We start from the raw sequence: 113924 nt of genomic DNA, 5'->3' as shown, positions 1-113924 counted from the left end.
GAGCGCGGGGCGCGGCGGGTGGTGGCCCTGTCCGCGATGAACGTCGACGAGCCCCTCGACGAGCAGCCCTCCCGTTTCCGCGGCGACCGCAACAAGGAGGCCGAGGCCGCCGCCGTGGACAGCGGCCTGGAGTGGACCAGCCTGCGCGCCGCCTCCTTCGCCGGGAACGCCCTCCAGGCGTGGGCCCCGCAGATCCGGGCCGGGGACGTCGTCCGGTACGTGCACGCCTCCTTCCAGGAGGTGCCGATCGACGAGCGGGACCTGGTCGAGATCGCCGCCAGGACGCTGCTCGGCGGCCACGCCGGACGCCGGCTCGAACTGACCGGGGCCGAGTCGCTGACCCACGCCGCGATGGTGGCCGTGCTCGGCGAGGCGATCGGCCGGCCGCTGCGCCTGGAGGAGATCCCGCCGGAGGCCGCCGCACGGCGCCTGGTCGCGGGCGGCCTGCCGGAGCCGTTCGTCCGTGCTCTGCTGGCCCGCTACGCCAGGTACGCCACGCGCCCCCAGCACCCGGTCACCGGGGACGCGGCCGCGGTGCTCGGCCGCCCGCCCCGCACCTTCGGCAACTGGGCCGCCGCCCACGCCCCGGCCTTCGCCCGCCAGGACCACCCGGCCGCCCGCCAAGAGCAGGGCTGACCAGCCGACGCCAACCGGAGGTCTCCCGTGCCGCACTCCACCGCCTACGTCGTCATCGCGCTGGTGACGATCGCCTGCAACGCCTTCTCCGGATTCGCCGCCATGACCCGGCTCGCACCGGTCATGCGGTCGCTCGGCCCCGCGCTCGACCGGTGCGGGGTGCCGCGGTCGTGGCTGGTCTGGCCGATCGGCACGCTGAAGGCGGCCGGCGCGGCGGGGCTGACGCTCGGCCTGTTCGGCGTGCCGCTGGCCGGGACGGCCGCCGCGGCCGGGCTCGTCCTCTACTTCGTGTGCGCCCTCTACACCCACCTGCGCGTGGCCGACCGATCGCCGCAGTTCTACCTGGCGATCGGGTTCCTCGCGCTCGCGGTCGCCACCCTGGCGCTGGACCCGGCGCTGGTGCTGCGGCCCTGAGCGGTCAGCCGCGCTCGGGGACGGCCATCTCGCCGAGCGGCGACCAGTCGTCCTGCGGGACGTTGGCGTTGACGATGCGCGGCGTCTCGGCCAGGTAGCCGGGCAGCACCTGCTGGGCCTGCTTGAAGTGCGCCGACGTCACGTGCGCCGCCCCGGCGTCGTCGTCGCGGAAGGCCTCGACGAGGACGTACTCGGCCGGGTCGTCGAGGCTGCGCGACCAGTCGAACCACAGGCAGCCCGGCTCGGCGCGGGTGGCCTCGGTGAACTCGGCCGAGATCTCCGGCCAGCGGTCGGCGTGCTCCGGCAGGACGCGGAACTTCGCGGTGATGAAGATCATGACGGGCACTCCCCAGGTCGGCGGCGTTACGGCACGAGACTAGCCGCACACCGCCACCCGCCCACGGCGGGCCTCACACGCGTCGCGTCGCCGCCCGCCCACGGCGGGCCGCACGCGCGTCGCGTCACCTGATCACGCCGCAGGCGGTGCGGCCGCCCGCGTCGCCGGTCCTGTGGGTGGCCTCGTCGGGGCCGTCCGGGGCGTAGCGGGCGGGGATGTTGGCCAGGTTGTCGGGGAGCGCGTGCACGATGACCGCGCTGCCGTCGGCGTCGGTCAGCTCCCGCAGCCCGAACCGGTCGGTGACGACCGACGCGGAGCCCGACCCGTCCTTGCCGACCAGCAGCGGCGGCAGGTCGCCCGAGTGCCCGGGGTGGACGGCGCCGGCCAGGTCGAGGTGGCCTCCGGCGGTGAAGAAGGGGGAGACCTGGCCGGTCGCGGGATCGACGGCCTTCGGGTCGCACAGACCCGTCGTGTGGATGTGGAAGCCGTGGAAGCCGGGCGTCAGGCCCTTGACCGAGACCGAGACGCGCGCCGTCCCGAACCCCTCGCGCAGGATGCTGAGCCGCCCGACCGCGACGCCGCTCGTGTCGCGGATGACCACGGGCCGCGGGTCGCCCGGGCGCGCGGCGGTGGCGTCGGCCACCGCGCTCACGCCGATCGCGGCGACCCCGGCGGCGAGCGCGAGGCAGAGCGCCAGATGTGTCCGGCCGAACGTCCGTGCCTTGGGCATGGCGGAACCGTCCCTCGTGAGGCGGAGATGTGCGGACTCATCGAGGGTACGGGCGCGCCGCGCCGCCTGTCGTATAGCTCTTGAGTCACCCGTCGGGGTTATGGACCGGCCGGCGCGCCGCTCAGGGCGTTCCGCTCGCGCCCTGGTCGCCGGGGCCGGTCTCGCCCGGGTCCGTCTGGCCGAGGTCCGGCTCGCCCGGGTCCGTCTGGCCGAGGTCCGGCTCGCCGGCGTCGGGACGGGCCGGCGCGCAGGCGTCCCCGCAGCCGCCGAAGCGCCCGGCGTCGATCGGCGTGAACCGCGTGGCGGGCACGCCCTTCAGCGCCGCCCGCATCGTGTCGTTCCAGATGGGCCCCGGCAGCGAGGCCCCGGCCACGATGGCGAAGTACCGGCCGCCGATCGTGGTGTTCACCAGCTTGTACCGCTGCGACCCGCGCGGGTCGCCGATGCTGACCGCGCCCGCCAGGTCCGGGGTGAACCCGGCGAACCACGCCGAGGCGTACCCGTCGGTGGTGCCGGTCTTGCCCGCCGCCGGGCGGCCGATGCCGCCGACGCGGCTCATCGTGCCCTTGGTGAACACGCCCGACAGGATGTGCGCGGTCGCGTCGGCGACGCCCGGATCGAGCGCCTGCCGGCACGAGGGCCGGTACGAGGTCGGCCGGCCGGTGGCGGCATCGGTGATCCTGGTGATGGCCATCGGGGCGCAGTACCTGCCCCGGGCGGCGAGGGCGGCGTACGCGGTGGCCACCGTCACCGGGTCGGTCTCGTTGATGCCGAGGGTGAACGTCTCGTACTCCTGGAGCTTGCGGCCGTCGGCGCGGGCGATCCCGAGCGACTTGGCCGTCTCCACCGTCCGGCACAGGCCCACCCGCTGCTCCAGCGCCATGAAGAACGTGTTCACCGAGCCCCACGTGCCGGTCCGCAGCGTCTTGAAACCGGGGGAGCCCTCGTCGTTGGTGACCGTCCAGGACGGGTCGCCGACGCCGGCGCCGGCGCAGTTCCTGAAGGCGGCGGTGGAGGGCGCGGTGTAGCCGTTGCCCACGGTGATGCCGTCGTCCACCTTCATGCCCTGCTTGAGCGCCTCGACCAGGGTGAACGTCTTGAACGTCGAGCCCGCCTGGAAGCCGATCAGCCCGCCGTGCCGCGCGTCGGCCACCGCGTTGAAGGAGATCTGCTTCTTCCCGGCCGAGGAGCCGTAGCCGCGGCTGGCGGCCATGGCCCTGATCGCGCCGGTGCCGGGCTCGACCAGCGCCTCGGCGGCCAGGGCGTGGTCGGTGGCGTCGACGTGCTTCCTGATCGCCCGGTCGGCGGCGGCCTGGGCCTTCGGGTCGAGCGTGGTGTAGATCTTCAGGCCGCCCTGCGCGAAGGCGTGTTCCCTGGCCCGCCGCGTGCTGCCGAAGGCCGGGTCAGCCAGCAGCTCGTGCCGGACGTACTCGCAGAAGTACGGGTAGGCGCTGTCGCCGCAGCCATTGGGCAGCCGGACGTCCTTGAACCCCAGCTTCTTGGCCTTGGCCGCGGCCGCCTGCTCCGGCGTGATCCGGCCCAGCTCGGCCATCCGGTCGAGCACCACGTTCCGCCGGGCCAGCAGCAGCGCACGGGCCTTCCTGCCGCGGCTCGGGTCGGTGGTGTTCGGGTCCTGCACGGCGCCCGCCAGCGTGGCGGCCTGTGCCAGGTCCAGCCGGGACGCCGGGACGCCGAAGAACCGCCTGGCCGCGGCCTGCACGCCGTTGGCGCCCGCGCCGAAGTAGGCGATGTTGAGGTAACGGCGCAGGATCTCGTCCTTGCCGTACTTCTTCTCGACGCCCATCGCGTAGCGCAGCTCCTTGAGCTTGCGGGCGTAGCTGGCCTCCAGGGCCTTGTTCTTGTCCTGCTCGGTGTCGGCCGCGTTGAGCAGCACCTGCTTGACGTACTGCTGGGTGATGCTGGAACCGCCCTGGCTGAGCCGGTCGGAGCTGAGGTTCTTGACCAGGGCGCGCAGCGTGCCCTCCATGTCGATCGCGCCGTGCTGGTAGAACCGGTCGTCCTCGATGGCGACGACCGCCGTCCGCATCACCTCGGAGATCTGGTCCAGGCGGACGATCTCGCGGTTCTGGTCGTAGAAGCGGGCGATCACGTTGCCGCGGACGTCGTACACGGTGGAGGTCTGCGCGAGTGGCGGCTCGGCCAGCACCACCGGCTTGAGGTTCAGCTGCTCGGTGGCGGAGACGACCAGCGTGCCGGTGCCGCCGACGGCGGGCAGCGCGATCGCGGCCGTCAGCAACCCGGCCGACATCGCCGCGACCGTGAGCCGGGCGACGTTCGACAGGCGATGGGGCATATGAGAGCACCTCCGGGCGGAAACAGGGCAAGCCCGGACATGACAGCACAGCACGAAAGGCGGCGTCCAAGACCGATATCAGCCGTCCGGTGATATCGGGAGCGATATCACGCCAGCTTACGGGCCACGCGCGAACCCGCGTCGCGCGTGGCCGTCCGGCGGTTCGGAGGGGGAGAGCGGTCAGAGCAGGGACGGCGCGGCCGGCTGCACCTGGTTCTCGACGTGCTCCTTCAGCCGCACCAGATCCTGCCGCAGCTTGCGCGCGGGATGCGCGCCGAGCAGCCCGGCGATGGCGTGCCCGGCGGCCCCCGCGATGGGGTTGTAGCACAGGTGCACCTGGACGCGGGTCCGGCCGTCGGCCTGGGCGTCCACGCGCAGCACGCCGGTGTGGGCGATGAGCTCGCCGTCGCCGGACTTCCAGGCGATCTCCGCGCCCTCCTCGCGCTTGGTCTCGGTGGCGGTGAAGCGGATGCGCGTCCCGGCCGGGCCCCTGATCACCCAGTGGGAGCGCAGCTCGTCGGCCGACAGCCGGACCTCCTCGACGTCCGGCATGAAGCGCGGGAACAGCGAGTAGTCGCTCACCAGCGGCCACACGGCCGCCACCGGCGCCGCGATCGAGACGGCCGCGTTGACGTCGATCGCCTCGCGACCGGCGTTGACGCCGGTCAGGCGGCGCAGCGGCAGGTTCGTCGCGGCCCGCACGGCCAGCGCGGACGCGGCGCAGCGGGTCAGCCAGGACAGCGGCCTCGGCAGCTTGCCGGTGACCGCCCAGACCGAGGCCGCCGCCCCGCCCGCGACCAGCCTGGCCGAGGGCGACCAGCGCTGCTGCAGCAGCTCCGGCACCGCCTTGCGGCGGCGGCCCTGGCCCTGCAGCCGGGGGGCGTCGGTGCCGTCCCTGTGCACGTGCCAGTTGGTCTCCACCCGCTTGACGCCGGGGATGCGGCGCACCTTCTGGCGGGCGCGCTCGTCCTCGCCCGCGAGCACGTCGCCGGAGAGCGTCACGACGCGCTCGCGCACGTCGACCTCGACGGCGTGCGGGTGGCTGATGTGGCGGCCCAGTTCGGCGCGTACGCGTTCGTGCAGGACGCGGTCGTCGGCGGTGCCGCCGGTCAGGCGGTACCTGGCCGCCGCGGCCGACCCGCGGCCCCTGTTGGACAGGTCGCGGCCGAGCACGCCCAGGCCGTCGCGCACCTCGTGGGTGGCGTGCGAGCCCTTGTCCCGGACGCGGGCGCGGCGCGACCGGCCCCGGTCCGGATCCAGCAGGTACGTCACCGCGGCCCCGGCGCAGGCGCCCAGCACGGCGGCGACGACCGGGTGCGACCGTCCTCGCGACTCCGTGTGCACGATCTGGATGCGCCGCGGAGCCGGTTGCCGCGATTCCCCGTTGAAGGAGCTGATGCCCCGAAAAGCAGTCGTGCGCATGACCACAATCCCCCTCGCTCGCACTTCCCGCTGGCCGTGGCCTACCCCGCAGGTCACAGCGCTAACGGAGGGCCGTCCGGAGGCGTTGGTCGCCCGCGATACCGGGCAGAGGTGACGATAGGGGATTTAAGGGGAGTTTTGCGATGAAGAGCACGGTTCGCACCGCGACGCAGGCGTTCTGGATCGACGCCGGGCACGGCGGGACGCAGGAGCACTACGGCGAACAGCTGCGCAGGTGGCGGCACGCGTTCGCGGCCACGGGCGGGGAGCCGGGAGCGAGCGGCGTCACGCTGGACCCCCTGCACTTCGCGCTGGCCGCCTGGGAGGTCGCCACCAGGCCGGTCGCCGACTCCCCCTACGTGCGCACCCACCCCCGGGTCCTGGACGCGGCCTGCCACCGGGCCGAGGACGGCCGCGACCCGCTGGCCGTGGTCGAGCTCGCCGCGCCGCCGCCCGTCCCGCTGCCGGACGGCTGGTCGAGCTGGCGGCGCCAGGGCGAGCAGCCGTACGCGGCCGGCGCGGAGGGCACGCCGACCGCCCTGAGCACGCTGGAGCTGCGCATCCCCCTGTCCGGCGACCGGCTGCCGACGCCCACCCGGCCGCGCGCCGAGGGCCTGCCCAACCTGGACGACGCCCAGGCGTCGCTGGAGGCGTTCGTGGCCGAGCTGAACGCGGCGGTCACCCCGTTCCTGCGCGAGCTGGACGGCGCCGAGGGCGTCCCCGGCACCGGCGGCGCCACGCTGGTCCAGTGGCTGCGCACGCAGATCGAGGCCGACAAGGCCACCGCGGAGGCGGCGGGCGCCGGGCCCTGGCGCTACCTCACGGCCGCCGGCCCGGCCGGCGCCCCGGTACGCCAAGGCGCGGGCGGCGCGCGACGGCTGGAGTTCGGCGGCGGACGGACGGTCACCCGCGTCGGCTTCCACGACGACGACCTGCTCCACCCGGTCGAGGCGATCCACATCGCCCTGCACGACCCGGCCGACGCGATCGCCCGCTGCGGCGCCGAGCTGGCGTTGCTGAACGAGCACACTCCGCCGCTGTCGGCCGGGGACACCGGGGACGCCCGGGACGCCGTCTGCCCGCTGTGCGGCGAGGCCGCCGGCTCCCCCTGCCAGACGCTGCGCCACCTGGCCTACGGTTACCGCCTGCGCCCCGGCTGGCGGCCCGAATGGAGCCCCTCCCGCTGACCGCTCCCGGCCCTCGTGTCTACATGTAGTTGCCGTCGCCCTGGGCGCGGACGCCGTCGGGGAGGGGGAGGGCGGCGCGGCCGGCGTGCAGGCCGAGCTGCTGCTGGCGGGCGGCGGCCTGCTGGAGCTGGAGCCCGGCCTGGATGCCCTGGAAGACGCCCTCCAGCCAGCCCACGAGCTGCCCCTGCATGACCCGGATCTCCATCTCCGTCGGCGTCTCGCCGTTCGGGGTGGGCCGCAGGCGCTCCAGCTCGTCGCGCAGCTCGGGCGCGACCGCCCCGGCGACCTCCCGGATGGCCTGCTCGTAGATGCGGTGCATGCGCTCCCTGGCACGCTCCTCCAGGTGCACCCCCTTGGCCTCCTCCAGCAGGCTGCGGGCCATCGCGCTCACGCGGAGCAGCCGGGCGGGCTCCTCGACGCTTTCGATGTCCGTCCTCACGGCATCGCGCAGGGTGTGCTCGCGCTGCTCGTCCCCCGATGCTGGATGCGGCGTCGTCGTCATGTCCTCAGTCCTCGTTCACGCAGGTGAGCGGCTCGCTGCCGCCAGCAACAGCCCTTCCCGGTGCCCCGCCGTTCACTCGTGGGAGCGGCCGGAATCCTGGGTAGGGGTCACCCTCATGAACCGGCGAGACGACGATCCAGAGGACGAGTTCTTCGCTCCGGTGCTGCGCGAGCCGCCGCCCCCGGACGAGATCAGCCGCACAGGCGTGGTGAGCGACACCGGCGTGCCCGGCGTGCACGGCGGCGGCGAGGGGCACTGGCCGCGCAGGCCGCCGCCGTCGAACGCGCTCGGCGTGCGGCTGCTGGCCGCCGCGCTGCTGCTGCTCGCCGGGGTCGTGCTGGCGGTGCTCGCGGTGCTGGCCGGACGGCTGCCGCTGGCGCTGCCGCCGGCGGTCCTGGCGGTGGCAGCCGCCGCGTACCTGGTGGTGTTCGCACGGCGGCGCGCCCGCGACGACGGCGGCCCGCCCACCTTCGGCTAGCGCGACGCCGGGGCGGCCACCTGGGGTTTCGTCCTGGCTGTGGGGGTACACGCCCGCTGAGGGGAAGAGGAGCCGAGATGTCTCTCATCGACCGTGACTGTGTCCGCAGGCTGCTGGAGTCCGAGCACGCCGACGCGACGCTCGTGTTCGTCCGGGGCGACTGCGTCGTGCTGCGGGCCGCGGAGATCGACGACGCCCACCGGGGGCTGGTGATCGCCAGCCGCGAGGACGTCATGTCCCAGCTCCCCGACGGCGCCGCGACGGACGGGCAGGCCCTCGACGACCTCGCCGTGCGGCTGGACAACGTGGTGCGCGACCTCGGCGCCTGACCGCGCCGCGGCCGCATGTCCTGAATCTGCAAGCCGCCACGTCCACCTGGGGAAAGACGGTGTCGGTCCCGCCGGGATTCACTGCCGGGAACACGACACGAAAGGGGCCGTTCAGATGCCCGACAACCCCACCGGCGAGTTCTGGAAGGACCTGCGGCCGATCGAGAACTCCTTCCGGCCGGACGCGCTGCCCGAGGTGTACCTGTCCAAGGTGGCCACCGACGACGACCGGTACTACGTGCCGTTCACCGAGACCGTCGGCTCCCGGCCGCTGTGGATCAACGTCAAGGACAACAGCTGGGCCGACATCCTGCGGGCCAAGGAGGCCGGGCTGGTCAACCGGCACTACCACCCGCACGAGGTGTTCGCGTACACGATCTCCGGCAAGTGGGGCTACCTGGAACGCCCCTGGACGGCCACCGCCGGCGACTTCGTCTACGAGGCCCCTGGCGAGGGCCACACGCTGGTCGCCTACGACAGCGGCGAGCCGATGAAGACGTTCTTCATCGTCAAGGGCCCGCTGGTCTGGCTGGACGAGAACGGCGACCCCGACGGCTTCTTCGACGTGCACGACTACATCAAGATGTGCCGCGAGCACTACGAGAAGGTCGGCATCGGCGCCGACTACGTCAACTCCCTGTTCCGCTGACCGCCGCCCCGCCGCATCCCCCGAAATGAGTGCGTCATGACCGACCTCGCGGCCGCGCCGGACACCAGGGCCGCCGACCGGTACGAGAACCGCCTTCTCGTCATCCTCTTCCTGTCCTTCGGCTTCGTCTTCTTCGACCGGCAGGCGCTGTCGTTCCTGGCGCCGTACATGGACCAGGACTTCGGCCTGTCCAACGCCGAACTGGGCACGCTGTCCGGCGTGCTCGCGCTCACCTGGGCGCTGGCCGGGATGTTCGCCGGCCGCCTGTCCGACGCGCTCGGCCGGCGCAAGCCCATCCTGGTCGTGGCCGTGGTGCTGTTCTCGCTGTTCTCGGCCTCCTCCGGGCTGATGGGCGGGTTCGCCGGGCTGCTGGCCGCCCGCGCGCTGATGGGCACGGCCGAGGGCGCCGTGCTGCCGATGGCGCAGTCGCTCATGGTCGAGGCCAGCCGGGAGCGCCGCAGGGGCTTCAACATGGGCCTGCTGCAGGGCTCGTCGGCCGGGCTGCTCGGCGGCATCCTCGCGCCGCTGGTCGTGGTGTGGATCGCCGAGACCTACGACTGGCGGGTCGCCTTCTACGTCACGATCCTGCCGGGCCTGGTGATGGCCCTGCTGATCGCGAAGTTCGTCCGCGAGCGGTCGCCGCGGACGGCGGCCGAGGCGCCCGCCAAGGAGCCGCGGGTGCCGCTGGGCGAGGTGCTGAAGCTGCGCAACATCGTCGTGTGCATGCTCATCGCCTGCTGCTACCTGACCTGGTTCGTCACCATCATCACCTTCACGCCGACGTACCTGACGCAGGTGAAGGGCTTCGGGCCGGGCACGATGAGCGGCGTCATGACGTGCCTGGGCGTGGCCTGGGTGCTCTGGGGCTTCGCCACCCCGGCCATCTCCGACCGGCTGGGACGCAAGCCCGCGCTGATCGGCTTCACCGCGCTCGCGGTGTTCTGCCCGCTGGCCGTGGTCTACGTCGAGAGCCCCGTGCTGCTCGGCGCGATCATGATCGTCACCTACACCGGGCTCGGCTGCTTCACGCTGTTCATGGCCACCATCCCGGCCGAGACCGTGCCGCGCGGCGCGCTGGCCACCGCGCTCGGCGTGATCATGGGCGTGGGCGAGCTGGCGGGCGGCTTCCTGGGCCCGATGGTCGCCGGGTGGGCGTCCGACCAGTGGGGGTTGCAGGCCGCGATGTTCATCGCCGCCGGCGGCGCGCTGGTCGTGGTGGGGCTCGCCTTCGCCCTGAAGGAGACGGCCCCCGCCGTGCTGCGCAGGGCGGCCGCGTGAGGGCCGCGGTCTGGCACGGGGCCAAGGACGTGCGGGTCGAGGACGTCCCCGTGCGCGAGCCCGGCCCCGGTGAGGCGGCGATCGCGGTGGCGTACTGCGGGATCTGCGGCAGCGACCTGCACGAGTACGCCGACGGCCCGCACGCGATCCCCGTGGCCGAGCCGCACCCGGAGTCCGGCGTGCGCGCGCCGATCGTGCTCGGCCACGAGTTCTGCGGCACGGTCACCGGCCTCGGCGCGGGCGTGACCGGCCTGGCCGTGGGCGACCGGGTCGCGGTCGAGCCGCACTACCGGTGCGGGAACTGCCCGCGCTGCCTGGCGGGGGAGTACAACATCTGCCGCCATTTCGGGTTCGCCGGGCTGATGGGGCACGGCGGGCTCGCCGAACGGGCGACGGTGCCGGCGTACATGCTGCACCGGCTGCCCGAGTCGGTGCCGCTGGAGCAGGCGGCCGTGTTCGAGCCCGCGGCCGTCGCCCTGCACGCGGTGCGGCGGGCCGGGATCCGCGCCGGCGACACCGTCGCGGTCCTCGGGCTCGGCCCGATCGGGCTGCTCGTGGCCCGCTTCGCGGCGCGGGCCGGCGCGGGCCGCGTGGTGGCCGCCGACCGTTCGCCCGCCCGCCTGGAGCTGGCCCGCCGCCTCGGCGCGGAGACGGCGGCGGGCGACGGGCTGGCCGCGGCGGTCGGCGGGGAGGGCGCGGACGTCGTCTTCGAGGCCGCCGGCTCGGAGGGCACGCTGCGCGCCTGCCTGGCCGCCACCAGACGCGGCGGCCGGGTGGTGTTCCTCGGGCTGACCGGCACGGTCTCCCTAGACGCCTTCGCCCTGGTCAACAACGAGCAGACGATCGTGACCAGCGTCGGCTACCGCGACGCCTACCCCGAGCTGATCCGCATGGTCGCCGAGGAGGGCGTGGACCTGGCCGCGATCGTCACCGCGACCATCCCGCTGGAGCACGTGGTCCGCGACGGGTTCGAGGCGCTGCTGCGCGGCGAGGACCAGGTCAAGGTGCTGGTACGACCCACTCGGGACGGGGGGCGGCTCCCGTGACCGGCGCACTCGCCCCAGGGCTGTTCGCCGGGCGGCACGCGTTCGTGACCGGCGGCACCTCCGGCATCGGCGCGGCGACCGCCGTGCTCCTCGCCGAGCTGGGCGCCGCCGTGACCGCGCTCGGCCTGCCGCCCGCCGACCCGGCCGAGCTGCCCGTGCACCCGCTGGTCCGGGTGGTGGAGCACGACGTGCTCGACCGGGGCGGCCTGGCCCGCCTGCTGTCGGCCGGCGACCCGCTCGACGCGCTGGTCAACTGCGCGGGCGTCAGCCACGACCGGCAGGAGTACGACCTGGCCCGCTGGCAGCGCGTCATCGAGGTCAACCTGACCGCCACCATGGTCGCCTGCCAGGCCGCCCGCCCGGCGCTGGCCGAGCACGGCGGTGCGATCGTGAACGTCTCCTCCATGTTCGCCTTCTCCGGCAGCAGGGACCGGCCCGCCTACAGCGCCAGCAAGGGCGGCGTCTCCCAGCTCACCAAGTCGCTGGCGGCCGAGTACGCCGCCGACGGCATCAGGGTCAACGCCGTCGCCCCCGGATTCGTGGTCACCCCGCTGGCCCGCGGCGTGCTGGACGACCCGCCGGCCCTGGCCCAGGTGCTGGCCCGCATCCCCGGCGGGCGGCTGGGCAGGCCGGGCGAGGTCGCCTCGGTGGTGGCGTTCCTGTGCTCGCCGGCCGCGTCGTACGTCACCGGGGCGGTCGTCCCCGTGGACGGAGGCTATCTGGCTGTGTGACATCTCACCTAAGCTGTGTGTCCCCTGACCGGCACGAACGCGAGGAGGGTCGCCTTGTCCGCCGTCTCCGTGATCTCCCAGGCCACGACCGAGCACGTCGAACCCGCCGAGCGCATCCATTTCTGGGAGGACTACAACCGCAGGGCGCTGGTGGGCCTGTCGTGCACGTCGTACTCCGAGCACGGCCTGCTGGCCAGGCAGACCAACATCGAGCTGGCCGGGCTGCGGCTGGCCGAGATCGCCGGGAACGCCCACGCGATCGAGCGCAGCCCGCAGACCGTCAGGTCCGCGCCGAAGGACTCGGTGTTCGCGACCCTGCTGCTCAAGGGCGAGGCGGTGTTCCTGCACGAGAACGGCTGCCTGGCCGCCACGGCGGGCGAGCTGGTCGTCTACGACACGCGCCGGCCGTACCTGTTCGGGTTCTCCTCCTCGATGCGGCAGATCCTGGTGGACGTCCCGCGCGAGCTGTTCGCGCAGGCGTGCGTGGCGGGCGGGCTGCCGGGGCCGATGGTGTTCGGCAGGGCGACGGCGCGGGAGGGCGCGCTCGTGGCCGCGCTGCGCTCGATGATCGGCGGCCTGGCCGCCCTGCGGGCCGCGCCCGACCCCGCCGAGGCCGAGCGGGCCGTGCTCGACCTGCTCAGGCAGCTCGCCGAGGAGCGTACGGGCGGGCGCCCCGGGCCGGACGCCTACCGGTCGCAGCTCATCGTCGCCGAGGACTACATCGACCGGCACCTGCACGACCCGTGCCTGGGGGCGGCGCAGGTGGCCGGGGTCATGGGCATCTCCGTGCGGCACCTGGCGCGCATCTTCGAGTCCACCGGCCGCTCGCCCGCCCGGCACATCGTGGAGCGGCGGCTGGTCCGGGCGCACGCCGAGCTGACCGGGCCGCGCGCGCTGGAGACCACGATCGCCGACGTGGCCCACCGGTGGGGCTTCTCCAGCCAGGCCCACTTCGCCCGGCTCTTCCGCACCCGGTACGGCCTGACCCCGAGCGAGGCCCGCGCCGAGGCCACCCGGTAGGCAGCGCCCGCTCAGGCAGCGCCCGCTCAGGCCCGCTTAGACAGGGCCCGCTCAGGCAGGCCCGCTAGGGGAGCCGGCCGGTGTGCGCGAGGTCGGCCTCCATGCGCGCGGCCGTCCGCCTGAGCTCGGGCAGCACCTCGCGCAGCAGGTGGTCACGGCTGGCCCGGCCGGCGTGCGTGGCCACGTTGACCGCGGCCACCACGCGCCCGTCCGGCCCGCGCACGGGCACGGCGATCGACCGCACGCCCTCCTCCAGCTCCTGGTCCACCAGCGCGTACCCGTCGGCGGCGGCCTGCCGCACGACCGCGGCCAGCCCTTCCGGCGAGGTGATCGTGTGCCGGGACAGCGGCTTCGGCTCGATGGCGGCCACCCGCGCGGCGGGCTGCCCGGCCAGCAGCACCCGGCCCATGGACGTGGCGTACGCCGGGAAGCGGGTGCCCACCGTGATGTCCACGCTCATGATGCTGACCGTGGGCACCCGGGCCACGTAGAGCACGTCGTCGCCGGACAGCACCGCCACCGACGCCGACTCGCGGACGCGCGCCACCAGGTCGGCCAGGTGCGGCTGGACGACCTCGCCGAACGTCCGCTCCGACAGGTGGGCGTAGCCCAGTTCGAGCACCTTGGGCAGCAGCACGTGGCGGTCACCTGCGGCGGCGGCGTAGCCCAGGCGCTCCAGGCTCTGCACCGCGCGCCGTACGGTGGCCCGGGGCAGGCCGGTCACCCTGGCGGACTCGGCCAGCGTGCAGCCGCCGCGCGCCGACCCGAGCGAGACCAGCACGGCCAGGCCGCGGGCGAGCGACTGCAGGTAACCCATGCCCAGCTCCTCCTTGACGGCCCGCGAACCGTCGAGGCCGGCCGGCGCGCGGCGCGGCTCCCGGGGACGGGCGGCCTGGGCCGCCAGGACGGCCTCCATGTCCGCCACCGTCGCGCGCAGGCGGGGCAGGGCGTGCTCGCGCAGCCCGGCCACCGTGTGCCTGCTGGTGTGGCTGACCACGCTGACCGCGCAGACCGCCGTGCCGCCGGGGTCGCGGACGGGCAGCGCGACCGCGATCAGCCCCGGCTCGATGAGCTGGTCGTCCTCGGCCCACGGCGCGGCGGGGTCGAGCAGGGCCAGCCCGGCCGCGCACCGCCCGGCGGGCAGGAGGTCGCCCACCCGGAAGGCCACCGACATCGTGCGCCGCCGGGTGAACTGGCCGACGAAACGCACGCCGTCGCCGTCGCGCACGGCCAGCGAGACCGACTCCTCCAGCTCGGCGGCCAGCCGCTCGGCCAGGGGCGACAGGCTCTCCTGGAGGCCGTCGCAGGCCAGGTAGGCCGCGCCCAGCTCCATCAGCGGCGGCGCGAGCAGCACGTCGCGGCCGTCGGCCCGCAGGTGGCCGAGGTGCACGAGCGTGGCCAGCACGCGGTCGACCGTGGACCTGGCCAGCCCGGTGGCGCGGACGAGGTCGGTCGCGCGCATGGGCCGCCCGGGGTCGGCGGCCAGCACGCGCAGCACGGCCAGGCCGCGCTCCAGGGTCCCGGCCGGTTCCATCGGCGGCTCCTCGTCCAGGTGGGGGCTTTGACAGGAACGCCCCGGTTACAGATACTCGAACCCATAATAGTGAACTAAAGTTCGCAGAGCGAACACCCCCTGGGCGGACACTCGGCGGACATCCTCGGCTGAACGGAGCGTCGTGCGGAGAGACAAGGTGGTCGCGACGGCCGCGGAGGCGCTGGCCGGCGTGCGGGACGGCGCGTCGTTCGCGGTCGGCGGCTTCGGGCTCAGCGGCATCCCCAACGTGCTGATCCAGGCCCTCTACGACACCGGCGTGACCGGCATCGGCGTCGTGTCCAACAACTGCGGCGTCGACGGCGGCGGCCTCGGCATCCTGCTGGCCGCCGGGCGCATCGCCCGCGTGACCGCCTCCTACATCGGCGACAACAAGGAGTTCGCCCGGCAGTACCTCGGCGGCGACCTGGAGGTCGAGCTGACCCCGCAGGGCAGCCTGGCCGAGCGGCTGCGGGCCGGCGGCAGCGGCATCCCCGCCTTCTACACCCCGGCCGGCGTCGGCACCCCCGTCGCCGACGGCGGCCTGCCGCTGCGCCACCACCCCGACGGCACGGTCGCCGTCGCCTCGCCGCCGAAGGAGGTGCGCGAGTTCGACGGCCGGGAGTACGTCCTCGAACACGGCATCCGCACCGACTTCGCGCTGGTCCGGGCGGCCAGGGGCGACCGGTCCGGCAACCTGGTCTTCCACCGCGCCGCCAGGAACTTCAACCCGCTGGCCGCCATGGCCGGGCGCGTCACCGTCGCCGAGGTCGAGGAGCTGGCCGAGCACATCGACCCCGACGAGGTCCACCTGCCCGGCGTGTTCGTGCAGCGCGTGCTCCCGCTCACCCCGCAGCAGGCCGCCGACAAGGGCATCGAGAGGCGTACGATTACCCCGCCTCCGGCAGGAGGGACGGTCACCGAATGAGCTGGACCCGTGACCAGATGGTCGCGCGGGCGGCGGCCGAGCTGCGCGACGGCGACTACGTCAACCTCGGCATCGGCCTGCCCACCCGCATCCCGTCGTTCCTGCCGCCGGGCGTCGACGTCGTCCTCCACTCCGAGAACGGCATCCTCGGCGTCGGCCCCTACCCCGCTCCCGCCGACGTCGACCCCGACCTGATCAACGCGGGCAAGGAGACGGTCACCGTGCTCCCCGGCGCGTCGTTCTTCGACTCCTCGCTGTCGTTCGGCATGATCCGAGGGGGTCACATCGACGTGGCCGTGCTCGGCGCGATGCAGGTCTCGGCCCGCGGCGACCTGGCCAACTGGATGGTCCCCGGCAAGCTGGTCAAGGGCATGGGCGGGGCCATGGACCTGGTGCACGGCGCGCGCAAGGTCATCGTGATCATGGAACACAACGCCAAGGACGGCTCACCCAAGATCGTCGACGAGTGCTCGCTGCCCCTGACGGGCCGGCGATGCGTGCACCGGATCATCACCGACCTCGGCGTCCTCGACGTCACCGGCCAGGGACTGGCCCTGGTCGAGAGCGCGCCGGGCGTGGGCCTGGACGAGCTGCGCAACCGTACCGACGCGGAGGTCATCGCATGAAGGACGTCTACATCGTCGACGCCGTCCGCACGCCGTTCGGCCGCCACGGCGGCGCGCTGGCCAAGGTGCGCCCCGACGACCTGGCCGCGCACGTCGTCGCGGCGCTGGTCGAGCGGACCGGCCAGGAGAGCGCCGACGAGGTGATCCTGGGCAACGCCAACGGCGCCGGCGAGGAGAACCGCAACGTCGCCCGCATGGCCGCGCTGCTGGCCGGGCTGCCGGTCACCACGCCCGGCGCCACCGTCAACCGGCTGTGCGGCTCCGGCATGGAGGCGATCATCCAGGCGTACCGGGCGATCGCGGTCGGCGACGCCTCCGCGGTGATCGCGGGCGGCGTGGAGTCGATGACCCGCGCGCCCTGGGTGCTGCCCAAGCCCGACCGCGCCTTCCCGGCGGGCGGCGGGGAGCTGGTCTCCACGACGCTCGGCTGGCGGCTGGTCAACCCGAGGATGCCCGCCGAGCACACGGTCGCGCTCGGCGAGGGCGCCGAGCTGATCGCCGACAAGCACGGCATCACCCGCGAGGAGCAGGACGCGTACGCGCTGGGCAGCCACCGGAAGGCGGCCAAGGCGGCCCTCGACCGCGAGATCGTCCCCATCGCCGGCCTGACCAGGGACGAGGGCATCCGCGACGACAGCTCGGCCGAGGCGCTGGCCCGGCTCAAGCCGGTGTTCAGAAAGGACGGCGGCACGGTCACGGCCGGCAACTCCTCCCCGCTGAACGACGGCGCGGCGGCGCTGCTGCTGACCGACGAGGAGGGGCTGCGCGGCCGCGAGCCGCTGGCCCGCCTCACCGCGAGCGCCGCGAGCGCGCTGGAGCCGCGCTACTTCGGGCTCGGCCCGGTCGAGGCCGTGCGCAAGGCGCTGGCCAAGGCCGGCAAGGGCTTCGGCGACCTGTCCACCGTCGAGCTGAACGAGGCGTTCGCCGCGCAGGTGCTCGGCTGCCTGGCCGAGCTGCCCGAGCTCGACCCCGCCCTGGTCAACCCCGACGGCGGCGCGATCGCGATCGGCCACCCGCTCGGCGCGTCCGGGGCCCGCGTCACCGGCGCGGTGGCCCACCGGCTGGCCGCGGCCGGCTCGGGCGTCGGGCTCGCCTCCCTCTGCATCGGCGTCGGCCAGGGGCTGGCCGTCGTACTCGAAAGGTAGCGTCCATGTCCGAACCACTCACGCAGGCCGACATCGACCGCGAGATCGCCGCGCTGAGCGAGTCCCGCGGCGAGCGGCCCGCCGACCACCCCGCGCGCGACTACGCCCCCTACCGCAGCACCCTGCTGCGCCACCCCAAGCAGCCGCTGGTCGCGCTGAAGGACCCGGAGGCGAGCGAGCTGTCCGGCCCGGTGTTCGGCGTCACGGACGTGACCGCCCTCGACTCCGACCTGACCCGGCAGCACCTCGGCGAGCCGCTGGGCGAGCGGATCACCGTGACCGGCCGGGTGCTCGACCGGCAGGGCCGGCCCGTACGCGGCCAGCTCGTGGAGATCTGGCAGGCCAACTCCGCCGGCCGCTACCTGCACCAGCGCGACGACCACCCCGCGCCGCTCGACCCCAACTTCTCCGGCGTCGGCCGCTGCCTGACCGACGACGACGGCCGCTACCACTTCACCACGATCAAGCCCGGCCCCTATCCCTGGCGCAACCACCTCAACGCCTGGCGGCCCGCGCACATCCACTTCTCGCTGTTCGGCACGGCCTTCGCCCAGCGGCTGGTCACCCAGATGTACTTCCCCGGCGACCCGCTGTTCCCCTACGACCCGATCCTGCAGTCGGTCACCGACGACGGCGCCCGGCAGCGGCTGGTCTCCACCTACGCCCACGACCTGTCCAAGCCCGAGTGGTCGCTCGGCTACCGGTGGGACATCGTGCTCGACGGGCCCGCCGCGACCTGGATGGAGGAAGGCCGATGAACCCCACCCCCTCGCAGACGGTCGGCCCGTTCTACGGCTACGCGCTGCCCTTCCCCGGCGGCGGCGACCTGGCCGCCGGCGGCATCACCGTGCACGGCCGCGTCTACGACGGCGCCGGCGACCCGATCCCCGACGCGCTGCTGGAGTTCTGGCAGGCCGACCCCACGGGCGACCTGTCGGGCGCGCCGGGCTCGCTGCGCCGCGACCCGGTCAACGGCGCGGTCATCGGCCGGCACGGCGTCGACTTCACCGGGTTCGGCCGCGTCCCCACCGACGCCGACGGCCACTGGACCCTGCGCACGGTCGAGCCGGGCAACGGGTACATCAGCGTGTGCGTGTTCGCCCGCGGCCTGCTCCACCACCTGTTCACCCGCATCTACCTGCGGCCCGACGCCTTCCTCGACTCGCTGCCGCCCGAGCGGGCGCGCACGCTGGTCGCGGTCGAGGAGCGGGAGGGCGTGCACCGCTTCGACATCCATCTGCAGGGCGAGAAGGAGACGGTCTTCCTTGACTTCGGCTGACCCCGCCGGCGCATCCTCCGCAGGCGGTCTGGGGGACTTCGGGCTGCTCGCGCCCATGCGCGGCGGGGCCGAGGCGACCGGCGACCTGGCGGTCCTGCAGGCCATGCTCGACGCGGAGGCCGCGCTCACCCGGGTGCTGGCCGCGCTCGGGCGCGCGCCGCGGGAGGCGGCCGACGCCGTGACCGCCGCGGCCCGCGCCGAGCTGTTCGACCCGGCCGGCCTGGCCGCGCGGGCGCGTTCGGGCGGCAATCCGGTCATCCCGCTGGTGGAGGACCTGCGCGCCGCCGCCGGGCGGTACGGGGAGCACGTGCACGCGGGCGCGACCAGCCAGGACATCCTGGACACCGCGCTCATGCTGGTCGCCCACCGGGCGCTCGGGCCGGTCCTGGCCGACCTCGACCGGGTGGCCGCCGGGCTCGCCACGCTGGCGTGGGACCATCGCGACACCGTCATGGCCGCCCGCACGCTCACCCAGCAGGCCGTGCCCACCACGTTCGGGCTCAAGGCGGCGGGCTGGCGGAAGCTGGTCCTCGACGCCCGCGACCGCCTCCGCGCCGCCCGCGAGGCCCTTCCCGCCCAGCTCGGCGGCCCCGCCGGCACCCTCGACCGGTTCACCGCCCCCGACCAGGACGACGCAGGCGCGGGGGCGCTGGAGGTGGCCGTCCGGTTCGCCGCCGAGCTGGGGCTGGCCGCGCCCACGCTGCCCTGGCACGTGCTGCGCACCCCCGTCGCCGACCTGGCCGGGGCGCTGGCGTTCACCGCCGGCGCGCTGGGCAAGCCGGCCGCCGACGTGCTGGTGATGTCGCGGACCGAGATCGGCGAGGTGTCCGAGGGCGTCGGCGGCGGCTCGTCGTCGATGCCGCACAAGCACAACCCCGTGCGGGCCACGATGATCGCCGCGGCGGCCCGCCAGGTGCCCGCCCAGGCCGCCGTCCTGTACGCCTCGCTCGCCGCCGAGGACGAGCGGCCGCCCGGCGCCTGGCACGCCGAGTGGCAGCCGCTGCGCGAGGCGCTGCGCCTGGTCGCCGGCGCCGCCCGCGACGCCGCGGAACTCGTCGCCGGCCTGCGGGTGCATCCCGGGCGCATGCGCGCCGCCCTGACCGTCGCCGGACCGCCCGGCGCCGCCGCCGCCCTGGTCAAGCGGGCGCTGGAGGAGAAGTGACGTTGTTGCAGCACCGGCTGGACGGCCCGGAACACGCCGAGCCGATCGTCCTCGGCCCGTCGGTCGGCACCTCGGCCCGGGTGTGGGAGCCGCAGGTCGCCGCGCTGGCCCGCAGGTTCCGCGTGGTCCGCTTCGACCTGCCGGGGCACGGCGGCTCCCCGTCGCTCGGCGTGTCCACGATCGACGGCCTGGCCGGGCTCGTCCTCGACCTGGCCGACGAGCTGGGCCTGGACGCCTTCCACTACGCCGGCATCTCCATCGGCGGCGCGATCGGCGCCACCCTGGCCCTGCGCCACCCCGGACGCCTGCGGTCCCTGGCGATGATCTGCTCCTCGGCCCGCTTCGGCGAGCCGGCCGGCTGGCGCGAGCGGGCCGCGCTGGTCCGCGAGCGCGGCACCGCGCCGCTGCTGGAGCCCACGGCCAAGCGCTGGTTCGCCGGGCCGGGCGACCCGGCGCTGCTCGACGACCTCGCCGCCGCCGACCCCGCCGGCTACGCCGCCTGCTGCGACGCCCTGGCCGGCTACGACCTGCGCGCCGAGCTGCCCGGCATCGCCGTCCCCACGCTGGTCCTGGGCGGCCGCGACGACCCGGCCACGCCGCCCGCGCACGCCAGGGAGCTGGCCGACGGCATCCCCGGCGCGACGCTCGTGGAGGTGCCGGGAGCGGCCCACCTGGCCGGCGTCGACCAGCCGGAACGGGTCACCGCCGCGCTGCTCGCCCACCTGCCCGCCGCCCCCGGCATGCGGGTGCGCCGGGAAGTGCTCGGGGACGCCCACGTCGATCGGGCCGTCGCCCGCACCACCGCCTTCACCAGGGACTTCCAGGACCTCATCACGCGCTACGCCTGGGGGGAGATCTGGACCAGGCCCGGCCTCGACCGGCGCACCAGGAGCTGCGTCACCCTCACCGCGCTGGTCGCGCACGGGCACCTCGACGAGCTGGCCATGCACGTCCGCGCCGCCGTGCGCAACGGGCTGACGGCCGACGAGATCGGCGAGGTGCTGCTGCAGAGCGCGATCTACTGCGGGGTGCCGGCCGCCAACGCGGCGTTCGCCGTCGCCCAGCGCGTCCTTACCGAGATATCAGGGGAGTCCGCATGACCATCACCCGTGAGCTGCTGATCGGCGGCAAGAACGTCCCCGCCCTGAGCGGCCGTACGACGCCCGACCTGGCCCCCTACACCGGCGAGGTGTACGCGACCGTGGCCGCCGCGGGCGTCGAGGACGTCACCTCGGCCGTGGACGCGGCGCAGGCCGCCTTCGACGGCTGGGCCGCCACCAGCCCGTTCGCCCGCCGGGCGATCTTCCTCAAGGCCGCCGACCTGCTCCAGGAGCGCGGCGAGCAGGCCGTGGCGCTGATGGCCGCCGAGGTCGGCGGCACCCGACCGTGGGCGCTGTTCAACGTCGGGCTGGCCGCGAACATGCTGCGCGAGGCCGCCGCCGCGATCACCGCGCCGCGCGGCGAGGTGCTCACCGCGCAGGAGGAGGGCGTGCTCGGCCTGGCCGTGCGCGAGCCGCTCGGCGTGGTGGCCGCCTTCTCGCCGTGGAACGCGCCGATCATCCTCGGCGTGCGCTCGGTGGCCGCCGCCCTGGCCGCGGGCAACACCGTCGTCATGAAGCCCAGCGAGGACGCCCCCATCGCGTGCGGCCTGTTCGTCGCCGACCTGCTGCACGAGGCCGGGCTGCCCGCGGGCGTGCTCAACGTGGTCACCAACGACCCGGCCGACGCCGCCGTGGTCGCCGAGGCGCTCATCGCCGACCCCCGCGTGCGCGCGGTCAACTTCACCGGCTCCACCGAGGTCGGCCGGATCATCGGCACCCACGCCGCCCGCCACCTCAAGCCCGCCCTGCTGGAGCTGGGCGGCAAGAACGCCATCATCGTCCTGGACGACGCCGACCTCGACCACGCCGTGGACGCCGCCGCGTTCGGCGTCTACATGAACGCGGGCCAGATCTGCATGTCGGGCGACCGCGTGCTGGTGCACGAGTCGCTGGCCGAGGAGTTCGGCCGCCGGTTCGCCGACAAGGTGCGCGCGCTGCCCGCCGGCGACCCGTCCCGGCCGGAGACGGTGATCGGGCCGCTGGTCAGCGCGGACGCCGCCCGCCGGGTGGCCGGGCTGATCGCCGACGCGGTCGCCAAGGGCGCGACGGTGCTGGCCGGCGGCGGCGAGCCCGACGGCGCGGTGCACCCGGCCACGGTGCTGACCGATGTGCCGAAGCACGCCCGCCTGTACTACGGCGAGGCGTTCGGCCCGGTGTGCGTGGTCGGCGCCTTCGCCACCGACGACGAGGCCGTGGCCCTGGCCAACGACACCGAGCACGGCCTGACCGCCGGGATCATCACCGAGAACGGCACCCACGGCCTGCGCGTGGCCCGCCGCCTGCGGACCGGCATCGTGCACGTCAACGACCAGTCCGTGGGCGACGAGCCGCAGGCGCCGTTCGGCGGCGCCGGCTCCTCGGGCTACGGCCGGTTCGGCGGCCGGTGGGGTCTGGAGGCGTTCAGCAACACCCGCTGGATCACCCTGGCCACCGAACAGGCCCACTACCCGTTCTGACCACCCGGCCCGTCCCTGGGAGCGGCGGGCCGTTCTCCGAGCGGCGGGCCGGTCGGCCGGCCCGCCGCCGGGTCAGTGGGCGTACGCCTGGAACTCCGCCGCCCGCACCTGCTCGCGCGCCGGGCTCGCGGTGGCGCAGTCGGTCGCGGAGCCGGGGTCGGCGTCCTGCTCGCCCGCGTAGCGCGGGTTGCCGGTGCACTGGCTGCTGACCACCCGCAACATCAGGTGGGTGGCGCTGGTCGGCGGCACCCGGAAGGAGCGCACCAGCAGGTCCGCGCCGCGCGGCCGGGGCAGCGTGGCGTCGAACGCGTCCGCCGGGCTGGTGTAGACCTTCCTGAAGCTCGCCGGGTCGGCGCAGTTCGCGGCGCAGGCCAGCACCTCGAACGCGCGCAGCGCCGAGAACCTGTTCTGCCCGCCCGGGTCGGCGGCGTCGCCGACGTCGGGCCGGAGCATCGCGCTCACCTGGACCCTGCGCACCGTGACCGGACGGTCGCCGGCCAGGTCCACGACGACCGACCGGCCGGCCGGCGCGCCGGTGCGCGAGGCCCAGTTCGTGGCCTCGGTGTCGTCGATCAGCCGGGCCTGGTTGACGCCGTCGCCGGCGGCCGTCGCGCCCGCCGCGGCCGAGGCGAGGTTGCGCGGCAGCGGCAGCGGGAGCGGCCGCCTGGCCCCGGCCACCACCGGGAACGTCAGCCGCGCGTGCCCGAACCCGGCGCCCGCCACCACGAACCGGTACGTGCCCGGCGTCATCTCGACGGTGTCGCCCAGCGGCGTGGCCGGGTCGGTGTCGGCGACCGGCACCGCGCGGCCCTCGTAGTCGCCCACGTACAGCCGCAGGGCCGCGTCCCTGGCCTCGCCGAGCGGCTTGAGCTGCAGGGAGCCGTTGCGGCCGGCCGGGTCGACGAAGCTCGGCGTCGGGTCGGGGTCGTTCGGGCCGTTGCTGGCCGCGCCCTTGCCCAGGCCGTGCTCGGCGAACGCCCGCCACAGGATGTCCTGGTTCGCGCCGTCGAAGCGGATGGCGTCGGCGGCCAGGATCGCGTCCCGGTGGTCGACGTAGCTGACCGCGCCGGAGGCCATCAGCAGCAGGGCGTCGTACGAGAGCTGCGCCCACCGCCGGTTGCCCGGGCACCTGTCCACCGCCACCTTGCCGTCGGCGCAGTCGCGCTGCCGGGCCGGCGTGCCCTTGCCGTACCGCCTGACGAACGCCTCGCGGACGTCGAACTGGGTGGCGGTCCAGATCTCGCCGTCCGCGTGCACCTGCGCGCCGACCAGGTCGTAGGCGATGTCGCTGTAGTTCAGCGGCGACCTGGACATGTCGTAGTTGCGGATGCCGCGCGTCCGGTCGCCCGTGACGTACGGGCCGATCACGTACGGGGTCGCGCCGGAGGAGCGGAAGCCGTACTCGTCGAGGTACTCCATGGCGAACAGGTCGGAGGTGCTCTCGTTCATGGCGCCCGCCTGCGCGCCGCTCCAGCCGGCGTTCGGGCCGCCGATCATGCGGCCGGAGATGGCGTGGCTGTACTCGTGGCCGATGACCGACATGTCGTAGTCGCCGTCCACGCAGGGGGAGTAGAACGAGCCGGCGATCGGCTGCCACAGGTACATGTTGGTGATCGGGGCGAGGCCGTCGGGGCCGGTGATCTGGTTGGCGTTGTCGCGCACCGACGCCACGCGCGCGCCCGCCTGGGCGTTGCCCAGCTCGGGGTCGTTGCCGAGCCCGCCGCGGTCGCCGTTGTCCACCTGCATGTTCCAGGCCGACTCGGTGAAGCCGAGCCGGTAGGACCAGTCGTGCATGCGGTTGTGCATGGCGTTGAGGTTGGCGATGGCGGCCTCCAGGTCCGCCTCGCCCGGCTGGTCGAACGTCGCCGGGTCGCACTTGGCCCGGTGCCAGGTGTTGCGCCACGGGTAGACGTAGTCGCGGCTGGGGGAGGGCGCGTTCGCGCGGGTGCCGACGGTGAACGGGTCGCCGCTCGCGCGGTTCTCATACGTCCGGGCGGCGTTGCCCGCGCTGGTGTGGGTGGGCGCGCCGGTGGCGTGGTCCACGTCCCAGGCGCGGCCGGTCGCCGGGTCGCCGCCGGTGGCGAGGTCGCAGCCGGGCCCGGCCGCCTGGCACCAGGTCCGCCGGGTGTCGGTGGCGGAGTAGTCGCCGGGCGGGTTGACCGGGAAGGCCGCCCAGCGCGGGTTCTCCGGGTCGAAGTGGTCGACCAGGTTCTCGCGGGTGAGGATGGCGCCGCTGACCGCGTCCACGTGGGTGGTGTACGCCGCCGCCTCGCCCTTCCCGCCGCCGATCAGCACCACCTGGTACGCGCTGTGCACGCCGTCGGGCGCGGGCACGGCCACCTTCGTGACCTGCTTGGTCGTCGCCGTGGCCAGGTCCACGCCGCCGTCGCGGGCCGCGATCTCCAGGGCCCGCGCCTCACTGATCGCGGCGGCGGGGGGCGCGGCCTGCCCGCGGGCGAGCGAGGAGGTCACGTGGCGCACCTTCCCCCGCACGACGCCGACAGCGACGAGCCCGTCCACCCCGGCCGGCAGCCCGCCGAACCGCTGGCGCAGGAGCACGACGGCACCGGCGCCGAGGGGGTTGACCGCGACCTTCTCCAGCCCGGCGACCTCCTCCGCCGACAGGCCGAACAGCGGCTCGTTGGCGGCCAGGTAGGCGCGGGCGGCCCGTTCGGGGTCCTCGCCCAGGCCCTCGGCGAGCGGCGCGGCGCCGGTGACGACGGCGGGGGTGCCGAGGGCGTTCCAGCGGATCTCCGCGCCGGCGGCCCGCGCGCCGAGCCCGGCGGGCGGCGGGACGCGGCCCTGCCGGTTGTCCAGGTCCGGTCTGCCGTGCTGCTCGGCCTGGAAGTCGTGGACGATCGGGGCCTGCCCGCCGGGTTCGCCCCGGGCGGCGCCGGTCAGGGGCAGGGCAGTGGCGGTGACCGCGAGGGCGATCACGGCGCTGCGTAACCAGGGTCTGGTGGACACGGTTCCTCCTGGGCGCGAAAGACGCGCGGTTGACGCCCGTCCCGCCAGAGGTAACACCGTCCCGGGGTCCTGACAAGATCGGATCGAGCCTCCAGGACTGTCCAGTTCTTGACAACGCCGCGTACTCAACCTGTAGGTTGATAAACCAGTGGGTTGAACAAGGAGGAAGAGATGCTGCTCCGAGAAAAGGTCGCGGTGGTCTACGGCGGCGGCGGCTCGATCGGCGGCGCGGTGGCCCGCGCCTTCGCCCGCGAGGGCGCCCGCGTCTTCCTGGCCGGCCGCACCCGGGCCCCGCTCGACGAGGTCGCCGACGACATCCGCGCGGCCGGCGGCACGGCGGAGACCGCCCTCGTGGACGCGCTGGACGAGCAGGCCGTCGACGCGTTCACCGGCTCGGTGGCCGCCCGCGCGGGCCGCATCGACGTCTCGTTCAACGCCGTCTCCGTCCAGGACGTGCAGCGCCCGCTGGCCGAGATCTCCGTCGAGGACTTCCTGCGGCCGATCCAGGTCGCCGCGCGCACCCAGTTCCTCACCATCAGGGCCGCCGTGCGGCACATGGCCGGTTCGGGGGTCGTCCTGCTGTTCGGCGGCGGCGGGCCGCAGACGCAGCCGGGGCTGGGCGGGTTCAAGGTGTCGCTGGACACCATGGAGGGCATCCGCCGCCAGTGGGCCTGCGAGGCCGGGGCGCAGGGCGTGCGCGTGGTCACCCTGATCACCGGCGGCGTGCCGGAGAGCATCCCCGACTCGTTCCCCGGCAAGGCCGCGCTGGAGGCGGAGCTGCGCGCGCCCACCCTGCTCGGCCGGCTCGCCACCCTCGCCGACGTGGGCGACGTGGCGGCGTTCGTCGCCTCCGACCGGGCCCGGACCATGACGTCGGCGACCGTGAACGTCTCCTGCGGCGCGATCGTGGACCATTAGGGTCGGGACCGCCCAGGAAGGAACGTACGCACCGATGCCCGACGACCAGCTCAGCCTCACCTTCGCCGCCCTGGCCGACCCCACCCGGCGGGCCATCCTCGCCCGGCTGGCCGACGGCGAGGCGACGGTCAACGAGCTGGCCGAGCCCTTCGAGATGAGCCTGCAGGCCGTGTCCAAGCACCTGAAGGTGCTGGAGCGGGCCGGGCTGATCAGCCGCGGACGCGACGCGCAGTGGCGGCCGTGCCGCCTGGAGACGGAGCCCCTGGACGGCGCCTCCGCGTGGATCGACCGCTACCGCGAACGCTGGACCGGCAGCTTCGACCGGCTCGACGAGGAGATCAGCAGGCTCCGGCACAGCGAGGAAGGACGTGACCATGGGTGAGACCGAATTCGTCATCGAACCCGGCCGCCAGGACATCATCATGATCCGGGCCTTCGCCGCCCCCAGGGACGTGGTGTTCCGGGCGGTGACCGACCCTGCGCTGATCCCGCGCTGGTGGGGCCCCCACTGGCTGGACACCCGGGTGGACGCCATGGAGGTCGCGCCGGGCGGCCGGTGGCGCTTCGTCAACACCGACGCCCGCGGCCGGGAGTACGCCTTCGGCGGCGTCTACCACGCGGTCGTGCCGCCGGAGCGGTACGTGCGCACGTGGGAGTTCGAGGGCACGCCGGGCGAGGTGGCCCTGGAGACCGTGCGGCTGGAGGAGGCCGGCGGCCGTACCCGGTACGTGGCCCGGTCGGTGCATCCGTCCGTGGAGGCGCGCGACGCCATCGTCCGCGCCGACGGCCCCAAGGGCGGCGCCCAGTCCATGGACCGCCTCGCCGAGCTGCTGAAAGCGCGCTGACGCCCTACTGCGGGCAGGCCAGGCGGCAGCCGCCGAAGCGGGCCTCGTCCGGCTCCGGGAAGCGGGACTTCGGCGCCCCGCGCAGCGCCTCGGCCATCGAGGCGCGCCAGATGGGGCCGGGGACGGTGGTGCCGTCCACGGTGTCGTAGCGGCGTCCGCCGACGGTCAGGCCGGTGAGCGTGGGCCGATCGGGCCCGGCGGTGGGCGGGCGCCGCTGGGACCCGTCGGGGAACGTGCGGGGCTCGGACTCGTCGGGGAACCCGAGGCTGACGGCGGTGGCCAGGTCGGGGGTGTAACCGGCGTACCAGGCCGACCGGAAGTCGGGGATCCTGCCCGCCAGGCCCGCCGCGTCGCGGCCGAGCCCGCCGGTCCGCAGCAGGCCGGTCACCGCGTCGGCGACGGCCGCGTCCAGAACCTGCTCGCACCGTGGGGCGAGGGCGTGCAGGACCTTGCCGGAGCCGTCGCGGACCTCCTTGACCGCCCTCGGCGCGCAGCGCAGGCCGTGGGCGGCCAGCGTGGCGTAGGTGGCGGCGACGGTGACGGTGTCCGCCTCGTTGATGCCGAGCGTGAACGTCTCGTACTCCTGCAGCGGTGTCCCGTCGGGGCGGGCGAGGCCGAGCCGCTGCGCCATGCGCACGGTCCGGCAGAGGCCGACCCGCTCCTCCAGCCGCAGGAAGAAGGGGTTCGGCACGTCGCGGGCGGCCGAGCGCAGGGTGGTGAACGCGCCGCCGTCGTCGCCGCCGGGGCCGATGATCGTGTGGGCGGGGTCGCCGACGTTCTCGCCCCTGCAGTTGGTGAAGGAGGCGTAGCCGGTGGCCTGGAAGGAGCGGGCGCGGGGGAAGCCGTCGTCGTAGCGGAAGCCGCCCGACAGCGCCGCGGCCAGCGTGTACGCCATCGCCGTGGAGCCCTGGGGCAGGGCGTGCGCGCCCTCGCCGCGGCTGGCCGCCAGCGCCCTGATCTCGCCGCCGCCCGGCGCCACCATGGCCTCGACGGCGACCGGCGTGTCCCCGGGGCGCACCCGCGCCTCGACGGCCCGCTGCGCCGCCCGCTGCGCCCGCGGGTCGAGGGTGGTTGCCACGACCAGGCCGCCCCGGGTGAGCAGCCGCGGATCGATCGCGGTCAGCTCGTCGTGCACCCGGCGGCAGAAGGCGGGGTGGCGGCTGGCCGCGCAGTCGGCGGCGAGCTTCTCGACGACCTGGCCGCCGCCGTCGACGATCACGCTGTCGCGCACGACCAGCGGGGCGACGGCCAGTCGCTGCCTGGCCGGAGGCTGCTCGGCCGTCGCCGACAGCAGCAGGACGACTCCCCAGACGGCCGCCGCCACCCCGGCGACGACGCCGACGGTGAGGAGAGGTCGCTTCATGGACGTCCTTCCGGAAGGGGGGTGCGGCCGGCCCGTCCATCATGGCCGACCGCACCGCCCCCGCGCACCGGAGCTAGACGATCACACCCGTTGCCACAGGGCGGGCACGTTCGGCGGCTCCCAGCCGGGCAGCGCCGTGTGCGGCTGGAGGCAGCGGTAGGTGACGTTGTTGTAGACCACCTGGTCGCCCGACTTGTACGCGGTGCCCGCCGTCCAGTTGCCGGTCGGGCCCTGGGTCGGGGTCACCGTGGGGGTCGGGGTGGGCGTGGGGGTCGGCGTCGGGGTGGCGGTGGGGGTCGGCGTCGGGCCGCCGGGGCCCACCTGCAGGTCGACGCAGTTGTAGAAGGCGTTCTCGGTGTCGGCGATGTTCCAGATGGCCAGCAGCTTGATGCGCCCGGTCCGGCCGCCCAGGCTGACCGAGTGGGTCACCGTGGAGCCCGGTTGCCTGCCGTGGTCGTCGAAGACCGCGATCCTTGTGCCGCCGACGTAGTACTCCCACGTGCTGGTGGCGTGCCGGGCCTCGATGAGCCACTTGAAGTTGACCGTGTCGCCGACGGACGCGGCGGGCCAGGCCTTGCTGTCGTCGTCCAGCGGGGCCCACCGGGGGTCACCGCCGCTGCAGTTGCGCAGGCCCTTGGGCCCCTCGACGCTCTGCGGCTCCCAGATGATCTGGCCGCAGTTCTTGACCTTGCCGGCCGCGCAGTTGGCCTGGCGGCTGGGCGGGTCGGAGATGTAACCGTGCGCCGAGGCCGGCGGGGAGAGGGCGACGACGGTGGCGACGGAGACCGCCACCATGGCTAAGAAGGTCCATACTCTGCGCATGTCACCGTTCCTTCATGCTGGGGGATGCTCCCAAATATAAAGGAAAGTTTCCTAACGGTAAATGGTCCAGTCAGCGCTTTTCCGCCCGCCAGTCAGGTGGTCGTCACCTTCCGCCGGTGGCGAGGGCCCTGCGCCTGATGGCAGACGGGGCGGGCCAACGGGTGGTGACATGTCGTGACTTAGCCTAGGCTGAGGGTGCCGAGGGGAGTACTTCGCAAGCGCCGGCCCGGTCAGTACGGACGTCCCAGACGTCCCCGGGCGGCCGCCCGCGCGATCGGCGCACGGGCGAAGGAGACCTCGAACGATGACGCGCGTTCGAGGAGGACCCATGCCCCCGGGCACATTGCAGGCTGCCCCCGCCCTGACCACCATCGCCACGCCCACTCTCTGGCTGGTCGCGATCGCCGGGCTCGTGCTGCTGCTGGCGCTGGATCTTCTGCTGACCAGGCGCCCGCACGAGGTCCGCATGCGCGAGGCGGCCGGCTGGTCGGTGTTCTACCTGGTGCTGCCGGTGATCTTCGGCTGCTACCTGTGGGCGGACCACGGCGGCGGCGTCGCCGTGGAGTTCTTCACCGGGTTCGTGGTGGAGAAGTCGTTGTCGGTGGACAACCTGTTCGTGTTCATGTTGCTGCTGGCCGCCTTCGCCGTCCCGCCCGCGCTGGCCCGGCAGGTCCTGCTGTACGGGATCGTCGGCGCGCTCGTCCTGCGCGGCGTCTTCATCTGGCTCGGCGCCGCCGCCCTGCAGAGCGGCACGTGGGCGTTCCTGCTGTTCGGCGCGATCCTCATCGTCACCGCCGGGAAGATCCTCAAGGACGTGCTCGGCGGCCACGAGCAGCAGGTGGACATCTCCAACATGCGCAGCGTCCGGCTGGTGCGCCGGTTCGTGCCGGTCACCGACGACTACCGCGGCTCCCGGCTGGCCGTGCGCGAGGGCGGGCGGCTGGCCCTGACGCCGCTGGCCCTGGCCGCCGTCGCCGTCCTGGGGACTGACATCGTCTTCGCCGTGGACTCCGTGCCGGCCGTGTACGGCGTGACCGAGGACCCGTTCCTGGTCTTCGCCACCAACGCCTTCGCGCTGATGGGCCTGCGGGCGCTGTACTTCGTGCTGCAGGGCGTCCTGACCAAGCTGCGCCACCTCAACCACGGGCTGAGCGTCATCCTGGCCTTCATCGGGGTCAAGCTCGTCCTGCACTGGGCGCACGGCGTCTGGGACTGGATGCCGCAGATCCCGACGCTCGCCTCGCTCGGCGTGATCGTCGCCGTCCTGACCACGGTCACCCTGACCAGCCTGTACGCCAACCGCCGCGACCGCGAGAAGGAGGCCGCGAGCTAGTTCACCGCTCCGACGCCTGGGTGCCCCCGACGAGAGAGCCCGCCGTCATGTCGGCATGACGACATGGTCGCGAGACGCTTTCAGGGAAGGACCCCGCGCCCATGACGATCTCTCTTGACACGAGCCGGTACACGGTCGGCATGGCCACGAGCCCCGCCGACCTCCAGGCGGCCCAGCGGCTGCGGTACGAGGTCTTCGCCGAGGAGATGGGGGCGCGGCTCGACAGCCCGGTCTCCGGCCTCGACGTGGACCGGTTCGACGCCTACTGCGACCACCTCCTGGTGCGGGAGGGGCGGCGGGTGGTGGGGACGTACCGGCTGCTGCCGCCGGGGCGGTCCGACCGGCTCTACTCCGACGGCGAGTTCGACCTGCGGGCCCTCGCCCCCATCCGCAATGACCTCGTCGAAGCAGGACGTACCACCGTGCACCCGGACCACCGGGACGGCGCGGTGGTCGCGCTGATGTGGGCCGGGATCGCCCGGTACATGGTGAGCGGCGGCCACCAGTGGCTGGCCGGCTGCTGCTCGGTGCCGCTCGACGACGGCGGCGCGCTGGCGGCCGGGGTGGCCGGGCGGGTGCCGCTCGGCCCCGAGCAGCACCGGGTCACGCCGTACGTGCCCTGGGCGGACGGCGGCGCGCCGCGCTCCGACCGGTTCGTGCCGCCCGCGCTGCTCCGCGGCTACCTGCGGCTGGGCGCGTGGGTGTGCGGGCCGCCCGCGCACGACCGGGACTTCGGCACGGCCGACTTCTTCGTGCTGCTCTCGATGGCCCAGGTGAACACCCGCTACCTGCGTCACTTCCTGGGCGGGACGCCGTGACCGGCCCGTGGCTGCGTACGGGCCCGTGCACGCCGGACATGTGCGTGGGTGCGGCGGTCGTCGCGGCGGGGGCGGCCCGCCGGGCGCTGCGGCTGCTCGCCGCGGCCGTGGTGGTGCTGGCCGGGGTGCCGGCGGCGCTGTCCCTCCGCCACGCCGGCCCGGCCGTGCGGGCGCGCGTCACCGGAACGTGGGCCCGGCTGCTGCTGCGCGCCCTGGGCATCCGTCTGGACCTCGTCGCCGAGGAGGCGGCGGAGGCGACCCGGCCGCCGAATGCGGCCGGGGTGGGGGGCGGGGCCGCGGGTTCAGGGGGACGTGGGGAGACCGGGGAGCTGGTCGTGGCCAATCACGTGTCGTGGCTGGACCCGCTGGTCATCGCGGCCGCCGTGCCCTCGCGCCCGCTGGCCAAGCGGGAGATCGCCGCCTGGCCGGCCGTCCGCACGCTGGCCGCGGGCTCGGGCGCGCTGTTCATCGACAGGGAACGCCTGTCCGCGCTGCCGTCGGCGGTCGCCGCCGTGGCCGCGGCGCTGCGGGCGGGCGACTCCGTCGTGGCCTTCCCCGAGGGCACCACGTGGTGCGGGCTCGGCATGGGCGACTTCCGGCCGGCGGTGTTCCAGGCGGCGATCGACGCGGGCGCCGCCGTACGGCCCGCCGCGCTGCGCTACCGCGAGGACGGCCGGCCCTCGACCCGCGCCTGCTACGTGGGCGAGGACTCGCTGCTCGCCTCGGTGCTGCGGGTGGCCGCGACCCGGCGGCTGGCCGTCGAGGTGCGCCTGCTGGCGCCCCTGCGCGCCGCGCCGCCGGCCGGTCGGCCGCGGGCGCGCGCCGCCCTGGCCGGGACCGCCGAGGCCCTGGTGCGCGCCGCGGCGGACGGCCCTCCCCGGCAGGAGCGGGGGAGGGCCGTCGCTCACTTGCCGAAGCCCGCGGTCAGCCCGCTGAGCAGCTGACGGCGGCCCACCACGTAGAGGATCAGGATGGGCAGCGTGGTCAGGACGACCGAGGCCAGCACGGCGGGCACGTTCACGCTGTACTGGCCCTGGAACGTCCACAACGCCAGCGGCAGCGTGCGCTTGTCCGGGCTCTGGGTCAGGATCAGCGGCAGCAGGAAGCCGTTCCAGATCGTCAGCGCGTTGTAGATGGTCACCGTCACCACGGCCGGGCGGGTCAGCGGGAACGTCAGCCGCCAGAGCATGCCCCAGTCGGTGGCGCCGTCCAGCCGCATCGACTCGAACAGCTCCTTGGGCACGTCCCTGATGAAGTTGGACAGCACCAGCACCGACAGCGGGATCGCGAACGCGATGGAGGGCAGGATCATGCCCAGCAGCGAGTCGTACAGGCGCAGCCGGATGATGATCAGGTAGATCGGGATGATCGTGGCCTGGAGCGGGATCGCCAGCCCCATGAGGAACAGCGAGTTCACCCCGCGCAGGAACCGCCCGCCGCCGCGCACGATCGCGTACGCCGCCATGAACGACACCCCGACGGCCGGGATCACCGCGCCGAGGGTGACGAGGAGGCTGTTGAGGAAGTACAGCGCGAAGTCCGACTCCAGCACCAGCCTGTAGGCCCCCAGCGTCGGCTCCGCCGGCGGCGCCAGCGGGTTGGAGGCGTAGTAGGAGCTCTGCTCCTTGAAGCTGGTGATGACGATCCAGTAGATCGGGACCACCACGATCGCCAGCCAGATCCACCCGGCCACCCCGGCCACCCAGTTGCGGCGGGCGGCGGCCGGCCCGCCCGCCCGCCGGGACGCCTCGGCGGCCCGCCGCGCCGGTTTCGTCAGCGTGGTCGCCATGTCAGGCCCCTTCCAGCTGGCTCGCCGCGGCGTCGCGGCCGCCCAGGCGGCGCAGCAGCAGCGCCAGCGCCAGGCCCACGAGGACGAGGATGACCGCGATCGCGCTGGCCGGTCCCATCAGGTTGGCCTGGAACCCCCGCTTGTACATGTCCAGGGCGAGCACCCGGGTGGCGTCGCCGGGACCGCCGGCGGTCAGCACGAAGATCAGGTCGAAGAACGTCAGCGACCCGACCACCATCAGCGTGGAGGACGTGATGATCGTGTACTTGAGCTGCGGCAGCGTGATGCTGAAGAACGTGCGCACCCGGCCCGCGCCGTCGAGTTGGGCGGCCTCGTACATCGAGCGCGGGATCTGCCGCACGCCGCCCTGGTAGATCAGCGAGTGGAACGGGATGAACTGCCACGACACCACGAAGATCACCACGCTGAAGGCGAGGACGGGCTCGCCCAGCCAGTCCTGGGCCAGCAGGTCCAGGCCGAGCCCGGCGCCGAGCCCGAAGTTCGGGTCGAGCAGCGCCTTGTAGGTGATGGCGATGGCGGCCGAGCTGAGCAGCAGCGGGATGAAGTAGAACACCGACAGCACGGCCCGATAGCGCTGCTGACCGGCCAGGAACACCCCGAGCAGGATGCTGGCCGGCGTCTGCACCGCCCAGGACGCGGCCATCACCAGGAACGTCACCCACAGCGCGTGCGGCAGCCCGGGATCGGCGAGCACGGCCTGCCAGCTCGACAGGCCGGCGAAGCCGATGTCGCCGAGCCCGTCCCAGGAGGTGAAGCTGAGGACGAGGACCCCGGCCAGCGGGATCACGCCGAAGGCGACGAAGAGCAGCAACGCCGGGACGGCCAGCCAGGCGAGGGAGCCGCGGCCCCCTCGCCCGGCCGCCGCCGGCGCCCGCCGCCCGGCGGGGATCGGGATCACGCTCACTTGCCGATGACCGCGTTCATGTTCGTCTGGAACTGCTGCGGCGAGATGGACAGCTGGAACAGCTTGGCGATGTTGTCCAGCAGCACTTCGGCGGCGGTCGGGCTGAGCGCCTGGTCCCACGACTGGGCGAAGGTCTTGGCGTTGCTGGCGATGCCGTAGACGAACTTCAGGAACTCGGCGTCGGGGGAGGAGGCGAAGGCGGCGTCGGCGCCCTTGACGATCGGGACGGCCCCCGTGTCCGCCCACTCCTTGACCTCGGTCTGGTCGAGCACGCCGCTGGTGAAGAACTTCTTGGCGATCTCCTTCTGCTCGGGCGTGGCCTTGGCTGAGATCGACAGGTACTGGCCGGGGTTGCCGACGGTGTTGCTCGGGTCGCCCTTGCCGCCGTCCACGGGCGGGAAGTTCATGTAGCCGAGGTGGCCGCCGGGGACGAAGTCGCCGCCGTCGTTCTTCATGCCGCCGTACGTCCAGCCGCCGTGCAGCATCATCGCGGCCTTGCCGGTGTAGAGCAGCGCCTGGTCGGCGTTGGAGTCGGCGGTGATGGAGGAGAAGCCCTTGATGAAGCCGTTCGCCTTGATCAGGTCCTGCATCTTGGTCAGGGCGTCGAGGGCGGCGGGGTGGGACCAGGCGTCCTTCTGGCCCTCGAACACCGCCTGGAACACCTCGGGGCCGCCGATCCGGTCGAACAGGAACTCCAGCCACATCATGTTGGTCCAGCGCGACTGCCCGCCGAGCGAGAACGGCGCGATGCCCTTGGCGTTGATCTTGGGCACGATGTCCATGATCTCGCCCCAGGTCGTCGGCGGCTGCACGCCGACCTTCTCCAGGACCTCCTTGTTGTAGTACAGGACGATCGGCTGCACGGTCTCGCACGGCATCGCGTAGATCTTGCCGTCCACGGTGGCCGCGCCGAAGGAGGAGGGGAACAGCCGGTCCTTGACGGCGGCGTTCTCGGAGAACCAGGACGTGAGGTCCTCGACCTGGCCCGCCTGCACGTAGCTGCGCAGCGTGCCGCCGCCCCAGCCCCAGATCAGCGTGGGGGCCTGGCCGGCGCCGATGGCCGTCTTGATCTTGGTCTTGTAGGCGTCGTTCTGGAACGCCGTGCCCTCGATCTGGGTGGTGGGGTTCGCCTTGTTGAAGCGCTCGATCGCCCGGCGGCGCACGCCTTCCTGCGGCTCGACCGACAGGTACCAGTAGGTGGCCTTGGCGCCGCCGCCGCCACCGCCGGTCGGGCCGCCGCCACCCGCGCGGGTGGGGCCCGACGTGCCGCAGGCGGCGAGCGCGGCTCCCAGGGGCAGCCCCATCGAGAGGCTGAGGAAGGTGCGGCGAGAGGTTGTCCTGGTCTCCACGCTGATCTCCGTACTCGAGTGCCGTGGCCTGGCCGCGGCTCGGTTGTCCTTGGGACGCGTTGGCCGGCGGTCGGATCGGCAAACCCCCCAATGCCGCTCGTCCGCTCGCCGTTGAGTGAACTAGTCGAAACATTTGCGACATGACCGCGCGGCACGTCAATCTAGATTTCGACCATTACCCTGTCAAGACCCTGTCCCGGAAACCGGATCTGGGCGCCGGGCGGTCCTGTGTAGTAATCTCGCGCGGGCATCTAGCTGGCTATTCTGCGCCAGTTGCGGCATTGTGCAGGTGGCAGGCCCAGCTCCGAAACATTTCGAAATTTTGCGGCAGAACTCTTGAAGGAGTGCAGTTCATGACGGCTCTAGATCGGACCCCGGCGGATCGGGTCCTCGGTCCGTGGCTGGACCCGGCGCTTCCCGTGGCCGAGCGCGTCGAGGCCCTCCTTCAGGAGTTGACGCTGGAGGAGAAGGTCGCCCAGCTCGGCAGCCGGTGGGTGGGCAACGACATGGCGCACGAGGAGGCCGCGCCCGCCCCCGACCCGGACGGCACGGGCACCCACAACGTGGCCCCCATGCAGGACGTTTTCGCCGCCTCCGGCACCGTGCCCCTGGGCGAGGCCGCCCGGCACGGGCTCGGCCACCTGACCCGGGTGTTCGGCAGCGTCCCGGTGACGGTGGCCGAGGGCGCCGCCGAGGTGGTGCGGCTGCAACGCGAGGTCGTCGGGTTGTCCAGGCTGGGCATCCCCGCCCTCGTGCACGAGGAATGCCTGACCGGTTTCACCACCTACGGCGCCACCGTCTACCCGGCGGCCATCGCCTGGGCCGCCACCTTCGACCCCGGCCTGGTCGAGCGCATGGCCGCGGCCATCGGGCGGGACATGCGCGCCGTGGGCGCCCACCAGGGCCTGTCCCCGGTGCTCGACGTGGTCCGTGACTACCGGTGGGGCCGGGTCGAGGAGACGATGGGGGAGGACCCGTACCTCGTCTCGATGCTCGGCGCGGCGTACGTGCGCGGCCTGGAGAGCGCCGGCGTGATCGCCACGCTCAAGCACTTCGCCGGGTACTCGGCCTCGCGGGCCGCCCGCAACCACGGCCCGGTCCCGATGGGCCGCCGCGAGCTGATGGACATGATCCTGCCGCCGTTCGAGGCGGCGATCACCCTGGGCGGCGCCCGCTCGGTGATGAACTCCTACTCCGACGTGGACGGCGTGCCCGCCGCCGTCGACTCCTGGCTGCTGACCGAGCTGCTGCGCGAGGAGTGGGGGTTCACCGGCACCGTCGTGTCCGACTACTGGGCGGTCCCGTTCCTGGCGACCATGCACCAGGTGGCCGCCGATCCGGCGGACGCGGGTGCGCAGGCGCTGGCCGCCGGCGTGGACGTCGAGCTGCCCGACACCCTCGGCTTCGGCGCCCACCTGGTCGAGCGGGTGCGCCGGGGCGAGCTGCCCGAGTCGCTGATCGACCGCGCCGCGCGCCGGCTGCTCACCCAGAAGGTGCAGCTCGGCCTGCTCGACCCCGGCTGGACGCCGGAGGGCTCGGTCGCCGGCGCGCAGGACGTCGAGCTGGACTCGGCCGCCAACCGCGCGCTCGCCCGCGAGCTGGCCGAACGCTCGATCGTGCTGCTGGACGCCGGGACCGCGCTGCCGCTGAGCGCGGACCTCGGCCGGATCGCCGTCGTCGGCCCGTGCGCCGACGACCCGCGCACGTTCATGGGCTGCTACGCCTTCCCCAACCACGTGCTGCCCCGCTACCCCGGGCTCGGGCTCGGCGTCGAGGCCCCGACCGTGCTGGACGCGCTGCGCGCCGAGCTGCCCGGCGCCGAGATCGTGCACGAGCCGGGCTGCGCGGTCCAGGGCGGCGACCGGTCCGGGTTCGCCTCGGCGGCCGCCGCCGCCCGCGCGGCCGATCTGTGCGTCGCGGTCGTGGGCGACCTGGCCGGCCTGTTCGGCCAGGGCACGTCGGGCGAGGGCTGCGACGCCGAGGACCTGCGGCTGCCCGGCCTCCAGGCCGACCTGCTGGCCGAGCTGTTCGCGACGGGCACGCCGGTCGTCGTGGTGGTCGTCTCCGGCCGCCCGTACGCGCTGGGCGAGGTGCACGACGGCGCCGCCGGGCTGGTCCAGGCGTTCATGCCGGGAGAGGAGGGCGGCGGGGCGATCGCCGGTATACTGAGCGGTCGTGTCCAGCCTGGAGGCAAGCTTCCCGTGCAGATACCCCGCCATCCTGGCGGGCAGCCGGGCACCTACCTGCAGCCCCCGCTCGGAGCCGACAGCAAGGGCATCAGCAACCTCGATCCCACCCCGCTGTTCCCCTTCGGGCACGGCCGCTCCTACACCACCTTCGAGGTCGGCGACCTGCGGATCAGCGCCGCCGAGGTGCCGACCGACGGCGAGTTCACCGTCTCGGTCCGCGTCGCCAACACCGGCGGCCGGGCGGGCGACGAGGTCGTGCAGCTCTACCTGCACGACGTCCTCGCCCAGGTCACCAGGCCGGTGAAGCAGCTCACCGGCTTCGCCAGGGTCCGCCTCGAACCGGGCGAGAGCAGGCGGGTCTCCTTCCTCGTCCACACCGACAGGACCGCCTTCACCGGGCGCGACCTGCGGCGGGTCGTGGAGCCGGGAGACGTCGAGGTGCTCGTCGGCACGTCCGCCGCCGACCTGCCGTGCCGCGGCGTGGTCCGGCTGACCGGCCCGGCGCGGCCCGCCGGCGCGGGCAGGCGGCTGGTCACACCCGTGGAGATCCGAGGAGGAACAGATGCCGGCTCCTAGGCGCGCCACGCTGGCCACCGTCGCGGCCTCGGCCGGCGTGTCCGTCGCCACCGTCTCCAAGGTGCTCAACGGCCGCAGCGACGTGGCCCCGGCGACCCGTTCGCTGGTGCAGTCGCTGCTCCAGCAGCACGACTACGTGCCCGCCACGCCGCGCCGCGGCGAGGCGGGCGGCCCCGCCACGGTCGAGGTGCAGTTCGACGACGACCTCAACGCCTACTCCACCGAGATCATCCACGGCGCGATCGAGGCCGGCGACGAGCTGGAGACGTCGGTCGTCGTCAGCATCAGGAAGAGCCACCAGCGCACCGGCGGCTGGGCGCGCGACCTGGTGGCCGCCGGGCGGCGGGCGCTCATCGTGGTGACCAGCGAGCTGACCGGCGCGCAGCTCGGGGCGCTGACGCGGGCCCGGCTGCCGCTGGTCGTGATCGACCCGCTCAACCTGCCGACCACCAGCGTGACCAGCGTCGGCTCGACGAACTTCGCCGGCGGCCTGACCGCCACCCAGCACCTGCTGTCCCTGGGCCACCGCCGCATCGCCTACATCGGCGGCCCGCCGACCTCGGCCTGCAACCAGGCCCGCCTGCACGGCTACCGCGCGGCGCTGGAGGCGGCCGGCGCGCCCGAGCCGCCCGGCTACGTGCGCACCGCCCACTTCCACTACCAGGACGGCCTGGTCAACGGCGCGAGCGTGCTCGACCTGCCGGAGCCCCCGACCGCGATCTTCGCCGGCTGCGACGAGATCGCGCTCGGGGTCATGGAGGCCGCCAGGTCGCGCGGCCTGCGCATCCCGGAGGACCTGAGCATCGTCGGCTTCGACGACACCCAGATCGCCCGGATGGCCTCGCCGCAGCTCACCACCGTGCGCCAGCCGCTGCGCGAGATGGGCCGGGCGGCCCTGCGCACCGCGCTGCGGCTGGCGGCCGGCGAGCGGATCGACTCCCACCACGTCGAGCTGGCGACCGAGCTGGTGGTGCGCGGCTCGACCGCCCCGGCGGCGCCTACGGAAGGCTGAAGGCCAGGAACACCGACCCGTACGGGTTCGGGTACGGCGTGAAGGAGTACCCCGACTGGACGAACAGCATGCCGTGCGACACCACGGCCCCGCCGCCGCCCGAGACGGCCCCGCCGCGCCCGGTCAGGCCGTTGACGCCCGGCACCTCCTGCATGGTGTCGTAGGCCCACACGACCTCGCCGGTGCGCGCCGAGTAGGCCCGCATCTTGCCGTCCATGCTGCCCTCCCAGACCAGGCCGGGCGTGCTGGAGACGGCCGGGGTGTGGCCGAGGCGGCAGACGTTCGGGTACTGGGCCGCGCCGCCGGTGGCGCAGCCGTCGGCCGGGTTGGGCGTCTCCCACAGCAGGTGCCCGGTCGCCGGGTCGAGGGCGAACAGGGTGCCGGGCTGGGCCATGTACGTGGCCACGTACAGGCGCTGCCCGTCGAACGAGGTGCCCCACTGGACGCCGGACAGGCCGCCGCCGGGCATCGGCTTGGACAGCTGCCGCTGCCAGACGATCTTCCCGGTACGCGCGTCGAGCACGTGGTACACGCCCGCCTTCTGCCCGATGCCGACCAGGGCGCGCCCGCCCGCCCTGAACAGGTTGGGCGCGGCCCCGAGGTCGAAGTCGAGCGCGGTGCCGTCGGGGAGGTTCGGGCAGTACTCGCGGTCCTCGGGGGTGGGCAGCGAGCACTCCAGCCGCCAGGTGTCCACGTCGGTCATCCGCCGGGTCCAGCGCGGCCGGCCGGTGTCGATGTCCAGCGCCAGCACCGAGTCGTAGTGGCCGGCGCTGCCGGTGTAGTTCTGGCCGGTGCCGACGTACAGGGTGCGGGTGAGCGGGTCGAGGGCCGGGGAGCTCCACACGCCGCCGCCCGAGGGGGCGTACCGGGGGACGCCGTTGGGCCAGGTGCCGTCCTGGCGGGCCTTCGGGACGGTGTTGAAGCGCCAGACCGGGCGGCCGGTGTCGGCGTCCATGGCGTCGAGGTGGCCGCGGAAGGTGCAGCAGGCGTGCTCCTTGCCGAGGATGTTCTCGCCGCTGGAGACGCCGACGTAGACGCGGTCGCCGAAGACCAGGGGCGAGCTGGTCACGATCGCCGTGACGGTGTCGTCGAGCCGGCGGGCCCAGGCCAGCCGGCCGGTGCGCTGGTCCACGGCGTAGAACCAGCCGCGCACGTCGCCGAAGTACACCTTGCCCCTGGCCACGGCCGGGCCGTCCTGCACCTGGGTGCGGCCGGTGCCGACGGTGGCCAGGTCGAACTCCCAGCGGGCGGCGCCGGTGGCGGCGTCCCTGGCGTACAGCTTGCCTTCGGGGGAGCCGAAGTACACGGTGTCGCCCACGACGGCGGGCTGGCTGCGCGGCGTGCCGGCCTCCTTGGGATAGGCGAAAGCCCACTTCAACGCGAGGCCGCCGACCGTGCGCGGGTTGATCGCGCGTTCGGCCGCGTTGTGCCGCCAGCCCAGCGGGCCCTGCTGCCACATGGGCCAGTCGCCGCCGGTCGCCGCCTGCGCGGGCGCCGGGCCCTGCAGCAGCGCGAGGCAGAGCGCGGTCAGCAGCCGGATCATGAGGTCGCCTCCTTGTTCCAGAACGCGCACTGGTGCTGCCTGGCGATCTCCCGCGTCACCTGGCTGTCACCGGCCGGGGCCAGGGACATGACGGCGGGATCGGTGCGGGTGTACCGGGGCCACAGCGGGGTCCCCTCCGCGGTCGGGTCGCCGGTACGGGCGAAGCCCGTCCACTGGGCGACGAGCTGGGCGCCGAAGGAGCGCTGGTTGGCGTCCAGGTCCTTGACGTCGGAGTACAGGAAGGGCGCCTCGCTGATGTGGAAGGCGCCGTTCGGCTTGGTCCGGTCGAGGAAGAACAGCGGCGGCGCGTCGGTGTTGTCCACCTGGAAGGCGTACACCGGCAGGTGCGCGGCCAGCCGTTCGTCGTTGAGCAGCGCAGGGCAGACCGAGTTGCTGTCGGCCACGATCGTCCGGTAGGCGATGAACGCCGCCGGGGCGGGGAACCTGGCCAGCGGGTAGCGGGCGAGCACCTCGGGGGCGAGGGGGCCGTACTGCCGGCGGACCAGGGTCTCGTACTCGTCCGGGGTGTTCGCGGCGGGGAGCTGGACCTCGTCGCGGCCGACGCCGTGCATGAGGGCGACCTTGTTGACCTTGCCCCTGGCGAACGCCCGGGACGGCGACATCGTCAGGATGCGGCCGTCCACGATGGGGGCGATCGTCCCGCGGTCCGGGCCGAGCCCGTCGCCGGACTGGTCGAGCAGCGCCTTGACCGGCTTGGACCGCAGGCATGCGGCCGGGTCGGCGGCCTGCTCGCAGCCGAGCGCGGCGGCGAACCGGCCGCCCTGGGCCTGCGCCTCGGCCTGCGTGGGCAGCTCGGCCTTGCAGTCCTGCGGCTGCCAGAAGGTGTTCACGCCGCGCAGCGAGTTGTACTCGCCGCTCTGCACGATGCCTTTCTCGAACAGGCCCTTCGCGGTCGGCGACGCCGTGTGCGCGCAGACGCTCGACCCGCCGGCGCTGGCCCCGAAGATCGTCACGTTGCCGGGGTCGCCGCCGAAACGGGCGATGTTGCGCCGCACCCAGCGCAGCGCCTCCTGCTGGTCGGACAGGGCGTAGTTGCCGGCGTTCCGGCCGAAGGCCCGGTGGGACAGGAAGCCCAGGACGCCCAGCCGGTAGCCGACGCCGACGTGCACGACGCCGCCGGCCTTCGCCAGGTAGGAGCCGTCGGAGGGGGCGCCGTAGCGGAAGCCGCCGCCGTGGAACTCCACCATGACGGGCAGGTCGCGCGCCCCTTCGGGGGCGGCGACGTTGAGCTTGAGGCAGTCCTCGTCCTCGGAGGGGGAGCCGAGCAGCTCGGCCTGCGGGCACGGGCTGCCCCGCCCGGTGCCGGAGAACACGCCGGGCCAGGGCGTGGCCCGGCGCGCGGGCGTCCAGCGCAGGTCGCCGACGGGCGGGGCGGCGTAGGGGATGCCGAGCCAGGAGCGCAGGCCCTCGCCCGCGATCCCGCACACCTGGCCCGAGTCGGTGGTGACGGTCGTGCCGGGCGCGCAGGCGGGCGCGCCGCGCGGGGCCGCCTGCGAGGGCGGCGTCGTCAGGCTGAGCGACGCGATCACGACGAGCGCGCTCAGCCCTGGTCGGAGCTTCAACATGCGCAAGTTCCCTCGGTGGATTCACACGGGACCTTGCGCATCGTGTCAAGGCGAGTCAGCCCGATCAATGGCGGCCGTCATACCGGACCGCCATCTCGCCCGTGCGATCACCGCCGCGCCGCCTCGCGGCTAGCGGTCGCTCCACTTGATCTCGTACGGCTTGAGCGTCAGCTCCTTGCCGTCCACCGTCGTGGTGACCTGCTTGCCGGCGGTGTTGACGGCGAGGAGTCGCCGGGGCTGGGCCAGCACCCGCACCCGCCGGTCGGCGGAGGTGACCGGCTCCAGCTCGGCCCCCGCCGGGAACCAGCGGGTGAAGTCGCTCACCAGCTTGCCGGTGGGCATCAGCGCGCCCGTGCGCGGGTCCCACATGCAGGCCCGGCACTCGCCGTCCTTGGCCTGCGGGTTCCAGTACAGGGCGGTGCTCGCGCCGCTCCTGGCGAACTCCATCATCGAGACGGCCTGCACGGCCAGCCGCATGGGCTCGTCCCAGACGGTGCCGTCCTCGGGCACGAAGTACCACTCCGACCACCACACCGGCAGGTCGCCGGTCTTCTCGCGCAGCCACTTGGTGATCGCGCCGAACTTGCCCAGGGCGCCGAACGCGTCCGGCAGCAGCTCGTGGGTCTCGGTGGGGGAGGCGCCGTCCACGACGACGAAGTCGGCGCCCTTCTTGTGCTTGAACCAGTACTCGAAGGCGTCGAGGGCGTGCTGGTTGACCGCCCCCCACGGGCCGCGCAGCTCGGTGTCGCCCTTGCTGTCGCTGTCGAAGCCCAGGTACGGGCCGCCGATCTTGGCGTCCGGACGGACCGCCTTCACCGCGTCGTACACCTTGTTGTACAGCTCGGTGTAGCCCTTGTAGTCCGCGGGCTTCGCGTGGTCCCGCCAGAAGCCCTTGAACTCGTTCCAGACCATGAAGTACTTCACGTCCCGGTAGCGCTCGGCCACGGTCGCCGCCAGCTTGGCGAAGTCGTCGAAGTGCTCCGGGTACGGCGCGTCCTCCAGGTGCTCCTTCCAGGCCGACTCCTCGGTCGGGCCCTCGGGGCCGCCCTTCATCCAGTCGGGGGCGCAGCACAGCGTGATGACGCCGATGCCGCCGGACTCCCGCATGAAGTTCGTCCGGCTGTCGAGGTCCTCCCAGAAGTACTCGCCCCGCCGCGGCTCGGGGTTGAGCGCCCCGAAGCCCATGATGTGCTGGTTCTGCAGCATCGGCGTCTCGGACAGCGCGCGGGCGACGTCCTGCTCCAGGCGCGGGGTGATGTTGTTGGCGCTGACGCCGGTGTGGGTCAGGCCCCAGCGCGGCCAGTCGGCGTCCACGGGCGGCGGCTTCAGCGCCTCGGCGGTGGCGGCGGGCGAGGACGTCTGCGGCGGCTGGGCGCCGGTGGTCTCCTGGTCGGCGGTGGCGCCGAGGGAGCAGCCCGCCGCGAGCAGCGCCATGGCGGCGAACCCCATGACGCAGGTGGCCAACCGGCCGGAACGCCGCGCCGCCGCCCTCCCGCTTACTGTTGACACCTGAATCCCCACCTGGTCCTCGGCGCTTTTTGCCTAGAGCGTTCCATGCCCCCGCAAACGCGGCAAACCAGTGGGCCGGATTCACAGCCAAGCGTTATCTCGCGGACACGGCGGCGCTTCCGGCGCCCCTGGCGCGCCGGAAGGCCGCCGCGTCCTGTCCCTAGCGGCCCTGCAGGCCCTTGACGTTGTCCCCGAACGTCCAGCCCTTCGAGCCGTCCCAGTTGATCGACCAGGTCATCAGGCCCTTGAGCTGGCCGTTGAAGGCGTTCCAGCCCTGCGAGACAAGCGAGGGGGCCATGTACCCGCCGCCGGCGCCCGGCTGCGCGGGCAGGCCCGGCACCTGCTTGTCATAGGGCACGGTGATCGTCGTGCCCTGGATGGTCAGGCCGTTGTTCAGGCAGGTGGTCTGCACGGTGAAGCCCTGCACGGTGCCGGCGGAGTAGGAGTCGCCGGAGCAGCCGTACATGCTGCCGTTGTAGTACTGCATGTTCAGCCACCACAGGCGGCCGTTGTCGGCGTACTTCTTGATGATCGGCAGGTACGCGCCCCAGATCGACCCGTACGTCACGCTGCCGCCCGTCACGTACGCCGTCTCCGGCGCCATGGTCAGGCCGAACCCGGCCGGCATCTGGGCGAGCACGCCGTCGATGATCCGGATGAGGTTCGACTGCGAGGCGGAGAGCTGGGTGATGCTGCCGCCGCCGGTCAGGCCGGTCTCGATGTCGATGTCGATGCCGTCGAAGTTGTACTTCTTCAGGATCGGCACGACGGTCGCCACGAACCGGTCGGCGACGGCGCTGGAGCCGAGGTCGATGCCGGCCGCCGCGCCGCCGATGGACATGAGGATCGTCGCGCCGGCGGCCTTGGCCTGGCACATCTCGGCCGGGGTGGCGACCTTGACGGTGGCGTCCATGCCGTCCTCCCACAACACGGTGCCGTCGGAGCGGATGACGGGGAACGCGGCGTTGATCACGTTGTAGCCGTGCGCCTTGATGCGCGGGTCGGTGATCGGGATCCAGCCGAGCGGCGGGTGCACGCCGTTGATCGCGCCGTCCCAGTTCTCCCAGTAGCCCTGGATCACCTTGCCCGCCGGCCGCGGCTTGGTCGGGCAGGTGGTGTCGGTGGGCGTCACGGTCGGGGTGACGGTGGGCGTCACCGTGGGGGTCACGGTCGGGGTGACGGTGGGCGTCACCGTGGGCGTGACGGTGGGGGTCACGGTCGGGGTGACCGTCGGGGTGATCGTGGGGGAGGCGGTGCCGCCGGGGCCGTCGAAGCTGACGTCGTCGGCGTAGTAGGTGCCCTGGCCGTACCAGCCGTGCAGGAAGATGACCGCGGTGCTCTGGCTCGCGGTGGTCGTGAACGACACGGTGAGCTGCGTGTACGCCCCCGCCGACGACGTCCAGGACGAGGAGCCGCCGGTCACGCCGAGGTAGACGTAGCTGCCGCGCACCCACGCGCTCAGCGTGTACGTCGTGCTCGGCCGCACCGACACCGACTGGGTGCACTGCGCGGTGTCGGACCCGCTGGCCGCCGCGGCCAGCGCCTTGGTGCCGGAGTGGACCGGGGTGGAGACCACCGACCCCAGCCCGCCGGTGCACGACCACGGCGACAGGGATCCGGTCTCGAAGTCCGGATTGGTGAGGAGGTTGGCCGCCTGGGCGGAGGTCTGGACGACGAGGACGCCCAGTGCCGCCAGGACGGAGGCCAGCAGCACGACGAGGAGACGGCGCGTTCGCTTCATGGTGGACAACCCTTTCGTCGCCCGAGCGCGGGCCCGCGACCAGCGGGTTCATCGGATTATGTAAAGAAACTTTAAAGTTGTCCACGGAGCTTGCATACCATTTGGGTCATATCGCGGACGTGCCGTCCGGGCCCCCGCGGACCCGGACGGCGCCTCCGGACGCGCTCAGTTCACATTGAGCGTGAACGTGCTCGTCGTGTTGCGGATGTCGGTCGCGTTGCCGCTCAGCCGCAGATTGCCGAACGTGGCCGAGCCGACCGCGGGGCCCTGCCCCGGCTCGGGCAGCTCGTTGACCCAGATGCCGAAGCCCGACTTGGCGTCGAAGGCGTCGCCGCTGCGCCGCGCCCCCGAGATCGACACGTTCGTGAACACGGTGTCGGTGACCGGGTTCAGCGGCGTGCTCGGGCTGGAGTAGGCGGTCTGGAACATGATCCCGCTGTAGGTCGGGTCCACGATGTCCACGTCGGTGACCCGGATCGCGGTGAACTTCTTGGAGGCGGAGAAGATCCACATCGCCGGGAACGTCTGCTGCCCCCAGAAGTGCCCGCCGGCCCGGACGAGCGAGATGTTCTCGAACTTCGTCTGGCCCGGCCCGAAGTCCCGCATCGGGATGCCGAAGTCCAGCGAGCTGATCGTGATGCCCGAGTAGACCAGGGTGTCGGCGATGTAGGCGTTGCGCACGACGTTGTTCTGGCCGCCGTACACCGCGACGCCCGCGGCCCGCCAGGTCAGCAGCGAGGTGATGTTCTCGAAGACGTTGCCCGACTGGTCGGCGTTGACGTTGTCGATCGCCGCGAACAGCGCGAAGCTGTCGTCGCCGGTGGCCCGGGTCTCGACGTTGGTGATCAGGTTGTTCGTGCTGCCGTTGGTGAAGTTCGCGCCGTCGGCGAAGGTGTTCCTGATGCGCGAGTTCCTGATCGTCACGTGGTCGACGTTCGTGCCCCAGAACATGCAGATCTGGTGCTCGACCCAGAGGTCGTCGATCGTGATGTTCGAGACCTTCGACAGGTCGAAGATCTTACCGGGGCCGTCGATGCGCGAGGTGTAGTTGCCGAAGTGGGCGAACCCGGCGAACGTCGAGCCGTTCGACGACGCCTCGGTGCGCCAGCCGACGTCCGTGCCGTCCTGGCCCGCGGGCGAGACGAACCTGGTGTACCAGGGGCCCGCGCCGACCACCTTGACGGCCTTGCCGTACACCTGGAACTTGCCCGTCGTCTGGTACGTGCCCGGGGGCAGGTAGACGCCGGTCAGGCCGGCGTCCTGGCGCGCCTTGTCCAGCGCGTTCTGCACGTCCTGCTGGGAGAACCCGGCCGGCACGGCGTAGTGCGCGGGGTCGGGGTTGGCGACCGGCGAGACCTGCTCCAGGCTGACGAAGTCGACGGCGTAGGTCGTGTTGTTGGCCGGGTCCTTCTGCAGCCTGATCCTGCTGCCCTTGGGGACCGTGGCGTTCAGCATGACGTTGGCCTCGTCGTAGATGTGGCGGGCCGGGCCGGCGCCGGGCGAGTTGCCGGGGCTCGCCTCCGCGCCGTACAGCCAGGCGTACTTCGAGGTCAGGTCGATGGCCTTGTGGAAGGCGCCGTTGACGTAGATGTTCAGGGTCGAGCTCGTGCCGCCGCCGCCCGGGGCGTCCGGGATGGAGAAGCGGGTGACCAGGGTGTTGGTGTCGGCCTTGGTGGTCCACTCGACGTAGGAGCCGGTCTGGTTCAGCGTCACCGCGCGGCGGCCCGACGCCTCGCCGGCCACCGTGCCGACGTCCCTGCTCGGGCCGACGACCTGCGCGCCGCCGCCGGTCACGCCGTCCTCGGCCTCGTAGATGTCGTACGGCATGTTCGCGCCGCGGCCGACGAAGAGCTGCTGGACGCTGGTGTTGTTGGCCTGCTTGACCGGCAGCTCGTTGGCGTCGTTCGCGATGACGGTCTTCACGGTGTAGCGGCCGCCCGCGGCCGTCCAGGTGCCCAGGGACACGGGGGCGGTGGTGGCGCCGGCCGCGATCGCGCCGCTGTGGGCGCCGGTCAGGGTCCTGACGACCGTGCCCGCCTCGTTCGCGACGGTCAGCGTGACGCCGTGCGCGCCGGCGGCCGAGGCCACCGTGCCCTGGTTCCTGATCGCGACCGAGAAGGCGACCGTGCTGCCGGCGGCCGGGTTGCCCGGCGTCCAGGAGACCGGCGCGGCGACCAGGTCGGAGGTGTCCACCGGCTTGACGACCAGCGGGGACGGGCCGGTGAGGGAGTTGTTGGACTCGTTCTGCTCGATGACGGTCCCGGCGTCGTCGGCCTTGGCGGTGACCGGGTAGCTGCCGGCCTCCCGGGCGCCGATGTTCGCGGTCACGGTCGCCGAGGCGCCCGCGGCCAGCGCGCCCACGTTGGCGGTGGCGACCTTGCCGGCGCCGAGGGAGAAGGCGACGTCGGTCGCGGCCGACGCCGCGTTGCCGGCGTTCCTGACCACGGCCGACAACGTGACCGCGTCGGTCTCCACCGGCGCCTGCGGCGACCAGGACAGCGAGGTCACGGTCAGGTCGGGGTTCGGCGCGGGCACGCCCATGACCTGCAGCTCGGCCACCTGCCCCGCCGGGGCCCCGGTGTTGGCCGTGAACGACAGCCGCACGTCGGCCACCCGCGCCCCGACCGGCACCGTCACCGTGTTGCCCGAGCCCGGGTCGAACGTGTACGCCGCCGAGGAGACCAGGTTCGTGAACCCCGAGGCGCCCTGCTCCCTGCCGAGCACCTGGAACGTCTGGGTGCGGGTGCTCCACACGGCGGCCGGGTCCAGCCTGACGACGACCGAGGAGACGTCGGCGTTCGCGCCGAGCTGCACGGTCAGCGTGTTGGGATAGCTGCCGCCCGCGCCCTCCCAGTACGTCGTCACGCTGTTGTCGTTGGCGTTGGCGGCGACGTAGGTGTGCACGTAGGAGGAGGCGGTGATGGGCTTGCCGGCGGCCAGGTTGGAGCCGCCGCCACCGCTGCCGACGCGGGTGACGGTGTTGCTCGCCGGGGACTGGTTGCCCGCCGCGTCCCTGGCCTTGACCTGGTAGGAGACCGTCAGCGTGCCGGGCTGGGCGTCGGTGTAGGTCAGCACGTTCCCGGCGACGCTGCCGCGCAGCGCGTTGTTGGCGTAGACGTCGTAGCCGGTCACGCCCACGTTGTCGGTGGCGGCGGTCCAGGTCAGCCTGATCTGGCCGGCGACCGGCTCGGTGTAGGCCAGGCCGCCGGGCGCGGACGGCGGCTGGGTGTCGCCCGAGCCGGGGCCGCGCACCTCGAACTCCGACACCTGGGCGGCGGGCCAGCCGGTGTTGGCGGTGACGGTCACCCGGACGTACCGGACGGTCGCCGCGGTGAACGTGATCGTCGCCGCCGGGGCGAACGTGCGCACGGCCGAGGCCGAGAGCGTCGTGAGCGGCGAGCCTTCGGTGCCGCCCTGCACCGTCAGCGTCTGCGTCCTGGGCTCCCAGGTGGAGGGCAGCTTCAGGACCACCTCGTTCACGCTGACGGCGGAGCCGAGGTCCACCTGGATCCACTGGGGGAAGGCGTTGTTGGCGCTCTCCCAGTAGGTGGCCTGGTCGCCGTCCGTGGCGTTGCCGCCGCCGTAGACGTCGGTGGTGCTGCTCACCGTGACCGGTTTCCCGGCCGCCAGGTTCGGGCCCGCGGCCGCGGCCGGCGGAGCCGTCCAGCCGATCAGGGCCAGGGCGACGGCCACGGCCGCCGCGAGCGGTCGTAAGAGGGAGGGCTTGCGTCTCATGGGGGGTGTCACCTCTCGTCGGGCTGGGAGGGTTGCCCGCACCTTAAGTTGACTCCTAGAAATCCGCAATGTTTCAACTTCGTTTCGCAAATAATCGACTATGACGTGATTTCGTGGGCTCGGCGAACGAAGCAGGTCGTGCCCCCTGCGGAAGCGGCGGAAAACCCGCCCATCGCCCGCAAGGATGGGCGCAAGCTGTTGCAAGTCTTTGCGGGACTGGCCGTATAGTTTGCGCATGACCCGACGACTCGGAGACGTGGCCAAGAAGGTCGGCATGAGCGAGGCGACCGTGAGCCGGGTGCTCAACGGCAAGCCCGGCGTGTCGGAGGCCACCAGGGAGGCCGTGCTCACGGCCCTCGACGTGCTCGGGTACGAGCGCCCCACCCGGCTGCGCGGCGACCGCGCCCGGCTGGTCGGCCTGGTGCTGCCCGAGCTGCAGAACCCGATCTTCCCGGCGTTCGCCGAGGTCGTCGGCGGCGCCCTGGCCCAGCAGGGCTTCACCTCCGTGCTGTGCACCCGCACGGTCGGCGGGGTGAGCGAGGCCGACTACGTCAGCCTCCTGCTCTCCCAGCAGGTCAGCGGCGTCGTCTTCGCCGGCGGCCACTACGCCCAGGCCGACGCCTCCCACGAGCACTACGAGCTGCTCTACGAGCGCAGACTGCCGACCGTCCTGGTCAACGCCGCCGTCGAGCACCTGGGGTTCCCGCAGGTGTCGGCCGACGACGTGGTGGCCGCCGAGATCGCGCTCGGCCACCTGCGCAGCCTCGGCCACGAGCGGGTGGGCCTGGTGCTCGGGCCGCGCGACCACGTGCCGTCCCGGCGCAAGCTCGCCGCCGTGGCGGGCCAGGTCGATCCCGCGCTGGTCGAGCACAGCATGTACTCGCTGGAGGGCGGCCACGCGGCGGCCGCCAGGCTGGTGGCCAGGGGGGTGACCGGCATCGTGTGCGCCAGCGACATGCTCGCGCTCGGCGCGGTGCGGGCCGTGCGCCGGGCCGGCCTGTCGGTGCCGGCGGACGTCTCGGTGGTCGGGTTCGACGACTCGGCCCTGATGAACTGCACCGACCCGCCGCTGACCACCGTGCGCCAGCCGATCGACGCCATGGGCCGGGCCGCCGTCGACCTGCTCATCGCCCAGATCGACAAGCACGTGGTGCCCGCCGACGAGCTGCTCTTCGACCCGGAGCTGGTGGTCAGGGCCTCGACGGGGCGGGTGCGCGGCTCGTCCTGAGAAGCTCTTCCGGTGACCTAGTCGTTATCTTGCAATCCCATGTCGAAACATTGCGGACATCTGAGGGATCTGCCATTGTGAGCGCACAGCGGGGCGCCTCACCGTCCCCCGGCTTCGTCAAGCTTCGGAAGGGTCAGATCGATGAAGAGATCGGACTATCGCAGGACTGTGGGGCTGCTCGTGGCGGCAGGCCTGAGCATGAGCGCCGCGGCCTGCGGCAGTGGCGACGACACCAAGCCCGACGCGCGGGGCAGCGCCCCGGGCGCCGCGCAGGTGAGCATCACCGTCGCCTGCCAGCCCGCGAAGTCCGCCCCCAAGGAGCGGCAGGCCTGGGACGACGACGTGGCCGCCTTCATGAAGGCCAACCCCGGCGTGACGGTCAAGAGCACCGACCAGCAGCCCTGCTTCGACCCCAAGACCTTCGGCCCGAAGCTGGCCGGCGGCCAGATGGAGACCGTGTTCGTGGTGCCGGTCACCAACTACGCCGACGTGATCGCCAAGGGGCAGGGCCTGGACATCACGCCGTACACCGGTGAGATCAAGAACTGGAACGACCTGCGCCAGGACGTCCGCGACCTGGTCACCAAGGACGGCAAGGTCTACGGCGTCCCCAACGTCCACTACAGCGTCGGCCTGGTCTACAACCGGGCGCTGTTCACCAAGGCAGGGCTCGACCCCAACAGCCCGCCCAAGACCTGGGCCGAGGTCCGCGAGGCGGCCAAGAAGATCGCCGCGCTCGGCGCCGGCGTCATCGGCTACGGCGAATACTCCGGCGGCAACACCGGCGGCTGGCACTTCAACCAGGCCCTGTACGGCCGCGGCGGCGACATGGTCTCGGCCGACGGCAGGACCGCCGCGTTCAACTCGCCCGAGGGCAAGGCCGTGCTGCAGTTCCTCAAGGACCTGCGCTGGGTGGACAAGAGCACCGGCGCCAAGCTGTTCAACGCCTGGGAACCGCTCATGCAGGCCATGGGCTCGGGCAAGGTCGGCATGATGCTCGGCGCCCCCGACGTCGTCACCGACGTGGTCAACAAGTTCAAGGGCGCCGCCACCGACTACGGCATCACCGGCTTCCCCGAGGCCAAGGCGTCGCTGAGCGGCGGCGAGGCGTTCTTCGTCAACCCCAAGGCCACGCCCGAGCAGGCCAAGGCCGGTCTGGCCTGGGTGAACTTCCGCTTCAACACCGTCGGCAAGGGCCGCTTCGACTTCGCCCGCGGCAAGTCGCTCGGCAACCCGGTCGGCGTGCCCGACAACGACGTCTACGGCGCCTCGCCCACCGGCAAGGCCATCCAGGACGCCCGCAAGGCCAACGCCACCCTGCCGGTGGAGAACTACCAGCCGTACGTCGACGCCTCGGCCACCATCCCGCCCAAGATGGAGCCGCCGCACGCCCAGGAGCTCTACGCCATCCTCGACGTCGCCATGTCGGCCGTGCTGAGCCGCGAGGACGCCGACGTCGACCAGCTCCTCGCGGACGCCGAGACCAAGGCGAACACCATGCTCGGCAAGGGCTGAGCGGAACGTGAGACCGGGGCGCCGCGCCCGCCGGCGCCCCGGTACGTCGAGTCGGTGATCGGAGACACCCCATGAGCATTGCGACCGCCGGAGCCGCGCGACGGCCGAGGCCGCCCTCGCCGTTGCGCCGGGCGTTGCGGAGGAACCTGACGGCCTACGGGTTCATGGTCGGGGCGCTGTTCTGCTTCGTCCTGTTCTCCTGGTATCCCATCGTCCAGGAGTTCGTCCTCAGCTTCCAGAAGACCGACCTGGTCAACGAGCCGGAGTGGGTCGGGCTGGACAACTTCAGGGCCGCCTTCGCCGACCCCGCCTTCGGGCCCGCGTGGCTGAACACGCTCATGTTCACCGTCCTCGCGCTGGTGCTCGGCTACGGGCTGCCGTTCGCGGTGGCGATCCTGCTCAACGAGCTCCGCCACTGCCGGGCCTACCTGCGGTTCGTGGTGTACCTGCCGGTCATGCTGCCCCCGGCCGTCGCGGTGCTGCTCTTCCGCTGGTTCTACGACCCCGACGTCGGCCTGTTCAACCAGATCCTCGGCTTCTTCTCGCTGCCCGGCCTCAACTGGATCTACTCGACCGACACCGCGCTGCTCTGCCTGGTGCTCGTCTCGACCTGGATGAACATGGGCTCGGCCACCCTGATCTACCTCGCCGCGCTGCAGAACATCCCGCCCGACCTGTACGAGGCCGCCGAGCTCGACGGCGCCGGCGTGTGGAAGCGGATCAGGCACATCACGATCCCGCAGACCCGGCTGATCCTGCTGCTCATGCTGATGTTGCAGATCGTCGCCACCATGCAGGTCTTCATCGAGCCGTACCTGCTCACCGGCGGCGGCCCCGAGAACGCCACCGCCACCGTCGTCTTCCTGATGTTCCAGCAGGCGTTCACCTACAGCGACTACGGCGCGGGCGGCGCGCTGGGGATGATGCTCATGGTCGTCCTGCTCGCCTTCGCCGCCGTGCAGCTCCGGCTGACCCGCGAGGAGAAGGGCTGACCATGTCGAACGCCACCCTGCGCCGCCCCGCCGCGCCGCCCGCGCCAGGACGCCGGGACAGGAGACGGCCGCCCAGGCGCATCGAGGTGCAGTTCCGCACGATCATCTCCCCGCACCAGCTCAACAGCCGGTGGGGACGGCGGGTCTACTGGACGGTCCTGGTGGCGACGGTCGTCACGTTCACCGTCGTGTTCCTCCTGCCGATGTACTGGATGATCACCGGCGCGCTGAAGTCGGCCGAGGAGTTCGCCCAGGTGCCGCCCACGCTCTTCCCGAAGGAGCTGAACTTCGGGAAGTTCCTGGAGTCGTGGGAGCTGTTCGACATCGGCACGCTGCTGAGGAACACCGTCCTGTACGCCGGCGGCGGCTGGCTGATCACCATGTGCGTCGACGTCGCCGCCGCGTACGCGCTGTCGAAGCTGCGTCCGGCGTTCGGCAACGTCATCCTCGGCGCCATGCTGGCCACGCTGATGATCCCGCCGATGGTCGTGCTCATCCCCACCTACCTCGCCATCCACGACGTGCCGGTTCTCGGCTGGGACCTGCTGAACAACCCGTGGGGCCTGTGGCTGCCCGCCGCGGCCAACGGGTTCAACATCTTCCTGCTCAAGAGGTTCTTCGACTCCATCCCCCGCGAGCTGCTCGAAGCCGCCCAGATCGACGGCGGCGGCCCGTTCCGCATCCTGTGGTCGGTGGTGCTGCCGGTCTCCCGCCCGATCCTCGGCGTGACGTCGATCTTCACGATCGTCACCTCGTTCAAGGACTTCATCTGGCCGCTGCTCGTCATGAGCGACAGCGAGAAGATGACGCTCAGCGTGGGCCTGGCCCAGACCGCCGGGGCCGTGTCGCAGGACCAGGTCATGGGCGGCCTGGTGATCGCCAGCATCCCGACCGTCATCGTCTTCTTCATCTTCCAGCGGCACATCATGGCGGGACTCACCGCCGGCAGCCTCAAGGGCTGAGTGCCTCCACCTTTGGCAAGGAGTTGTCTTCAGCATGTCCGAAACGTGGTGGCGGGGAGCCGCGATCTATCAGGTCTACCTGCGCAGCTTCGCCGACGGCAACGGTGACGGCGTGGGCGACCTGGCGGGGCTGCGGGCACGTTTGCCGTACCTGTCGGCGCTCGGGGTGAACGCGATCTGGCTCAACCCCTGGTATCCGTCGCCGCTGGCCGACGGCGGGTACGACGTGGCCGACTACCGGGACATCGATCCCGTGTTCGGCACCCTGGCCGAGGCGGAGGAGTTCATCGCCGAGGCGCACGGGCTGAACATCAGGATCATCATCGACGTCGTGCCGAACCACAGCTCGACCGCGAGCGCGTGGTTCCAGGAGGCGCTGCGCGACCCGTCCGTGCGCGACCGGTTCTGGTTCCGGGACGAGCCCGGCGAGTGGCAGTCGATCTTCGGCGGCCCCGCCTGGACCCAGGTGCCCGACGGCCAGTGGTACCTGCACCTGTTCGACCCCGGCCAGCCCGACCTCAACTGGACCAACCCGGAGGTGCACCGCGAGTTCCACGACGTGCTGCGCTTCTGGTACGACCGCGGCGTGGACGGCATCCGCATCGACTCGGCCGCCCTGCTCGCCAAGCCCGACGGCCTGACCGGCTCGTACGAGGACCTCGACGAGGTCCACGACGTCTACCGCAGCTGGCGCCGGATCACCGACGAGTACGACGGCCGCGTCCTGGTCGGCGAGGTCTGGCTGCCCGACCAGGAGCGCCTGGCCCGCTACCTGCGCTCCGACGAGCTGCACACCGTCTTCAACTTCCCGTTCCTGGCCTGCCCCTGGGAGCCCGCCGGGCTGCGCCAGGTGATCGAGCAGACCCTCGCCACCCACGTCCCGCTCGGCGCCCCGCCCACCTGGGTGCTGTCCAACCACGACGTCGCCCGCGTCGTCACCCGCTACGGCCGCGCCGACACCTCCTGGGACCACGCCGACCGCAGGGACGGCGCCCCCTCCGACCTGGAGCTCGGCTACCGCCGGGCGCGCGCGGCGGCGCTGCTGGCCATGGCGCTGCCCGGCGGCATCTACATCTACCAGGGCGAGGAGCTGGGCCTGCCGGAGGTGGACGACATCCCCGACGAGCTGCGCCAGGACCCGATGTGGCGGCGCTCGAACCACACGGTGAAGGGCCGCGACGGGTGCCGGGTGCCGCTGCCGTGGTCGGGCGACGAGCCGCCGTTCGGCTTCGGCACGGCCACGCCGTGGCTGCCGCAGCCGGACGCCTGGAACAAGCTCACCGTCGAGGCCCAGACCGCCGACCTGGGCTCGATGCTCAACCTCTACCGGGACGGGCTGCGCATCCGTGCCGAGCGGCTCGGCGACGGCACGCTCACCTGGCTCGACCTCGGGCCCGACGTGCTCGCCTTCACCCGGGAGTCCGGGCTGACCTGCGTGGTCAACCTGGGCGCCGACCCGGTGCCGCTGCCCGCCCACGGCACGGTCCTGCTGGCCAGCGGCGCCCTGGACGGCGACCGCCTGCCCAGCGACACGGCGGCCTGGCTGGCCTGACACCGCCCCGGCCCGTCGGGAACGCGCGGCCTGTCAGCTCCGGACGCGGAGGTCGGCGAAGAGGGCGCGGTGGTCGGAGCCGGGCAGGTCGAGGACGCGCACGTCCACCGCGCGGGCCCGCCCGTCCGTGAGCACGTGGTCGATCGCCACCAGCGGCGGGATCCGGCGCATCGGCCACGTGGGCACCAGCCCCTTGCCGGTGGCCGCCGCCGCGTCGGTGTAGCCGGTGCCCAGCAGCCGCCGGAACACGGCGTGGTCCAGCGTGGCGTTGAAGTCCCCGGCCAGGATCCGCGGCGCGCCCGTGGACGGCGCGGGCGGCAGCGTCCCGACCCCCGCCTCCCACTCCGGCACCGTCGAGGGCACCGGCGCCACCGGATGCACGACCACCACCTCCACCGCGCCGCCGGGCAGCGCCGCCTCCACGACCGGCATGTGGTGCCCGACCGGCTGGAACAGGCCCGTACGCTCGCGCAGCGGGTGGCGCGCGTACACGCCGCTGCCGACCGGCCCCCACGTCTCCGGCCTGGTGACCTGGTACGGCAGCAGCGTCTCCAGCCCGGCCGCCGCCAGCCGGTCGCGTTCGGCCCAGGTCAGCTCCTGGAGGCTGAGCACGTCCACGTTCAGCGTGCGGACCAGGTCGACGATCGTGCGGGCGTCGCCGCGGCCGCCGTTGAGGTTGGCGGTCAGCACCCGCAACGGGCGGCCGGCCGCGGCGTCCGTACCGCCGGCCAGGGCGCGCGGGAGCACCAGCCAGGCCAGGCACGCGCACACCGCCAGCATGACCGCGACCGCCGCCCTGCTGCGGACCAGCGCCGCCACCCCCAGCATCAGCAGCGCCGCCACGCCGAAGTACGGCGTGAAGGACACCAGCGGAACCAGCAGGACGCCCGATTCCAGGCCGCCGAGCCGGACCGCCGTCCCCGCCGCGAACAGCACCGCGACCGCCGTCGCCAGCCGCCGCCGCCAGACCCGGCGCGGACGCGTCCGCACGGGCTCCTTCACCGCTTCGTCCGTGAGCACAGCCCGAACCATAAGCCGCGATTCTTAAACCTGGATGAGCGTCAGGCGGGACCGAGGCTCCACGCGCTCAGCAGGGCGTCGCCGCCGGTGCCCACGACCACGGGACGGCCGTCCAGCTCGGCCAGCGCCAGGGCCCGCACCTCGGAGCCCGGCCCCGGGCCCAGCTCCCCGACGACCTTGCCGTCGGTCAGGCTCCAGACGCGGACCACCGTCTCGCCGCCGCCCGGCGTGTGCGCGACGACCGCGACGGGCCTGCCGCCGAGCGCGCCCACGACCAGCGCGGACGCCCCCCGGTCGTCGGGGCTGCGGCGGCTGAAGTCCCACTTCTTCCTGCGCCTGCCGGTCGCCAGGTCGTAGACGCGCAGGGTGGCGTCGAGGTGGGTGGAGACCAGGACGGGACGGCCGTCCAGCTCGCCGCAGGCGAGCAGCTCGATGCCGCCGATCTCGCCGGTCTTGTAGGTGTGTGTCACCTTTCCGTCTGACAGGCGGCGTACCCGGACGCGGTTGGCGCCGTCGCCGGTGACCAGCACCTCGTCGTCGCCGAGGCGGCCGAACGCCAGGCCGTTGACGCCCTGGAAGTGGTCGGTGACGGCGGGGCCGATCTGGCGGCCGGTGGCCAGGTCCCACAGGCGGACGACGCTGTGCAGGTCCTTCAGGCTGTCGTACTTCTGGGTGACGGCGACCGCGCGTCCGGCGGTGGTGACGGCGATGACCGGGTCGGCCGCCTTCTTCGTGCGGAGAGCGCCGCCCGCCGGGTTCCACAGCCGCATCGCGCCGTCGCCATGCCCGGTGGCGGCTTTGCCGTCGCCGCAGGCCACGGCGGTCGCGGCGGCGCCGCCGTCGCCGAGCCTGCGGACGGGCGCGGACGCCGGGCCGAGGTCCCAGACGAGCACCGTGCCCTTGGACGTGCCGCAGACGACGGTGGAGCCGGCGGCGGCCAGCACGGCCGGCGTCCCGCTGCCCGCGGGCAGCGCCACCGGCTCCCTGACGGGCGCGCCGAACGGCTCGGCCGCGGGGGACGCGGTGGTGGACGCCGTGGGGGAGCCGGTGGGCGACCCGGTGGCGGACGTGCTGGGCGCCGGGCTCGTCGCGGCTGTCGTGGGCGTGCCCGTCGCCGTGCCCGTCGCCGGGGGGCCGGTCAGGTCGCCGGTGGGGCGGGGGGACGGGTCGTCGGCGAGGCCGTTCGCGGGGCGCAGAAGAAGGAAGGCGGACGCCGCCGCGGCCACCGCGGCCGTCGCACCGCCGACCACCACGGCCCGCCTGCTCACCCGCCGATCCGTACCCGGCCTGGTCGCCTCCCCACGAAACGCCGGCCCCGTCGCCCCACCCAGAGCCGGCGGAACCGTCGCCCCAACTCCGCCCCCGGCCGGCGGAACCGTCGCCCCAGGCCCGCGCGGCGGAACCGTCGCACCGGCTCCGGGTCCGGTCGGATGGGCCGTCGCTCCGGCTCCGGGCGGGGGGATCGGCGCACCGGGCCGCGCGGTGCCGGGGGCGCTGATGAGGTGGCGGAGCAGGCCGGCGGGCGTGGGACGGGCGGCGGGGTCCTTGGCCAGGCAGGACCGGATCGGGTCCATCAGCCGGGCCGGCACGCCCGTGAGGTCGGGCGCCCCGCTCATGACCTTGTGCAGGATGGCGGCGACCGTCTCGCCCGCGTACGGCGGATGGCCGGTGGCCGCGAACACCATCGTCCCCGCCCAGCTGAACACGTCGGACGCCGGCCCGACCCGCTCGCCCGCGAACTGCTCGGGCGACATGTACGCCGGCGTCCCCATCGGCGCCGAGGCCTGCGTCGTCGCCCCCAGGGCCTTGGCGATGCCGAAGTCGATGACGATCGGCCCCTCGGGCCCCATCAGCACGTTGCCCGGCTTGAAGTCGCGGTGCACGATCCCGGCCTCGTGGATGGCGGCCAGCGCGGTCAGCGTGGAGATCGCCAGCCGGTCCAGCGCGCCTCCCGTGCGCGGCCCCGACTCCCGGACGAGCCTCTGCAGCGTGTCGCCCGCGACGTACTCGCTCACGATGTACGGCCGCCCGTCGGCCACCCCGACGTCCAGCACCGCGGCCGTGCAGAACGCGGCCACCCGGCGCGCCGCCTCGGCCTCGCGCAGCAGGCCCCGGGTGACGTCGTCGTCCTGGGTCAGGTGGCTGTGCAGCAGCTTGATCGCGACCTCGCGGCCCGCGCCGTCGACGCCCTTGTAGACGACCCCCTGGCCGCCCGAGCCGAGCACGCCGAGCAGCCGGTGGTCGCCGATCCGGTCGGGATCGCCCGGCCGGAGCGGACGGACTTCCGGCATTCCGCCCTCCCCTCGGGCACGTACCGGCACATGCCGGCGAACCACACCATAGGGCCGTCTGGGCGAGCCCCGGAAGCCGGGGCCCGCGCCGGATGGCAGGATCGAAGCCGGCACCGCACAGGAAAGGCGTCCCGCATGGCTCCCAGGATCGCGACCGCCCGCCGCGTCGATCTGCCCGAACTTCTCGACTTCCTCCGCCCCCGGCACCACGGCCTGCTCTCGACGACCCGCGCCGACGGGCGTCCCCAGCTCTCGCCGGTCTCGTGCGGCGTCGACGACGAGGGCCGGATCGTGGTCTCCACCTACCCCGGGCGCGCCAAGGCCGCGAACGCGCGGCGCGACGAGCGCGTCTCGATCTGCGTCCTGTCCGACGACTGGGACGGCCCCTACGTCCAGGTGGACGGGCGAGGCGAGGTGCTGGACATGCCCGAGGCCCTCGACGCGCTGGTGGACTACTACCGGTGCATCGCCGGCGAGCATCCCGACTGGGAGGAGTACCGGCAGGCCATGCGCCGCCAGAACAAGTCGCTGATCCGGATCACGATCGACCGCTGGGGGCCGATCGCGACCGGCGGCTTCCCGGCGAACCTGACCCCCGGCGGCTGAGCCTCCCACCGGGAGCGCGCCGCCGGGAACGCGCCACCGGGAGCCCGCCGCCCGGGGGCCCGCCGCCTCAGCGGGCCAGCACCTCCCGCAGCACGTCGGCGAACTCCTTCGGACGGTCGACGAAGCCGGTGTGCTCGCCGGGGAACACCACCGGCGGTGCGCCGAGCAGGCCGGCCAGCGCCTGCGAGGTGCGATGGGTGAGCAGGCCGTCCGAGTCGGCCCCGACGCCCACGACGACGCGGGCCGGCCCGGCCGTCAGCGCCGCGACGTCGGGCACGTAGCGGGTGGTGCCGCGCAGCTCGTGCAGGAAGAAGTGGGCGGCGGCGGCCAGGTCCTGCTCGGGCGACTCGCTCGGCGGCGGGGCCGGGGCGTCCTCGCCGGGCTGGAAGCCCGCGGCGGCCATGAACTTCCCGAACGCCGCCCCCGGACCCTCCCGGTGGAACGTCTCGATCATGTCGTCCACCTCGGCGCGGCGCTGGGCCGCGTCGGGCAGCAGCTCCAGCACGGGCGGCTCGTGCGCGACGAGGGTGCGCACGCGGGTGGGGTGGCGGGTGACCAGGGCGAGGCCGGTGACTGCGCCGCCGCTGCTGCCGAACACGTCGGCCGACTCGGCGCCGAGCGCGTCCATGATCGCGAGCGCGTCGTCGGCCCGCAGGTCGGGGGTGGAGTCCTGGCCGGGGTTGTCGAGCGTGCTGCCGGCCACGCCGCGCGGGTCGTGGGTGACGACGGTGTGCTCGCCGGCCAGCTCCTCGGCCAGCGGGGCGAAGGGGGCGGCTTCCATCGGCGCGCCCACGAGCAGCAGCAGCGGGCCGCTGCCGCGGACGTGGTAGCGCAGGCGGCCGCCCGGGATGTCGAGGATGTGCGTGGTGCTCATCGGCGTGGGTCCTTCCGCGGAGTCGGGTGACACCAGGTTGGACCACCGGGGACGGGAGAACTCATCGGTCCGCGGGCTTTCTGTGGCAATCTGCCGATCAGAGCTCCTTGACCTCGTCGAACAGGTCCTCGACGGCCGCGACGATCCGCCGGGTGGCCAGGGAGGCGGTGTCCGGGCCGTCGAACGGGTGCGCCGCGCCCTCGGCGACGCCCTCGACGGTGGCGAGGTCGGCCCCCGGATGGCAGACGACGTCCGGCTCGGGCAGGTTGGCCAGCAGAAACTCGCCCTGGCTCGCCCGCGCCTGCGACGGGTGCGCCCCCCGCCGCACCCACCGCAGGCTCCCCGACCGGTCCAGACGGTAGACGCCGGGGCCGTGGGCGGCCGACACGCGGACGGGCGTGTCGCGGGCCAGGCGGACCCGGACGTGGAACGGCCCGCCCGGCCGGGCCGAGCGCAGCAGCGTGCGCTGGTTGAACTCCTGCGCGTCCCCCAGCCAGGTCACCGGCCCGCCGAGCATCACCGACAGGTGGGCCAGCACGAACGGGGGCAGCCCGGCGGCCTGCTGGTTGACCGACGACACCTCGGTGCCCTCCTGGTGCCGCCACTTGATCGCCGTCAGGCAGACCCGTTCGCCCGGGGTGAGGATGGCCTCCACGCTGAACAGGCCGGCCGCGCCGTACCTGCGCCAGGCCCAGAACGCGATGCGCTCGGCGCACTCGATGAGCAGCGCGGCGGCGGGCGTCGGCCAGGGGCGCGACCAGTCGTCGCCGGTGCTGCGCATCGGCCCGGCGCCCAGCTCGGGGATCCCGGCCGAGGTGTGGGCGGGGCGGTCGGCGTACACCCGGATGCCGCCGTCCCGGTCGGGGACGCTGAGCACCGCGATCGTGCACGGCCAGCCCGGCACGTACGCCGCCACCCGGTACGGCCCGAGCAGCCGGGCCGCGCGCGGCATGTCGTCCTCGCTCGCGACGACCACGGTGCCGTGCCGGTCCGCCCGCCGGCCCGCCTGCACCACGACCCGCTCGGTGCCGACCGCCCGCCGCAGCTCGGCCAGTCCGGGCAGCCGCTCGACGTGCACGCAGGGGACGCGGGCCACCGCCGGCACGCCGGCCGCCCGCAGCAGGTCGTCCAGCAGGTGCTTGGCCTCGATCGCGGCCCGCACGTCGGCGTCGATGGCCGCCACGACCCCGCCGGGCCCGGCCAGCTCGCGCAGGCGGGCGTTGTCGTACCAGGTGAAGACGACCGGCGGGCGGTCCAGCTTGAGCAGGTGCCGGGCGGCCTCGTGCCGGACGCGGGGCAGCCAGGCGTGCCGCTCGGCGACCGACCGCGTCCTGGTGCGCTCCTCGGCGGCGACGACCATGCCGGGCAGCGCCGGGTCCCACGCCGAGTAGCAGCCGATGCTCAGCGCCGGGCGCAGCGCCTCGACCGGGGCCGGGCCGGTGTAGCCGGTGCGCAGCGCGGTGCTGAACCGTTCGACGCAGACCAGCGGGCGGCCCGCCAGCGCGGCCGTCAGCTCCTCCTGCGCCACCTCCTCCAGGCCCGTCTCGTGCCGGCCCGCGCCGTGCAGCCCGTCCATCAGCCCCTCCCTCGCCGTCCGCCGATCGAGGCCGTCCCACGAGGAGCACGGCCCGCACTCTTGACGGTGCGCCCCGTCCGGCGCACCGTCGAGGCCACAGTGATGTGAAGCGATGTGAAGACGAGATGCCGCCCCGCCGTACCCACCCAGTCGTCAACCGGGCGCTGGCGGCGTTGATCGAGCAGGCGGGCTGGACGCACGCGGCCACCGCGCGGCACGTCAACGCCGTCGCCGCCGAGAGTGGCGAGCGCGTGCACTACGACCGCTCGGCGGTCGGCCATTGGCTGACCGGCACGATCCCGCGCCCCGAGGCGGTGCGCGCGGCGGTCGAGGCGTTCCGCCGCCGCCTGGGCCGGCCCGGCCTGCGCCCGGCGCATCTGGGCTGGCCGGAGCCGGGCGGGTCGCCGTCCGCCGACGACCCCTGGCGCGGCGACCCGGTCGCCCGGCTCGCCGTGCTGGGCGAGGACGACCTGCTCAACCGGCGCACGTTCACCCTGGCCGCGTTATCCGGCTTATCCGGATTATCGGTCCTGTCCGCGCAGCGGGCGGCCGGCCGCGCGGCGGCCCGCCGGGCCGGCGCGGGCGACGTCGAACGCATCCGCGCCACCACCCGCGCCTTCGCCGACCTGGACGACCGCTACGGCGGCGGCCACGCCCGCGCCGCGGTCGCCGCCTACCTGTCCCGCGAGGTCACGCCCCTGCTGCACGGCACGACCGGCCGCCGCAGGCCCGACCTGTTCGCCGCCGCCGCCGAGCTGAGCTACCTGGCCGCCTACATGGCCATGGACGCCGGCGCCCACGCCCTGGCCCAGCGCTACTACATCAGCAGCGTGCGGCTCGCCGACGAGGCCGCCGACCTGCTGCTGCGCGCCACCGCCCTGCGCAGCATGGCCGTCCAGGCGGCCGAGCTGGGCCACGACGGCGAGGCGCTGGCCCTGGCCGAGGCGGCCGCGTCCGCGCTGGCCGGGCACGGGCCCGCCCGCACCCAGGCGTGGATCACCGGCATGCGCGCCGAGACCCACGCCGCCGCCGGCACCCGCTGGGACGCGCTCCGGCTGCTCAGCCGTACCGAGACCCAGCTCGAACGCGCCGACTCCGCCCCCGAGACGGAGTGGACGGGCAACTACCGGCGCGAGTCCCTGGAGCACCAGATCGGCCTGACCCTCACCCAGCTCGGCGACCACGCCACCGCCGCCCGCCACTTCGCCGCGTCCATGCGGGCCAGACGGCCGGTCGAGCTGCGCACCCGGGCCCTGATCGGGCTGCGGGCCGCCCACTCCCTCCTCCGCGCGGGGGAGGTGGACCAGGCGGCGGCCACCGTCCTCGACCTGAGCGACGACCTCCGGCTGATCTCCTCGGCCCGCGTCCGGGAGGAGCTGCGCGGCCTGCGCGCCGCCTGGCAACCCCACCGCGGCAACCCCCTGGTCAGCCGCGCGGACCGCGCGGTCGCCGGCTGACCTCGGGACACCGCCGTCCGGCCGTGCCGGTCACCGGGGCGGGCGATGCCCGTGTGCACGTCGGGCCGGGCTCTAGGATCGCGGCGTGATCAGGAACGCGTACTGCTCCTTCTGCGGCGCCGCCTTCGCCCCCGGCCAGCCCTGGCCCCGCACCTGCGCGGCCTGCGGGAACACCAGCTACCTCAACCCGCTGCCGGTCGCGGTGACGCTGCTGCCCGTCGACGACGGCCTGCTCGTCGTACGCCGGGACGTCGAGCCGCGCCGCGGCGAGCTCGCGCTGCCCGGCGGGTTCATCGACCTGGGCGAGTCCTGGCAGCAGGCGGCCGTGCGCGAGCTGCGCGAGGAGACCGGCGTGGTGGCCGAGGCCGCCGACGTCACGCTCTTCGACGTGGTCAGCGCCCCGGACGGAACCGTGCTGATCTTCGGGCTCGGCCCGCGCGTCACCGCGTCCGCGCTGCCGCCGATGGAGGCCACGGACGAGACGAGCGAGTGGCTGGTCATCGACGGGCCCGCCGAGCTGGCGTTCCCCGCCCACACCCGGACGGCGGCCGCCTACTTCGCGGGACGGGCCCGTCGCGGCCCGGAGTGAGCGGGGCGGGGCGGCAGGCGCGTCAGCCCAGGTCGAGGCCCGGGTAGAGCGGGTGGGCGGCCAGCAGCTCGGCCGCCGCGGCGCGGGTCTTCTCGGCGGTGCTCTGCGGCAGGTCGTACCTGGCCTTGGAGGTGGCCGACGGCGTGGTGTCGGTCAGCACGCCGACGATCAGCTCGGCGACCTGGTCGAACTCCTGCGTCCCGAACCCGCGCGAGGTGAGCGCCGGGGTGCCGACCCGGATGCCCGAGGTGTACCAGGCGCCGTTGGGGTCGCGCGGGATCGCGTTGCGGTTGGTGACGATCCCGGCGTCGAGCAGCGCCGACTCCGCCTGCCGGCCGGTCAGCCCGTACGTGGACACGTCGAGCAGCACCAGGTGGTTGTCGGTGCCGCCGGTGACCAGCCGTACGCCGCGCCGCGACAGCCCCTCGGCCAGGGCGACCGCGTTGCCGGCCACCGCCCGCGCGTAGTCGGCGAACGCGGACTGCCGGGCCTCGGCCAGGGCGACGGCCTTGGCCGCCATCACGTTGCCGAGCGGGCCGCCCAGCACCATCGGGCAGCCCCGGTCGATCGAGTCGGCGTACTCGCGCCGGCACAGCACCAGGCCGCCGCGCGGCCCGCGCAGCGACTTGTGCGTGGTGGTCGTCGTGACGTGCGCGTACGGCACCGGGTCGTGCACGCCGGTGAACACCTTGCCCGCCACCAGACCGGCGAAGTGCGCCATGTCCACCATCAGGACGGCGTCCACCTCGTCGGCGATCTCCCGCATGCGGGCGAAGTCGATGCGCCGCGGGTAGGCCGAGTACCCGGCGATCAGCACCAGCGGGCGGAACTCGCGGGCGGTCGCGCGCAGCGCGTCGTAGTCGAGCAGGCCGCTCTCCGGGTCGGTGCCGTAGGAGCGCTGGTGGAACATCTTGCCCGAGATGTTGGGACGGAAGCCGTGGGTCAGGTGACCGCCCGCGTCCAGCGACATGCCGAGGGCCCGCTGGTCGCCCAGGGCCCTGCGCAGGGTCTCCCAGTCGTCCTCCGACAGGTCGTTGACGTGCCGCGCCCCGGCGGCGGCCAGGGCCGGGGCCTCCACCCGGTGGGCCAGGATGCCCCAGAACGCCACCAGGTTGGCGTCGATGCCCGAGTGGGGCTGGACGTAGGCGTGCTCGGCGCCGAACAGGGCCTTGGCGTGGTCGGCCGCCAGCTGCTCGACGGTGTCGATGTTCTGGCAGCCGGCGTAGAAGCGGTGGCCGATCGTGCCTTCCGCGTACTTGTCCGACAGCCACGTGCCCATCGTGAGCAGGACGGCCGGGGAGGCGTAGTTCTCGCTCGCGATGAGCTTCAGCGAGGCGCGCTGGTCGGCCAGCTCGGCGCGGATCGCGCCGGCCACGCCGGGCTCCACGGCGCCGATCACGTCGAGCGCGTTGCGGTAGGCGGCCGACACGGTGGCCGCGTCGTGGGCGCCGTAGGAATGGGGGTGCTCTTCAGCCATGACTTCTCCCGAGCCGTCGAAGTGAGGGCACCCAGGCGCGCGGCGACGTCCAGGACCGCTCCCCGGTGGTCAGTCCCACCTTACGATCACGCCAGTCACGATCCGAGGCTTGACACTACGGTCATCGTCCGCCGCCGCGCAACGAGGGAGGCGCTTGAGTCTCCACCAAGGGGAGACGCCAGGGTGGAGCCATGGACGGCGGCACCCTCTACACGATCGGCGACCTGGCGCGGCGGACCGGACTGCCGGTCAGGACCATCAGGTTCTACTCCGACCGCGGGATCGTGCCGCCGGTGGAACGCAGCCCGGCCGGCTACCGCCTCTACGACGCCGCCGCCGCGGCCCGCCTCGACCTCGTGCGCACGCTGCGCGACCTCGGGGTGGACCTGGTCACGGTCCGCAAGGTCGTGGACCGCGAGCTGACGCTCGCACAGGTCGCGGCGGCGCACGCCGAGGCCCTGGCGGTGCGGATCCGCACGCTGCGGGTGCGGCGCGCGGTGCTGAGGGCGGTGGCCCGGCGCGGCTCTGGACCCGAGGAGATGGAGCTCATGCACAGACTCGCAGGACTGTCGGAGAACGAACGCCGCCGCCTGGTCGGCGACTTCCTGGACGCCGCCGTCCCGGACGCCGGGCCGGGGCTCGCGGGGATCCGGGTCTCGCTGACCCCCGAACTGCCGGACGACGCCGAGCCGGAGCAGGTGGAGGCGTGGCTGGAACTGGCCGAACTGATGGCGGACCCGTCCTTCCGCGCGAGGCTGCACGACCTGACCACCGACCACGCCACTGACCACGCCACCGACCAGGCCGCGGGCCATGGGGGAGGGGTGCGGCGGGACGCCGTGTCGGTGGGCGTGTGGGCGGCGGGGAAAGCGCTGGCGGCGGGCGTGGACCCCGCCGCGCCCGAGTCCGCGCCGGTCGTGACGGCGGTCGCCGGCGAGTACGCACGCCTCCTGGGCCGTCCCGACGACGCCGGCCTGCGGCGGCGGCTGCTGACCAGGCTGACGGCGGCGAACGACCCGCGCAGGGACCGCTACCTCCGCCTGCTCGCCGTGATCAACGCCTGGCCGCCCCCGACCCCGTCGGCCCCGGCCCTCGACTGGCTCGTCACCGCCCTGGGCACCCACCCGGCCCCCTGAAAGGGGGCCACGAGGACGCCGGATCAGCCGCGGGCGGGGGCCTCGGCGGCGGCGGGGCCGGTCTCCGGGAGGCCCCGGGTCAGCAGGCGGGCGCCGATGCCGAGCAGCGCGCTGACGACCAGCGTGACGCCCATCGGCAGCGCGGTGCCCGCGCCGCCCAGGCCGACCAGCGGCGAGACCAGCGCCCCGAGCGCGAACTGCAACGCGCCCATGACGGCCGCCGCCGTGCCGGTCGCGTACGGCGCCCGCCCCACCGTCAGCGCCGCCGCGTTCCCCATGATCAGCGTGAACGAGCTGACCAGCACGAACAGCACCGGCAGCACCGCCACCGCGGCCATCCCCGCCCCCAGCAGCACCAGCAGGACGGCCGACAGCCCCAGCACGACCCCCTGCCCGGTCCGCAGCAGCCCCTCCGGGCTGAACCGGCGCACCAGGCGCGCCGCGGCCAGGCCGGTCAGCGTCATGCCCAGCGCGTTGGCCGCGAACGTCACGGTGTAGGCGGGGGTGGACAGGCCCAGGACGTTCTGCACGACGAAGGGCGAGGCCGAGATGTACCCCATCAGCCCCGCGAAGCCGAACGCGAAGGAGAAGGCGTAACCGAGATAGCCCCGGTCGGCGAACAGCCGCCGCACGGTCCGCCCGGTGGCGGCCAGGCCGCCCGCGTGTCGGCGTCCGGGCGGCAGGGTCTCGGGCACGACGAGCGCCGAACCGAGCAGCATCACCGCCGAGATCCCGGCCATCACCCAGAACTCCGCGCGCCACCCGGCGGGCGACAGCGCGCCGCCGATCAGCGGGGCCACGACGGGCGCGACGCCGACCACCGAGGCCAGCAGCGAGAAGATCCGCGCCGCGGCCCGGCCGGACGTCAGGTCGGCCGCCACCGCGCGGCCGATGACGATGCCCGCCGACCCGGCGAACCCGTGCACGAAACGCAGGGCGACGAGCGTCCGGATGTCCGGGGCGAGCGCGCACAGGACGCAGGCGGCCAGGGCCGCGGCGGTGGCCAGCAGGATCGGCCGGCGGCGGCCGAACCGGTCCGACAGCGGCCCGATGACGAGCTGCCCCAGCGCCAGCCCGGTGAGGAACGCGGTCAGCGTGAGCTGCACCCCGGCCGCCCCCGCCCCCAGGTCGGCCGCCAGGTCGGTGAACACGGGCAGGTACATGTCGGTGGCCAGCGGCGCCACCGCCGACAGCAGGCCGAGCACGACCAGCAGCGGCCCGGAAACCCCGGTCCTGGTCACGAGACACGCCCCTGCGGACGGCGATGGCGGTGGCTGGGAGTGGCGAACTCCATGGTCATGGTCTCCAAGACGGCCGCGCGGCTAGAGACCTAGGATGTTCCGTGATCCGGCCCCGGCTAACCGCGCCACCGGCACCCGAGGGCGAGACGTCACCGCAGGTCCACCCGCCGGCGCAGCCCGGTGCCCGGGTCGTCGGCGAGACAGGAGCACCGCATGACCGCCCGGCTGCCCGCCCTTCCCCCGCAGGACCTGGACGACGCCCAGGCCGAGGTCTACCGCGCCATCACCGGCGGCCCCCGGGCGGCGGGCCCCCAGGTCTTCCCCCTCGCCGACGAGCAAGGACGGCTGCGCGGCCCGTTCAACGCCATGCTGCTGAGCCCGCCGGTCGGCGGCGCGCTGCAGGCGCTGGGCGCGGCGGTGCGCTACGGCTCGGTGCTGCCCGGCCGGGCCAGGGAACTGGCGATCCTCGTGGTCGCCGCCCACTGGGGCAGCGACTTCGAACGCGACGCGCACGAGGCGGTGGGCCGGTCCTGCGGCCTGACAGAGGCCGAGCTGACCGCGGTGCGCGAGGGACGTCCGCCCGGCCTGGCCGACCCGGCCGAACGCGCCGCCGTGCTCGCCGCCCGCGAGCTGACCCGGGCGGGGACGCTGGGCGAGGAGGACTACCGGGCGGTCACGGCGGCGCTCGGCGAGCGCGGCCTGTTCGAGCTGACCACCCTGGTCGGCTACTACGCCACGCTGGCCCTCCAGCTACGCGTCTTCGCGGGCGAGCTGCCCCCGGAGCCCCGGGAGCGCTGAGCGGCGGCTCACGCCGGGAGGCGTCCGGCGGGTCTGGTGGACAGGGCGATCAGGGCCGTTCTCGGGACCTCCGCCACGTACTGCCCGTCGCGCCGGTAGACGACGGGGCGGGGCGGTGCGGCGGGCTCCGGCGGCCGGCGCGTCCCATGGTCGAAGTGCCGTTCCAGCACCCGCCAGGCCGCCTCGACGTCCGCCAGGGCGGCGAAGTACGCGCCCAGGCCGTACATGTCGGCGACGTAGCGGCACATCCGCTCCTTGGCGGCCTGCTCGCTCCCGGCCCGGACGATCAGCGGGTCGTACAGGTCGAGCACCCGTACCGGCAGGCCGGCGTCGGCGAACAGGGCGGCCAGGCCGGGCCGGGTGAAGTGCCGGTAGGCGTGCCCGCCCGCCGCGTGCGGATGCACGACCCGGGCGAAGAAGTCCGCCATGGGGCCGGAGTCGTCGAAGTCGTGCAGCACGATCCGGCCGCCCGGCCGCGTCACCCGCGCCGCCTCGGCCACCGCGCCCGGCCGGTCGGCCGGGGGGATGTGATGGGTTCCGTACGCCAGCAGCACCCCGCCGACCGACCCCTCCCGCAGGAACAGGAACTGGGCGGCCTGGCGCACCGCGGGCAGCCCCTGCGCGAGGGCCCGGTCGACCATCTGGCCGGACAGGTCGCCGGTGATGATCGCCGGTTTGGCGTCCAGGCTGCCGAGCCGCCCGGCGGCCGCCCGCGCGACCGTCCCGTCCCCGCCGAGGACGTCCAGCAGCAGCGGCGGCCCGGCCGCCGGGTCGGGGGCGAGCAGCCCGAGCAGCGCCCGGATGCCGGTCCAGCGCACCAGCGCGTCCTGCTGCGCCCGGCGGTAGGAGTCGCCGCGCCCGTCGCGGTCGGAGTCGAACTCGCTGCTGGTCGCGGCCAGCACGCCGAGCGCCCGCGCCGCGCCCGGCCGCTCGAAGTCCAGCACGGCGTGCAACTGCGGGTGGACGGTCGCGACCAGGCGCAGGTACTCGTCCAGGGTCAGCGAAGGGAGATAGGAGGCGCGCACCGGCCCTCGTCCTTTCCGGGTCACGTGCTGGATGGCGGGAGCTGCGGCGGGTCGAGGCGGTGGCCCAGCCCGCCGACGAGCCGGGTGACCAGCTCGCTGCGGGCGGCGAACAACCGGCTGCGCGGCTCCAGCCGCACCCCGAACTGCTTCTTCGTCTCGTACGCCGCGCCGCCGAGCCGCAGCCTGCGCGCGCCCGAGCCGACGGCGGCCCGTACGCACGCCGTGAGCAGCGCGTGGTAGACGGCGGTGCCCTCCGTGAGGGCGTAGTCGCGCCCGATCCACCGGGCGACCAGCTCGTCGCCGTCGCGCAGCAGGGCGACGCAGCCGGCCGGCGCGCCGTGCCGGCGGGCGGCCAGGACGGTCAGGTCCGCGCCCAGGGCGCCGGCCGCCTCGGCGAACAGGCCCGGCCGGTAGAAGACGTGCGGCCCGTGGCGGAGGTCCACCGCGGCCACCATCGGGCCCAGCCGGTCCAGCAGCCGGTCCGGCTGCCCGCCCGGCCCGGCCGTCAGCGGGCGGACCTCGATGCCCTCCCGCGCGGCCCGGCGCTGCGTGCGCCGGATCTCGGCCCGCCTCTTGCGCGGCAGGTGGTCAAGGTACGCCTCGTACGACGGCCACGTCAGGTCCAGCAGCGTCTCCGGCAACCGGCCCAGGCGGCTGTAGCCCGGCTGCCCGGCGGCGTACGGCAGGTGGTCGACGACGCAGAACAGCAGCCGCTCGCGCCTGACCAGCGACCGCACCGCCCGCAGCAGCACCCGCCGCTGCGGCCCCGCACCGCCCAGCAGCCCGGACGTCGCCGTCATCGGCGCCTGCACCTGGAGGAACGGCCACCTCCTGGTCAGCCGCCCGAACCGGGACTCCAGCACCGGGTTGTGCAGCCGGTGCTCCAGCGCGCACACCGCCGCGGCCACGAGCCCGCCGTCCTTGCGGACCAGCAGGTAGCGCGGCCGGTGCCCGGACAGGACGCGTTCGGCCAGGGCCAGCCAGTGATGCCGCACGAAGGGCACGCCGTCGGCGAGCGCGTCCCACTCCCCGGCCCCGACCTCGCCGATCGAGGCCGCCACCTCAACGCGGTACATCGGCCGCCTCGCCGGCCGGGCGGGCCACGTCAGCGCCGCCCATCGCCGCGCACCTCGAAGCGCAGCGCCCGGGTCACGGCGGCGGCGGCGGCCGCGTCCAGCTCCGCCGGGCCGGAGGCGTGCACGACGAACCAGCCGAGCCGGTCGGAGACGTCGCGGTAGGGCCGCACCCGCTGCCCGGGGCGGGCCAGCAGCACCAGCTCGGCCACCTCCGGCAGCGCCCTGGCCGCCGCCACCCCGGACACCGACACCAGCTCGCCCGCCCGCCCGGCGGTCAGCACCTGCCACAGGACCGGCCGGGGCGGGTGCGGGCGCAGCTCGATCGGCAGGCCGACCGCCGCCTGCACGGCGGCCCGCACCGGATCGACGCCGTGGCAGGACCGCACCATGTCGTCGGTGCCGTTGCCGCCCGTGCGCAGCCCGAGCTCGATGACGTACGGCCGGCCGTCCGGGGTGACGATCAGGTCGAGGTTGAGCGGGCCGCACCGGTAGTCCAGACGCTCGCAGACCTTGTCCATGATCGAACGCGTGGTGTCCAGGACGCCGCCGGGCAGCCCGGCCGGCATCCGGCGGCTCATGGTCAGCACCAGCGGCGGCGGGCTCACCGTCTGCAGGCTGGTCGCGACGAACGCCACGCGCCCGTCGTCCACGACGCACTCGCAGTTGCACAGGATCCCGCGGATCTCCTCCTCGACCATCACCAGCCCCCCGTACGAGCTGCGCCGGGCCTCCTCGGCGGCGGCGCGCACCTCGCCGGCGGAGGCGCACCTGCTCACCCCGCGCCCGCTCTGGGCGTCGGCGGGCTTGACCACCACGGGGAAGGGCAGCCCGCGCGCCCGGACGGCCAGGTCGGCCGGGTCGTCGCCGACGATCCACGGGTAGGAGGACACGCCCAGGTCGTCGAGGATGCCGCGCAGCACCCATTTGTCCACCGAGGCCCGCGCCGCCGTCTCCGACAGCCGGCCCGGCAGCCCGTACGCGTCGGCCACCGCGCGCAGCGCGGGCACCGCGACGTCGCTGGCGGGCGCCACCACGCCCGCCAGGTCGGCGCGCCCGGCGAGCGCGGCCGTGACGGCGGCCGGGTCATGCGTGCTGACCGGCAGGTACTCGTCGGCGAGGGCGACGCCGGGCGCGCCGGCCGAACGGTCGACCGCGATCGTGCGCAGGCCCAGGCCGGCCGCCGCCCGGTAGGTGGACAGCGAGCCGTCGGCGGCCCCGAGCACCACCAGGGACCTCGCGCCGCTCATCGGCCCGCCTCCCGGTCGTCCCAGTCGTCGGTCCGCGGCTTGCGGGCCCAGAACGGGCCGAGGGCCAGCGCGTCCGCGCCGGTCCTGAGGTAGCAGGCGACGGCGTCCTCGGGCGTGCACACGATCGGCTCGTCGTCGTCCCGGAAGGAGGCGCCGGCCAGCATCGGCACGCCGGTCAGCGCCTCGAAGCGGGTGATCAGGGAGTGGAAGAGCGGGTTGGCGGCCCGGCTCACCGTCTGCACGCGGGCGCTGCCGTCCACGTGCGTGATCGCGGGCACCTCGCCGCGGCGGTGGTCCAGCACGTCGAACCCGAGCAGCATGACCGGCGAGGGATGTCCCTCGGCGAAGTAGTCCGCGGACCGCTCGGCCAGGCACGACGGCGCGAGCGGCAGGAACGGCTCCCGGCGCCTGACCCGCTCGTTCATGCGCGCGGCGGACGTGGGGTCGCGCGGGTCGGCCAGCAGCGAGCGGTTGCCCAGGCCGCGCGGCCCGCACTCCGTCCGGCCCTGGAACCAGCCCACGATCAGGCCGTCGGCGATGCGGGCGGCGGCGTGCCCGGCGATGTCGTCCGGCCGCCGGTAGTCCACGCCCGCGTCGCGCAGCGCCTTCTCCATGCGTTCCGCGGTGAAGCCGGGCCCGGCGAAGACGTGACCGCCCGCCGGGCGGGGCCTGCCGTACCGGCCGACGCTCACCTCCAGCGCCGCGCCGAGCGCGGCGGCGGCCGGCTGGGCGAACAGCTCCTCGAAGCCGGACTCGGCCAGCAGGCGGCCGTTCAGCATCGGGTTCATCGCCGTCTCGCCGGCCACCGCGAGCCGGGTCGCCCCGGTCGTCTCGCGCAGCCATCGGGCCAGGTGCAGTCCGGCCCGCTCAAGGGTGGCCTGGAGGGCGAAGGCGACGTCCACGGCGTGCTGGGTGAGGGTCTCACCAGCGGACGGGGGCGGCGGGCCGAAGGCGTCGAGGAACTTCGCCGAGACGGTGTGCCGCCCGCCGCCCGGATCTGGGTCGAACCAGCTCAGGTCCAGCTCGTGGCCGCCGTACGGGGTCAGGCGCAGCAGGTCGGCGAAGGGCTGCACGTAGGTGTCGCCGCCGTACGCCGCCAGCGCCATCACCTTGTCCTCGTCCAGGCCGGGACGGAAGCCGAGGTAGCCGGTGACCGCCGCGTACAGGGCGCCCAGCGCGTGGGGGTGACCGACGTGCCGCAGGTGCCTGATCCGGTCCCCGTCGGCGACGGCCAGGCCGGTGCCGGTCCCGTCCATCGTGAGCACGGCGGCGGAGTCGAACGGGCTCACGTGGAAGGCGCCGGCCGCGTACGCGCGGTGGTGGTCCACCCGGTGGACCCCGAACCCGGCCGGCCCGGTGTGCCCGGCGGCCTCCTTGACCTCCCAGCCGGGCGGGGAGCCGGTCCGCTGTCCGTGGAAGGCCACGTGGTCCACCTCGTCCAGGCCGATCCCCGCCTGTTCCAGGCAGTACGCGACCGCCCGGCGGGGGAACCTGCCGTCGTGCCGGACGCGGGTGAGCCGCTCCTCCTCGGCGAACGCCACGATCTCGCCGTCGCGCACCAGCGCCGCCGCGGAGTCGTGCGCCCGGGAGATGCCCATTACGTACATGTCGTCACTCCGAGTTCCGCGAGATCAGCATCCGGCGCATCACATGGGCCTTCACGGGCACCCCGAGGGCGAGCGCCACCAGGCCCCCGGCCGCCCCCGACCACGGCACGACGACGACCGCCAGCGAGGCGGTGGCCGTCAGCCCGGCGAACGCGCCCGCCGACGTCACGGCGAGCACGTCGTTGTTGGTGTTCTCCACCAGGTAGGCCGCGTACATCACGGTCAGGAACAGCGCGAGAACGACGACGACCAGCCCGGCCAGCACCGGCGGCGACGTCGCGAGCCCCCACCCGAGCAGGACGGCGCAGGCGACGGCGACGGCGGCCCCCGCCCACCCGGCCCGGCCCAGCAGCCGTGCCGCCCGCTCCCGCCCGGCCCGTCCGGCGAGCCCGCGCAGCCGTCGCGAGGTCGCGGGCTGCGCGACCCGCAGCAGGTAGATCACGAGCTGGCAGACCGCGACCGCCGGCAGCAGCGCGAGATACAGCACGCCGCTCTGCCCGGCCCGCCCCGAGGCGCCGAGCACCAGGTACACGACCGCGAAACAGAGCGCGTCGCACAGGTCGGCCGCCCCCAGCAACCAGGCGGCCCGCGACAGCGGACGCAGCAACGCCCGCCGCCCGCGGCCGGGGGGACGGCGCAGCCAGTCGCGGGGGAGCGCCGCGAGCGCCCCGCAGGTCACCGCGACCGTCCCCGCCAGGACGAGCAGCAGGTGCGTCAGCGGCGGCCAGCCGGTCCACAGGGTGGCGGCGGTGACGGCGAGAACGACGCCGCCGCTCGCCGCGAAGGCCGCCGTGTCCAGCACGGGCCGGCCCCGTACGCGGTGCAGCCCGGAGACCGTCATCAGCAGGCCCGTGCAGGCCGACCACGCCCCGGCCGCGAGACAGAGGGCCGCCACGGACGACGGCGCGGCCACCGCCACGGGAACGAGCACCGCCAGCAGCACCGCGACCGGCGCGGCGGACATGGCCACCGTCAGCCGGGCCACCGCCGGGCCGGTCCGGCTGACCCGCGCCAGCGTCTTCAGCGCCGCCTTCTCCGGCGCGTCCGCGACCAGGAGCAGCCATCCGCACAGCCCGAGCGCGGTGGCGTAGTGGCCGAACGTCACCCCGTCCCACACGGCCGCCGGCGCCGCCGCGGCGACCTGCGTACCGGCCCGGAACGCGCCCCGGCCCGCCAGCAGCCGCAGCACCGCCACCGGGCGGAGGCGGGACGCGGCATGGGCGTCGGCACTGGTCTGGGTCAACGTGGTCCCCCGTCGGTCGCCTGACGGCGTGGTGGCGTTCGTGCGCCGGGTCAGAGCGTCCGCCGCGCGGCCGGAATACCGGCCGGGGGGCCCAAAACAGATCAGCCGGCGGACGCCGGCGGTGGTCAGGCGGCACCGGAGCGTTGTGCGGCCTGGTAGACGGCCATGGCCTCGTTCCCGAAGAACGGGCCGAACATGAAGTCGGGGGCGAAGTCGTACTTGAAGCTGTTGACGGAGTTCAGCCAGCCGAGGCCGCTGGCGGTGTCGAAGCCCTCGAACCACGGCCCGCCGCTCGACCCGCCGGTCATCGCGCAGCGCAGCCCCTGGTCGCGGGTCCTGACCGGGTCCTTGAACACCCGACCACTGCAGAACACCAGGTCAGAGCCGTCGAAGGGGGCGGCGGCCGGGTATCCGAAGGAGAACATCTGCCGTCCGGTGGGCTGGTTGAAGGCCACGCCCTGGCCGCCGACGACGTCCGTGAGCGTGCGTCCCTGTAAGGGCGCGACCACGGCGGCGGCGACGTCGAAGTTGATGTCCTCGCTGGTGTTCCACTGCTGGGTGGTCAGCAGCCGGGTGGCCACCCACGTGCCGAACGGGCGGCGGCCGTCGTCGAAGCCCGGGACGAACACCCAGTTGCGGTGGGCGGCGCCGTTCATCTTGACGCAGTGGCCCGCGGTCATCACCACGCTCTCGTTGGCGCTGGTCACCGCGGTGCCCGAGCAGGAGGCCGTACGCCCCTCGGCGGTGGTGAAGAAGACCCGGCCGACCGTGCGGGCGACGCCGCCCCCGTCGGCCCACGCCTGGCCCGGACTGTCCTGCGCGGGCGCCGCCCGGCGGGCCGCCGCCGTGCTTCCGGCGAGCGAGGAGGCCGCCCCGCCGGTCCGGGAGCCGGTAAAGGACGAGGTCGTGATCCGGCGGCTGCCCGTGACCCCGCGCGTCGCCCAGGGCGTGCCCTGCGTCGGCCCGCCGGAGGACGTCCCGCGGCGCGGCACGGGCGCGGACAGCGGCCTGGCCGCCCGCATGCGCTCCGGCGTCCAGTACTCCATGACGGTCCTGCGCTGGGACGACGAACCGGCCCCCGACCAGCCCACGGGCCCGCGGTCCAGGGCGGTCCCGGCCTGCGCGGGGACCGGCGCGCCCGCCACGGCGAGCGCGACGACGGCGAGCAGGGCGACTCTGCGGTGCATGACGTACCTCCGAAACCGGAACCGGGATCTGCCGTCAGGAGGTACGCGCGCCGCCCCCGCGCGGGCTCAAGCCATGCGCGATCGGGTATGGCCGCGGCCGGATTACACACCCGGTTACACACTCTGGACCATGCCGCCCGGCCGCCCCCCTTCCTAGCCTGGGGGCCATGACTGGTTGGACGGAGACGGTCCTGCTGCGGGCCGCCGCTCTCGGCCCGCGGGTGGCGGTCGCCGAGGCCGCGAGCGGCGCCACGCTCACGTACGGCACGCTCGCCGTCCGCGCCCGCCAGGCCGCCCAGGGCCTGCGGCGGCGGGGCCTGCGCCCCGGCGACCCGGTGGTGGTGCTGCTGCGGGGCGGCTGCCACCTGCCCGTCGCCGGGTACGCCGTGCTCGCCGCGGGCGGCGTGGTCGTGTCCATCCCCGGCGGACCGGCCGCCGCCGGCGCCCGCATCATGATCACCGACCGGGACGACGCCGACGCCATCGCCCAGGAGGCCGACATCCGGCAGGTCTACTCCTTCACCGGCATCCCCGGCACGGCCGGCTTCGACAGCCTGCTCGGCGCCGACGGCCCGATCGAGCCCACCGCCCGGCTCACCACCGCCCGCAAGGTGGGCGCGGCCGACGTCGTCCTGGTCGCCGGGGCCGACCTGCGGGCCTACGACATGGTGCTCGGCGCGGGCGCGCGGCTGGTCGCGGCGCACGAGCCCGACCCCGCCGAGTGCCGCAGGATCATCGCCGAGCACGACGTCACCCTGCTGATCGACGCGCGGCTTCGGGTCGTCCCGGTCCGCGCCCCCGGTCCCGCGCTTGGGGCAAACCTCTGACAGCTCGTGAGGGCGGTGTCACACTGGGTGCCAATCCTGGGGTCCAGACACATGAGGATCATGGTGACGTTGCTCAGACACAACCTTCCCGCCGAGCCCGACAGGTTCATCGGCCGGGAACGGGACCTGGACGAGCTGTGCGGGCTGGTCGGTGAGGTCAGGCTGCTGACGCTCAGCGGCGTCGGAGGCACCGGCAAGACCCGGTGCGCGCTGCAGATCGCCTCCCGGCTGGTCCCGTCCTTCCCCGACGGGGTCTGGCTGGCCGAGCTGTCCAGGCTGACCCGGGCCGACCTGCTGGTCCACGAGATCACCAAGGTGCTGGGCGTGCACGAGGAGGGCGTGCGGCCGCTGCTCGACACGCTGGTCGACTTCCTGCGCGGCAAGAAGCCGCTGCTCGTCCTGGACAACTGCGAGCACCTGGTCGAGGCGTGCGCCGAGCTGGCCGAGCGGCTGCTGTCCTCCTGCGAGGACCTGCGGCTGCTGGTGACCAGCCGGGAGCCGCTGAAGATCCCCGGCGAGCTGGTGTGGCGGGTGCCGCCGCTGGCGCTGCCCGGCCCGGCGGAGGCGGCCGAGGAGGTCGAGCGGGTCGAGTCCGTGCAGCTCTTCCTCGACCGGGCGCGGTCGGCCGGGTCGGGGCTCGCGGTCACCGGCGCCAACGCCGGCGACATCGCCCGGCTCTGCCACGCACTCGACGGCCTGCCGCTGGCCCTGGAGCTGGCCGCGGCCAGGACCGCCGCGATGTCGCCCGGCCAGATCTCGGCCCGGGTCAACGACCGGTTCCGGCTGCTGACGGCGAGCGGCCGTACCGCGCCGGCCCGGCAGCGCACCCTGCTGGCCACCCTGGAATGGAGCCACGACCTGCTCTCGCCGCAGGAGCAGGTGCTCTTCAGGCGGCTCGCGGTGTTCAGCGGGCCGTTCACCCTCGACCTGGCCGAGTCCGTCTGCGCGGGGCCGAGCCTGACCGCCGCCCAGGTCCTCGACGTGCTCAGCGGCCTGGTCGACAAGTCGCTCGTGCTGTTCGACCAGCGCAGCTCGTGCTATCGGCTGCTGGAGTCGGCCCGCCAGTTCGCCGCCGGGAAGCTGGAGTCCGCCGGCGAGACCCGGCAGCTGCGCGACCGGCTGCTTCACGGCCTGGCCGACCTCGCCCACCACCACGGCCGCGACGTGTGGGCCACGCCGGGCCTGACCTGGCCGCAGCGCTACGCCCGGCTGCTCGCGCTCCAGGACCTGCTGGGCAACGCCCGCGAGGCCCTGTCCTGGGCCGTCGAGTCCGGCCTGGCCGAGCCCGGCCTGCGGCTGGCGTGCGGCTACATGCCGCTGTGGGCCGGGTTCGGCGAGCTGACCGAGGGCCGCCGCTGGTACGAGAGCCTGCTCGCGCTGCCCGCCGCCCGCCCACTCCGCGACCTGTCCGCCGAGGCCCTGCTCCACCACGCCAACCTGGCCTACGAGCAGCAGGACGCCGCCGCCTGCGGCGAGTCGGCCGCCCGCGCCCTGGAGCTGCGCCGGGCGACCGGCGACGACTTCATGCTGGCCTTCACCCTCGTGATCGCCGGCATGTACGTGGGCACCAAAGGCGACATCGCGCTGGCCGCCGAGCGCGGCGAGGAGGCCCTGGACCTGGCCCTGCGCGTCGGCAACGGCCTGATCGAGGCGTCGGCGCGGCTGCTGCTGTCCGGGGTGGCCGCCTTCCAGGGCCTCCGGCGCGAGTCGCTCACCAGGGGCGAGGAGGCCATCGAGGTCTACTCCCGGTTCGGCCACCGGTGGGGGGTCACCAGGGCCCACCTGGAGCTGGGCCGCTTCGCCGACTTCCTCGGCGACCTCGACAGCGCCCGCCGCCACCTGGAGGAGTGCGCCGAGCTGGCCGAGGAGATGGGGGCCAAGCCCGTCCTCGCCACCAGTCTCGGGCTGCTCGGCGCGGTCCTGGCCCGCCAGGGCGAGGCGGAGCGGGCCAGGGCGCGGCTGGCCCGGTGCGTGACGCTGAGCCGGTCCATGGGCCAGCACCTGCCGATCATCTCCGCGCTGGTCGCGCTGGCCGTCCTGGCCGAGAAGCAGCACGACCTGGAGACCGCCGTACGCCTGTGGGCCGCGGCCAAGGCCATGGAGGAGCGGCTCGGGCTGCCCGTGTGGACCTCCGCCACGCCCGAGCCGCTGCTCGCCCGCGCCCGCGCGCAGGCCGGCGAGGGGCAGGTCCAGCTCTGGTGGACGATGGGCGGCGGCATGACGGAGGAGGAGGCCCTGCGTTACGGCCTGCGGGGCGAGCGGCCGGCCCAGGGCGCGGCGCGGCCCGCGTCGGGGCCCGCGTCGGGCAGTGCGTCGGGCAGTGCGTCGGGCACTGCCGCCGGCCCGGCGTCGGTGCTCACGCCGCGCGAGCGGGAGATCGTCGTGCTGATCAGCCGGGGGCTGTCCAACCGGGCCATCGGCGAGGAGCTGTTCATCAGCCCGGCCACCGCCGCCCGGCACGTCGCCAACATCCTGCTCAAGCTCAACTTCGGCTCGCGCACGCAGGTCGCCGCCTGGGCCGCGGAGCACGGCGTCCTCCACTGATCCCGGCGAGACTGATCCCGGTGGGGCTCCGGCGGGGCCGGTCATCGGCCTGCGGCCACCTCGGCGGGCCGGGCCGGTGGCGGGTCCAGGACCGCCGTGAACAGGTCGCCGGCCCGTGCCCGGAACCGCTCGGCGGCCGGCTCGTCGCCGGTGCGGCGGTGGGCGCGTCCCAGCGTCACCAGGGCCCGCGCCTCGCCCAGCTTGTAGCCGCAGCCGGCGTGGACGCGGGCCGCGCGGGCGGCGTAGGAGATGGCCAGGCCCGGGTCGCCGGCCGCCAGCGCCGCCTCCGCGCCCGCCGCCAGCGCCGCGCCCTGCACCAGCACCGCGCCCGCCTTCCTGGCCAGCGCCAGCGCCGCCAGCGTGTCGCGCATGGCGGTGATGTGCTCGTCCAGGCGGGTACGCGCCACGGCCAGCCCCACGAGCGCGTCCGCCTGGCCCACGGCGGCGCCGATGCCGCGGGCCCGCTCCAGCGCGGCGTTCAGCTGCCCGACGGCGGCCCCGGGGTCGGTCTGGCAGCGGATCCGGCCGAGCCCTAGCAGGGCGTCCAGCTCCAGCTTGGGATCGCCGACCGCCAGCGCCCGCCGCAGCGCCTCCTCGGCGTAGCCGAGCGCGTCGGCCCGCCGGCCCGCGTCCAGGTGCACGTCGGCCAGTTCCCGGCACAGGTCGGCCTGGTACCGTTCGCCGATCGCGGCGCCGAGCCCGCGCGCCGCCGTCAGGCACCGGACGGCCTCGCCCAGCCGGCCGGTCAGCCGGAGCACGTTGCCGAGGCTGGCCAGCGCGGCGGCCTCGGTCGCCGGCAGTCCGCGGTCGCGGCAGAGCGACACCGCCTCGCTCAGGCGTTCCTCGGCGGCGTCGAGCCGGCCCATCTGGGTCAGCGCCAGCCCGAGGTCGACGAGCGGCACGGCCCCCACCCGCGCGGAGCGCCTTGAGCCGTCCACGGCCAGGGTCAGCAGCCGCCGGGCCGCGCCGAGCCTGCCCTGCTGGAGGTGGACCACGCCGAGCGCGGCCAGCGCCGCGAGCTTCCCCTCCGGCCAGCCCGCCAGTTCGGCGGCCGTGAACGCCCCCCGCAGCTCCGCGACCGCCTCGGTCAGCTCGGCGGCCCGCCACCGGGTGGCGGCCAGGCAGTGCCCGACGGCCGCCTGGCCCAGGTGGTCGCCGGCCGCGCGGGCGGCCCGCCGCACGTCCCGCAGCACGTCCGTCCAGCCGGGCTGGCCGCCGGTCAGGTCGAGGTAGCCGTTCATGGCGTCGATGAGCCGCCAGGCGTCCGGGTGGTCGGTGGCGTTCCGCACGGCGGCGACGAGGTTGGCGCGTTCGGCGTCCAGCCAGGCCAGCGCGGCGGCGGCGCCGGGAAAGGCGGCCGGACGGCCGGAGCCGTCGGCGGGGGCGCGCAGCAGGTGGGGGTAGGCGACGTCGCCGGCCTCCCGGACCATCCGCAGGTACCAGGCCATCAGCGCGTCCAGGGCGCGGGCCCGTCCCGGCGGGGACTCCTCGGCCAGCACGCGTTCGCGGGCGTACTCCCGCATCAGGTCGTGGAAGGTGTACCGGCCCGGCTCCGGCTCCTCGACCAGGTGCGCGGCGGCGAGCCCGGACAGCAGCCGGTCGGCCTCGGCGGGGACGGTCCCGGCCAGCGCGCCGGCCGCCCCCGCGGTGAACGTGGGCCCGGGGACGAGCGCGAGCAGCCGGAACAGCCGCCGCGCCGCCGGATCCAGGCGGTGATAGGACAGGTCGAACGCGCCGCGCACGGCCGCGTGCGGATCTCCGGTGACCGCCAGGGCCGATAATCGGGTGCCGGTGAGCCGGCGCACCTGACCGGCGATGTCGCCGGCGGCGTCCCCGCCCGGCCTGGCGAGGATGCCCGCGGCGGCGATGCGCAGCGCCAGCGGCAGCCTGCCGCACGCCCTGGCCAGGTCGAACGCCGCGTCCCGCTCGGCGGCCAGCCGTTCGCCGCCGAGGATCCCGCCGAACAGCGTGACCGCCTCGCCGGTGGACAACACGCCGAGCGGGACGGGGATCGCACCGTCCCGGGCGACCAGGCCGTCCAGGCGGTCCCTGCTGGTGATCACGGTGGCGCAGCGATGTCCGCCCGGCAGCAGGGGGCGGACCTGCTCCTCGCTGCCGGCGTTGTCCAGCACGACCAGCACCCGCCGGTCGGCCAGCAGGCTGCGGTAGGCCGCGCTGGCCTCCTCCACCGTGCCGGGCACGCGCTCGGCGGGCAGGCCCAGCCCGCGCAGGAACCGGCCGAGCGCCTCGATCGGCAGCAGCGGCCGCTCGGCCGAGTGTCCGCGCAGGTCCACGTAGAGCTGGCCGTCGGGGAAACGGTGGCGGTTGCGGTGGGCCCAGTGCAGGGCCAGGGCCGTCTTGCCGGAACCGCCCGCGCCGGTCAGCACCGAGATCGCCGTCCCCCCGGCGGCCGGGTCGCCTCCGTCTGCGGGCGCGTCGCCGCCGGCCGCGAATGGGTCGCCGCCGGGCGTGAGCAGGTCGAGCAGCCGGAGCTGGGCCGTGCGGCCGGTGAACTGGCCGGGGGCGGGCGGCAGTTGGGCGGGTGTCACCGTTTCCCGGGAATTGGCCGGCCTGATCGGCGGAACGTTCCCGCGCAGGATGCGCTGGTGCAGTTGCCGCAGCTCGGGGCCGGGGTCGAGGCCCAGTTCCTCGGTGAGGCGGCGGCGGGTGCGCTCGTAGCGCTCCAGCGCGTCCACGCGGCGGCCGGCCCGGCACAGCGCCAGCATGAGCAGGCCGACCAGCCCCTCGCGGAACGGATGCTCGGCGACCAGCGCGATCAGCTCGGGGACCAGCACGGCCGCGCGGCCCGCCCGGACCTCGGCGTCCAGGCACTCCTCGACGGCGCCGAGGCGTTCCTCGGCCAGCGCGTCGCGCAGCCGGTCCAGCAGCTCGCCGCCGGAGACGCCGGTCAGCGGCTCGCCGCGCCACAGGGTCAGGGCGCGGCGCAGCCCGGTGGCCTGCCGCTCGGCCGTCTCCCCGGCGCGTGCCCGGGTGACCGCCGTCCGGAACTCGTGCACGTCCACCTGCCCGGGGTCCAGGCCGAGCTGGTAGCCGCGTGGGCGGTAGGCGATGGTGACGCCGGCCGCGGCCAGGAGGGGACGCAGCCGGGAGACGTACCCCTGCACCAGGTTGCGCGCCCCGGCCGGCGGCCGTTCGCCCCACAGGCCCTCGATCAGCCGGTTCACCGAGACGAGTCGGCCCGCGTCCAGCGCGAGCAGGGCCAGCGCCGCGCGCTGCCGGGGCGGCCCGAGCGGGATCTCCTGGCGCCCCCGCCATGCCCGGACCGCCCCCAGGAGCCCGATCTTCAGTACGTCCGCCAGACCCGCCCGTGCTGTTTCGTCTGACATATCGCATTTCCCCTTTGCCACGTCGCAGGCCGCCATACAGGAGACATGACAGGCAGTACAGCCGAAATCCTGACGCCATCAAGCCCCCGTGCAGCGCCCTGCTGCACTCTGAACGCGATCTCGCTTGGGTTCGCTCCACATTCGCTTGACACGGGCTGACAGACGCGCCGACGCGCGGCCGGCCCCGTCGCGTCACCCCGGGGAAGAGGCAGCGTTGTCCGAACCGCACCACGACGTTCTCCAGGAGTTCGCCCGCACGGCCGGGCTCCATCCCGATCGTCCGGCCCTGGTCCACGACGGTCGCACCGTCACCTACGCCGAGCTGGCCGCCTGGGTCCGCGCGATCGCCCGGCGGCTCGGGCCCGATCCCGGGGCGGTGGGCGTGCCGGCGTCCCGCACGCCGGGGACCGTGGCCGCGCTGCTCGGCACGCTGGCGGCGGGCGGCGCGTACGTGCCCGTCGACCCGGCGCACCCGCGGGCCCGCCGGCAGGCGATGCTGGCGGCGGCCGGCTGCCGCACGCTGATCGCGTCCGGGCCGGACGCATGGGCCCCGGACGGCGTCCGGGTGATCGAGCCGCCCGATCACGGCGACCCCGGCGACGACCCGGCGGGCGAGCTGCCGGTCGTCGCGGGGGACGCGCCCGCGTACGTGCTGTTCACCTCCGGTTCGACCGGCGCGCCCAAGCCCGTGGTGACGCCCAGGCGGGCGATCTCCGTCGTGACCGGGGCGCTGCGCGAGCTGTTCGGCATCACCACGGCCGACCGGGTGCTCCAGTTCGCCTCGCTGAACTGGGACACCTGCCTGGAGGAGATCCTGCCCGCCCTGACCGGCGGGGCGGCGCTGGTCTTCCACGACGGCGCGCACTCGGGCTCGTTCCGCCGGCTGTCGCGCGCGGTCGCCGAGGAGCGGATCAGCGTGCTGGACCTGCCCACGGCGTTCTGGCACGAGCTGGTACGGCACCTGACCGACGAAGGGGCCGCGCTGCCTCCGTGCGTCCGGCTGGTGATCATCGGCGGCGAGGCCGTCAGCCCGTCGCGCCTGGCGGACTGGCGGGCCCTGGACACCGGCGGCGTCCGCCTGCTCAACACCTACGGGTGCACGGAGACCACGCTCATCACGCACGCGATCGACCTGCACGGCCCGATGGCCGACAGGGTCGCGGAGGAGCGGGTGCCGGCGGACCCGTCCGGCTCGGCGGTGGGGGAGCGGACGTCCGCGGACTCGTCCGGCTCGGCGGTGGGGGAGCGGGCGTCGGCGGCGGGGGAGCGGGTGCCGATCGGGTGGGCGCTCGCGCACGTCGAGCAGCGGGTGAGCGCGGAGGGCGAGTTGCTGGTCGGCGGGCCGGCCCTGGCGCTGGGCTACCTGGGCCTGCCGGAGGCGACCGCCGCGCGCTTCGTCGTCCCGGAGGCGGGCGGCGGGCGGTTCTTCCGCACCGGGGACCGGGTCACCGTGACCGGCGGCGGGGCGCTCGTCCACGAGGGACGGCTCGACCACGAGCTCAAGATCCGGGGCATCCGGGTGGACCCGGCCGAGGTCGAGGCGCACATCGCCGGCCATCCGGGCGTGGGCGCGGTGGCGGTGGCGGGCGTCACGGTCGCCGACCACACCACCCTCGCCGCGTACGTCGTCCCCCGCCCGCCGACCGGCCGGGACGCCCAGGACCCGGAGTCCGGCCGGGGCGCCGAGGGCGGGCTGGCCGCCGAGGTGCGGGACTACCTGCGGGACCGGGTGCCGGGCCACCTGGTGCCCAGCCGGATCACCGTCGTGCCCGAACTGGCCTACACCACCAGCGGAAAGGTCGACCGCGCCGGTTCGCACCGGCGCTACACCACCAACTGAAGGAGATCATGCACGTGGACGTCACCGCCGTCTCTGACATCTTCCGGCGGGTACTGGAAAACCCTGAAATAACGGATGAGTCCGACTTTTTCGTCTTGGGTGGGGATTCGCTGCTCGCCACCCGCGTCCTCAGCGCGATCGCCCGCGACTGCGGCGCCGAGCTGGACTTCGACGACTTCCTCGACGCGCCCACCCCCGCCGCGCTGGCCAAGAAGATCGCGAGCCTGGCATGAGGGTCGTCGTCGTGGGAGCGGGCCTCGCGGGGCTCACCGCCGCCGCCGACCTCGCCGCGTCCGGCGCCGAGGTCACCGTGATCGAGGCCAGGGACCGCGTCGGCGGGCGTACGCACGGCATCGAGGTCGCCCCCGGCGGCTGGGCCGACGCGGGCGCGGCGTACCTGGGGGAACGGCACACCGCGCTGACGGCCCTGCTGGCCGAGCTGGACCTGAAGACCACCCCGGCCACCGTGGACGGCGCGGCCAGGTTCGCGCTCGGCGGCGAGCCCGGGACCGGCCGGTTCCCGCCCCTGTCGGCGGTCGCGCTGGGCGGCCTGTTCGACGCGCTGGAGGAACTGGCCGCCGCCGTCCGCCCCGACGCCCCCTGGCTGACCCCGGACGCCGCCCGCCTGGACGCCACCACGGCGGCGGACTGGGCCGCCGAGCACCTGACGCATCCGGACGCGCGGCTGTTCTTCCCGCTGTTCGCCGGCGAGATGATGGCCGCCGACCCGGCGGACGTGTCCGTCCTGCACCTGGCCTTCTACCTGCGCTCGGGCGGCGGCCTGCGCTACCTGAACGCCTTCGCGGGCGGCGCGCAGGAGGACCGGATCGACGGCGGCGCCCACCAGGTGTGCCTGCGCCTGGCCGCCCGGCTCGGCGACCGGGTGCGCCTCGGCGAGCCGGTGCGCGCGGTCCACCAGGACGCGACCGGCGTGGACGTCGTCACCGCGACCGGCGCCACCAGGGCGGACGCGGTGGTGGTCGCCGTCCCGCCGGCGCTGGCCGACGCCGTGGAGTTCCGTCCGGGCCTGCCCGCGCCGCGGTCGGGCCCCCGTACGGCGCCCGGCTGCGCGGTGAAGGTGCACCTGGTCTACCCCGCGCCGCTCTGGCGCGGGCAGGGCCTCTCGGGCTGGTCGGTCAGCGCGGACGGCCCCCTGCTGTCCACCGTGGACGACTCGCCCGCCAATGGCTCGGCGGGCGTGCTGACCGGGTTCGTGACCGGCGCGCAGGCCAAGGCGTTCGCCGCGCTGCCCCCGCGCGAGCAGGCCGAGCGGGCGCGGGCCCAGGTCGCGCGGCTGTTCCCCGGGCTGCCCGCCCCGGACGCCTGCCACGTGACCGACTGGCTGAGCGACGAGCACAGCCGGGGCTGCTACGCGGCGCTGTTCGGGCCGGGCGACTGGCTGCGGCTCGGCCCGCGGCTGACGACCCCCCACCAGCGGGTGCACTGGGCCGGCACCGAGACGAGCACCGAGTTCTTCGGCCTGATGGAAGGCGCCATCCGCTCAGGACACCGGGTGGCCGCGGAGATCGACGCGACGTGGAGGCACATCCATGACTGACCAGACCCCCATCGCCCCCCTTGCCGTACGGCAGGGGTTCATGACCGAGCCCGGCCTCGGCGCGGGCAACTTCCTCGACCACGCGCTCGCGGCCAACCCCAACCGGTCGGTGCCGTTCGTTTTCAGCCACCACACCGACCACCGCGGCCAGGTCGTGTTACGCGGCCACAGCCTGACCGACCTCGCGGCCCTGCGCGACCGGTACGCCACCTGGTACCACGCCAACGGCGTGCGGCCCGGCGAGCCCGTGGGCGTCGTGGTCGCCGAGGGCCTGGAGCCGCTGCTGCACTTCCTGGCGCTCACCGCGCTCGGCGCGATCCCGGCGATGGTCAACGACGCCATGCGGGCCGACGTCATGGCCGGCTACCTGGAGCACGTCGGCGTGGTGGGCGTGGTCGCCGACGACACGACCCGGTTGCAGCTCGCCTACCGCAACACGCCGCGCGCCCGGCCCCGGTTCGTCGCCCTGGCGGCCGAGGTACGGGCCCACGACGCGGCGTCGGGCGGGCTGCCGGAGCAGTACCCGTACCGGCACGAGCCGGACGACGTGGTGGCGCTCATCCACTCCTCCGGCACCACCGGCACTCCCAAGTCCACCATCCTCGGACATCGCAGCTTCTGGGACGGCAAACAGCTCCGGATGGTGCGTTTCCCGGCGGAGCCGTACGACCGGTTGATGTCGCTCATGCCGCACACGCACGCAGGCGGGCTCAGCTACTTCCTCACCGCGGTGCTGCTCGGGCTGCCGACCGTGATCATGTCGGACTGGCGGCGGGCCGGGGTTGAGCCCGTCATGGAGGCGTTCCAGCCGACCATGGTGGCCTCGTTCCCGCGCACGTTCGTCGAGCTGGCCACCGGCGAGCTGCCGGTTCGCGGTGCGGCCAGGGTGCACTCCTGGTTCAACACCGGGGACAGCGCCCACTACGGCCACATCCGGCGGCTCGTCCAGCTCGGCGAGCGGCCCGCGGGGCTGATCAGGTCGTGGCTGCTGCCGCGCGGCGAGGCCGCCGGCGAGCCGCTGCCCGGCTCCCAGTTCGTGGACGGGCTCGGCTCCTCGGAGATGGGCATGGCGCTGTTCGGCCAGGTCACCTCCCCCGAGACGCCGCGCGCCGACCGCTGCGTGGGCAAGCCCCAGGACGCGGTGATCAAGGCCGCCGTGCTCGACGAGAACGGCCGGGAGCTGCCCGACGGCGAGGTCGGCCTGTTGGGCGTGATCACCCCGTCGCGCACCCCCGGCTACTGGAACGACCCCAGGCTGACCGGCAGCTTCGAGCTCAACGGCTACTGGCTCACCGGCGACGTCGCCCGCCGGGACGCCGAGGGCAACTTCTACCACCTCGACCGCACCGTGGACGTGATCGACACCGCGGCCGGGCCGGTCTACAGCCTGCCCGTCGAGGAGGTCCTCATCGCCGACTGCGCGGACCTCGTCCAGGACTGCTCGGTCGTCGGCGTGCCGGGGCCTGAGGGGCAGGTGCCGATCGCCGTCGTACGGGCGCAGGCCGAGGCCGCCGCGGTCACCGCCGAGGAGATCAGGGAGAAGGCCAACAAGGCCCTGGCCGACGCGGGCCTGGCCACGCTGGCCGCGGTGATCCTGGCGCGTACCGAGCAGGACTACCCGCTCGGCCCCACAGGCAAGGTGCTCAAGCGCGAGCTCCGCACCCGGCACGCGGCGCTGTTCGCCGGATGAGCCCGAACGACGACAAGCCCCGCCGCCCCGCCGCCGACGTCGAGACCGCCCGGTCCGGGGCCGCAGGGCCCGGGGCCGCGGGGTCCGGGGCCGCCCGGTCCGGGGGTGCGGGGTCCGGGGCCGCCGACCGCCCCTATGTGTACGCGCGGCGGGCGCTCGCCGAGCCCGACTGGCGGCGGCTGCCGGGGTGGCGCGGGGTCACCGAGGCGCAGTGGCGCGACGCCCAGTGGCAGCGCGCCCACTGCGTGCGCAACGCGGCGCAGCTGCGCGCCGTGACCGGCGACCTGCTCCAGGACGCCTTCCTCGCCGACCTGGCCGCCGACGCGGCCCGGTACGCCACCATGTCCATCCTGGTCACGCCCCAGCTCCTCAACGTCATGGCACCGGACGAACCGGGCGATCCGGCCGCGTTCACGGCGGCGTTCCTGGCCAACCCGGTCCGCCGCTACCTGCTGCCGGTCGCCTCCGACCGGCACCCGGTCTGGCCGAGCCATCCGCGGGCCCAGCGGGACTCGCTGCACGAGGCCGAGATGTGGGCGGTGGAGGGCCTGACCCACCGCTACCCGACGAAGGTGCTGGCCGAGCTGCTGGCCACGTGCCCGCAGTACTGCGGCCACTGCACCCGGATGGACCTGGTCGGCACCTCCACCCCGCAGGTCGTCAAGGCCAGGCTCACGCTCAGGCCGGTGGACCGGCAGGAGCTGATGCTGGACTACCTCAAGCGCACGCCCGCCGTCCGCGACGTGGTGGTCTCCGGCGGCGACCTGGCGAACATGCCGTGGCCGCGGCTGGAGGCGTTCCTGCTGCGGCTGCTGGAGCTGGAGTCCGTACGCGACATCCGGCTGGCCACCAAGGCGCTGGTCGGGCTGCCGCAGCACTGGCTCCAGCCGGCCGTGGTCGAGGGCGTGGGCCGGGTGGCCGCCGTCGCGCGGGCCCGCGGGGTGAACCTGGCCGTGCACACCCACGCCAACCACGCCCGCTCGGTGACGCCGCTGGTCGCCGAGGCGGCCGCGGCCCTGCTCGCGGCCGGCGTGCGGGACGTGCGCAACCAGGGCGTGCTCATGCGCGGCGTGAACGCCACCCCGCACGACCTGCTCGACCTGTGCTTCGCCCTGCACGGCGAGGCCGGGATCCTGCCCTACTACTTCTACGTCTGCGACCTGATCCCCAACGCCGAGCACTGGCGCACCCCGCTGCACCAGGCCCGGCGCCTCCAGGAGGCCATCATGGGCCACCTGCCCGGCTACGCCACGCCCCGGATCGTCTGCGACGTGCCCTACGTCGGCAAGCGCTGGGTGCACCAGGCCGCCGCCTACGACCGCGAACGCGGCGTCTCGTACTGGACCCGGAGCCACGGGATCGGGCTGGAGCCGCCCGGCCCGGAGCGCCGCTTCCCCTTCTACGACCCGATCGACACCCTGCCCGAGCCCGGCCGCCGCTGGTGGGCGAGCCAGAAGGGAGAGTCATGAGCCCGTTGCGCCGTTTGTGCTGGATCTTCCCCGACCGGGAGTCCACCCGGGCCACCGCGATGTGGCACCCGTTCTTCTGGGACCTGTACGAGGAGGTCGCCGCCGAGCTCGGCCTGCGCTGGACCAGGAACTCCCCGGACTCGGTCACCGCGGACGCGCTGGAGCCCGGCCGGCCCCGCGTCTTCGTGGACGACGAGCCCGTCACCCCCGAGGACACGCTCTTCATCACCGCCCTGTACTCCCTGCCCTACCAGTCGATGGACGTCTTCAACCAGTACGCCCTCTACGCCGTGCTGGAGGAGGCCGGCTTCTACCTGCCGTTCCCGCCGTCCCTGTCGCCGGTGGCCAACGACAAGCTGGCCACCGTCCTGCGGCTGCGCGACTCGCCCGTGCCGCCGATCCCGACCCTGCGCATCGGCACCGGCCGGGACACCAGCAAGCACCTGTACGAGGCCGCCATCGACGGCCTCACCTACCCGGCCCTGGTCAAGCCGGCCGGCTGGTGCGGCGGCGGCGGGGTGAACCTGGCCCGCGACTCCGAGGAGCTGCGCGGCCTGGCCAGCCTCGCCCAGGGCGGCGACACCACGCTCGTCGTCCAGCCCTACCTGGGCGACGGCACCGTGGACTACCGCGTCTACGTCGTGGACGGCGAGCCGTACGCGGTCATGAAGCGCATCCCGGAGCCGGGCTCGCCGGTCGCCAACGCCAGCAGGGGCGGCACGATGGAGTTCCCGCCCGTGCCGCCCGAGCTGGCGGCGGCCACGGCGTACTTCTACGAGCGGCTGCCCATCCCGTTCTTCTGCGTCGACTTCCTGCACGACGGCGAGCGCTACTGGTTCTCCGAGCTGGAGCCCGACGGCGTGATCGCGCCCGACCTCGGCGACCCCGCCCGCACCCTCCAGCGCGACGTCACCCGCGCCCGCTGGACGGCCTACCGCGACGGCCACACCCGCTTCCTCAAAGACCGTCTCTCGCCGGACCGCCTCCCGCACGACCGCCTTCCGCAAGAACGTCTCCCGCAAGAACGCCTTCCGCACGAACCCGAGAGCTGGTGACCCTCATGACCGAATCGTTCTCGCTGACGTCCGCGGCGGCCGAGCCGCTGCTGCGCGTCCCGAGGCGCTCGCTGGAGCGGCTGAGGAGCGTGCCCGCGCTCGCGCCGCGCTACGAGGGCCACGAGAAGGTGCTCACGCTGGAGGACCTGGCCGCCCTGCCGCCGCTGGTCAAGGACGACCTCAACGTCGCGCTCGCGCACCTGGAGCCCAAGGCCGGACAGGGCGCGACCTGGCTCTTCCAGAGCGGCGGCAGCACCGGCGCGCCCAAGGTCGGCTACGCCCCCACCGGCTTCTACATGGACGGCGTGCACCGCCACTGGCAGCCGCTCGAACCGGACGACGTCTTCGTCAACGCCTGGGGCGCCGGCCGCATGTGGGGCGCCCACTTCCTGGCCGCGGCCCTCGCCGACCTGTCCGGCTGCCAGGTCATCGCCCTGGGCTCGGTCGGCAAGGAGGAGTACGGCGACTGGCTCGGCTTCTTCGCCGACCGCGGGGTGACCGCGTTCGGCGGCACGCCCAGCGTGCTGCGGCTGTGGTTCGCCCACGCGCGGGCGGCCGGCCTGCGCCTGCCCGCGCTGCGCAAGGTGCTCTGGCTGGGCGAGGCCTGGCATCCCCAGCTCGACGAGGACCTGGCCGAGGTCGCCCCGGACGCGCGCCGCTGGGGCATGTTCGGCAGCACCGAGACGTGGGTCGCCGCCACCAACACCCCGGACTGCCCGGCCGACGTCTTCCACCCGCTGCCCGACCAGCTCGTGCACACCGACGCCGACGAGCTGCTGGACTTCACCACGCTCAACCCCGACATGCTCAACCCGGTGCTGCGCTACCGCACCGGCGACGCCGGCCGCCTCGTCTCCTGCCCGTGCGGCCGGGACGGCAGGGCGCTGCGCATCCTCGGCCGCCGCGACTCGGTCGTCCAGGTGCGCGGCCTCGGCCTGCACGTGGACGACGTCGTCGCCCAGGCCGAGCGCGAGCCCGGCGTGCTGCGCGCCCAGGTCCTGGTCACCGAGCGGCAGGGCCGGGTCTCCGGCGTGGACGTGCTGCTGCTGACCGGCCCCGACACCCCGCCCGACCTGCCCGGACGGCTGCGCCGCGACCTCCTGGCCGCCACCTTCACCCTCAGCACGGCCTTCCAGCACGACCCCGGCTCCTTCCGGGTGCGGACGGTGGACGCGCTGATCGGCAACGACCGCACCGGCAAGACGTCCTCCTTCGTCGTGCGGGAGGAGCAGTGAGGATGCCGGGGTCGCTCGGCAGGGAGTTCGGCCTCTACTGGAGCGGCCAGACGGTGAGCCTGCTCGGCGACCGGATCACCGTGTTCGTCGTGCCGACGCTGATGATCTTCGTGTTGCACGCCTCCGCGCTGGAGGTCGGCATCGTGGCCATGGCCCAGTACCTCGGCATCCCGCTGCTCGGGCCGATCGCCGGGGTGCTCGTGGACCGGTGGGACAAGCGGCTGACCATGGTCGTGTGCGACCTCGTCCGGCTGGTGGCGGTGGGGGTCATCCCGGTCGCGTACTGGTGCGGGGTGCTCTCGACGCCGGTGTTGTTCGTGTGCGTGGCGCTGATCAGCGGCGCGACCATCTTCTTCAACATCGGCTACCTCGTCGCCGTGCCCACGACCGTGCCGCAGGACCGGCTGGTGCGGGCGTACTCGCGGCTGGAGGGCAGCAGCACGGTGTCGGAGGTGGCCGGGCCGTCGATCGCGGCCGGCCTGTACCACCTGCTCGGCGTCGCCTCGCTGCTCGTGGACGCGGCCAGCTACCTGGTCTCGGCGGCGTGCCTGCGGGCCATGAAGCCGTGGGGCGTCACGACCGGGGAGCGGGTGCCGGTGCGCTCGCGGCTGATGCTCGGCTTCCGGCTGAACTGGGCCGACCCGGTGCTGCGCCGGGTGGTGCTGGCCGCGGTGGTGCTCAACTCGGGCGGGCCCGTCTTCGTCACGGTCCTGCCGGTGCTGGCCTACCAGGGGCTCGGCGTCTCGGTGGGCGTGTTCGGCGCGGCGATGTCGGCGGCGGCCGTCGGCGCGGTGCTCGGCGCGCTGGCCGCCCCGAGGATCAGCGACCGGCTCGGCCTCGGCCGGACCATGGCCTGGGCGCTGCTGCTGCACTGCCTGGTCGGTCTCGGCGTGCTGGCCGCGCCCGCGCTGCCCGCCGCGCCGGTGATCGGCGTGACGTTCGGCTGCTACGGCTTCTTCATGTCGTGCATCAACGTGTGCAGCGCGCCGATCCGGCAGTCGCGGATGGCCGCCGAGAACCAGGGCGTCATGCACGCCGCGTTCCGTACGGCGACCTGGGGGGTGATCCCGCTGGCCGCGCTCGCGGGCGGGTCGGCGGTCACGCTGCTGACGCCCGCGCTGGGCGTGCTCGGCGCGGCGCAGGCCGTCATGGCCGGCGGCACGCTGCTGGCCGCGTTCTCGTTCCTGCCCGCCTCGGGGATCCAGGCCCGCATGGACCGGGCCGAGCCGCGGGCGCACCTGGCGGGGAGCACGTCATGACGACCGTGCTGATCACCGGGACCTCGTCGGGCATCGGGCTGGCCACCGCGGTGACCGCCGCGCGGGCCGGGCTGACGGTGGTGGCCACCATGCGCGACCCCGGCCGCGACGGCGACCTGCGCGCGGCGGCCGACCGGGCCGGCGTCACCCTGGACGTCCGCCGGCTCGACGTCACCGACCCCGCCTCGGCGCGGGCCTGCGTGGAGGGCGTGCGTGAGACGTACGGAGGGCTGGACGCGCTGGTCAACAACGCGGGCGTGTCGAACTTCGACCCCACGATGGAGATGTCCACGCCGGAGGCGCTGCGCGCCAACTTCGAGGTCAACTTCTTCGGGGTGATCGAGGTCAGCCGGGTGGCGATGCCGCTGCTGCGGGCCGCCGGCGGGCGTCTGGTGACGGTCGGCAGCGTGCACGGCGTCGTGGGCCAGCCGTTCAACGAGGCGTACGCGGCGGCCAAGGCGGCGGTCGAGGGGTTCATGGAGAGCCTGGCGCCGGTCGCGGCCGCGCACGGCGTACGGGTGAGCGTGGTGGTGCCCGGCTTCGTCTCCGACACCCGGTTCGGGATTTTTCCAGATATCAACCGGAAGACCATCCGGGCCGCCTCCGGCCCGTACGCCCCCGCCTTCGACGCCTACCTCGACTGGGTGTGCGGCCCCGGCTGGGAGGGCGCCGGCCAGACCTCCTGGCAGGTGGCCGACGTGATCGTGGACGCGCTGACCGCCCCCGACCCGCCCTTCCGCATCCCGACCGGGCCCTGGGCCTCCCGCTACGTGGCCGGCAAGCTCGCCGACCCCGACGGCTCGGCCGTCCAGGCCATGGCCAGGACCTGGCTCGGAGCCACCCCATGACCGGCCCCGCGACCGAGCCCGCGACCGGCCCCGACCCGGCCTGCCGGGCGCTCGGGATCGCGCTGGAGGAGGCCGCCGGCGGCCGGGCCCGGCTGCGCATGCGCGTCACCGAGGACATGGTGAACGGGCACGGCGTCGCCCACGGCGGCTACCTGTTCCTGCTCGCCGACGCCGCCTTCGACCACGCCTGCAACAGCCGCGGCCCGGTCATGCTGGCCCACAGCGCCCAGGTGACGTTCCTGCGCCCCGCCGCCGCGGGCGACGTGCTGGTGGCCGAGGCCACGGAACGGGCAAGACACGGTCGGCACGGCGTCTACGACGTCACCGTACGCCGCCCGGCCGGGGAGATCGTCGCAGAGTTCCGCGGCCACGGCGTCGTGGTCGCCGGCCGTCCCACCAAAGAGGGGAGAACCGAATGAACCGGCGGACCGGACGCTGGATCGAGCACTGGGAACCCGAGGACCCGGGGTTCTGGGCGGCCGTCGGACGCCGTGTCGCCACCAGGAACCTGATCTTCTCCATCTTCGTCGAGCATCTCGGCTTCGCGGTGTGGCTGCTGTGGAGCGCCGTCGTCGTCCTGCTGCCGAAGGCGGGCTTCCCGTTCACCGTCGACCAGCTCTTCTGGCTGGTCGCGGTGCCGAACCTGGTCGGCAGCACGCTGCGGCTGCCCTACACCTTCGCCGTCTCGGCCTTCGGCGGGCGCAACTGGAACGTGGCCAGCGCCCTGCTGCTCCTGGCGCCGACCGGGCTGCTGGCCTGGCTGGTCACCGATCCGGCCAGGCCCTACTGGATGTTCCTGGCCGCCGCGGCCACGGCCGGGCTCGGCGGCGGCAACTTCGCCTCCTCCATGGCCAACGTCTCCTACTTCTACCCCGAGCGGCGCAAGGGGTTCGCGCTGGGCGTGAACGCGGCCGGCGGGAACCTGGGCGTGGCGGTCGTGCAACTGCTGATCCCGCTGGTGGCGGCGGGCGGCCTGGCGTACGCCGGGCTGGTGTGGATGCCGCTCGTCGTGGCCGCCGCGCTGTGCGCGTACCTGTTCATGGACAACCTGGCCGTCGCCAGCACCGACTTCGGCACCCAGGGCAGGGCGTTCCTGCGTCCGCACACCTGGGTCATGTCCTTCCTGTACATCGGCACCTTCGGCTCGTTCATCGGCTACTCGGCGGCGTTCCCGCTGGTCGCCCGGTCGGCGTTCGCCGAGTCCGCCTCGCCGTACCTGGCCTTCCTCGGGCCGCTGGCCGGGTCGCTGGCGCGGCCGGTCGGCGGCTGGCTGGCCGACCGGTACGGCGGCGCCAGGGTCACCTCGTGGTCGTTCGTCGCCATGGCCGCCGGGGCCGTGGCCGCGCTGGCCGCGCTCGGACGGCACAGCTTCCCGCTCTTCCTGGGCGCGTTCCTGCTGCTGTTCGTCGCCTCGGGGGCGGGGAACGGGTCCACGTACCGGATGATCCCGGCCATCTTCACCGCGCAGGCCAGGCACGGGTCGCCGGACGCGCGGCTGCGGGCCAGGCGCGAGGCCGCGGCGGCCATCGGCATCGCCTCCGCGGTCGGCGCGTTCGGCGGGTTCCTCATCCCCCGCGGCTTCGCCGTCTCGCTGGCCGGGACGGGCTCCGTCGCGCCCGCCCTCCAGGTGTTCATCGGCGCCTACGCCGTCTTCCTGGCCACCAACTGGTGGTTCTACCGCCGCCGGGTGCTGGCGCGGGTCCCGAGCCTCGCCCACAGCCGGATCTGAGCATCGACGACCGAGGAGTGACACATGCCCGCCAAGTCCCTGCGTGACCTGATCGGCTTCGCCCGGCGGCACTCGCCGTTCTACGCCGACCTCTACCGCGACCTGCCCGACGGCGTGGACGACCTCACCGCGCTGCCGATCATCGACCAGAACGCCTTCTGGGCCGCCAACACCCACCCCGGCAACAGGCTGCTGACCGGCCCCCTGACCGACGCCGGCGTCTACGCCTCCGGCGGCACCACCGGAGCGCCCAAGTTCTCCCCCTGGACGCGCTCCGAGCACGCCGACTCGGTCACCGCGTTCGGCGCCGGCATGGTGAGAGCGGGCCTGCGTCCCGGCCACCGGGTGGCGAACCTGTTCTCCGCCGGCGCGATGTACGGCGGCTTCCTCTACATCGAGCACGCCCTGCACAACGCCCCCGTCGACAACGTGCGCCTGCCCATCGCCTGCCACGCCGAGGACGGCTACATCGCCGACCTGATCGAGCTGTTCGGCGTGCACGTGCTGGCGGGGCCGCCGATGAAGCTCGGCAAGGTGGCCGAGGCGGTGATCGCGCGCGGGCGCGGCGCGGACACCGTGGAGCTGCTGCTGTTCGCCGGCGACCTGCTCTTCGACGACCTGCGTCCGCAGCTGGCCAAGGCCTTCCCCGGCGCGGCGATCGCCTCGCTCGGCTACGCCTCCGTGGACGCCGGGCTGATCGGCGGCCCGGTGGCCGGCGCGGACGTGCGGGTGCACGAGGCGTTCCCCGAGCGCACCCTGGTGGAACTGCTCGACGAGGTGACCGGCGACCCGGTCACCATGCCCGGCGTGCGCGGGCGGGTGGTCGTCACCAACCTGTTCAGGACGCTGATGCCGGTCATCCGCTACCCGGTCGGCGACCTGGGGGAGTGGACCGACGCGGACTGCCGGGCCTTCCGGCTGGTCGGCAGGACGTCGGAGGGGGCCAGGGTGGAGACGGTGGCGATGTCCAGCGAGGCCGTCCGGGCCGTGCTGGTCGCCGCCGACCCGGACCGGGCGATGTCGGCGATGCAGATGGTCCAGCGCCGCTGGGACGGCAAGGACGGCCTGCTGCTCCGGCTGGCCTGCACGCAGGAGCCGCCGCCCGGCCTGACCCAGCGGCTCGTGGACGCCGTGTACGCGGCCAAGCCGCTCTACCCGAAGTCCGTGGACGAGGGGCTGGTGCACCCGCTGGCCGTCGAATGGGTGCGGCCGTCGGAGCTGGTGACGCACCCGCGTACCGGGAAGGTGCTGCAGGTCGTGGACGAGCGCCCGCACCCCTGACCCGGGCCGGAGCCTCCGGCCCTGGCCGGAGGCTCCGCATTCATCCGGATTCTTCCGCCGTCGCCCGGTACTTCGTTTCTATGATGGAAACGAGCGTCCGCGGGGCGATGCTCACCCGGGCTCACCCGTGGGGCTCACTCTCGGGGCTCCCTCGGGCACGCACCAGCTGACGACGACCCGGCAGGTTGCTGCGATGGCGGATTCGTTCAACGACGCTCACCTTCGCCTGGTGACGAAGGAGTGCCTCCCGCTGGGGAGCGGCGACCGGCTCCCGGTCATCGTGCTGCTCGGCCCCGACGGCACCGACCGCGAGGTGTGCCTCACCCGCGTCTGGCGGAGCGTCACCAGGCCCGACTCGCCGCGGGTGCGGGTGGACTTCCGGCTGCCGGGGCTGCGCGACGCGCCGGTGGTCAAGACGGTCGAGCGCATCGCCCACGACCTGATGGAGACCTCCAGCGTCCGGCTGCCCCGGGTGGTCTTCGCGCTGCACGTGCTGGCCCTGGACCCGCGGGACCGCTCCGACAACGAGCTGGCCGGCGAGCTGGACGACCTCGTGGACGGCGGCGACCCCGAGCGGCTGTCCGACGCCCTGTCCCTGCTGCGCGACCTGCTCGGCCGCATCCCGGGGGCCGAGCCGCTGGCCGCGCTCACCTCGGTGCTCCAGTACGCCGCCCGGGGCCAGCGCCGCCGCGTGGTCAGGCTGCTCAACGACAAGGGCAGGACGTGGCTGGCCGCCCAGATGGCCAACGGCAACGTGATCGATCTGGCCAGACGGCGGGACGGCCACGGCGGCGACCCGTCCGGGTCCGCGGGGGCGATCCTGTGCCGGGCCCTGGTCGCCGACCTCACCGACTCCTGGTCCAAGAGCCACCGCCACGCCCGCAGCTGCCTGCTGCTGCTGGAGGGGGCCGAGACCGCGGCGGGCCGCGCGCTGCTCAGGGCGCTCGGCCCGGCCAAGGGCGCCGACCCGCTGCTGGTGGTGGCGGAGTCGAGGGAGTGGCTGCCGATGGGCGGCTCGTGGGCGCGTCCCGGCACGGTGGTGCCCGGCGCGGCCCACCCGCCCACGCTGGCGGAGGCGAGCTACCGCGACTGGCGGGCCGGCTACGACGCCCGGGAGCAGCCGTGGTGGTACCCCGTGCTGATGCCGCCGCTGGAGGCCGACAGGTCGCGCGCCTACGCCTCGGCCGTCCGGGAGCTGACCGGCGGCCATCCGGCCGTGACCCGGCGCCTGGGCAGGCTCGCCGCCACGGCCCAGGACGACGACGCCTTCCGCGCCGTCGTGTGCCGCGAGGACCTGCTGCGCTGGCCCGACCGGCTGCACCTGGCCCACCTGGACGAGCTCACCGACTGGGCGGCGGCCAGGAACGTGGACGACGCCGAGAGCGCCCTGCTCAAACGGGCCGGCCGGACGCCGAACCTGCGCAACGAGCTGGCCGACCAGCTCTGGCTCGACCGCCGCCCGGAGGAGCGGGACCCGCACGGCCGCTACGAGGGGGCGCGCGGCCCGCAGGTCACCGTGATCCATCCGTGGCTGCGGCGGCTGCTGCTGCACCGGCTCGCCGTCACCGGACGCTGGGACGACGTGCACGGCGACCTGGAACGGTTCCACCTCGGCCCCGGCGGCGAGGAGAACCCGCGCAGCCTGCACCACCGCCTGGCCCGCGTCGGCCGGGGCGACCCCGAGGGCCATCTGACCCACGTCGCCGATCACCTGCACCGGCTCTTCGACCGGCTCGACGTGCGCGAGGACGGCCGCAGCCGCCTGCCGGAATGGCTGGCCGGCTTCAACGAGGTGACCACCGCCCCCAACCGGCTGCCGCTGGTCACCCCCCTGGACGAGCTGTACGACTCCCTGGTGGCGACCGCCGCCCCGCACGAGCGCGGGGACTGGCTCGTCGTGGTCAGAGCCCTGGTCGTGGACCGCTGGTTCTGGCTCGACCCGCTGCTCGACCCGTCCGGGAGCCGGGCCGAGCAGGTCGCGCGCGGGCTGCGGGACCTGGCCAGGCGGTCGACCACCAGTCCGGCGATCTTGTTACGGGAGGCCGACAGGTATGAGCGACGACGGTGACCTCGGCACGGCCGGGGCGGGCGATCCGGCGCCGGCGGAGGTCGGTGCGAAGTGGGCGGCGGGCCGCCGCAATCGCGTCCTGCTGCGCAGGGCGCTGGCCGGGGTGCTCGTCGTGGCGGCCGTCGTCGTCCTCGGGCTGTACGTCAGGACGTCGCGGCTCACCGACGACAGCGACGCCTTCGGCCCCGACCTGGTCCCGGTCATGAGCCGCATCGCCGCCGAGAACGCCGCGGTGGAGAAGGAGCACCCGGACGACTACGTCACCGTCGTCGCGATGTTCCCGATGACCGGCTCGCTCACCGACATCGCCCTGAACCGGGAGAGCATCAGGCACGGCCTGGAGGGCATCCACCTGGCGCAGGTGTGGCGCAACCGGCAGCCGTCCTCGCCGCCGTACGTGCGGGTGCTGGTCGCAAGCGACGGGCCGCAGGACTGGGAGCCGACGGTCGAGGCCGTCCGGGACCGGACCGCGCAGGAGCACATCGTGGCGGTGACCGGGCTGGGCGCCAGCACCGGCGCGACCCGCAGGACGGTCGCCGCCCTGAGCGCGAGCCGGTACGCGATGGTCTCGGCGGTCATCACCTCCGACGAGCTCACCGGCTTCCCCGGGCTGGCCCGCGTCGCGGCGCTGAACAGCGAGCAGGCCCAGGCCGGGGTGGTGCACGCCAGGAAGGTCAACCCCCGGCTCAAGGCGGTCGTGATCAAGGATCTCAACCCGGCCGACAGCTACGTCAAGACCCTCGCCCGGTTCTACACCGGCTCGCTGGCCGGCCGGGAGAGCGTGATGGAGTTGTCCTTCGACTCCTCGACCAGGTTCTCCGGCACCGTGCTCGACGTCATCGCCGAGCGCGTCTGCAACTCCGGCGCGAACACCGTCCTGTACGCCGGGCGCAGCGAGCAGCTGCCCGCGCTGATGCAGGCGCTCAGCCAGCGCGAGCGGTGCGTGCGGCCCGGCGTCACCGTGGTCACCGGCGACGACGCCAGCGAGATGAACCGCAAGGTCGACCTCGGCATGTGGGGGGACACCCGGATCCGGCTCTTCTACACGGCCCTGGCCCACCCGGCGAGCCTCGCGCTGCCCGGCGGCGGGGTGCTCACGGCGATCCGGGCCAGGTTCGAGGGCGACGACGCCGACAGCTTCCGGCGCCTGTTCCCGCACGAGAGCCTGGACGACGGCATGGCCATCATGCACCACGACGCCATGTTCGTGGCCCTGGAGACGGCCAAGGCGTTCGCCCGCGAGCCGGACGTGCCCTCGCCGCAGGACATGGCGAACATGCTGACCAGCGGCACGGTGTCGGTCGAGGGCGCCAGCGGCCCGATCAGGATCGTCGAGGGCGGCGCCCGCCAGACCAAGGAGATCCCGATCCTCCAGCTCAACCCGGACGGCACCTCGGCGTACTCGGGCCGGGTCACGGTGACGGACGGCGGCCCCGGCACGAGCTGACCAGTTTTCATGTATTACCTATTGCTTTTGTGGGAAATTTCGCGCAGGATCAGAGGCGTGAAGAGCCTTCTGGTGGCCCGCCTCCACGTCGACCTCCGGCGGCAGGCGAGCGCGCTCTGTGCCGTGCGGTGACCTCCGGGTCCCCGCTCTCCTCGGACGCGCGAGCGTCCTTCCCCCAGACCTTCCCCGAAGCTCAGAGGAGTGGCCGAACCATGTCGACCCCCACCAGCGTGCTCACCGTCCGGCGCGTCGCCGGGCACATCGGCGCCGAGATCACCGGCGTCGATCTGGCCCACCCGCTCGATCCGTCCGTGGTCGAGGAGATCCGCCAGGCGCTGCTCGCGTACAAAGTCGTGTTCTTCCGCGGGCAGGAGCTCGACCACGCCGCGCAGATCGCCTTCGCCCGCCAGTTCGGCGAGCTGACCCACGCCCACCCGCACGAGGACGCGCCGCCGGAGGAGTTCCCGCAGATCCTGACCATCGACCCGCGCCGGTACGAGAAGCGTTACGGCGTCAACTACCGCGAGCTCTACCAGCGGAGGCGCTACTCCTACTTCTCCGGCTGGCACACCGACGTCACCGCCGCCGTCAACCCGCCCGCCGCCTCGATCCTGCGGGCCGAGACCGTGCCGGAGTTCGGCGGCGACACCCAGTGGACGAACCTGGTGGCCGCCTACGAGGGCCTGTCCGCGCCGCTGCGCGACCTGGTGGACGGCCTGCGCGCCGAGCACCGCTTCCTGGCCGGCTACCAGGCCGCCGACGAGGACGGCAAGCTGGTCAAGCGCATCAACGACAACCTGCTGATCTCCGTGCACCCGGTGGTGCGGGTGCATCCGGAGACCGGTGAGCGGGCGTTGTTCGTCAACCCCGGCTTCACCGACCACATCGTGGGCCTGTCGGCCGTGGAGAGCCGCCGCATCCTCGACCTGCTGTACGAGCAGCTCACCCGGCCCGAGTACACCGTGCGGTTCCGCTGGCAGCCCGGCAGCGTCGCCTTCTGGGACAACCGCGCCACCGCCCACCTCGCCCCGTCCGACCTCGACCACCTCGACGTGCCGCGCACGCTGCACCGGGTCACGCTGATCGGCGACCGTCCCGTCGGACCCGACGGGTTCGTCTCCGAGATCGTGGCCGGAAGGGAGTTCAGGGCGCAGTCACTCGTGGTCGCCTGACGACGGCGGCCACCTCCGCGAGCGGGACCCGCTCGCGGCACCGGACGCGCGGGCGGGGGCTGGGGGGTGCCCGCCCGCGGCGTCGGTCCCTACTTCTGGACGGGGGCGCGTGACCCGCTCAGCCGGCGCCCGAGCCGCTGGGCCGGGGCCTCGATCACGTGGTACGTCACCAGGCACAGCGGGATCAGGACCAGGTAGTACAGCACCAGGTTCGGCAGCAGGCGCAGCAGCAGGGGATGCAGCAGGTAGACGGAGAAGCTGATCACGCCGAGCCGGGTCAGCACGCGCGGGAACGTCCTGTGGCGCAACGCCAGCCCCACCCCGAACACGGCGAACGCGAGCACGAGCGCGGGCGCCCATCCCGGGTCGTCCTTGGCGGGGACGCCGCAGGCCACCACCGCCAGGCAGGCGAGCCCGGCGGTCCGCCAGGAGATCGCGCCCTGCTCGGCGCGGTGCACCGCGGTCCCGGCGAACATGGCCGCCAGGATGATCACGCCCTGCCAGGTGCCGGCCCGGCTGCCCAGGACCACCAGCGCCAGGCCGAGCAGCCCGCCCGCCGCGGCGGCCGCCGTACGGGCCCGGCCGTCCCCGAGGGCGGTGACCGCGATCGCCGCCACGACCGCGAGGACCAGCAGCGCGGCGGTCAGGTCGGCACCGCCGTTGATCGACGCGCCCGGCAGCAGCAGCCCCGCCGGCACGGCCAGCGCCGCCAGCGCGACGGCGATCCCCGCCGACCTGCGGGCCTGGCCGGTCGCGAACAGCGCCACGCTGATCAGGTAGAACGCCATCTCGTACGACAACGTCCAGGTGACGCCGATGACGGGCGGCAGGTTGAGCAGCTCCTGCAGCATCGTCAGGTTGCCGAGCGCGACCAGCGGCGCGGGACGTTCGCCGAGGCGCGGATCCAGCGGGAACAGGCCCGCGAGGGCGAGCAGGGACGCCAGGCCGAGGGCGGCCAGCAGCAGCGGCAGCAGGCGGAAGGCCCGCCCGGTCCAGAAGGCGCGCAGGTCGCCGCGCCGTTCCAGGGACGCCGGGATGATGTAGCCGCTGACCAGGAAGAACACGAAGACGCCCCACGTGCCGAGGTCGATCCTGCGGTCCACGACCGCCCACGCGGCCGGGACGAAGGACCAGCCCGCGTGGTGCGCGGTGACGGCCAGCGCGGCGGGCCCCCGCAGGGCGTCCAGCCAGGCCAGCCGGGCGGAGGCGGGGGACATCTGTCGGATTCTAGGCCATTTGCGACAGAACCTTCCTGACCGGACGGCCGCCCGGATCGCGGTCGGCTCAGGCTTCCCGGGCCGGCTCGCCGCGTTCGGTCGCAACCGGCTTCAGGCTTCCCCGGGCCGGATCGACGCGTTCAGCGCGACGGCGAACGCCGCAGGCGCAGGCCGATCACCACGACGGCGACGCCCACCAGCAGGACCACCGGACCGATGACCGCCCAGGCGGTGTCGCCGGTCATCACGCTGCCGCCCACCACGCCCAGTCCCTGGAGCGCCCAGAGCCCGCCGACCAGGGCCAGCAGCACGCCGACGACGATGAGGATCCAAGAGGTCATCGTTCTTCCCGTCTCTCGTCCCGCCGTGCTCGTCCGCTTGCGGGGTCTGGGTGTGCTCGTTGATCGCGTGGCTCCCGCAGCGTAACCGAGCCTTTGTCACGATATGCGGATTTTTCTGGTCACCTCTTGGCGGCGGGCTTCCGCCGTCTTAGTGTTCAGTGCAATGCCACACATTACTGAGCCCTATGGAAGGAGTGATCCCGGTGCGTGACGGCAGGCCCCCGAGGCTGTCCGAGATTCCCGCGTTCACCGCGTACATGAACACCGGCTGGGGCGCCCCCGACCGCACGCCGCGCGTGGTGCCCGGCGCGGCCGAGGCCGCCGCCGCCCACCGGACGCGGCTGGCCGAGGCGCTGCCCGGCCGGAAGGTCGTGCTGGCCGCGGGGCAGGCTCCGATCCGCAGCAACGACATGGCCTACGACTTCCGCGCCGGCAGCGACTTCGTCTGGCTGACCGGCTGCCAGATCGAGAACGCCGTCGTCGTGCTGGAGGGCGCCGAGGCCACGCTCTACGTGCCGCCGCCCGCCCGCCCCGGCGACCCGGCGTTCTTCACCGACTCCAGGTACGGCGAGCTGTGGGTGGGCGCCGCCCCCGGCCTGGACGACTGGGCCAAGGCGCTGGGCGTCCCGGTCAAGCCGCTGGCCGAGCTGACCATCGAGGTGACGGACGACCAGGAGGCCGCCCGGGTCCTCGCCGAGCTGCGCATGTACAAGGACGACTGGGAGCTCGGCCAGCTGCGCGAGGCGGTGGACCGCACCGTCGAGGGCTTCGCCGAGGTCGTCCGCGAGATCCCCGCCGCCGTGGCCGGGCGCGGCGAGCGATGGCTCCAGGGCACCTTCGACCGGTACGCCCGCGCCTACGGCAACGGCCCCGGCTACCCCTCCATCGTCGGCGGCGGCCCGCACGCGCCCACCCTGCACTGGGTGCGCTGCGACGGCCCGGTGACCCCCGGCGAGCTGCTCCTGCTCGACCTCGGCGTCGAGGCGGAGAGCTGCTACACCGCCGACGTCACCCGCACCTTCCCCGTCTCCGGCCGCTTCACCCCGGCCCAGCGGCAGGTGCACGACCTGGTCGAACGCGCCCACCGGGCGGCGCTCGCCGCCGTGGCCCCCGGCCGCCGCTTCAGCGACTTCCACCACGCCGCCATGGAGGTCGTCGCGCACGGCCTGGCCGGCTGGGGCCTGCTGCCGGTCTCGGTGGACGAGGCGCTGTCCGACGCCGGCCAGCACCACCGCCGCCACCTGGTCTGCGGCGTCGGCCACCACCTCGGCCTGGACGTGCACGACTGCGGCCGGGCGAGCCAGGAGGCCTACCAGGACGCCGTCATGGCCCCCGGCATGGCGCTCACCGTGGAGCCCGGCCTGTACTTCCACCCGCACGACCTCACCGTCCCGCCGGAGCTGCGCGGGATCGGCGTCCGGATCGAGGACGACCTGGTGGTCACCGAGCAGGGCGCCGACGTGTTGTCGGCTGCGCTGCCCCTGGACGCCGACGGCCTGGAGAAGTGGATGGCCGCCGGGTAGGTAGTCGCTGTGACATTGCACCGCATAATCTCTCGAATATCCCCATGTGAGGAGACCTCAGCATGACCACCTCCGCCACGCCGTGGCGCGGCATCCACGTCGCGACGGCCCTGCCCTTCGCCGACGACCTCTCCGTGGACTACGACGGGTTCGCCGAGCACGTGCGCTTCCTGGCCGAAGGCGGCTGTGACGGTGTGACGCCCAACGGCTCGCTGGGCGAGTACCAGACGCTCACGTCGCAGGAGCGGGCCCGCGTCGTCGAGACGGCCGTCCAGGCCGCGCCGCCCGGATTCGGCGTCATGCCGGGCGTGGCCGCGTACGGCTCCATGGAGGCCCGCCGGTGGGCCGACCAGGCCGCCGAGGCGGGGGCCACGTCCGTGCTGCTGCTGCCGCCGAACGCCTACCGGGCCCCGCGCGAGGCCGTCGTCGCCCACTACCGGGAGGTCGCCAAGGCCGGGCTGCCGGTCGTGGCCTACAACAACCCGTTCGACACCAAGGTCGACCTGACCCCCGCGCTGCTGGCCGAGCTGTACCACGAGGGCCTGATCGTCGGCGTCAAGGAGTTCACCGGGGACGTGCGCCGAGCGTACGAGATCGCCGAGCTGGCGCCTGAGCTCGACCTGCTCATCGGGGCCGACGACGTGCTGCTGGAGCTGGGCCTGGCCGGGGCCGTCGGCTGGATCGCCGGGTACCCGAACATGATCCCGCAGTCCACGACCCGCCTGTACCGGCTGGCCACCTCGGGCGACCCCGCCGACCTGCCCGAGGCGCTGCGCGTCTACCGCGACCTGCACCCGCTGCTGCGCTGGGACTCCAAGCCCGAGTTCGTGCAGTCGATCAAGCTGTCCATGGACCTGGCCGGGCGCAGGGGCGGCGCCTGCCGTCCGCCCCGCCTGCCGCTGGCGCCCGAGCTGGTCGCCCGCATCACCGCCGACACCGAGGCCGTCCTGGAAAAGGGCTACAAGTGAGATCACGCCGCACCTTCCACGCCGTCGACTCCCACACCGAGGGCATGCCCACCCGCGTGATCGTCGGCGGCGTCGGCGCCATCCCGGGGGCGACCATGGCCGAGCGCCGGCTGTGGTTCATGGAGAACAGCGACGACGTGCGCACGCTGCTCATGTACGAGCCGCGCGGCCACGCCGCGATGAGCGGGGCGATCCTCCAGCCGCCCACCCGGCCCGACGCCGACTACGGCGTGCTGTTCATCGAGGTCTCCGGGCTGCTGCCGATGTGCGGCCACGGCACGATCGGCGTGGCGACCGTGCTGGTGGAGACCGGGATGGTGCCCGTGGTCGAGCCGGTCACCACGATCCGGCTCGACACGCCGGCCGGGCTCGTGGTGGCGTCCGTGGCGGTCGAGGACGGCGCGGCGACCTCGGTGACCATCCAGAACGTGCCCTCCTTCGCGTACGCGCTGGACCGCAAGGTCGAGGTGCCCGGCTTCGGGGAGATCGGCTACGACCTGGCCTTCGGCGGCAACTTCTACGCCTTCGTCGAGCTGGCCGAGCTGGGGCTGCCCTTCGACCGGGCCCGCGCCGGCGACCTGCTGTCGGCCGGGCTGGCGATCATGGACGCCGTCAACGAGCACGACCGCCCGGTCCACCCCGAGCGGCCCGACATCAACGGCTGCCACCACGTCTACCTGGCCGCCCCCGGCTCGACGGCGCAACTGTCCAGGCACGCCATGGCCATCCATCCCGGCTGGTTCGACCGCTCGCCGTGCGGCACCGGCACCAGCGCCCGCATGGCCCAGTTCCACGCCCGCGGCGAGCTCGCGCTCGGCGACGACTTCGTCAACGAGTCGTTCATCGGCACCCGCTTCACCGGACGGCTGCTCGGCGAGACCACGGTCGGCCCGCTGCCCGCCGTGCTGCCCTCGATCACCGGCCGCGCCTGGGTCACCGGCACCTCGCAGTTCCACCTCGACCCGACCGACCCCTTCCCGGCGGGGTTCCTGCTGTGAGCCGCCGGGCGGGCGGCGCGAAGGGCACGCCGTGAGCGCCGACCTCGTCGTGGTCGGCGCCGGCGTGGTGGGCGCGGCCGCCGCGTACTTCGCGGCGCTGGCCGGGCTGCGCGTGGTGGTCGTCGAGCGCGGCGCCATCGCCGGCGGCACGTCCAGCGCGGGCGAGGGCAATCTGCTCGTGTCCGACAAGGAGGCCGGGCCCGAGCTGGACCTCGCGCTCTACTCCCAGCGCGTGTGGCGCGAGGACCTGGCCGAGCACGCCGGGCTGTGGGAGTTCGAGGCCAAGGGCGGGCTGGTCGTCGCGGCGTCCGGGCCCGGCCTGGCCTCGCTGCGCGAGCTGGGCGAGCACCAGCGCCGCCACGGCGTCGAGGTGCGCGACGTGGCGGCGCAGGAGCTGCGCGACTACGAGCCGCACCTCGCCCCCGGACTCGCCGGAGCCGCCTTCTACCCCCAGGACGCCCAGGTCCAGCCCATGCTGGTGGTCGCCCACCTGCTGCGGCTGGCCCGCGCGCACGGCGCCGAGGTGCGCACCCGCACCGGCGTCACCGGCTTCCTGCGCGACGGGAGCCGCGTGACCGGCGTGCGCACCACGGCCGGCGACCTGCCCGCCGGGGCGGTGCTCAACGCGACCGGCACGTGGGCCGGCGACGTCGCCGCCCTGGCCGGGGTGCACGTGCCCGTCCTGCCCAGGCGCGGGTTCGTGCTGGTCACCCAGCCCATGCCGCCCCGGACGATCCGCCACAAGGTCTACGCCGCCGAGTACGTCGGGGACGTGGCCAGCTCCGACGCCGCCCTGCAGACCTCGCCCGTCGTGGAGGGCACCGGCAGCGGCACGATCCTCATCGGCGCCTCCCGGGAGCGCGTCGGCTTCGACCGCACGTTCTCCCCGCGGGCGGCCGGCGCGCTGGCGGCCAAGGCGATCGCGCTGTTCCCGATGTTGCGGGACGTCCGCGCCATGCGCACGTACCTGGGCTTCCGGCCGTACTGCCCGGACCATCTGCCGGTGATCGGGCCCGACCCGCGCGCGCCCGGGTTGTGGCACGCCTGCGGGCACGAGGGCGCGGGCATCGGACTGTCCGCGGGCACCGGCAGGCTCGTCGCCCAGGCGCTCACCGGCCGCACCCCGGACCTCGACCTCAAGCCGTTCGCCCCCGACCGCTTCCCCGCCCCCGACCGTTCTTCCGGCACCGGGTTTCCCGGCGCCGGGTCCGCCGCGACCGAGGAGGGGCGCCGATGACCCACCAGATGACCTTCCGCGGCGCGAGCGTGCCCGCCGAACCGGGCCAGAGCGTCGGGGCCGCCCTGGTCGCGGCCGGCATCCTCGACTGGCGCAGCACCCGCGGGGCGGGCCGGCCGCGCGGCCTGTTCTGCGGCATCGGCGTCTGCTTCGACTGCCTCATCACCGTCGACGGCGTCCCCGACCTGCGCGCCTGCCTGGTCCCGGCGCGCGACGGCATGCGCCTCGGCGACGACGCCCCGGCAGACGGCGAGCAAGACGGCGAGCAGGGAGGCCCACATGCGTGAGACGCACGACGTCGCCGTGGTCGGCGCGGGCCCGGCGGGGCTGGCCGCCGCCGTCGAGGCCGCCGCGGCCGGGCTGGACGTGGCCCTGGTGGACGGCGCCCGCCAGCCGGGCGGCCAGTTCTGGCGGCACTACGACGAACGCCACGCCCGCCCCGAGGACGCCGCCGGGCACCACGACTGGCCGGTCTTCACCCGGCTGCGCGACCGGCTGCGCGCCCTGACCGCCGCCGGACGGGTCCGCTACCTGCCCGGCCACCAGGTCTGGCTGGCGACGCGCGACGGCACGGGCACGTTCACGCTGCGCACGACGCCCACCGTCCCCGAGGAGGGGGCGTCCGGCACGACGGTGACCGCCCGCGCGCTGATCCTGTGCCCCGGCGGCTACGACAGGCAACTGCCCGTCCCCGGCTGGGACCTGCCCGGCGTGATGGCCGCCGGGGGAGTGCAGGCCCTGCTCAAGGGGCAGCGCACGCTCGCCGGCCGCCGCGCGGTCGTCGCCGGGACCGGGCCGTTCCTGCTGCCGGTCGCCACCGGCCTGGCCGCGGCCGGGGCGCGGGTGGCGGCGGTCGCCGAGGCCAACGCCACGCTCGGCTGGCTGCGCGACCCGCGCGGCGCCGCGTCCGTGCCGGCCAAGGGGCTGGAGGCGCTGCGGTACGCCGCGCTGATGGCCCGCCACCGCGTGCCGTACCGCACCGGGACCGTGGTCACCGAGATCCTCGGGGAGAACCGGGTCGAGGCCGTCCGGCTCGCCCGGCTCGGCCGCGACGGCCGCCCGGCCGGGCCGGCCGGCGAGATCCCCGCCGACCTCGTCGCGCTCGGCTGGGGGTTCACGCCGTCCCTCGAACTGCCGCTCATGCTCGGCGCCGGCACCAGGAAGGACGTCGACGGCTCGCTCGTCGTGACCGTGGACGCCTTCCAGCGCACCGGCGTCCCCGGCCTGTACGTCGCGGGCGAGGCGACCGGCGTCGGCGGCGCGGCCCTGGCCCGCCAGGAGGGCCGGCTGAGCGCCCTGGCCCTGGCCCGTACGCTGGGCCGCCGGGCCGACCCGGCGCTCATGGGCCGGTTGCGCCGGTCGATCGCCCGCGGGCGGCGCTTCGCCGCGGCCATGCACCGGACCTACCCCGTGCCGCGCGCCTGGACGTCCTGGCTGCGGGACGAGACGCTGGTCTGCCGCTGCGAGGAGGTCTCCTACGGCGACCTGCGCCGCGCCCACGACGACCTGGGCGCCGACGATCCGCGCACGCTCAAGATGCTGGCCAGGCCGGGCATGGGCTGGTGCCAGGGACGGGTGTGCGGGTTCGCGACCGCCGGCGTCGCGGCCTGCCTGGGCCGCCGCGAGAGCACGGCCGGCGACCTGCGCCCGCTGTCCACCCGGAGCCTGGCGGCCCCGGTGCCCCTGGGCGAGCTGGCCGCGCTCGCCGACGACAACCCTGACGAAGATCATGAAAGAGGACGAGACCGTGAGTGACGTGCTGAGCGTCGATCCGCGTACCGGACAGGTCCGCGAGCGCGTCGCGGCGGAGTCGACGCCGCAGGACGTGGACCGTGCCGTGCGCGCCGCTGCCGCCGCCGCCCCCGCGCTGGCCGACCGGTCCGTACGCGCCGACCTGCTGCGTACCGCCGCGGCGCTGCTGGAGGAGGGCGGCGAGGAGATCATCGCGACCGCCGACGCGGAGACCGCGCTCGGCCGGGTCCGCCTCACCGGCGAGCTGGCCCGCACCTGCTACCAGCTGCGGGCCTTCGCCGACGTGGCCGAGTCGGGCGCCTTCCTGGACGTGATCATCGACCACGCCGACCCGGCCGCCCGCCCGGCCCCCCGCCCCGACCTGCGACGCTACAAGGTGCCGCTGGGCGTGGTCGCGGTGTTCGCGGCGAGCAACTTCCCGCTGGCCTTCAGCGTGCCGGGCGGCGACACCGCCAGCGCGCTGGCCGCCGGCTGCCCGGTCGTCGTCAAGGCGCATCCGGACCATCCGGCGACCAGCGTCCTGACCGCCCGCGCGCTGCGCGCCGCCGCGGAGAAGGCCGGTCTGCCGGCCGACGTCGTCGGCCTGGTGCACGGCTTCGCGGCGGGCCCGGAGCTGGTCCGGCACCCGCTGACCGCCGCCGTCGGCTTCACCGGCTCGGTACGCGGCGGGCGGGCGCTGCACGACCTGGCCGCCGCGCGGCCGCGGCCGATCCCGTTCCACGGCGAGCTGGGCAGCCTCAACCCGGTCGTGGTGACCGAGCGGGCCGCCGCCACCAGGGCGGCCGAGATCGGCGCGGGCCTGGCCGCCTCCTACACCCAGGGCCTCGGCCAGTTCTGCGTCAAGCCGGGCCTGGTCCTGCTGCCCGCGGGCCCGGCGGGCGACGCGGTGCTCGACGCCGTGGTCACGGCCGCCGTGCCCGCCGGACCGCTGCTCGACCCGCGCATGCGCGCGGCCTTCCTGGACGGCGTGCGCTCCCGCGCCCAGCTGCCCGGCGTCACGCAGGCGCTGGCCGCGGGCGAGGACGACGCCGCGCCGCTGGCCGTCCGGCCGGGCGTGCTGACCGTGGCAGCCGGGCGGCTCGCGGACGGCGACGCCCACGCCGAGCTGCTGGAGGAGTGCTTCGGACCGGTCACCGTGGTGGCCCGGTACGGCTCGGAGTCCGAGCGGGACGCCGTGCTCGACGCGCTGTCCGGCAACCTCACCGCGACCGTGCACCTGGCGGCCGACGAGCGCGAGGGCGCGGCGGCCGGCCTGGTGGCCAGGCTCGCCGGGCTGGCCGGGCGGGTCGTCGTGGACGGCTGGCCCACGGGCGTGTCGGTCGCGCCCGCGATGCAGCACGGCGGGCCGTACCCCGCCTCCACCAGCACCTCGACCTCGGTCGGCGGCACCGCGATCGAGCGCTGGCTGCGCCCGGTGTGCTTCCAGGACACCCCCGACCCCCTCCTGCCGCCGGAGCTGCGCGAGGCCAACCCGCTCGGCGTCCCCCGGACGGTGGACGGAGTCGCCTGACGCTTTTATCTACACTTGTAGACGCTCTGGGGCTATATTGCTCGTGTGTCCACCACCGATGCCACGGTCGTGGCCGTCACCGGCGAGGTCCCAGCGGCCTCGCTGGGCGCGGTCCTGCCGCACGAGCACCTGCTGAGCGACTTCGCCCCGCCCGACGACACGCCCGAGTCATGGGCGCGCACCGGCCGCACCCGCCCCACGGCGGCCGGCGCCCTGTGGCTCTACCGCGCGCCGCTGACGATGGACCTGCTCGGCGAGGTCGGCATGGGCGCCGTCAACCGGGACGACCTGCTGCTCGGCGACGCGGGCCTGGCCGCCGCCGAGCTGGCCGCCTTCCGGCAGGCAGGCGGCGGCACGGTGGTGGACCTGACACCCGACGGGCTCGGCCGCGACCCGGCCGGGCTGCGCCGGCTCGCCGAGGAGACCGGCGTGACCGTCGTCATGGGCTGCGGCCGGCACCACCCCGCACGGACCGCCGCCCGGGACACCGCCGCCCCGACCTCCGCCCGGGACGTCGCCGCGCCGGCCGAGGAACTGGCCGAGGAGCTGATGCGCGACCTCACCGAGGGCGTGGGCGGCGTGCGGGCCGGCGTCATCGGCGAGCTGGCCGCGCTCGACCCCGGCGTGCCCGCCGAGCGCGCGCTCCTGGTCGCCGCGGCCCGCGCGGCGGCGGCCACCGGCGCCGCCGTCTCGCTGGCCCGCAACGAGGACCCGGCCGTCCAGCAGCGCGTCCTCGACCTGCTCGCCGAGGAGGGCGCGGACCTCACGCGGGTGGCCGTCGGGCACTGCGACGCGCTCTCCCCGCGACCCGACGACCTCGAACCGCTGCTCGGACGCGGCGTCTTCGTGCAGTTCGACCAGCTCGGCAGGCTGCCCACCGCGCTCAGCGTCTCCGACGACCAGGACGTCGCCGCGGCCGTGCTCGAACTCGCCCGCCGGGGCCACGCCGGACGCCTCCTGCTGTCGCAGGGCGTACGGGCCAAGTCCCAGCTCCTGGCCTACGGCGGCGGCGGTTATGCGTTCGTCCTGCGGCAGTTCGTGCCGTACCTGAGGATGCTCGGAGCCGACGACGAGCTGATCGAGACCGTCACCGTGCGCAACCCGAGGCGGCTGCTCACGTTCCGGACCGAGGAGGCGGGCTCGTGAGCCGCTACCCCTTCCCCATCCCCGACCTGTCCGGGCAGGCGCTCACCGTCGCCGGCCCGGTGGACCCGGCGCTGCTCGGGCAGACGTCCATGCACGAGCACATCTTCATCGACCTGCGCAGGCCCGTCCGGTCCCGCCGGCCCGGCGAGGACGCGCCGGCGGCGGCCGAGCCGCTCACCCTGGCCAACCTCGCCCGCACCCGCCACGGCGGGCCGAACGCCGACAACGACCTGCTGGGCGACTTCGACGAGATGCTCGCCGAGACCCTCGCCTTCGCCCACAGCGGCGGCCGCACCATGGTCGAGGTCTCGCCCATCGGCCTCGGCCGCGACCCCGAGGCGCTGCTGCGGCTGTCCCGGGCCAGCGGGATGCACATCGTCATGGGCGGCGGCTGGTACACGCCGGCGTTCCATCCGGCCGACATGGACGAGCGAACCGTGGACGAGCTGGCCGACGTCATCGTGCGCGACGTCGTGCTCGGGGCCGACGGCACCGGCGTGCGCGCGGGCATCATCGGCGAGGTCGGCGCGGAGTCGGTGCCGCTGACCAGGGGCGAGCTCAAGAGCGTACGGGCCGCCGGGCGGGCCGCCCGCGTCACCGGCGCGCCGGTCACCTTCCACGTCGGCGGCGTCGGCGAGGAGAAGTTCCGGGTGCTCGACATCCTCCAGGAGGAGGGCGTCGTCCCCGGAAACGTCGTCCTGGGCCACTGCACGGACGTCCTGTCCGGCCCGGAGTTCGCCGAGCGGCTGCTGGCCCGCGGCGTCTTCGTCGAGTTCGACTTCCTGGCCGCGCCGGGCAGCCCGTGGGGGCACCTCGTCCTGGGCAGCGACCACAAGGTCCTGCGCGGCATCGCCGACCTGGTCGAACGGGGCTACGCGAGCCAGATCGTGCTCGGCCACGACGTGTGCCAGAAGATCCAGCTCAAGCGGTACGGCGGCAAGGGCTACGACTACATCCCGCGGCACTTCCTGCCCGCCCTGCGCCGCCTCGGCGTCAGCCCCGAGGCCATCCACATGATCATGGTCGAGAACCCGGCACGGGCACTCGCCTTCGCCGCACCGCAGTGACCAGGAGAACCATGCCCCCCATCCCCGTGCCCCCCGACCCTGCGCCTTCCACCCTCGGGCCCTCCACCTCCGTGCCTCCCGTCCCCGTGCCCTTCGACCCGGCGCTGGCCGCCGTCCTGGACGGCATGCCCCGGCCGGACGGTCCCGCCCCCACCCTGGACACCATCCCCCTGATGCGCGCCGCCGGGGCGGCCATGCCCATGCCGCCGGTCGCCGAGGTGATCGGCGACCGCGAGATCGACGCCGAGGAGCTGCTCGTCCCCGGACCGGCCGGCGCGCCGGACCTGGAGGTCACGCTCCTGCGCCCGCGCCGCCTGCGGGCCCCGGTCCCCGGGCTGTACAACATCCACGGCGGCGGCATGATCACCGGCCATCGGGCCATGGACACGCCGCGCCTGGTCGCGCTCGTCGAGGAGCTGGGCGTCGTCGCCGTCAACGTCGAGTACCGCCTGGCCCCCGAGCATCCCCACCCGGCGCCGGTCGAGGACTGCTACGCCGGGCTGACCTGGATGTCGCGGCACGCCGCCGAGCTCGGCGTGGACCCCGGGCGCGTGGTGGTCATGGGCGGCAGCGCCGGCGGCGGCCTGGCGGCCGGGGTCGCCCTGCTGGCCCGCGACCGCGGCGGCCCGCGCCTGGCCGGCCAGCTCCTGCTGTGTCCGATGCTGGACGACCGCAACACCACCGTCTCCAGCCACCAGTACGACGGCCTCGGCACCTGGCCGCGCGCCCTGAACCTGCTGGGCTGGCGGGCCCTGCTCGGCGAGCGGGCCGGCGAC

The 113924-nt window shown here is 74.2% G+C and carries 96 protein-coding genes and 1 riboswitch (1 of these 97 running past the window's edge); of the genes, 64 read left to right on the top strand and 32 right to left on the bottom strand.

The genetic code is table 11. From position 1 onward, the window contains the following. Both AB0J71_RS33545 and AB0J71_RS33540 read left to right on the top strand, forming a co-directional pair. A protein-coding gene (locus tag AB0J71_RS33545; RefSeq protein WP_364417884.1) for an NAD(P)H-binding protein crosses the window boundary here: on the top strand, positions 1 to 636 show its 3' portion. 261 nt of this gene lie to the left of the window's left edge; 636 of the gene's 897 nt are visible here — the last part of the coding sequence; the start codon falls outside the window, past its left edge; the stop codon is at positions 634 to 636. 27 nt (positions 637 to 663) lie between these two features. Next, entirely contained in the window at positions 664 to 1050 is a 387-nt protein-coding gene (locus AB0J71_RS33540; protein WP_352324590.1) for a DoxX family protein, read from the top strand. A 4-nt stretch (positions 1051 to 1054) separates the two neighbouring features. Here AB0J71_RS33540 and AB0J71_RS33535 read toward each other — a convergent pair whose 3' ends face one another. The 4 genes from AB0J71_RS33535 to AB0J71_RS33520 all read right to left on the bottom strand — a co-directional run bounded on the left by AB0J71_RS33535 (position 1055) and on the right by AB0J71_RS33520 (position 5775). After that, positions 1055 to 1387: a putative quinol monooxygenase gene (locus tag AB0J71_RS33535; protein ID WP_352324591.1), complete on the bottom strand. Its 333-nt coding sequence runs from the start codon at positions 1385 to 1387 to the stop codon at positions 1055 to 1057. A 124-nt stretch (positions 1388 to 1511) separates the two neighbouring features. Next, positions 1512 to 2117, bottom strand: a complete 606-nt coding sequence (locus tag AB0J71_RS33530; RefSeq protein WP_352324592.1) for a superoxide dismutase family protein — start codon at positions 2115 to 2117, stop codon at positions 1512 to 1514. A gap of 121 nt (positions 2118 to 2238) precedes the next feature. Next, positions 2239 to 4431 (bottom strand): transglycosylase domain-containing protein, encoded by a 2193-nt coding sequence (locus tag AB0J71_RS33525; protein ID WP_364417883.1) that lies wholly within the window; start codon positions 4429 to 4431, stop codon positions 2239 to 2241. 180 nt (positions 4432 to 4611) lie between these two features. Continuing rightward, positions 4612 to 5775: an SRPBCC family protein gene (locus AB0J71_RS33520; RefSeq protein ID WP_364417881.1), complete on the bottom strand. Its 1164-nt coding sequence runs from the start codon at positions 5773 to 5775 to the stop codon at positions 4612 to 4614. 221 nt (positions 5776 to 5996) lie between these two features. Here AB0J71_RS33520 and AB0J71_RS33515 point away from each other — a divergent pair, with 221 nt between their 5' ends. Continuing rightward, a complete protein-coding gene (locus tag AB0J71_RS33515; RefSeq protein ID WP_364417879.1) occupies positions 5997 to 7040 on the top strand; it encodes a DUF6221 family protein in 1044 nt (347 codons plus the stop codon). 19 nt (positions 7041 to 7059) lie between these two features. Here AB0J71_RS33515 and AB0J71_RS33510 read toward each other — a convergent pair whose 3' ends face one another. Further along, a complete protein-coding gene (locus tag AB0J71_RS33510; RefSeq protein WP_352324598.1) occupies positions 7060 to 7542 on the bottom strand; it encodes a proteasome activator in 483 nt (160 codons plus the stop codon). A 115-nt stretch (positions 7543 to 7657) separates the two neighbouring features. Between AB0J71_RS33510 and AB0J71_RS33505 the strand changes: the two genes are divergently transcribed. The 7 genes from AB0J71_RS33505 (at position 7658) to AB0J71_RS33475 (ending at position 13073) form a co-directional block, all read left to right on the top strand. Continuing rightward, a complete protein-coding gene (locus AB0J71_RS33505; RefSeq protein WP_352324599.1) occupies positions 7658 to 8020 on the top strand; it encodes a hypothetical protein in 363 nt (120 codons plus the stop codon). 77 nt (positions 8021 to 8097) lie between these two features. Further along, positions 8098 to 8349 carry a hypothetical protein gene (locus AB0J71_RS33500; protein WP_352324600.1) on the top strand — a complete coding sequence of 84 codons (252 nt, stop codon included), beginning with the start codon at positions 8098 to 8100 and terminating at the stop codon, positions 8347 to 8349. A 115-nt stretch (positions 8350 to 8464) separates the two neighbouring features. Then, positions 8465 to 8998, top strand: coding sequence for a 2,4'-dihydroxyacetophenone dioxygenase family protein (locus AB0J71_RS33495; RefSeq protein ID WP_352324601.1), 534 nt, complete (start codon positions 8465 to 8467; stop codon positions 8996 to 8998). A gap of 36 nt (positions 8999 to 9034) precedes the next feature. Further along, positions 9035 to 10276, top strand: a complete 1242-nt coding sequence (locus AB0J71_RS33490) for an MFS transporter (RefSeq protein WP_352324602.1) — start codon at positions 9035 to 9037, stop codon at positions 10274 to 10276. After that, complete coding sequence (locus AB0J71_RS33485) at positions 10273 to 11322, top strand: 2,3-butanediol dehydrogenase (RefSeq protein ID WP_364417877.1); 1050 nt, start codon at positions 10273 to 10275, stop codon at positions 11320 to 11322. The genes AB0J71_RS33490 and AB0J71_RS33485 overlap by 4 nt, the downstream gene beginning before the upstream one ends. After that, complete coding sequence (locus tag AB0J71_RS33480; RefSeq protein WP_364417875.1) at positions 11319 to 12053, top strand: SDR family NAD(P)-dependent oxidoreductase; 735 nt, start codon at positions 11319 to 11321, stop codon at positions 12051 to 12053. Before AB0J71_RS33485 ends, AB0J71_RS33480 begins: the two co-directional genes overlap by 4 nt. A gap of 54 nt (positions 12054 to 12107) precedes the next feature. Beyond that, positions 12108 to 13073, top strand: a complete 966-nt coding sequence (locus tag AB0J71_RS33475) for a helix-turn-helix domain-containing protein (RefSeq protein ID WP_364417873.1) — start codon at positions 12108 to 12110, stop codon at positions 13071 to 13073. Positions 13074 to 13137: 64 nt separating this feature from the next. On the opposite strand, the gene AB0J71_RS33470 is transcribed toward AB0J71_RS33475, so the two are convergent. Then, a complete protein-coding gene (locus tag AB0J71_RS33470) occupies positions 13138 to 14607 on the bottom strand; it encodes an IclR family transcriptional regulator C-terminal domain-containing protein (RefSeq protein WP_364417871.1) in 1470 nt (489 codons plus the stop codon). 142 nt (positions 14608 to 14749) lie between these two features. On the opposite strand from AB0J71_RS33470, the gene AB0J71_RS33465 reads away from it, so the two are divergent. Genes AB0J71_RS33465 through AB0J71_RS33430 form a run of 8 tightly spaced genes read left to right on the top strand, consistent with a single transcriptional unit; the run spans position 14750 to position 22301 of the window. Beyond that, positions 14750 to 15532, top strand: a complete 783-nt coding sequence (locus AB0J71_RS33465) for a CoA transferase subunit A (RefSeq protein WP_352328077.1) — start codon at positions 14750 to 14752, stop codon at positions 15530 to 15532. Next, positions 15529 to 16158: a CoA transferase subunit B gene (locus tag AB0J71_RS33460; protein WP_364417869.1), complete on the top strand. Its 630-nt coding sequence runs from the start codon at positions 15529 to 15531 to the stop codon at positions 16156 to 16158. Before AB0J71_RS33465 ends, AB0J71_RS33460 begins: the two co-directional genes overlap by 4 nt. Continuing rightward, the gene (locus tag AB0J71_RS33455) at positions 16155 to 17303 is read left to right on the top strand and encodes a thiolase family protein (protein WP_364417867.1); all 1149 of its coding nucleotides are present in this window, start codon (positions 16155 to 16157) and stop codon (positions 17301 to 17303) included. The genes AB0J71_RS33460 and AB0J71_RS33455 overlap by 4 nt, the downstream gene beginning before the upstream one ends. Positions 17304 to 17308: 5 nt before the next feature. Continuing rightward, positions 17309 to 18061 carry a protocatechuate 3,4-dioxygenase subunit beta gene (gene pcaH, locus AB0J71_RS33450; RefSeq protein ID WP_352328074.1) on the top strand — a complete coding sequence of 251 codons (753 nt, stop codon included), beginning with the start codon at positions 17309 to 17311 and terminating at the stop codon, positions 18059 to 18061. After that, positions 18058 to 18582 (top strand): protocatechuate 3,4-dioxygenase subunit alpha, encoded by a 525-nt coding sequence (gene pcaG, locus AB0J71_RS33445; protein WP_352328073.1) that lies wholly within the window; start codon positions 18058 to 18060, stop codon positions 18580 to 18582. The genes pcaH and pcaG overlap by 4 nt, the downstream gene beginning before the upstream one ends. After that, the gene (gene pcaB, locus AB0J71_RS33440) at positions 18569 to 19744 is read left to right on the top strand and encodes a 3-carboxy-cis,cis-muconate cycloisomerase (RefSeq protein WP_364417865.1); all 1176 of its coding nucleotides are present in this window, start codon (positions 18569 to 18571) and stop codon (positions 19742 to 19744) included. The genes pcaG and pcaB overlap by 14 nt, the downstream gene beginning before the upstream one ends. Before the next feature lie 2 nt (positions 19745 to 19746). Beyond that, positions 19747 to 20844, top strand: a complete 1098-nt coding sequence (gene pcaC / locus AB0J71_RS33435) for a 4-carboxymuconolactone decarboxylase (RefSeq protein WP_352328081.1) — start codon at positions 19747 to 19749, stop codon at positions 20842 to 20844. Further along, complete coding sequence (locus AB0J71_RS33430; protein WP_364417863.1) at positions 20841 to 22301, top strand: aldehyde dehydrogenase family protein; 1461 nt, start codon at positions 20841 to 20843, stop codon at positions 22299 to 22301. The genes pcaC and AB0J71_RS33430 overlap by 4 nt, the downstream gene beginning before the upstream one ends. A 72-nt stretch (positions 22302 to 22373) precedes the next feature. Here the strand turns inward: AB0J71_RS33430 and AB0J71_RS33425 are convergent, their stop codons facing one another. Continuing rightward, entirely contained in the window at positions 22374 to 25268 is a 2895-nt protein-coding gene (locus AB0J71_RS33425; protein WP_364417861.1) for a M36 family metallopeptidase, read from the bottom strand. A gap of 171 nt (positions 25269 to 25439) precedes the next feature. Here AB0J71_RS33425 and AB0J71_RS33420 point away from each other — a divergent pair, with 171 nt between their 5' ends. From AB0J71_RS33420 to AB0J71_RS33410, 3 genes are read left to right on the top strand one after another with little or no spacing between them, the layout of a single operon-like run. Further along, entirely contained in the window at positions 25440 to 26186 is a 747-nt protein-coding gene (locus AB0J71_RS33420; protein WP_352327824.1) for an SDR family oxidoreductase, read from the top strand. A 34-nt stretch (positions 26187 to 26220) separates the two neighbouring features. Further along, positions 26221 to 26568, top strand: coding sequence for a metalloregulator ArsR/SmtB family transcription factor (locus AB0J71_RS33415; protein WP_352327825.1), 348 nt, complete (start codon positions 26221 to 26223; stop codon positions 26566 to 26568). Further along, complete coding sequence (locus AB0J71_RS33410; protein ID WP_352327826.1) at positions 26561 to 27031, top strand: SRPBCC family protein; 471 nt, start codon at positions 26561 to 26563, stop codon at positions 27029 to 27031. Before AB0J71_RS33415 ends, AB0J71_RS33410 begins: the two co-directional genes overlap by 8 nt. Positions 27032 to 27035: 4 nt before the next feature. Here the strand turns inward: AB0J71_RS33410 and AB0J71_RS33405 are convergent, their stop codons facing one another. After that, positions 27036 to 28394, bottom strand: coding sequence for a hypothetical protein (locus AB0J71_RS33405; RefSeq protein WP_364417859.1), 1359 nt, complete (start codon positions 28392 to 28394; stop codon positions 27036 to 27038). A gap of 81 nt (positions 28395 to 28475) precedes the next feature. Continuing rightward, positions 28476 to 29216, bottom strand: coding sequence for a lytic polysaccharide monooxygenase (locus tag AB0J71_RS33400; RefSeq protein WP_364417857.1), 741 nt, complete (start codon positions 29214 to 29216; stop codon positions 28476 to 28478). A 328-nt stretch (positions 29217 to 29544) separates the two neighbouring features. On the opposite strand from AB0J71_RS33400, the gene AB0J71_RS33395 reads away from it, so the two are divergent. From AB0J71_RS33395 to AB0J71_RS33385, 3 genes are all read left to right on the top strand, one after another. Then, positions 29545 to 30549 (top strand): TerC/Alx family metal homeostasis membrane protein, encoded by a 1005-nt coding sequence (locus tag AB0J71_RS33395; RefSeq protein WP_364417855.1) that lies wholly within the window; start codon positions 29545 to 29547, stop codon positions 30547 to 30549. Positions 30550 to 30650: 101 nt separating this feature from the next. Continuing rightward, positions 30651 to 31367 carry a GNAT family N-acyltransferase gene (locus AB0J71_RS33390; protein ID WP_352327830.1) on the top strand — a complete coding sequence of 239 codons (717 nt, stop codon included), beginning with the start codon at positions 30651 to 30653 and terminating at the stop codon, positions 31365 to 31367. Then, positions 31364 to 32311: a lysophospholipid acyltransferase family protein gene (locus AB0J71_RS33385; protein ID WP_364417853.1), complete on the top strand. Its 948-nt coding sequence runs from the start codon at positions 31364 to 31366 to the stop codon at positions 32309 to 32311. The genes AB0J71_RS33390 and AB0J71_RS33385 overlap by 4 nt, the downstream gene beginning before the upstream one ends. Here AB0J71_RS33385 and AB0J71_RS33380 read toward each other — a convergent pair. From AB0J71_RS33380 to AB0J71_RS33370, 3 genes are read right to left on the bottom strand one after another with little or no spacing between them, the layout of a single operon-like run. Continuing rightward, the gene (locus AB0J71_RS33380) at positions 32272 to 33156 is read right to left on the bottom strand and encodes a carbohydrate ABC transporter permease (RefSeq protein ID WP_364417851.1); all 885 of its coding nucleotides are present in this window, start codon (positions 33154 to 33156) and stop codon (positions 32272 to 32274) included. The two genes, AB0J71_RS33385 and AB0J71_RS33380, sit on opposite strands and share 40 nt — an antisense overlap. A gap of 1 nt (position 33157) precedes the next feature. Beyond that, positions 33158 to 34081 (bottom strand): sugar ABC transporter permease, encoded by a 924-nt coding sequence (locus AB0J71_RS33375; protein WP_352328307.1) that lies wholly within the window; start codon positions 34079 to 34081, stop codon positions 33158 to 33160. Then, positions 34078 to 35430, bottom strand: a complete 1353-nt coding sequence (locus AB0J71_RS33370) for an extracellular solute-binding protein (protein WP_352328308.1) — start codon at positions 35428 to 35430, stop codon at positions 34078 to 34080. The genes AB0J71_RS33375 and AB0J71_RS33370 overlap by 4 nt, the downstream gene beginning before the upstream one ends. 353 nt (positions 35431 to 35783) lie before the next feature. Here AB0J71_RS33370 and AB0J71_RS33365 point away from each other — a divergent pair, with 353 nt between their 5' ends. Both AB0J71_RS33365 and AB0J71_RS33360 read left to right on the top strand, forming a co-directional pair. After that, entirely contained in the window at positions 35784 to 38195 is a 2412-nt protein-coding gene (locus AB0J71_RS33365; protein WP_352328309.1) for a glycoside hydrolase family 3 N-terminal domain-containing protein, read from the top strand. Beyond that, positions 38182 to 39207 (top strand): substrate-binding domain-containing protein, encoded by a 1026-nt coding sequence (locus tag AB0J71_RS33360; RefSeq protein WP_364336868.1) that lies wholly within the window; start codon positions 38182 to 38184, stop codon positions 39205 to 39207. The genes AB0J71_RS33365 and AB0J71_RS33360 overlap by 14 nt, the downstream gene beginning before the upstream one ends. On the opposite strand, the gene AB0J71_RS33355 is transcribed toward AB0J71_RS33360, so the two are convergent. The 5 genes from AB0J71_RS33355 to AB0J71_RS33335 form a co-directional block, all read right to left on the bottom strand. Then, complete coding sequence (locus AB0J71_RS33355; RefSeq protein ID WP_352325886.1) at positions 39194 to 40750, bottom strand: PQQ-binding-like beta-propeller repeat protein; 1557 nt, start codon at positions 40748 to 40750, stop codon at positions 39194 to 39196. The two genes, AB0J71_RS33360 and AB0J71_RS33355, sit on opposite strands and share 14 nt — an antisense overlap. After that, complete coding sequence (locus tag AB0J71_RS33350) at positions 40747 to 42336, bottom strand: carboxylesterase family protein (protein ID WP_352325887.1); 1590 nt, start codon at positions 42334 to 42336, stop codon at positions 40747 to 40749. Before AB0J71_RS33350 ends, AB0J71_RS33355 begins: the two co-directional genes overlap by 4 nt. Positions 42337 to 42465: 129 nt before the next feature. Next, the gene (locus AB0J71_RS33345) at positions 42466 to 43845 is read right to left on the bottom strand and encodes a xylan 1,4-beta-xylosidase (protein ID WP_352325888.1); all 1380 of its coding nucleotides are present in this window, start codon (positions 43843 to 43845) and stop codon (positions 42466 to 42468) included. Positions 43846 to 44005: 160 nt separating this feature from the next. Beyond that, positions 44006 to 45586 carry a glycosyl hydrolase family 18 protein gene (locus tag AB0J71_RS33340; RefSeq protein WP_352325889.1) on the bottom strand — a complete coding sequence of 527 codons (1581 nt, stop codon included), beginning with the start codon at positions 45584 to 45586 and terminating at the stop codon, positions 44006 to 44008. Between the two features lie 165 nt (positions 45587 to 45751). Further along, the gene (locus AB0J71_RS33335) at positions 45752 to 49321 is read right to left on the bottom strand and encodes a discoidin domain-containing protein (protein ID WP_364417849.1); all 3570 of its coding nucleotides are present in this window, start codon (positions 49319 to 49321) and stop codon (positions 45752 to 45754) included. Between the two features lie 235 nt (positions 49322 to 49556). Between AB0J71_RS33335 and AB0J71_RS33330 the strand changes: the two genes are divergently transcribed. From AB0J71_RS33330 to AB0J71_RS33310, 5 genes are all read left to right on the top strand, one after another. Further along, positions 49557 to 50549 carry a LacI family DNA-binding transcriptional regulator gene (locus tag AB0J71_RS33330; protein WP_352325891.1) on the top strand — a complete coding sequence of 331 codons (993 nt, stop codon included), beginning with the start codon at positions 49557 to 49559 and terminating at the stop codon, positions 50547 to 50549. A 141-nt stretch (positions 50550 to 50690) separates the two neighbouring features. After that, positions 50691 to 52064: an extracellular solute-binding protein gene (locus AB0J71_RS33325; RefSeq protein ID WP_364417847.1), complete on the top strand. Its 1374-nt coding sequence runs from the start codon at positions 50691 to 50693 to the stop codon at positions 52062 to 52064. A gap of 71 nt (positions 52065 to 52135) precedes the next feature. Continuing rightward, positions 52136 to 53056 carry a sugar ABC transporter permease gene (locus AB0J71_RS33320; protein ID WP_364417845.1) on the top strand — a complete coding sequence of 307 codons (921 nt, stop codon included), beginning with the start codon at positions 52136 to 52138 and terminating at the stop codon, positions 53054 to 53056. A gap of 2 nt (positions 53057 to 53058) precedes the next feature. After that, complete coding sequence (locus tag AB0J71_RS33315) at positions 53059 to 54018, top strand: carbohydrate ABC transporter permease (RefSeq protein ID WP_352325895.1); 960 nt, start codon at positions 53059 to 53061, stop codon at positions 54016 to 54018. Between the two features lie 34 nt (positions 54019 to 54052). After that, complete coding sequence (locus AB0J71_RS33310) at positions 54053 to 55570, top strand: glycoside hydrolase family 13 protein (protein WP_364417843.1); 1518 nt, start codon at positions 54053 to 54055, stop codon at positions 55568 to 55570. A 33-nt stretch (positions 55571 to 55603) separates the two neighbouring features. On the opposite strand, the gene AB0J71_RS33305 is transcribed toward AB0J71_RS33310, so the two are convergent. Both AB0J71_RS33305 and AB0J71_RS33300 read right to left on the bottom strand, forming a co-directional pair. Further along, entirely contained in the window at positions 55604 to 56590 is a 987-nt protein-coding gene (locus tag AB0J71_RS33305) for an endonuclease/exonuclease/phosphatase family protein (RefSeq protein ID WP_352325897.1), read from the bottom strand. Between the two features lie 41 nt (positions 56591 to 56631). Further along, on the bottom strand, positions 56632 to 58881 hold the full coding sequence (locus AB0J71_RS33300) for a protein kinase (RefSeq protein WP_364417841.1): 2250 nt from the start codon (positions 58879 to 58881) through the stop codon (positions 56632 to 56634). 135 nt (positions 58882 to 59016) lie between these two features. Here AB0J71_RS33300 and AB0J71_RS33295 point away from each other — a divergent pair, with 135 nt between their 5' ends. After that, positions 59017 to 59487: a PPOX class F420-dependent oxidoreductase gene (locus AB0J71_RS33295; protein WP_352328161.1), complete on the top strand. Its 471-nt coding sequence runs from the start codon at positions 59017 to 59019 to the stop codon at positions 59485 to 59487. 67 nt (positions 59488 to 59554) lie between these two features. Here the strand turns inward: AB0J71_RS33295 and AB0J71_RS33290 are convergent, their stop codons facing one another. Beyond that, positions 59555 to 60361, bottom strand: a complete 807-nt coding sequence (locus AB0J71_RS33290) for an alpha/beta hydrolase (RefSeq protein WP_364417839.1) — start codon at positions 60359 to 60361, stop codon at positions 59555 to 59557. A 97-nt stretch (positions 60362 to 60458) separates the two neighbouring features. Beyond that, positions 60459 to 61937: a hypothetical protein gene (locus tag AB0J71_RS33285; RefSeq protein ID WP_364417837.1), complete on the bottom strand. Its 1479-nt coding sequence runs from the start codon at positions 61935 to 61937 to the stop codon at positions 60459 to 60461. Between the two features lie 125 nt (positions 61938 to 62062). Between AB0J71_RS33285 and AB0J71_RS33280 the strand changes: the two genes are divergently transcribed. Then, positions 62063 to 63394 (top strand): hypothetical protein, encoded by a 1332-nt coding sequence (locus tag AB0J71_RS33280; RefSeq protein ID WP_364391293.1) that lies wholly within the window; start codon positions 62063 to 62065, stop codon positions 63392 to 63394. 85 nt (positions 63395 to 63479) lie between these two features. Then, the gene (locus AB0J71_RS33275) at positions 63480 to 63983 is read left to right on the top strand and encodes an NUDIX domain-containing protein (RefSeq protein ID WP_352328157.1); all 504 of its coding nucleotides are present in this window, start codon (positions 63480 to 63482) and stop codon (positions 63981 to 63983) included. A 22-nt stretch (positions 63984 to 64005) separates the two neighbouring features. On the opposite strand, the gene AB0J71_RS33270 is transcribed toward AB0J71_RS33275, so the two are convergent. After that, on the bottom strand, positions 64006 to 65460 hold the full coding sequence (locus tag AB0J71_RS33270; protein ID WP_364417835.1) for a glycine hydroxymethyltransferase: 1455 nt from the start codon (positions 65458 to 65460) through the stop codon (positions 64006 to 64008). Between the two features lie 22 nt (positions 65461 to 65482). Beyond that, positions 65483 to 65569: riboswitch (ZMP/ZTP riboswitch) on the bottom strand. A gap of 82 nt (positions 65570 to 65651) precedes the next feature. Between AB0J71_RS33270 and AB0J71_RS33265 the strand changes: the two genes are divergently transcribed. After that, a complete protein-coding gene (locus AB0J71_RS33265; protein WP_364417833.1) occupies positions 65652 to 66596 on the top strand; it encodes a MerR family transcriptional regulator in 945 nt (314 codons plus the stop codon). A gap of 23 nt (positions 66597 to 66619) precedes the next feature. Here AB0J71_RS33265 and AB0J71_RS33260 read toward each other — a convergent pair whose 3' ends face one another. Further along, entirely contained in the window at positions 66620 to 67837 is a 1218-nt protein-coding gene (locus AB0J71_RS33260) for a multidrug effflux MFS transporter (RefSeq protein ID WP_352329786.1), read from the bottom strand. Between the two features lie 213 nt (positions 67838 to 68050). Here AB0J71_RS33260 and AB0J71_RS33255 point away from each other — a divergent pair, with 213 nt between their 5' ends. Beyond that, positions 68051 to 68635, top strand: a complete 585-nt coding sequence (locus AB0J71_RS33255; RefSeq protein WP_364417831.1) for a carboxymuconolactone decarboxylase family protein — start codon at positions 68051 to 68053, stop codon at positions 68633 to 68635. A gap of 8 nt (positions 68636 to 68643) precedes the next feature. Here the strand turns inward: AB0J71_RS33255 and AB0J71_RS33250 are convergent, their stop codons facing one another. From AB0J71_RS33250 to AB0J71_RS33225, 6 genes are all read right to left on the bottom strand, one after another. After that, positions 68644 to 69660, bottom strand: coding sequence for a class I SAM-dependent methyltransferase (locus AB0J71_RS33250; RefSeq protein WP_352329790.1), 1017 nt, complete (start codon positions 69658 to 69660; stop codon positions 68644 to 68646). 20 nt (positions 69661 to 69680) lie between these two features. Next, complete coding sequence (locus tag AB0J71_RS33245) at positions 69681 to 70736, bottom strand: GNAT family N-acetyltransferase (protein WP_364417830.1); 1056 nt, start codon at positions 70734 to 70736, stop codon at positions 69681 to 69683. 29 nt (positions 70737 to 70765) lie between these two features. After that, positions 70766 to 71983, bottom strand: a complete 1218-nt coding sequence (locus tag AB0J71_RS33240; RefSeq protein WP_364417828.1) for a hypothetical protein — start codon at positions 71981 to 71983, stop codon at positions 70766 to 70768. After that, positions 71980 to 73590 carry a carbamoyltransferase C-terminal domain-containing protein gene (locus tag AB0J71_RS33235; RefSeq protein WP_352330275.1) on the bottom strand — a complete coding sequence of 537 codons (1611 nt, stop codon included), beginning with the start codon at positions 73588 to 73590 and terminating at the stop codon, positions 71980 to 71982. Before AB0J71_RS33235 ends, AB0J71_RS33240 begins: the two co-directional genes overlap by 4 nt. Before the next feature lie 4 nt (positions 73591 to 73594). Further along, positions 73595 to 74833: a hypothetical protein gene (locus AB0J71_RS33230; RefSeq protein WP_352330277.1), complete on the bottom strand. Its 1239-nt coding sequence runs from the start codon at positions 74831 to 74833 to the stop codon at positions 73595 to 73597. Between the two features lie 125 nt (positions 74834 to 74958). Then, entirely contained in the window at positions 74959 to 76020 is a 1062-nt protein-coding gene (locus AB0J71_RS33225; RefSeq protein WP_352330278.1) for a trypsin-like peptidase domain-containing protein, read from the bottom strand. A gap of 167 nt (positions 76021 to 76187) precedes the next feature. Between AB0J71_RS33225 and AB0J71_RS33220 the strand changes: the two genes are divergently transcribed. Both AB0J71_RS33220 and AB0J71_RS33215 read left to right on the top strand, forming a co-directional pair. Further along, positions 76188 to 76847: an AMP-binding protein gene (locus AB0J71_RS33220; RefSeq protein WP_364391307.1), complete on the top strand. Its 660-nt coding sequence runs from the start codon at positions 76188 to 76190 to the stop codon at positions 76845 to 76847. Positions 76848 to 76916: 69 nt separating this feature from the next. Continuing rightward, complete coding sequence (locus AB0J71_RS33215; protein WP_364417826.1) at positions 76917 to 79391, top strand: LuxR C-terminal-related transcriptional regulator; 2475 nt, start codon at positions 76917 to 76919, stop codon at positions 79389 to 79391. Positions 79392 to 79432: 41 nt separating this feature from the next. On the opposite strand, the gene AB0J71_RS33210 is transcribed toward AB0J71_RS33215, so the two are convergent. Next, positions 79433 to 82738, bottom strand: a complete 3306-nt coding sequence (locus tag AB0J71_RS33210) for a BTAD domain-containing putative transcriptional regulator (RefSeq protein ID WP_364417824.1) — start codon at positions 82736 to 82738, stop codon at positions 79433 to 79435. Positions 82739 to 82952: 214 nt separating this feature from the next. Here AB0J71_RS33210 and AB0J71_RS33205 point away from each other — a divergent pair, with 214 nt between their 5' ends. The 16 genes from AB0J71_RS33205 to AB0J71_RS33130 all read left to right on the top strand — a co-directional run bounded on the left by AB0J71_RS33205 (position 82953) and on the right by AB0J71_RS33130 (position 101389). After that, positions 82953 to 84578, top strand: a complete 1626-nt coding sequence (locus tag AB0J71_RS33205) for an amino acid adenylation domain-containing protein (RefSeq protein ID WP_364417822.1) — start codon at positions 82953 to 82955, stop codon at positions 84576 to 84578. Positions 84579 to 84592: 14 nt separating this feature from the next. Further along, complete coding sequence (locus AB0J71_RS33200) at positions 84593 to 84811, top strand: phosphopantetheine-binding protein (protein ID WP_364417820.1); 219 nt, start codon at positions 84593 to 84595, stop codon at positions 84809 to 84811. Further along, on the top strand, positions 84808 to 86136 hold the full coding sequence (locus AB0J71_RS33195; protein WP_352324384.1) for an FAD-dependent oxidoreductase: 1329 nt from the start codon (positions 84808 to 84810) through the stop codon (positions 86134 to 86136). The genes AB0J71_RS33200 and AB0J71_RS33195 overlap by 4 nt, the downstream gene beginning before the upstream one ends. Beyond that, entirely contained in the window at positions 86129 to 87826 is a 1698-nt protein-coding gene (locus tag AB0J71_RS33190; RefSeq protein WP_352324383.1) for a class I adenylate-forming enzyme family protein, read from the top strand. The genes AB0J71_RS33195 and AB0J71_RS33190 overlap by 8 nt, the downstream gene beginning before the upstream one ends. Continuing rightward, a complete protein-coding gene (locus tag AB0J71_RS33185; protein ID WP_364417818.1) occupies positions 87823 to 89295 on the top strand; it encodes a lysine 2,3-aminomutase in 1473 nt (490 codons plus the stop codon). The genes AB0J71_RS33190 and AB0J71_RS33185 overlap by 4 nt, the downstream gene beginning before the upstream one ends. Beyond that, entirely contained in the window at positions 89292 to 90350 is a 1059-nt protein-coding gene (locus tag AB0J71_RS33180; RefSeq protein ID WP_364417816.1) for a hypothetical protein, read from the top strand. The genes AB0J71_RS33185 and AB0J71_RS33180 overlap by 4 nt, the downstream gene beginning before the upstream one ends. A 5-nt stretch (positions 90351 to 90355) precedes the next feature. After that, positions 90356 to 91585 (top strand): AMP-binding protein, encoded by a 1230-nt coding sequence (locus AB0J71_RS33175; protein ID WP_364417814.1) that lies wholly within the window; start codon positions 90356 to 90358, stop codon positions 91583 to 91585. A 2-nt stretch (positions 91586 to 91587) separates the two neighbouring features. Further along, positions 91588 to 92844 (top strand): MFS transporter, encoded by a 1257-nt coding sequence (locus AB0J71_RS33170; protein ID WP_352324377.1) that lies wholly within the window; start codon positions 91588 to 91590, stop codon positions 92842 to 92844. Next, positions 92841 to 93692, top strand: a complete 852-nt coding sequence (locus AB0J71_RS33165; RefSeq protein WP_364417812.1) for an SDR family NAD(P)-dependent oxidoreductase — start codon at positions 92841 to 92843, stop codon at positions 93690 to 93692. The genes AB0J71_RS33170 and AB0J71_RS33165 overlap by 4 nt, the downstream gene beginning before the upstream one ends. Further along, positions 93689 to 94111, top strand: a complete 423-nt coding sequence (gene paaI, locus AB0J71_RS33160; RefSeq protein ID WP_364417810.1) for a hydroxyphenylacetyl-CoA thioesterase PaaI — start codon at positions 93689 to 93691, stop codon at positions 94109 to 94111. Before AB0J71_RS33165 ends, paaI begins: the two co-directional genes overlap by 4 nt. Continuing rightward, positions 94108 to 95421, top strand: coding sequence for an MFS transporter (locus tag AB0J71_RS33155; protein WP_352324374.1), 1314 nt, complete (start codon positions 94108 to 94110; stop codon positions 95419 to 95421). The genes paaI and AB0J71_RS33155 overlap by 4 nt, the downstream gene beginning before the upstream one ends. 24 nt (positions 95422 to 95445) lie before the next feature. Continuing rightward, positions 95446 to 96702: a hypothetical protein gene (locus AB0J71_RS33150; protein WP_364417808.1), complete on the top strand. Its 1257-nt coding sequence runs from the start codon at positions 95446 to 95448 to the stop codon at positions 96700 to 96702. Between the two features lie 229 nt (positions 96703 to 96931). After that, a complete protein-coding gene (locus AB0J71_RS33145) occupies positions 96932 to 98770 on the top strand; it encodes a hypothetical protein (RefSeq protein ID WP_364417806.1) in 1839 nt (612 codons plus the stop codon). After that, positions 98754 to 100217 carry a hypothetical protein gene (locus AB0J71_RS33140; protein ID WP_352324371.1) on the top strand — a complete coding sequence of 488 codons (1464 nt, stop codon included), beginning with the start codon at positions 98754 to 98756 and terminating at the stop codon, positions 100215 to 100217. Before AB0J71_RS33145 ends, AB0J71_RS33140 begins: the two co-directional genes overlap by 17 nt. A gap of 9 nt (positions 100218 to 100226) precedes the next feature. Continuing rightward, positions 100227 to 100349 (top strand): putative leader peptide, encoded by a 123-nt coding sequence (locus AB0J71_RS33135; RefSeq protein WP_352324370.1) that lies wholly within the window; start codon positions 100227 to 100229, stop codon positions 100347 to 100349. Between the two features lie 80 nt (positions 100350 to 100429). Then, positions 100430 to 101389 (top strand): TauD/TfdA family dioxygenase, encoded by a 960-nt coding sequence (locus tag AB0J71_RS33130; protein WP_364417804.1) that lies wholly within the window; start codon positions 100430 to 100432, stop codon positions 101387 to 101389. A gap of 89 nt (positions 101390 to 101478) precedes the next feature. Here AB0J71_RS33130 and AB0J71_RS33125 read toward each other — a convergent pair whose 3' ends face one another. Together AB0J71_RS33125 and AB0J71_RS33120 are read right to left on the bottom strand one after the other, a co-directional pair. Then, on the bottom strand, positions 101479 to 102606 hold the full coding sequence (locus tag AB0J71_RS33125; RefSeq protein ID WP_364417802.1) for an acyltransferase family protein: 1128 nt from the start codon (positions 102604 to 102606) through the stop codon (positions 101479 to 101481). A 140-nt stretch (positions 102607 to 102746) separates the two neighbouring features. Then, a complete protein-coding gene (locus AB0J71_RS33120) occupies positions 102747 to 102947 on the bottom strand; it encodes a hypothetical protein (protein ID WP_352329981.1) in 201 nt (66 codons plus the stop codon). Positions 102948 to 103150: 203 nt separating this feature from the next. Between AB0J71_RS33120 and AB0J71_RS33115 the strand changes: the two genes are divergently transcribed. The 10 genes from AB0J71_RS33115 to AB0J71_RS33070 form a co-directional block, all read left to right on the top strand. Beyond that, complete coding sequence (locus AB0J71_RS33115) at positions 103151 to 104470, top strand: aminopeptidase P family protein (RefSeq protein WP_352329982.1); 1320 nt, start codon at positions 103151 to 103153, stop codon at positions 104468 to 104470. Positions 104471 to 104532: 62 nt separating this feature from the next. Beyond that, positions 104533 to 105438, top strand: a complete 906-nt coding sequence (locus tag AB0J71_RS33110; RefSeq protein ID WP_364417800.1) for a dihydrodipicolinate synthase family protein — start codon at positions 104533 to 104535, stop codon at positions 105436 to 105438. Next, positions 105435 to 106436: a proline racemase family protein gene (locus tag AB0J71_RS33105; protein WP_352329986.1), complete on the top strand. Its 1002-nt coding sequence runs from the start codon at positions 105435 to 105437 to the stop codon at positions 106434 to 106436. Before AB0J71_RS33110 ends, AB0J71_RS33105 begins: the two co-directional genes overlap by 4 nt. Positions 106437 to 106467: 31 nt before the next feature. After that, positions 106468 to 107673: an FAD-binding oxidoreductase gene (locus tag AB0J71_RS33100; protein WP_364391323.1), complete on the top strand. Its 1206-nt coding sequence runs from the start codon at positions 106468 to 106470 to the stop codon at positions 107671 to 107673. Next, on the top strand, positions 107670 to 107960 hold the full coding sequence (locus tag AB0J71_RS33095) for a (2Fe-2S)-binding protein (protein WP_364417798.1): 291 nt from the start codon (positions 107670 to 107672) through the stop codon (positions 107958 to 107960). The genes AB0J71_RS33100 and AB0J71_RS33095 overlap by 4 nt, the downstream gene beginning before the upstream one ends. Next, positions 107953 to 109428: an NAD(P)/FAD-dependent oxidoreductase gene (locus tag AB0J71_RS33090; RefSeq protein ID WP_364417796.1), complete on the top strand. Its 1476-nt coding sequence runs from the start codon at positions 107953 to 107955 to the stop codon at positions 109426 to 109428. The genes AB0J71_RS33095 and AB0J71_RS33090 overlap by 8 nt, the downstream gene beginning before the upstream one ends. Then, positions 109421 to 110935, top strand: coding sequence for an aldehyde dehydrogenase (NADP(+)) (locus AB0J71_RS33085; protein ID WP_364417794.1), 1515 nt, complete (start codon positions 109421 to 109423; stop codon positions 110933 to 110935). Before AB0J71_RS33090 ends, AB0J71_RS33085 begins: the two co-directional genes overlap by 8 nt. 45 nt (positions 110936 to 110980) lie before the next feature. Continuing rightward, positions 110981 to 112081, top strand: a complete 1101-nt coding sequence (locus tag AB0J71_RS33080) for a phosphotriesterase (RefSeq protein ID WP_352324715.1) — start codon at positions 110981 to 110983, stop codon at positions 112079 to 112081. Next, complete coding sequence (locus tag AB0J71_RS33075; RefSeq protein WP_364417792.1) at positions 112078 to 113148, top strand: aryldialkylphosphatase; 1071 nt, start codon at positions 112078 to 112080, stop codon at positions 113146 to 113148. Before AB0J71_RS33080 ends, AB0J71_RS33075 begins: the two co-directional genes overlap by 4 nt. 11 nt (positions 113149 to 113159) lie before the next feature. Further along, positions 113160 to 113924: alpha/beta hydrolase fold domain-containing protein (locus AB0J71_RS33070; RefSeq protein WP_364417790.1), on the top strand; the 765-nt coding region annotated here is incomplete at its 3' end.

Origin of the sequence: Nonomuraea sp. NPDC049637 (assembly GCF_040675235.1) — a bacterium.
In the GTDB taxonomy this organism is placed as follows: Bacteria; Actinomycetota; Actinomycetes; order Streptosporangiales; family Streptosporangiaceae; genus Nonomuraea.
This window is presented reverse-complemented; position numbering and strand designations above follow the sequence as displayed.

Excerpts from the sequence above, each read along its gene's own strand:
- AB0J71_RS33095 (WP_364417798.1), top strand. The coding sequence starts at position 107,670 with ATGACCCACCAGATGACCTTCCGCGGCGCGAGCGTGCCCGCCGAACCG.
- AB0J71_RS33530 (WP_352324592.1), bottom strand. The coding sequence starts at position 2,117 with ATGCCCAAGGCACGGACGTTCGGCCGGACACATCTGGCGCTCTGCCTC.
- AB0J71_RS33365 (WP_352328309.1), top strand. The coding sequence starts at position 35,784 with ATGACGGCTCTAGATCGGACCCCGGCGGATCGGGTCCTCGGTCCGTGG.
- AB0J71_RS33165 (WP_364417812.1), top strand. The coding sequence starts at position 92,841 with ATGACGACCGTGCTGATCACCGGGACCTCGTCGGGCATCGGGCTGGCC.
- paaI (WP_364417810.1), top strand. The coding sequence starts at position 93,689 with ATGACCGGCCCCGCGACCGAGCCCGCGACCGGCCCCGACCCGGCCTGC.
- AB0J71_RS33240 (WP_364417828.1), bottom strand. The coding sequence starts at position 71,983 with ATGAGCGGCGCGAGGTCCCTGGTGGTGCTCGGGGCCGCCGACGGCTCG.
- AB0J71_RS33225 (WP_352330278.1), bottom strand. The coding sequence starts at position 76,020 with ATGCACCGCAGAGTCGCCCTGCTCGCCGTCGTCGCGCTCGCCGTGGCG.
- AB0J71_RS33515 (WP_364417879.1), top strand. The coding sequence starts at position 5,997 with ATGAAGAGCACGGTTCGCACCGCGACGCAGGCGTTCTGGATCGACGCC.
- AB0J71_RS33120 (WP_352329981.1), bottom strand. The coding sequence starts at position 102,947 with ATGACCTCTTGGATCCTCATCGTCGTCGGCGTGCTGCTGGCCCTGGTC.
- AB0J71_RS33390 (WP_352327830.1), top strand. The coding sequence starts at position 30,651 with ATGACGATCTCTCTTGACACGAGCCGGTACACGGTCGGCATGGCCACG.
- AB0J71_RS33510 (WP_352324598.1), bottom strand. The coding sequence starts at position 7,542 with ATGACGACGACGCCGCATCCAGCATCGGGGGACGAGCAGCGCGAGCAC.
- AB0J71_RS33280 (WP_364391293.1), top strand. The coding sequence starts at position 62,063 with ATGCCGCCCCGCCGTACCCACCCAGTCGTCAACCGGGCGCTGGCGGCG.
- AB0J71_RS33135 (WP_352324370.1), top strand. The coding sequence starts at position 100,227 with ATGTATTACCTATTGCTTTTGTGGGAAATTTCGCGCAGGATCAGAGGC.
- AB0J71_RS33180 (WP_364417816.1), top strand. The coding sequence starts at position 89,292 with ATGAGCCCGTTGCGCCGTTTGTGCTGGATCTTCCCCGACCGGGAGTCC.
- AB0J71_RS33470 (WP_364417871.1), bottom strand. The coding sequence starts at position 14,607 with ATGGAACCGGCCGGGACCCTGGAGCGCGGCCTGGCCGTGCTGCGCGTG.
- AB0J71_RS33460 (WP_364417869.1), top strand. The coding sequence starts at position 15,529 with ATGAGCTGGACCCGTGACCAGATGGTCGCGCGGGCGGCGGCCGAGCTG.
- AB0J71_RS33130 (WP_364417804.1), top strand. The coding sequence starts at position 100,430 with ATGTCGACCCCCACCAGCGTGCTCACCGTCCGGCGCGTCGCCGGGCAC.
- AB0J71_RS33320 (WP_364417845.1), top strand. The coding sequence starts at position 52,136 with ATGAGCATTGCGACCGCCGGAGCCGCGCGACGGCCGAGGCCGCCCTCG.
- AB0J71_RS33150 (WP_364417808.1), top strand. The coding sequence starts at position 95,446 with ATGCCCGCCAAGTCCCTGCGTGACCTGATCGGCTTCGCCCGGCGGCAC.
- pcaH (WP_352328074.1), top strand. The coding sequence starts at position 17,309 with ATGTCCGAACCACTCACGCAGGCCGACATCGACCGCGAGATCGCCGCG.
- AB0J71_RS33190 (WP_352324383.1), top strand. The coding sequence starts at position 86,129 with ATGACTGACCAGACCCCCATCGCCCCCCTTGCCGTACGGCAGGGGTTC.
- AB0J71_RS33270 (WP_364417835.1), bottom strand. The coding sequence starts at position 65,460 with ATGGCTGAAGAGCACCCCCATTCCTACGGCGCCCACGACGCGGCCACC.
- AB0J71_RS33420 (WP_352327824.1), top strand. The coding sequence starts at position 25,440 with ATGCTGCTCCGAGAAAAGGTCGCGGTGGTCTACGGCGGCGGCGGCTCG.
- AB0J71_RS33300 (WP_364417841.1), bottom strand. The coding sequence starts at position 58,881 with ATGCCGGAAGTCCGTCCGCTCCGGCCGGGCGATCCCGACCGGATCGGC.
- AB0J71_RS33110 (WP_364417800.1), top strand. The coding sequence starts at position 104,533 with ATGACCACCTCCGCCACGCCGTGGCGCGGCATCCACGTCGCGACGGCC.
- AB0J71_RS33330 (WP_352325891.1), top strand. The coding sequence starts at position 49,557 with ATGACCCGACGACTCGGAGACGTGGCCAAGAAGGTCGGCATGAGCGAG.
- pcaG (WP_352328073.1), top strand. The coding sequence starts at position 18,058 with ATGAACCCCACCCCCTCGCAGACGGTCGGCCCGTTCTACGGCTACGCG.
- AB0J71_RS33335 (WP_364417849.1), bottom strand. The coding sequence starts at position 49,321 with ATGAGACGCAAGCCCTCCCTCTTACGACCGCTCGCGGCGGCCGTGGCC.
- AB0J71_RS33430 (WP_364417863.1), top strand. The coding sequence starts at position 20,841 with ATGACCATCACCCGTGAGCTGCTGATCGGCGGCAAGAACGTCCCCGCC.
- AB0J71_RS33495 (WP_352324601.1), top strand. The coding sequence starts at position 8,465 with ATGCCCGACAACCCCACCGGCGAGTTCTGGAAGGACCTGCGGCCGATC.
- AB0J71_RS33255 (WP_364417831.1), top strand. The coding sequence starts at position 68,051 with ATGACCGCCCGGCTGCCCGCCCTTCCCCCGCAGGACCTGGACGACGCC.
- AB0J71_RS33360 (WP_364336868.1), top strand. The coding sequence starts at position 38,182 with ATGCCGGCTCCTAGGCGCGCCACGCTGGCCACCGTCGCGGCCTCGGCC.
- AB0J71_RS33185 (WP_364417818.1), top strand. The coding sequence starts at position 87,823 with ATGAGCCCGAACGACGACAAGCCCCGCCGCCCCGCCGCCGACGTCGAG.
- AB0J71_RS33245 (WP_364417830.1), bottom strand. The coding sequence starts at position 70,736 with ATGTACCGCGTTGAGGTGGCGGCCTCGATCGGCGAGGTCGGGGCCGGG.
- AB0J71_RS33315 (WP_352325895.1), top strand. The coding sequence starts at position 53,059 with ATGTCGAACGCCACCCTGCGCCGCCCCGCCGCGCCGCCCGCGCCAGGA.
- AB0J71_RS33325 (WP_364417847.1), top strand. The coding sequence starts at position 50,691 with ATGAAGAGATCGGACTATCGCAGGACTGTGGGGCTGCTCGTGGCGGCA.
- AB0J71_RS33355 (WP_352325886.1), bottom strand. The coding sequence starts at position 40,750 with ATGATCCGGCTGCTGACCGCGCTCTGCCTCGCGCTGCTGCAGGGCCCG.
- AB0J71_RS33310 (WP_364417843.1), top strand. The coding sequence starts at position 54,053 with ATGTCCGAAACGTGGTGGCGGGGAGCCGCGATCTATCAGGTCTACCTG.
- AB0J71_RS33210 (WP_364417824.1), bottom strand. The coding sequence starts at position 82,738 with ATGTCAGACGAAACAGCACGGGCGGGTCTGGCGGACGTACTGAAGATC.
- AB0J71_RS33265 (WP_364417833.1), top strand. The coding sequence starts at position 65,652 with ATGGACGGCGGCACCCTCTACACGATCGGCGACCTGGCGCGGCGGACC.
- AB0J71_RS33175 (WP_364417814.1), top strand. The coding sequence starts at position 90,356 with ATGACCGAATCGTTCTCGCTGACGTCCGCGGCGGCCGAGCCGCTGCTG.
- AB0J71_RS33090 (WP_364417796.1), top strand. The coding sequence starts at position 107,953 with ATGCGTGAGACGCACGACGTCGCCGTGGTCGGCGCGGGCCCGGCGGGG.
- AB0J71_RS33140 (WP_352324371.1), top strand. The coding sequence starts at position 98,754 with ATGAGCGACGACGGTGACCTCGGCACGGCCGGGGCGGGCGATCCGGCG.
- AB0J71_RS33405 (WP_364417859.1), bottom strand. The coding sequence starts at position 28,394 with ATGAAGCGACCTCTCCTCACCGTCGGCGTCGTCGCCGGGGTGGCGGCG.
- AB0J71_RS33340 (WP_352325889.1), bottom strand. The coding sequence starts at position 45,586 with ATGAAGCGAACGCGCCGTCTCCTCGTCGTGCTGCTGGCCTCCGTCCTG.
- AB0J71_RS33500 (WP_352324600.1), top strand. The coding sequence starts at position 8,098 with ATGTCTCTCATCGACCGTGACTGTGTCCGCAGGCTGCTGGAGTCCGAG.
- AB0J71_RS33350 (WP_352325887.1), bottom strand. The coding sequence starts at position 42,336 with ATGTTGAAGCTCCGACCAGGGCTGAGCGCGCTCGTCGTGATCGCGTCG.
- AB0J71_RS33400 (WP_364417857.1), bottom strand. The coding sequence starts at position 29,216 with ATGCGCAGAGTATGGACCTTCTTAGCCATGGTGGCGGTCTCCGTCGCC.
- AB0J71_RS33410 (WP_352327826.1), top strand. The coding sequence starts at position 26,561 with ATGGGTGAGACCGAATTCGTCATCGAACCCGGCCGCCAGGACATCATC.
- AB0J71_RS33295 (WP_352328161.1), top strand. The coding sequence starts at position 59,017 with ATGGCTCCCAGGATCGCGACCGCCCGCCGCGTCGATCTGCCCGAACTT.
- AB0J71_RS33195 (WP_352324384.1), top strand. The coding sequence starts at position 84,808 with ATGAGGGTCGTCGTCGTGGGAGCGGGCCTCGCGGGGCTCACCGCCGCC.
- AB0J71_RS33505 (WP_352324599.1), top strand. The coding sequence starts at position 7,658 with ATGAACCGGCGAGACGACGATCCAGAGGACGAGTTCTTCGCTCCGGTG.
- AB0J71_RS33170 (WP_352324377.1), top strand. The coding sequence starts at position 91,588 with ATGCCGGGGTCGCTCGGCAGGGAGTTCGGCCTCTACTGGAGCGGCCAG.
- AB0J71_RS33380 (WP_364417851.1), bottom strand. The coding sequence starts at position 33,156 with ATGGCGACCACGCTGACGAAACCGGCGCGGCGGGCCGCCGAGGCGTCC.
- AB0J71_RS33415 (WP_352327825.1), top strand. The coding sequence starts at position 26,221 with ATGCCCGACGACCAGCTCAGCCTCACCTTCGCCGCCCTGGCCGACCCC.
- AB0J71_RS33455 (WP_364417867.1), top strand. The coding sequence starts at position 16,155 with ATGAAGGACGTCTACATCGTCGACGCCGTCCGCACGCCGTTCGGCCGC.
- AB0J71_RS33235 (WP_352330275.1), bottom strand. The coding sequence starts at position 73,590 with ATGTACGTAATGGGCATCTCCCGGGCGCACGACTCCGCGGCGGCGCTG.
- AB0J71_RS33220 (WP_364391307.1), top strand. The coding sequence starts at position 76,188 with ATGACTGGTTGGACGGAGACGGTCCTGCTGCGGGCCGCCGCTCTCGGC.
- AB0J71_RS33535 (WP_352324591.1), bottom strand. The coding sequence starts at position 1,387 with ATGATCTTCATCACCGCGAAGTTCCGCGTCCTGCCGGAGCACGCCGAC.
- AB0J71_RS33285 (WP_364417837.1), bottom strand. The coding sequence starts at position 61,937 with ATGGACGGGCTGCACGGCGCGGGCCGGCACGAGACGGGCCTGGAGGAG.
- AB0J71_RS33490 (WP_352324602.1), top strand. The coding sequence starts at position 9,035 with ATGACCGACCTCGCGGCCGCGCCGGACACCAGGGCCGCCGACCGGTAC.
- AB0J71_RS33395 (WP_364417855.1), top strand. The coding sequence starts at position 29,545 with ATGCCCCCGGGCACATTGCAGGCTGCCCCCGCCCTGACCACCATCGCC.
- AB0J71_RS33125 (WP_364417802.1), bottom strand. The coding sequence starts at position 102,606 with ATGTCCCCCGCCTCCGCCCGGCTGGCCTGGCTGGACGCCCTGCGGGGG.
- AB0J71_RS33290 (WP_364417839.1), bottom strand. The coding sequence starts at position 60,361 with ATGAGCACCACGCACATCCTCGACATCCCGGGCGGCCGCCTGCGCTAC.
- AB0J71_RS33155 (WP_352324374.1), top strand. The coding sequence starts at position 94,108 with ATGAACCGGCGGACCGGACGCTGGATCGAGCACTGGGAACCCGAGGAC.
- AB0J71_RS33525 (WP_364417883.1), bottom strand. The coding sequence starts at position 4,431 with ATGCCCCATCGCCTGTCGAACGTCGCCCGGCTCACGGTCGCGGCGATG.